The sequence below is a fragment of the Barrientosiimonas endolithica genome (genome assembly GCF_030296655.1).
GTDB classification, from domain to species: domain Bacteria; phylum Actinomycetota; class Actinomycetes; order Actinomycetales; family Dermatophilaceae; genus Barrientosiimonas; species Barrientosiimonas humi.
In genome coordinates, this window is sequence record NZ_AP027735.1 from 1,689,226 (window position 1) to 1,804,568 (window position 115,343).

The window sequence follows — 115,343 nt, forward strand, 5'->3', positions numbered from 1 at the left end:
GCGCAGCTGCTCGGTGACGACGTCCAGGCCGCGTGCGGACAGGATGCGCGCCTGCGCGGTGACCTCGAGGTCGCCGGTGCGCGGGTCCTGCGGCAGGTAGCCGACCTCGCCCGAGCTGGTCACCGTGCCGGCGCTGGGCTGGCCCTCGCCCGCGAGCACCTTGGTCAGGGTGGTCTTGCCGGCGCCGTTGCGCCCGACCAGCCCGACCCGGTCCCCCGCAGCCACCCGGAAGGAGGCTCCGGACAGCAGGAGACGCGCGCCCACACGCAGCTCGACGTCGGTCGCGGTGATCACGGCGGGGTCTCCTCCAGGGTCCGGGCAGCAACAAGGACGCCGGTCCGCGTTCGCGGTCCAGGCGTCCTGGCCTTTCACCGGTAGTGTACGGCCGAGTACCAGGCGCGCCCGAACGAGTTTCGGGCGCCGGTCCACGAAAGGCCCATCGTGACGTTCAACGACAACGCACAGCTGGACACCTCCCAGGTCGAGTCCGGCGGCAGCGGCGGCGGAGGCTTCGGCGGCGGAGGCGGCGGCGCCCTGCCCGGCGGGGTCGGCGTCGGCGGCATCGGCGGGCTGATCCTGCTGCTGATCATGATGTTCTTCGGCGGCAACCTGACCGGTGACCCCTCCACCCCGAGCGGCCAGCCCGGCGGGATGAGCATGAGCTCCAACGAGGTGTCGGCGGCCGGGGCGGGCGGCGACACGGTGAGCCAGCGGATCTCCCAGTGCAAGACCGGCGCCGACGCCAACCGTGACGACACCTGCCGGGTGATCGGCACCGTCAACAGCGTGCAGAACTTCTGGTCGCAGGCGCTGCCGCAGTACGGCCAGGAGTACACCCCGGCCAAGACCGTGCTCTACTCCGGCGCCACGCAGACCGCGTGCGGCACCGGCTCCTCGGCGATGGGCCCGTTCTACTGCCCGCTGGACCAGAAGATCTACATCGACGTGTCGTTCTTCAACGAGCTGAGCACCAAGTACGGCTCGGACGGCGGCAACCTCGCGCAGATGTACGTCGTCGCGCACGAGTACGGCCACCACGTCCAGAACATCTTCGGGGTGCTCGGTCGCGCCCAGCAGGACCCACAGGGCCCCACCTCGGCCGCGGTGCGCACCGAGCTGCAGGCCGACTGCTACGCCGGCATCTGGACCCGCAACGCCTCGACCACCACCGACCAGGGCGGCGAGCAGCTGATCGAACCGGTGACGCAGCAGGACATCCAGTCGGCGCTCTCGGCGGCCTCCGCCGTGGGTGACGACCGCATCCAGGAGAAGGCGCAGGGCCGCGTGACGCCGGAGAACTGGACGCACGGCTCGGCGGTGCAGCGTCAGAAGTGGTTCGTCCAGGGCTACAACACCGGCGACGTCAACGCCTGCGACACCTTCCGCGCGCAGGACCTCGGCTGACGTGCCGCCCGCCCACGGCGCGCAGGTGCTCTCGCGCATGCGCAAGTGGGACGGCACCCAGCACTGGACGGCCGAGCTGCGCTACCTCGGCGCCGACGCGTTCGGCCACTGGCTCGGCGCGGGTCCGGGCGGTCGCGTGCGCCGACCGGGCTTCGAGTTCGAGACCCGCAACTTCCATGTGCGGTGGGTGCCGGACGACGCCTGGTTCGTCGCCGGCTTCAACGGGAAGCCGGCGCTGCGGCTCTACCTGGACCTGACGACGCCGGCCGAGCTGGTCGAGACCGGCACCGGCTGGGAGCTGCGCGCGGTCGACCTCGACCTGGACATCGTCGTCGGCCCGGACGACCCGTGGTCGGCCGCGCAGCTGGTGGACGAGGACGAGTTCGCCGAGCACCAGGTGCGGTACGCCTACCCCGCCGACGTCGTACGCACCGTCGAGCAGACCGCTCAGGACCTGCTCGCGCGCATCCGGTGCAGCGAGGAGCCCTATCTCAACGTCGCGGGCACCTGGCACGACCGCCTGCACGAGCTGCTCGCCACCGACCCCACCCCGCGCTGACCCCACGCCTCTGCCTCATATCGTTCACCGGTGCACGAAATGAGGGAGGCAACCCCGGGAATCCCGCGGGTTGCCTCCCCCAGATCGTTCACTGGCGCACGAAATGCAGCCGCCGGGCGACGGCACCTGGTCAGGCCCGGACGCCGCCGATTCGGCGACGATGCCGAGGAGACCGGAGCCTGCGACGGACTCTCGGCGGAGGAGCCGAATCCAAAGGAACTAGATATTGAAGCCCAGCGCCCGCAGCTGCTCGCGGCCGTCGTCGGTGATCTTGTCCGGGCCCCACGGCGGCATCCACACCCAGTTGATCCGGGAGGAGGACACCAGCCCGTCGAGCGCGGCGGTGGTCTGGTCCTCGATGACGTCGGTGAGCGGACAGGCCGCCGAGGTCAGGGTCATGTCGAGCACGGCGTGGCCCTCGGGGTCGACGGTGATGCCGTAGACGAGTCCGAGGTCGACGACGTTGATGCCGAGCTCGGGGTCGACCACGTCGCGCATGGCCTCCTCGACGTCGGCGACGTTGGCCGGGGTCTGGGTGTCGCTCATGCGGTCCTCCCGCTGGTCGGTTCGGGGCTGATGTCTGCGCCGGTGCGTGCGAGTGCGTCGGTGAGCGCTGCCCAGGGCAGCAGGGCGCACTTCACGCGGGCGGGGTACTTGGCGACGCCGGCGAGGGCGACGCCGTCGCCGATGGTCTCCTCGTCGCCGGGGTCGGCTCCCTTGCTGGTGAGCATGCCGCGCATCGCGGCATAGGTCTCGCGGACCTCCTCGAGGCTGTGCCCGATGCTCTCCTCGGCCAGGATCGAGGCCGAGGCGACGGAGATGGAGCAGCCGAGCGCGTCGTACGACACGTCCACCACGGTGTCGCCGTCGCGGTGCACGCGCAGGGTCACCTCGTCGCCGCAGGTGGTGTTGACGTGGTAGGCCTCGCCCTCGAACGGCTCGCGCAGCCCGGCGTGCTGCGGCCGCTTGGAGTGCTCGAGGATGAGCTCCTGATAGAGGTCCATCAGGCGCTCTCCCCCAGCTTGAAGACCTCCGGGACGCGGTCGAGCGCGGTGAGGAACGCGTCGAGGTCGTCGGTGGTGGTGTACGGCCCGAAGCTGGCGCGCGTGCTGGCGTTGACGCCGAGCCGGCGGTGCAGCGGCCAGGCGCAGTGGTGCCCGGTGCGCACGGCCACGCCGGCGTCGTCGAGCACCTGCCCGACGTCGTGCGGGTGCACGCCGTCGACCTCGAAAGCGACTGCGCCGGCACGGGACTCGGCGTCGGCCGGCCCGAGCACGCGCACCCACGGGCGCTGCGCGAGCCCGTCGAGCAGGTACGCCATCAGCACCTGGTCGTGCGCGGCCACCCGGTCCATGCCGAGCTCGGAGAGGTAGTCGCAGGCGGCGGCGAGGCCGACCGCCTGGGCGACGACGGGGGTGCCGGCCTCGAAGCGCTGCGGGGGCGCGTCGTAGGTCGTGCCCTCCATCCGCACCGTGCGGATCATCGACCCACCGGTGATGAACGGCGGCATCGCGGCGAGCAGCTCGGGGCGGCCCCACAGCACGCCGATGCCGAGCGGGCCCAGCATCTTGTGCCCGCTGAACGCGGCGAAGTCGACGCCCAGCTCGGTCACGTCGACCGGCAGGTGCGGCACCGACTGGCACGCGTCGAGCACCACCAGCGCGCCGACCTCACGGGCCCGCGCGACGAGCTGCTCGACCGGGTTGACCGTGGCCACGACGTTGGAGACGTGGCTGAAGGCCAGCACCTTGGTGCGCTCGGTCACGACCTCCTCGAGGTCGCTCAGGTCGAGCCGGCCGTCGTCGGTCACACCGATCCACCGGAAGGTCGCGCCGGTGCGCCGCGCCAGCTCCTGCCACGGCACCAGGTTGGCGTGGTGCTCCATCTCGGTGACCACGATCTCGTCACCCGGGCCGAGCGAGAACCGTTGCGCCACAGCAGGATCCACGCCGTCCATGGCGCCGGGAGCCGCCGCGTTGCTGAAGGCGTAGGCGACCAGGTTGAGCGCCTCGGTGGCGTTCTTGGTGAACACGATCTCGCCCGGCTGCGCCCCGACGAACCGGGCGATGCGCTCACGCGCCTGCTCGAAGGCGTCGGTGGCCTCCTCGGCGAGCTGGTGCGCGCCGCGGTGGACCGCCGAGTTGTGCTGCTCGTAGAACTCCCGCTCCGCGTCGAGCACCGGCGTCGGCTTGAGCGACGTGGCGCCGGAGTCGAGATAGACCAGGGGTCGCCCGTCGCGGACCGTGCGGGCCAGCGTGGGGACGTCGGCCCGCACGGCCTCGACCTCGGCGGGGGCCAGCCCCGTCGAGGCCGTGTCGTGCCGCTCGGTCATCGGGATCAGGCCTTCACCTTCAGGAAGCGGTCGTAGCCCTCGGCCTCGAGACGGTCGGCCAGCTCGGGGCCGCCCTCCTCGGCGATCTTGCCGTCGACGAAGACGTGCACGAAGTCGGGCTTGATGTAGTTGAGGATGCGCGTGTAGTGCGTGATGAGCAGGACGCCCATGTCGCTGGCCTCGCGCACCCGGTTGACGCCCTCGGAGACGACGCGCAGGGCGTCGACGTCGAGGCCGGAGTCGGTCTCGTCGAGCACGGCGATCTTCGGCTTGAGCAGCTCCATCTGGAGGATCTCGTGGCGCTTCTTCTCACCACCGGAGAAGCCCTCGTTGACGTTGCGCTCGGCGAACGCCGGGTCCATGCGCAGGTTCTCCATGGAGGTCTTGACGTCCTTGACCCAGGTGCGCAGCTTCGGCGACTCGCCGTCGATCGCGGTCTTGGCGGTGCGCAGGAAGTTGCTCACCGTGACGCCCGGCACCTCGACGGGGTACTGCATCGCGAGGAACAGGCCGGCGCGGGCGCGCTCGTCGATGTCCATCTCAAGCACGTCCTCGCCGTCGAGCGTGACGCTGCCGGAGGTGACGACGTACTTCGGGTGCCCGGCGATGGAGTACGCCAGCGTGGACTTGCCCGAGCCGTTCGGCCCCATGATCGCGTGGGTCTCGCCCGAGCGGACCGTCAGGTCGACGCCCTTGAGGATCTCCTTGGCGCCCTGCTCGGTCTCGACCGAGACGTGCAGGTCGCGAATCTCCAACGTGGTCATCTGTGTTCTCGTCCTTTGTCAGCTGATGGGGTTCTGGGGCGTCAGGGAGACGAAGACCTCGTCGTCCTCGACGCGCACGGGATAGACGGCGATGGGCTGGGTGGCCGGGAGACCGGTGGGCTCACCGGTGCGCAGGTCGAAGCGCGAGCCGTGCAGCCAGCACTCGATGGTGCAGCCGTCGACCTCGCCCTCGGCGAGCGAGACGTTCTGGTGGCTGCAGGTGTCGTCGACCGCGTGCACGACGCCGTCGTCGGTGCGCACGATCGCGACCCGGTGGCCGTCGATCTCGGCGACCGCCGCCTCGTCGTCGGGCAGCTCATCGACCCGGCACACCCGGACGAACTGGTCGGTGGTGGGGTCGCTCATCACTCCCCCGCCTGGGCCAGCTCGTGCTCGATGGCCTCCATCAACGTCTCGACGACCTCGGGCACGCCGATCTTGCCGATGATGTCGGCGAAGAAGCCGCGCACGACCAGGCGGCGCGCCTCCTGCTCGGGGATGCCGCGGGCCATCAGGTAGAACAGCTGCTCGTCGTCGAAACGGCCGGTCGAGGAGGCGTGCCCCGCCCCGGCGATCTCGCCGGTCTCGATCTCCAGGTTGGGGACCGAGTCGGCGCGCGCCCCGTCGGTGAGCAGCAGGTTGCGGTTGAGCTCGTAGGTCTCGATGCCCTCGGCCTCGGCGCGGATCAGCACGTCGCCGACCCACACCGTGTGCGCCGTGTCGCCCTGCAGGGCGCCCTTGTAGGTGACCAGCGAGGTCCCGCGCGGGGCGTTGTGGTCGACGAACGAGCGGTGCTCCAGGTGCTGGCCCGCGTCGGCGAAGTAGACGCCGAGCAGGGTCGCGTCGCCGCCGGCACCGGCGTAGCGGACGTTGCTGTTCAGCCGCACGATCCCGCCGCCGAGGCTCACCGCGATGTGCTTGTACGTCGCGTCGCGCCCGACCAGCGCGTCGTGCTGGCCGAGGTGGTTGGCGTCGTCCTCCCAGCGCTGCAGCGACACCACGGTCAGCTGCGCGCCGTCACCGGTGACGACCTCGAGGTTGCCCGTGAGGTCGGCGCTGCCGGTGTGGTCGATGATCACCAGCGCCTGGCTGTTGACGCCCGCCTCGAGCACGACGTGGGAGTTGCTGCGCCGGCCGACGCCGTTGCCGTGCACGTTGATGCGCAGCGGCTCAGCGGCGACGTGGTTGGCCGGGATCTGCACGTGCAGCGCCTCCGGCGTGTTGGCCGAGGCCACCACGGCCGCCCGGTCGGCCGGGGTCAGCACGGTGCCGCGCGGCGCCTGCCCGGGAGCCAGCGGCGTCTGCACCAGCTGCTCGATCGCCGACACGTCGACCGACACCGCCGGGTCGCCCTCGCGGTCGTCGGCGGGCTCGTCGGCGAACAGCCCGCCGAGCCGGTCGACGGGGGTGAAGCGCCACTCCTCCTCGCGCCCGTTGGGCACGGGGAAGTCGGCGACCTCGAAGGAGGTCGCGCGCTCGGCGCGGGACTGTTCGGGCACCGAGCCGGACGCGAGGGCGGCCGGGTCGACGTGGGACTTGCTCTCCGGGGTGAGCAGGGACATCTACGGGTTTTCCTTCCGGGCAGTGGTGGGGACGCGGGGCGGCGCGGGGATCAGCCGACCGCGCCCTCCATCTGCAGCTCGATGAGCCGGTTGAGCTCCAGGGCGTACTCCATCGGCAGCTCGCGCGCGATCGGCTCGACGAAGCCGCGCACGATCATCGCCATGGCCTCCTCCTCGGAGAGCCCGCGGCTGCGCAGGTAGAACAGCTGGTCCTCGCTCACCTTGGAGACGGTCGCCTCGTGCCCCATCTGCACGTCGTCCTCGCGGACGTCGACGTAGGGGTAGGTGTCGGACCGGCTGATCTGGTCGACCAGCAGCGCGTCGCAGACCACGGAGGACTTGCTGTGCTCGGCGCCCTCCAGCACCTGCACGAGCCCGCGGTAGGACGCGCGGCCGCCGCCGCGCGCGACCGACTTCGACACGATCGTCGAGGAGGTGTGGGGGCGGCGTGCACCATCTTGGCGCCGGCGTCCTGGTGCTGGCCCTCGCCCGCGAACGCGACCGACAGGGTCTCGCCCTTGGCGTGCTCGCCGAGCAGGAAGACGGCGGGGTACTTCATCGTCACCTTGGAGCCGATGTTGCCGTCGATCCACTCCATCGTCGCGCCCTCCTCGCAGGTGGCGCGCTTGGTGACGAGGTTGTAGACGTTGTTCGACCAGTTCTGGATGGTCGTGTAGCGCACCCGGGCGTTCTTCTTCACGACGATCTCGACGACCGCCGAGTGCAGCGAGTCGCTCTGGTAGATCGGCGCCGTGCAGCCCTCGACGTAGTGCACGTACGAGCCCTCGTCGGCGATGATCAGCGTCCGCTCGAACTGACCCATGTTCTCGGTGTTGATGCGGAAGTACGCCTGCAGCGGGATGTCCACGTGCACGCCCTTGGGGACGTAGATGAACGACCCGCCCGACCACACGGCCGTGTTGAGCGCGGCGAACTTGTTGTCACCGCTCGGGATGACCGAGCCGAAGTACTCCTTGAAGAGCTCCTCGTGCTCGCGCAGGCCGGTGTCGGTGTCGACGAAGACGACGCCCTTCTCCTCCAGGTCCTCGCGGATCTGGTGGTAGACGACCTCCGACTCGTACTGCGCCGCGACGCCGGCGATCAGCCGCTGCTTCTCGGCCTCGGGGATGCCGAGCTTGTCGTAGGTGTTCTTGATGTCCTCGGGCAGCTCGTCCCAGGTGGTCGCCTGCTTCTCGGTGGAGCGGACGAAGTACTTGATGTTGTCGAAGTCGATGCCGGACAGGTCGCTGCCCCACGTGGGCATCGGCTTCTTGTCGAACAGGCGCAGCGCCTTGAGCCGGTTCTTCAGCATCCACTCCGGCTCGTTCTTCAGCCGGGAGATGTCGGCGGCGACCTCGTCGGAGAGACCGCGGCGGGCGGAGGCTCCGGCGACGTCGGTGTCGGCCCAGCCGTACTCGTAACGGCCGAGGTCCTTCAGACCGGGGTTGAGCTCTTCGATGGTGCTCATCTGGCGTCCCTTTCTGTCGCGGGGGAGTTCGCTCGAACGGCGCGGTCAGTGGGTGCGTCGTCGCGGGCTTGGGGGTCAGCGGAACGAAGGTGGTGCAGACGTGGTCGCCCTGCGCCTGCGTGGCAAGTCTCTGCACGTGAACGCCGAGCAGCGCGGAGAACATTTCCGCCTCGGCGTCACAGATCTGGGGGAACTCGGCGGCGACGTCGCGCACCGGGCAGTGTCCCTGGCACAGCTGCACGCCGGCGAGCGGGGTGTCGTCGCCGACGGGCCGGGCCGAGGCGGCGTAGCCCTCGCGGCGCAGCCCGGCGGCCAGCGCCTCGGTGCGCTCGGCGAGCGGGCGGTCGTGGTCCTGCACGTGGCGACCGAGCCGGGTCGCGAGATCGGCCGCCCGGCGCTGCGCGAACGCGGCGACGGCAGCCTCTCCCCTGCTCGGCGAGGAAGTGCAGCACCTCGGCGGCGAGGTCGCGGTAGTCGCCGCGCAGGTCGGCGTGCCCGGCCTCGGACAGGACGTACGACCGTGCGGGCCGACCCCGGCGGCGCACCTGGGCGCCGGCCTTCTCGTGCTCCTCGACCAGCCCCGCCTCGGCCAGGCTCTCCAGGTGGCGACGCACCGCGGCGGGCGTGAGCCCCAGGCGCTGCGCGAGCTCGCCGGCGGTGACCGGGCCGTGCTCCGAGATGGTCTGCTTCACTCGCTCGCGGGTGCTGTCGGGCGCCGCGGCCAGGTCCTCGCGCGAGCCAGCACGCCCGCCCGGCACCGGCGGTGCCGAGGGCGCGGTGGCGTCCAGCGCAAAAATCACAACATCAGTGTGACCTAATTGCCCGGGGCTCGCATAGTCAGGTGATCCTTACCCGCGAGCGAGCCGCAGCCGCGCGCGAGGTCGTACCGGTGCCCGCCGCCCCGAGCCCGAGACCCGAGACCCGGGACCGCGGCCGGAGGCCACCCGCTGGGGAGGTCGCGGCGCGGCCTAGAATCCTCGGTCGTGACCGAGACCGTCGTCGTGGCAGGCCTGCGCCATCGCTACGGCGACGTCGTCGCGCTGGACGACATGTCCTGGACGGCCGAGGCCGGCCGCATCACCGCGGTGCTCGGCCCCAACGGCGCCGGCAAGACCACGATGATCGAGATGGCCGAGGGGCTGCGCTGCCCCGACGCCGGCACCGTGCGGGTGCTCGGCCGCGACCCGTGGCGCGCCGACGCCGAGCACCGCGCCCGCGTCGGTGTGATGCTGCAGGACGGCGGCCTCCCCGGCGGCACCAAGCCGCGCCGGTTGCTCACCCACCTGGCCGCCATGCACCGCCGACCCGCCGACGTCGACGACCTCGTCGCCCGGCTGGGCATCGACGCCTTCGCCGGCACGGCCGTACGCCGGTTGTCCGGTGGTCAGCGCCAGCGGGTCGCCCTCGCGGCGGCTCTCGTCGGGCGCCCGGAGGTCATCTTCCTCGACGAGCCCACCGCCGGGCTCGACCCGCACGCCCGGCGCGACGTGTGGCGGCTGCTGGACGAGGTGCGCGACCTCGGCGCCACGCTCGTGGTCTCCACCCACTCCTTCGGCGAGGCCGAGCGGCTGGCCGACAAGGTCGTCGTCGTGGCCCGCGGCCGGGTGGTCGCCGAGGGCACCGTCGACGAGGTGGGCGGGTCCGCCGGGCTGGAGCAGACGTACTTCACCCTCACCGAGGACGTGCGATGAGCCACGTCGCGGCCGCCCCTGCGGCACCGCTGCAGCGCATCCGCGCCCAGGCGGTGTTCGAGACCCGCACGCTGCTGTCCAACGGCGAGCAGCTGCTCGTGTCGCTGGTGCTGCCGGCGCTGGCGCTGGTCGGGCTGGTGCGCGCCTCCTTCCCCGACCTCGGGCCCGAGCCGCGCGTCGACGTGGCGACCCCCGGCGTGCTCGCGCTGGCGGTCGTCTCGACCGCGTTCACCGGGCAGGCCATCGCCACCGCGTTCGACCGGCGCTACGGCCTGCTCCGCCTGCTCGGCGTCACCCCGCTGGGGCCGCGCGGGCTGCTCGCCGGCAAGGCGGCCGCGGTCGGCGCCGTGCTGCTCGTGCAGCTGGCGGTGCTCGGCGCCCTCGGCCTCGCGCTCGGCTGGCGCCCGGCCTGGTCCGGGCTGCCCGGCGCGCTGCTGCTGGTCGCGCTCGGGGCGTACGCCTTCGTCTGCCTCGCGCTGACCCTCGCCGGCGCGGTGCGCGCCGAGGGGTGCTCGCGCTCGCGAACCTGGTGTGGGTGCTGCTGCTCGTCGGCGGCGGCCTGCTGCTGCCGAGCCGGCTGCTGCCCGCCCCGCTGGAGCAGGTCACCCCGTGGCTGCCCTCCGGCGCGCTCGGCGACGGACTCCGCTCGGCCCTGATGCACGGCGGCCTGCCGGTCGCGGCCACCCTGGTGCTCGCGGCCTGGAGCGTCCTCGGCACGGCGCTCGTGGCGCGGCTGTTCCGCTGGAGCGACTGACCCGGCCGCTGCGCGAACGACCGACCCGGTCGCCGGGTCGCCCGAGGTCGCGACCTACCCTCGTCGGGTGCCCGACTCCCCGCCAACCCGTGGCTGCGCCGACTGCTGATCGTCAACCTCGTCGCCGAGGTCGGCATCGTGGTCACCGGCGGCCTGGTGCGCCTCACCGGCTCGGGCCTGGGCTGCCCGACCTGGCCGCGCTGCACCGCGGACTCCTTCGTCCCGGTGGCCGGGCAGGAGGAGGGCTTCCGCAAGTTCATCGAGTTCGGCAACCGCACCCTCACCGGCGTCGTGTCGATCGCGGCGCTGCTGGTGATCGTCGCGATCTGGAAGCTGGCGCCCGAGCGAGCAGCGTTGAAGCGCTTGGCCTTCCTGCCGCTGATCGGGGTCGGGCTGCAGGCCGTCGTCGGCGGCATCACCGTGCTCACCGGGCTCAGCCCGACCACCGTCGCGCTGCACTTCCTGGCCTCGATGGTGCTGATCTGGTTGTCGACCTACCTGCTCTACCGGGTGACGCAGGAGGGTGACGAGCCGCCGACCAGCGACGTGCACCCCGCGATCCGCTCCGTCGCCTACGCCGTGAGCGCGGTGCTGGCGGTCGTGCTCGCGCTCGGCACGGTGGTCACCGGCAGCGGCCCGCACTCCGGCGACGCCGACACCCCACGCTTCGGGTTCGACCCGCGCAGCGTGTCCTGGCTGCACGCCGACGCGGTCATGCTGTTCGTCGGCCTGGTCGTCGCGGTGCTCGTGGCGACGCATGCCACCGGGGCCAGCGAGCGCGTACGCCGGGCCTGGCTGGTGGTCCTCGGCCTCACCCTGTTCCAGGGCGGGCTCGGCTACCTGCAGTACTTCACCGGCATCCCGTGGCTGCTCGTGCTGGTGCACATGCTCGCCGCGTCGCTGCTGGTCGTCGCGGTCACCTGGGCGGTCCTCACGCTGCGCAGCCGGGACCTCGTCACGGCCTGACCCGGCCGGCCGGCCCCGCACCCGGGCGGCGCTCGCCGCAGATCGTGCGTTGACGTACGAAATGCCGAGCCCGCCCGCGGAATCCCGGGCCCGCCCGCCCCAGATCGTGCGTTGACGTACGAAATGCCGAGCCGGCCCGCGGAATCCTGGGCCTCCCCGCTCAGATCGTGCGTTGACGTACGAAGTGTGGCCGGGGGCCGAGCCGCGCCGGAGCCGCGCGGGGCTGGGTCAGCCGAGCGGCAGGTGCCACAGCGGGTCGATCGCGACCCCGAGGAAGACCAGCGTCAGGTAGCTGATCGAGAAGTGGAACAGGCGCATGGGGCGCATGCCCGCGCCCTCGGGGTGCCCGGCGGCGCGCTGCAGCCGGTGCGACTCGAGCAGGAAGACGCCGCCGCTCACGACCGCGACGACGGTGTAGACCCAGCCCATGCCGCCGACCGGGATCAGGGCGAGCGAGGTGAGCACGGTGGCCCAGGCGTACAGCACGACCTGGCGGGCGACCTGCTGCCGCTCGGCGACGACGGGCAGCATGGGGACGCCGGCGGCGGCGTAGTCGTCGCGGAAGCGCATCGACAGCGGCCAGTAGTGCGGCGGGGTCCAGAAGAAGACCACGAGGAACAGCACGACCGCCGCCCAGCTGAGCGAGTTCGTGACCGCGGACCAGCCGATCAGCACCGGCATGCATCCGGCGACCCCGCCCCAGACGATGTTCTGGGACGTGCGGCGCTTGAGCAGCATCGTGTAGAAGCCGACGTACAGCGCGATGGCACCGAGCGAGAGCATCGCCGAGAGCCAGTTGACCAGCAGCCCGAGCCACAGCACCGACGCGACGCCGAGCACCAGCCCGAAGGTCAGCGCGGCCCGGGGGTGATCGCGCCGGTGACCAGCGGCCGCCCCTCGGTGCGGTGCATGAGCCGGTCGATGTCGCGGTCGAGGTAGCAGTTGAGCGTGTTGGCCGACCCGGCCGACAGGCTGCCGCCGATGAGCGTGGCGAGGATCAGCCACAGGCTCGGCACCCCGCGCTCGGCGAGGAACATCACCGGGAAGGTGGTGACGAGCAGCAGCTCGATGATGCGGGGCTTGGTGAGCGAGACGTAGTCGGCAACCACCTGGCGCGCACTGCGCTGCGGGGCTCCCGGCGACGCGTGCGACGTCCCCGCGGCAGGGATCGGGCGCGGCTCGGTGGCGGTCACGGCATCCTTCGTCACGGCTCGTGTGTGGTGGGACACCCCCGGGAACACCGTCCGGTGGTCGGGTGGTTGTCCCAGTCTAGCCGGGGGCGAACGCCATTCAGCCGCCCCCGGTCCCGGGCCTCGTGCGGCGTGGACCCACGCGACTAGGCTCGGGACCGAATCAATGGCCGACCCTTGAAGGAGCCAGCACTCGTGACCAACGACCAGTCTTCCGCCGGCCGCCGCGACAGCAGCCTCGCCGACCCCATCGTGTCTCGCACCGGTTGGACCGACCTGGACGTCCGCGCGGTCGACACCGTCCGCGTCCTCGCCGCCGACGCCGTGCAGAAGGCCGGCAACGGCCACCCGGGCACCGCGATGAGCCTGGCGCCGCTGGCGTACCTGCTCTACCACGACGTGATGGAGTACGACCCGAACGACCTGGAGTGGTTCGGTCGTGACCGGTTCGTGCTCTCGGCGGGGCACAGCAGCCTGACGCAGTACATCCAGCTCTACCTGTCCGGCATGGACATGGAGCTGTCCGACCTGCAGGCGCTGCGCACGTTCAAGTCCAAGACGCCGGGTCACCCCGAGGTCCACCACACCGCGGGCATCGACATCACCACCGGGCCGCTCGGCTCGGGCCTGGCCTCCGCGGTCGGCATGGCCATGGCGCAGCGTCGCCAGCGCGGCATGCTCGACCCCGACGCCGCGCCCGGCGAGAGCCCGTTCGACCACCACGTCTACGTCATCGCCTCCGACGGCGACATCATGGAGGGCGTCTCCTCCGAGGCCAGCTCGCTCGCCGGCCACCAGGAGCTCGGCAACCTCACGCTGATCTACGACGAGAACTACATCTCGATCGAGGACGACACCGACGTGTCGTTCAGCGAGGACGTCGCCAAGCGGTACGAGGCCTACGGCTGGGACGTGCGGATCATCGACTGGCGCGCCTCCGCCGACGAGAACGGCGGCGGCTACGTCGAGGACGTCGACGCGTTGCTGCAGGCGATCGAGGAGGGCAACAAGGTCCTCGATAAGCCGAGCCTGATCGTGCTGCGCACGATCATCGCCTGGCCCGCCCCCAACAAGATGGACACGGGGAAGGCGCACGGCTCGGCCCTCGGCGACGAGGAGGTCGCCGCGACCAAGAAGATCCTCGGCTTCGACACCGACAAGACCTTCGAGGTGAGCCAGGAGGTCATCGACCACACCCGCTCCACCCGCGGCGAGCGCGGCAAGAAGGTGCACGCCGAGTGGCAACGCAAGTACGACGCGTGGCGCCAGGCCAACCCCGAGGGCGCCAAGCTGCTCGACCGGCTGCTCGCCCGCGAGCTGCCCGAGGGCTTCGCCGAGGCCTTCCCGACCTTCCCGGCCGACGAGAAGGGCATCGCCACCCGCGCGGCGTCCGGCAAGGTGCTCACCGCCCTCGCCCCGGTCATGCCCGAGCTGTGGGGCGGCTCCGCAGACCTCGCCGAGTCGAACAACACCACCATGGAGGGCGAGCCCAGCTTCGTCCCCAAGGACAAGCAGACCGACATGTGGCAGGGCGGGCCGTACGGCCGCACGCTGCACTTCGGCATCCGCGAGAACGCCATGGGCATGGCCATGAACGGGATCGCGCTGGAGGGCCTCACCAAGGTCTACGGCGGCACCTTCCTGGTGTTCTCCGACTACATGCGCCCGGCCGTGCGCCTCGCCGCGCTGCAGGAGCTGCCGGTCACCTACGTCTGGACCCACGACTCGATCGGCCTGGGCGAGGACGGCCCCACCCACCAGCCGATCGAGCACCTGGCCGCGCTGCGCGCGATCCCGGGCCTGGACGTCGTACGTCCGGCCGACGCCAACGAGACGGCGGTCGCCTGGAAGACGATCCTGCAGTCGGTCGACCACCCGGCGGCGCTCGCGCTGACCCGCCAGGCGGTGCCGACGCTGGACCGCGACGAGTACGCCTCGGCCGACGGCGTCGCGAAGGGCGCCTACGTCCTCGCCGACGCCGCGGGCGAGACCCCCGACGTGATCCTGGTCGCCACCGGGTCCGAGGTGCAGCTCGCCGTCGAGGCGCGGAAGTTGTTGAAGGCCAAGGGCGTTGACGCTCGTGTGGTGTCCATGCCGTGCCGTGAGTGGTTCGTCATGCAGCCCGACGACTACCAGGAGTCCGTGCTGCCGAAGGCCGTGCGCGCTCGGGTCAGCGTCGAGGCGGCGACCGACTTCGGCTGGAGCGACATCATCGGTGACGCCGGCCGCAGCGTCGCGATCGACCACTTCGGCGCCAGCGCCGATGCGGCCACCCTGTTCCAGGAGTTCGGCTTCACCCCCGAGGCGGTCGTGTCGGCCGCCGAGGAGTCCATCGCAGCAGCAGGAGGGAACTGAACATGGCCACGACCAACCCCCGCATCAAGGCGCTCTCCGACGTCGGGGTCTCCATCTGGCTCGACGACCTGAACCGGCCGATGATCACCAGCGGTGACCTGCAGCGGCTCATCGACGAGCAGGACGTCGTCGGCGTGACGACCAACCCGACGATCTTCGCCACCGCGCTGTCCGACGGGACGGCCTACAACGAGCAGGTCGCCGACCTGGCCGCGAACGGCGCCGACGTCGAGCTGGCCGTCTTCGAGCTCACCACCGACGACGTGCGCAACGCGTGCGACGTCATGCGTCCGGTCTACGACGCGACCGACGGCCAGGACGGCCGGGTGTCGATCGAGGTCGACCCGCGGATGGCCAAGGACACCGACGGCACGATCGAGATGGCCCGCCGCCTGTGGCAGCAGGTCGACCGGCCGAACGTGATGATCAAGATCCCCGCGACCGAGGAGGGGCTGCCCGCCATCACCGCGGCGCTGTCCGAGGGCATCAGCGTCAACGTCACGCTGATCTTCAGCCTCGACCGCTACCGCGGCGTGATGAACGCCTTCCTCACCGGTCTGGAGCAGGCCCGCGAGAAGGGCATCGACCTGTCGACCATCCGGTCGGTGGCGTCGTTCTTCGTCTCCCGCGTCGACACCGAGATCGACAAGCGGCTCGACGAGATCGGCACCGACGAGGCCAAGGCCCTCAAGGGCAAGGCCGGCGTGGCGAACGCGCGCCTGGCGTACCAGGCCTTCCAGGAGGTCTTCGCGACCTCGCGCTGGCAGACGCTCGCCGACGACGGCGCTGCTGTGCAGCGTCCTCTGTGGGCCTCGACCGGGGTCAAGAACCCTGACTACTCCGACACGATGTACGTCGTCGACCTGGCCGTCGACGACACGGTCAACACCATGCCGCCGAAGACGCTGCAGGCGCTGGCCGACCACGGCGAGGTCAAGGGCGACCAGGTCACCGACCACTACGACGAGGCCCGCGAGGTGCTCAACGAGCTGGAGCGGGTCGGCGTCAGCTACCGCGACGTGGTCGACCTGCTCGAGGTCGAGGGGCTGCAGAAGTTCGAGGACTCCTGGGGCGAGCTGCTCGGCTCCGTCGAGAGCGAGCTGACCAAGGCCGGCGGTGCGCCGGAGAAGCAGGAGGCGGCGCGGTGACCGAGCCCGACACGATCGGCATCACGGTCACCGCCTCGGGGGCGGCCGCGGACGCGATCGACCGGCACCTGCCCGGTCTGGTCGAGGCCGGCTTCGCCGGCAAGCTGTTCGACCAGGACCCGACGCTGTGGGGCGAGGCCGCCCAGGAGGAGGCCGCCAAGCGGCTGTCCTGGGTGGGCCTGGCCCGCTCGTCGCGCCCGCTGGTCGGTGAGATCTCGGCGCTGCGCGAGGACCTGCGCGGCAAGGGCGTCGACCACGTGGTGCTGTGCGGCATGGGCGGTTCGTCGCTCGCGCCCGAGGTCATCTGCGCGACCGCCGGGGTGCCGCTCACCGTGCTCGACTCCTCCCAGCCCGACATGGTGCGCGCGGCGCTGCGCGACCGGCTCGAGTCGACCGTGGTGGTCGTCTCGTCCAAGTCGGGCTCGACGGTCGAGACCGACAGCCAGCGACGGGCGTACGAGCAGGCCTTCCGCGACGCCGGGATCGACCCGGCCGAGCGGATCGTCGTCGTCACCGACCCCGGCAGCCCGCTCGACGGCGAGGCTCGCGAGGCGGGGTACCGGGTGATCAACGCCGACCCCGACGTGGGCGGGCGCTACTCCGCGCTCACCGCGTTCGGTCTGGTCCCGAGCGGGCTCGCGGGCGCCGACATCGAGCGGCTGCTCGACGAGGCCGAGGCGATCACCGACCTGCTCGCCGACGACGACACCAGCAACCCCGGGCTCCGGCTCGGGGCGGCGCTGGGCGGCACCGAGCCGCTGCGCGACAAGATCGTGCTGATCGACGCCGGCACCCAGATCACCGGCTTCGGCGACTGGGCCGAGCAGCTCATCGCCGAGAGCACCGGCAAGGACGGCACGGGTCTGCTGCCCGTCGTCGTGGGTTCGGCGGCCGACGGCCCGCAGACCGACGACGAGACCTGGGTGCTGCTGCTGCCCTCGGACGACGACGAGTCCGAAGACAACGCCACGTCCGCCTCGAGCGACGGCACCGGCGGCGAGTCGACCGTCGGGGTCTCCGGCGCGCTCGGCGCCCAGCTGCTGCTGTGGGAGGTCGCGACCGCGGTCGCCGGCCGCCTGCTCGGCATCAACCCGTTCGACCAGCCCGACGTCGAGAGTGCCAAGCAGGCCGCTCGCGACCTGCTGGGCGGCGGGTCCGGCGCGGCCGACGAGCCGGCGTTCGTCGACGGCGACATCCAGGTGCGCGCCGCGGGCGGCGACTGGCTGGGCGACGCCAGCACGGTGTCCGACGCGCTGCGCCGGCTCATCGACCAGCTCGGCCCGACCGGTTACCTCGCGGTCATGGCCTACCTGGACCGGATCGCCGACAGCGCCCTCGCCGACACCCGGGTGCCGCTGGCCACGTCGCTCGGCCGCCCGGTGACGTTCGGCTGGGGACCGCGTTTCCTGCACTCCACCGGGCAGTACCACAAGGGTGGCCGCCCGGAGGGGGTCTACCTGCAGATCACCACCGAGCCACGGGAGGACCTTGCGGTGCCAGGCCGCGACTTCACCTTCGGCGAGTTCGTCTCCGCCCAAGCCGGCGGCGACGCCAAGGTGCTCGCCGACCACGGTCGCCCGGTGCTGCGCCTCCACCTCACCGCGCACGACGCCGGGCTCGCGCAGCTGACCCGCGCGATCTCCGAGGTCAGCGGGAACGGCGCGGGGGCGCGGTGAGCCCGGCACGCGTCGCCAAGGGGATCAACCCGCTCCGGGACGTCGAGGACAAGCGCCTCCCCCGCATCGCGGGGCCGTGCGCCATGGTGCTCTTCGGGGTCACCGGTGACCTGGCGAAGAAGAAGCTCATGCCGGCGATCTACGACCTGTCCAACCGCGGGCTGCTGCCGCCGGGCTTCTCGCTCGTCGGCTTCGCCCGCCGCGACTGGGCCGACCAGGACTTCGGCAAGATCGTCTACGAGGCCGTGCGCGAGCACGCCCGCACGCCGTTCCGCGAGGACGTGTGGCGCAACCTGGCCGAAGGCTTCCGGTTCGTGCCCGGCACGTTCGACGACCCGGCCGCGTTCGACCTGCTCGCCGAGACCGTCAACGAGCTCGGCGAGACGCGCGGCACCGGCGGCAACATCGCGTTCTACCTGTCGATCCCGCCCGGGTTCTTCTCGGTCGTGAGCGAGCAGCTGGAGCGCAGCGGGCTGTCGACACCCTCGCGCGGCAGCTGGCGGCGGGTGGTCATCGAGAAGCCGTTCGGGCACGACCTGAAGAGCGCCCGCGAGCTGAACGCCATCGTCGAGAAGGTCTTCCCGGCCGACTCGGTGTTCCGGATCGACCACTACCTCGGCAAGGAGACGGTCCAGAACATCCTGGCGCTGCGCTTCGCCAACCAGATGTTCGAGCCGGTGTGGAACTCCCACTACGTCGACCACGTGCAGATCACGATGGCCGAGGACATCGGCATCGCGGGCCGCGCCGGCTACTACGACGGCATCGGCGCCGCGCGTGACGTGATCCAGAACCACCTGCTGCAGCTGCTCGCGCTCACCGCCATGGAGCAGCCCAATTCCTTCGACGCCACCGACCTGCGGATGGAGAAGGAGAAGGTGCTCGCGGCCGTGCGCACGCCCCGCGACTTCGGCAAGGCCACCGCCCGCGGGCAGTACGCCGCCGGCTGGCAGGGCAGCGAACCGGTCATCGGCTACCTGCAGGAGGAGGGCATCAGCCCCACCTCGCGCACCGAGACCTACGCCGCGCTGAAGCTCGAGGTGGCGACGCGTCGCTGGGCGGGGGTGCCGTTCTACCTGCGCACCGGCAAGCGGCTCGGCAAGCGGGTCACCGAGATCGCGGTGATCTTCAAGCGGGCGCCGCAGATGCCGTTCACCGACACCGCCACCGAGGAGCTCGGCCAGAACGCCATCGTCATCCGGGTGCAGCCCGACGAGGGCATCACCATGCGCTTCGGCTCGAAGGTGCCCGGCGCGGGCGCCATGGAGGTGCGCGACGTCACGATGGACTTCGGCTACGGCTCCTCCTTCACCGAGACCAGCCCGGAGGCGTACGAGCGGCTCATCCTCGACGTGCTGCTCGGCGACCCTCCGCTGTTCCCGCGGCACGAGGAGGTCGAGCTGTCCTGGAAGATCCTCGACCCGGTCGAGCGGTTCTGGGCGCGCACCGGGCGGCCGCAGGCCTATCCCGCGGGCACCTGGGGTCCGAAGAGTGCTGACGAGATGATGCGCCGCGACGGCCGCGTCTGGAGGATGCCGTGATCGTCGACCTGCCCAACACCAGCACGCGCGAGGTCGCCAAGCGGCTCGTCACGCTGCGCCACGACATGGGGGCCGTGGCCCTCGGTCGGGTGATGACCCTGGTCGTCGACGTCGAGGAGACCGGGGCCGACGAGGCCATCGAGGCCGCGACCGAGTCGACGCGCCAGTCGCCCAGCCGGATCATCGTGCTGGTGCACGGCACTCGGCGCGGGGTCAACCGGCTCGACGCGCAGATCCGGCTCGGCGGCGACGCGGGGGCGAGCGAGATCGTCGTGCTGCGCATGCACGGCAAGCTCACCGACCACGGCCGGGCCGTGGTCACCCCGCTGGTGCTCGCCGACTCCCCCATCGTCGTGTGGTGGCCCGGCGCGGCGCCCAAGGACGTCGGCGAGTCACCGCTCGGCGAGCTGTCGCAGCGCCGGATCACCGACGTCCAGACCGCCCGCAACCCGCGCGCGGCCCTGACCCGGATGGCCAAGGCGTACGTCCCCGGTGACACCGACCTGTCGTGGGCGCGGATCACCCGGTGGCGGGCCCTGCTCGCGGCGGCGCTGGACCAGGCGCCGTACGAGTCGGTCACCGACGTCACGGTCAGCGGCGCCAGCGACTCGGTGAGCAGCGACCTGCTCGCCGGCTGGCTCGCGGTGCGGCTGCGCTGCCCGGTGAAGCGGGCCCGCACGGCGTCCGGCTCCGACATCGTGAGCGTGCGGCTGGAGCGCGAGTCGGGCCCGATCGACGTGGTGCGCACCTCCCCCACGCTGGCGACGATGAGCCAGCCCGGGCAGCCGGTGCGCCGGGTCAGCCTGCTGCAGCCGACCACGTCCCAGGCGATGGCCGAGGAGCTGCGCCGGCTCGATCGTGACGACTCCTACGAGGAGGCGCTGATCAAGGGCCTGAAGCTGGTGTCGACCACCGCGCTGAGCGGCTCCGACGCGGTGCGCACCGACGAGGCGCCCGACGTCGAGGAGGCGCGGCGCGCGGGCGAGAGTGCCCGCCGGGCCGGGGCCCAGCTCACCGGCAGCGCGATGGTCGAGGCCAAGCCCGACGACGCCGCCTCCGAGGAGCAGGTCAAGGAGGCCGCCGCCCGCAAGCTCGACGCCAAGAAGGCCGAGCGCAGCGAGGACCGGCTGCGTGCCCCGCGCACGACGACCAAGAAGTCCGGTGCCAAGGCGGCCGCGAAGCAGTCGACCGGCAAGAAGGCCGCGGCGAAGCGATCGGCGGCCAAGAAGTCGGCCAGCAAGCGGTCGACGGCGAAGAAGTCGGCCACGCAGAAGACCGCGAAGAAGGCCTCGTCGTGAGCGCCGAGCCGCAGGTGCGCCGCCACCCCGACAAGCAGGCCGCGGCCGGGGCGGCTGCGGCGGCCCTGGTCGAGGCGCTGGCCGCCGCCCAGGCCGAGGGCCGCGAGCCGCAGGTCGCCCTGACCGGTGGCTCGATGGGCTCGGCGATCGTCCAGGCGGTGCTCGACGGGCCGCACGACCAGGTCGACTGGTCGAAGGTCACGGTGTGGTGGGGCGACGAGCGCTACCTGCCGGCCGGCGACCCCGACCGCAACGACGTGCAGAACGACGAGGCCGGACTCGACCGCCTCGGGCTCCGGCCCGAGCGGGTGCACCGGGTCGCCGGGCCCGACGCGTCGGCGTCGCTCGAGGAGTCCGCGACGGCGTACGGCCACGAGATGCGGGCCGACGGGTCGGGCGAGTTCGACGTCGTGCTGCTCGGCGTCGGGCCGGACGGGCACGTCGCGTCGCTGTTCCCGCAGCACCCGGCGCAGCGCGTCGGCGACGCGGTCGCGATCCCGGTCACCGACTCCCCCAAGCCGCCGCCCGAGCGGGTGTCGCTGACGTTCGAGGCGCTGAACCGCGCGCGTCAGGTGTGGTTCCTGGTGGCCGGCGACGACAAGGCCGAGGCGGTCGCCGCCGCGCTGCGGCCGGGCGCCGATCGGTGGGACGTGCCTGCCGCGGGCGTGCGCGGCCGGCTCGCCACGACCTGGTGGCTCGACGAGCCTGCGGCGTCCGGCCTCCCGCAGGACTGACCGGCGCACGAGAACGCCCCGGGCACGAAGCCGCAGAACGCGGTTCGTGCCCGGGGCGTGCTCGATCTGCGTCGAGCGGCTGTGCCGCCAGAGGCGCGGGCTACTTGATCAGGCCGCGCTCGCGCAGGGAGGAGAGCGCCTCGTCGAGGATGACGGCGCCCTCCTCGTCGCTGCGCCGCTCCTTCACGTAGGCCAGGTGCGTCTTGTACGGCTCGACGCGCGGCGGCGCCGGCGGGTTCTCCTTGTCCTGGCCCGCGGGGAAGCCGCAGCGCGGGCAGTCCCACTGCTCCGGCAGGGCCAGACCCGGCTCCTCGGCGAAGCTGGGGCGGGTCTCGTGCCCGTTGGAGCACCAGTACGACACGACGACTCGGGGTGCGGCCTCGCCGCGCTCCGCCTCGCCCATCGGCCCGGCGCCGACACGGCTACCTCGGATGGCGTTCCCTCCGGCCATGCTGGGTTTCGCTCCTTCGATCAGTCACGGTGCCGGACGTGCGGGTCCGGCGTGCGGGCTCAGGACAGGGCCAGTCGGTCCAGCAGACCGAGCCCCACGATCGTCGCTGCCCACAGCAGGCCGACGACGACGGTGATGCGGTTGAGGTTGCGCTCGGCCATCGACGAGCCGCCCAGGTTGCTGGACACCCCGCCGCCGAACATGTCGGACAGGCCCCCGCCCTTGCCCTTGTGCATGAGGATGAGCAGGACCAGGAACAGGCCGCTGATGACCAACAGGGTCTGCAGGGCGATACGAACTGCGTCCACGGGGGCGCCACCTCACGAGTGCTGAACGGACAGGTTCCGGGGTCACCACCCTTCCGGACGGCAACCGCTACAGGCTACACGCCACGGGCCCCGATCCCGTGGCCGCCGCGCTCAGGCGTCGGCGCCGTGGTGACTGCGGTAGCGGCAGATCGACGCGAACTCGTTCGGGTCGATCGAGGCGCCGCCGACGAGCGCGCCGTCGACGTCGGACTGGGCCATGATCGCGGCGACGTTCGCGGCCTTGACGCTGCCGCCGTACAGCACGCGCACGCCGTCGGCCAGCTGCTGGTCGTAGCGCTCCGCGAGCCGCGCCCGGATCGCCGCGCAGACCTCCTGCGCGTCCTCGGGCGTCGCGACCTCGCCGGTGCCGATCGCCCAGACCGGCTCGTAGGCGATGACGATCGACCCGGCCTGCTCGGGGGTCAACCCCTCGAGCGCGGCGTCGAGCTGGCCGAGCACGTGCGGCACCTGCTCGCCGCTCTGCCGGACCTCCAGCGTCTCCCCCACGCACAGGATCGGCGTCAGGTCGTGCCGGTAGGCCGCCTGCACCTTGTCGCGCACGACCTCGTCGGTCTCGCCGTAGAGCTCACGCCGCTCGCTGTGGCCGACGACGACGTACGTGCAGCCCAGGCGGGCCAGGAACGCGCCGGAGATCTCCCCGGTGTAGGCGCCGGAGTCGCGCTGCGACAGGTCCTGGGCGCCCAGCTTCAGCTGCAGCTTGTCGCCGTCGATCAGCGTCTGCACGGTGCGCAGGTCGGTGAACGGCGGGAGCACGGCCACCTCGACGGCCGAGAAGTCGTGCCGCCCGTCGCGCAGCGTCCAGTCCAGCTTCTGCACCAGGTGCGCGGCCTGGAGGTGGTCCAGGTTCATCTTCCAGTTGCCCGCCATGAGCGGGGTGCGCCCGGAGGTCTTGCTCGCGCTGTCGGCCATCGTCACTTCTCCAGGACGGCAAGACCCGGCAGCGTCTTGCCCTCGAGGTACTCCAGGCTTGCGCCGCCGCCGGTGGAGATGTGGGTGAAGTCGTCCTCGGCGAAGCCGAGCTCGCGCACGGCCGCGGCGGAGTCGCCGCCACCGACCACCGTGGTGGCGCCGGCCTCGGTCGCCGCGACGAGCGCCTCGGCGACCGCCTTGGTGCCGGCGGCGTAGGGGGCCATCTCGAAGGCGCCCATCGGCCCGTTCCAGAAGACCGTCCGGGCGTCCTCGATCTTGCTCGCGAACAGCGAGGCCGACTCGGGGCCGATGTCCAGCCCCATCCGGTCGGCCGGGATCTGGTCGGCCGGGACGACCTCGTGGTCGGCGTCGGCGCTGAACGCCGTGGCCGCGACGATGTCGACCGGGAGCACGATCTCGACGCCGCGCCGCTCGGCCTCCTCGAGGTAGCCGCGCACGGTGTCGACCTGGTCCTCCTCCAGCAGGCTGGAGCCGACCTCGTGGCCCTGGGCCTTGAGGAAGGTGAAGACCATGCCGCCGCCGATGAGCAGCCGGTCGGCCGTCGTCAGCAGGTTGGCGATCACGCCGAGCTTGTCGCTCACCTTGGCGCCGCCGAGGGCGACGACGTACGGCCGCTGCGGGTCGGTCAGCCGCTGCAGCACCTCGACCTCGGTGACCACGAGACCACCCGCGGCGTGCGGCAGTCGCTCGGCGACGTCGTACACGCTGGCCTGCTCGCGGTGCACCACGCCGAAGCCGTCGCTGACGAACACGTCGGCCAGGCCGGCGAGCTTGTCGGCAAAGTCGGCGCGCTCCTGCGGGGTCTTGCCGGTCTCGCCCGGCTCGAAGCGCAGGTTCTCCAGCACGGCGACCTGGCCGTCCTGCAGGCTCGCGACGACGCTGCGGGCCGACTCGCCCACGGTGTCCTGGGCGACGGTGACCGGCGCCTCGAGCAGCTCGCCGAGGCGCTCGGCCACCGGGCGCAGCGAGAACTGCGGGTCCGGCTTGCCCTTGGGGCGTCCGAGGTGGGCGACGACGACCACCCGGGCACCGCGCTCGGTGAGCACCTGGATGGTCGGCACCGACGCGCGGATGCGTCCGTCGTCGGTGATCCGGCCGCCGTCCATCGGCACGTTGAGGTCGCTGCGCAGCAGCACGGTCTTGCCGCGCAGGTCCCCCAGGTCGTCGATCGTGCGCAGGGTCACTGCTTCGACCCGACGAAGGCGACGAGGTCGACGAGGCGGTTGGAGTAGCCCCACTCGTTGTCGTACCAGCCGACGACCTTGACCTGGTTGCCGATGACGCGGGTCAGGCCGGCGTCGAAGATGCACGAGTGCGGGTCGGTGACGATGTCGGAGGAGACGATCTCGTCCTCGGTGTACTTCAGGATGCCCTTGAGCGGGCCCTCCGCGGCCTTCTTCATCGCCGCGTTGACCTCCTCGACCGTGGTGTCGCGGGGGGCCTCGAAGGTGAGGTCGGTGGCCGAGCCGGTCGGGACCGGGACGCGCAGCGCGAAGCCGTCGAGCTTGCCCTTCAGCTCGGGCAGCACCAGGCCGATGGCCTTCGCGGCGCCGGTGGAGGTCGGCACGATGTTGATCGCGGCCGCGCGGGCGCGACGCAGGTCCTTGTGCGGGCCGTCCTGCAGGTTCTGGTCCTGGGTGTAGGCGTGCACCGTGGTCATCAGGCCGCGCTCGATGCCGAGCTCGTCGTTGAGCACCTTGGCCATCGGGCCGAGGCAGTTGGTGGTGCAGGAGGCGTTGCTGATGATGGTGTCGGTCGCCGGGTCGAACGCGTCCTCGTTGACGCCCATGACGATGGTGACGTCCTCGTTCTTGGCGGGCGCGGAGATGATGACCCGCTTGGCGCCGCCGTCGATGTGCGCCTTGGCCTTCTCGGCGTCGGTGAACAGGCCGGTGGACTCGATGACGATGTCGACGTCGAGCTCACCCCAGGGCAGCTTGCTCGGGTCCTTCTCGGCGAAGCTCTTGATGACCTGGTCGCCGACCTTGATGCCGCCCTCGACGACCTCGACCGGCTGGTCGAGCCGGCCCAGGATCGTGTCGTACTTCAGCAGGTGGGCCTGCGTCTCGTCGTCGCCGAGGTCGTTGAACGCCACCACCTCGATGTCGGCGTCGGAGGCGAGCACCGCCCGGAAGAAGTTGCGGCCGATGCGGCCGAAGCCGTTGATGCCAACGCGGACAGTCACGATTCAGGGTCCTTCCGAGATGTGGGAGGCCACGCGATCGGGCGCGGCCGGAGCCGTTCCCGAGCCTAGTAGAGCCCCGGCACCGCCCGGCATCCGGCTCAACAGCCGGTAAGCGAGCGTTCACCCCCGCCCCAGCGCGCATGAAACCCGGTTACGTGGCTTTGACCTCAATGCATCGGGGTCAAAGCCACGTAACCCGGTTTCATGCGTTCGGACCCGACAGGCCGGAGCACGGCTCGGCGACGATGCCGGCAGGCCGGAGCGTGCGACGGGCTGCCGGAGGAGGAGCCGAGCCAGAGATGGCCGACGGGCTGCCGGAGGAGGAGCCGAGCCAGAAATGGCCCACGGGCTGCCGGAGGAGGAGCCGAGGCAGAAGAGGGACTAATCCAGCATCTCGGGGGTGAGGTTGGCGTTGGTGCCGGCGATGCCCTGCTCCTCCGCGCGCTTGTCGGCCATGGCGAGGAGGCGGCGGATGCGTCCGGCGACGGCGTCCTTGGTCATCGGCGGGTCGGCGAGCTGGCCGAGCTCCTCGAGGCTGGCCTGCTTGTGCTCGGTGCGCAGCCGGCCGGCCTCGGCGAGGTGGTCGGGCACGTCGTCGCCCAGGATCTCCAGCGCGCGCTCGACGCGCGACCCAGCGGCGACGGCGGCACGGGCGGAGCGGCGCAGGTTGGCGTCGTCGAAGTTGGCGAGTCGGTTGGCGGTGGCGCGCACCTCGCGACGCACCCGCAGCTCCTCCCACTCCAGCACGGCCGAGTGCGACCCGAGCCGGGTGAGGATCGCGCTGATCGCGTCGCCGTCGCGCACGACCACCCGGTCGATGCCGCGCACCTCGCGCGCCTTGGCCTGCACGCCGAGCCGGCGCGCGGCACCGACGAGCGCGAGGGCGACCTCGGGACCGGGGCTGGTGACCTCGAGCGAGCTGGAGCGGCCGGGCTCGGTGAGCGAGCCGTGGGCGAGGAACGCGCCGCGCCAGGCGGCCTCGGCGTCGCAGGCCGCACCGCGCACGACCTTGGCCGGAAGCCCGCGCACGGGCCGTCCGCCGCCGTCGACGAGACCGGTCTGCCGGGCGAGCGTCTCGCCCTCGGCGGCGACCCGCACGACGTAGCGGGTGGTCTTGCGGATGCCCGCGCCGGACAGCACCATCAGCTCGGTCTCGTGGCCGTAGACCTCGGCGATGTGCGTGCGCAGCCGGCGCGCGGCGCTGGCCGTGTCGAGCTCGGCCTCGACGACGATGCGCCCACCGACGATGTGCAGTCCCCCGGCGAACCGGAGCATGGCGGCGATCTCGGCTTTGCGGCAGCAGGTCTTGGTGATCGGGAACCTGCTCAGCTCGTCCTTGACCTGCGCCGTCATGGCCATGCGGCTCATCCTCTCACTGCGGGGTGGTGGAAGTGCGTCGGCCGGACGACGCGACGAGGCAGGGTAACGCCGTCTCCTGGAAGGTCATTCCATGATGTCGCGGTAGGCGGCGGCGAGGCGGAGGGTGTCGTGCGTGCCGGGGTGGTCGGGGTCGGCGACGGCCGACAGCGCGACCTCCGCCCCCATCTCCTGCGCGCGGGCGCGCAACCCGTCGAGGCCGTCGCCGACGGCGCCCGGGTCGGCGAGCACGACGTCCAGGTGCAGGTCGGCGGCGTGCTCGGTGAGCACCCGCAGGTGGTCGGCGGGCGTGAAGCCCCGGCTCTCGCCGCTGTCGAGCACCATGTTGAGGGTGAGCAGCCGGCGGGCGCGGGTGTGCACCAGGGCCTCGCGCAGCTCGGGCACCAGCAGGTGCGGCATGACCGAGGTGAACCACGAGCCCGGTCCGAGGATGACCCAGTCGGCGTCGTAGATCGCCTGGACGGCCTCGGCGCACGCGGCGGGCGGGTCGGGGTCGAGGTGGACGCTCAGCACCTGCCCGGGGCTGGTCGCGAGCCGCACCTGGCCGAGCACCTGCTGCACCTCGTCGGGGCGCTCGGGGTCGTCGCCGCGCACGGTCCCGCCGATGCGCACCGGCTCGATGGCCATGGGCAGCACCCGGCCGCGCGCGCCCAGCAGCCGCCCGACGAGGTCGAGCCCGGCCACGGGGTCGCCGAGCAGGTCCCACAGCGAGGCGATGATCAGGTTGCCCAGCGCGTGACCGCCGAGCGGCCCGTCGCCCGGGAAGCGGTGCTGCAGGGCGTCGCGCCACTGCAGCCCCCAGTCGGTCGTGCTGCACAGCGCGGCCAGCGCCATGCGCAGGTCGCCGGGCGGGAGGATGTCGAACTCCTCGCGCAGCCGGCCGCTGGAACCGCCGTCGTCGGCGACGGTCACGACGGCGGTGATGCCGTCGGTGACGTGCTGGAGCGCCTGGAGCGAGGCGTACAGACCGTGGCCGCCGCCGAGCGCGGCCACCTGGAGCCGGCGGGTCATTCGCGCCCCAGATCGCGGTGGACGACCACCGTGCCGATGTCGGGACTCTGGATGCGCCGGCCGAGCTCCTCGGCCATGGCCACCGAGCGGTGCTTGCCGCCGGTGCAGCCGACGGCGAGCGTCACGTAGCTGCGGCCCTCACGCAGGTAGCCGGCGGTGACCGGCTCGAGCAGGTCCAGGACCCGGTCGACGAACTCCTGGGCACCCGGCTGCGCGAGCACGAAGTCGGCGACGACGGCGTCCTTCCCGGTGAACGGGCGCAGCGCGGGGTCCCAGTACGGGTTGGGCAGGAATCGCATGTCGAAGACCATGTCGGCGTCCAGGGGCAGGCCGTACTTGAAGCCGAACGACATCACGGCGATGCGCAGCGGGACCCGGTCGTCGCCGCCGACCAGCTGCTGGATCTTGGCGGTGAGCTGGTGCACGTTGAGCCCGCTGGTGTCGATCAGCAGGTCGGCGTTGGCGCGCAGGTCGCGCAGCATCTCACGCTCGCGGATGATGCCGTCGAGCATCCGGCCGTCGTCCTGCAGCGGGTGGGGTCGGCGGACCGACTCGAAGCGGCGCACGAGCGACTCGTCGGTGGCGTCGACGAACACCAGGGTCGGCAGGTAGCCGTGGTCGCGCAGCCGGTCGAGCCCGTCGCGGAAGTCGGTGAAGAACGCGCGGCTGCGCACGTCGACCACGGCGGCCAGCCGCAGCCCGTCCTCGCCGACGTCGTCGCGCTCGAGCAGCTCGGCCATGGGCACGAGCATCTGCGGGGGCAGGTTGTCGATGACGTACCAGCCGCTGTCCTCGAGCACGTTGGCCACCGTCGAGCGGCCGGCACCGCTCATCCCGGTGACGATGAGCAGCTCGCGGGTGCGCGCCTCGGGCGGCTCGGTCTCGTCCATGTGCGTGCCCTCCCGGCTGGTTCAGTCGACGATCTCGCCGGTGGTCAGGTTGACCGCCGGGGTGGACTCGGCGTCGCCGTCGTGCAGAGCGGCGTGGATGCTCGCGGCCAGCGTAGGGCCCACGCCGCGCACCTGCGTGATGTCGTCGACGCTCGCGGCGCGCAGCTTCTTGACCGACCCGAAGTGCTTGAGCAGCGCGGCCTGGCGCGCCTCCCCCAACCCCGGTATGCCGTCGAGGGCCGAGCGGGTCATCGCGCTGGAGCGGCGCTGCCGGTGGAAGGTGATCGCGAAGCGGTGCGCCTCGTCGCGCACCCGCTGCAGCAGGTAGAGCCCCTCGCTGGTGCGCGGCAGCAGCACGGGGAACTCGTCGTGGGGCAGCCAGACCTCCTCGAGGCGCTTGGCCAGGCCGACCACCGCGACGTCGTCGATGCCGACGGAGTCCAGCACCCGCCGGGCCGCCTGGACCTGGGGGCGGCCGCCGTCGACGACCACCAGCTGCGGCGGGTAGGCGAAGCGCCGCGGCCGCCCGGTCGTCTCGTCGATGGGGCCGCTGCGGGTCACCTCGTCGTCGCCCTCGTCGTCGCCCTCGGCGCCGACCCCCTCGACGTCGCCCGCCTGGTCGCGGTCGTCGAGGTATCGGCGGAAGCGCCGGCCGAGCACCTCGGCCATCGCCGCGGTGTCGTCGCGCCGGACCGAGCCGTCGGCCTGCACCTCGCCCTGCACGATGAATCGGCGATACTCCCCTTGCGGGGCAGGCCGTCCTCGAAGACCACCATCGAGGCCACCACGTTGGTGCCCTGCACGTGGCTGACGTCGAAGCACTCGATGCGCAGCGGCGCCTGGTCCAGGTCGAGGGCCTGCTGCAGCTCCTCGAGCGCCTGGCTGCGCGCGGTCAGGTCGCCGGCTCGCGCGACCTTGTGCCGGGCGAGCGACTGCTGGGCGTTGCGCTCGACGGTGGCCATGAGGGTGCGCTTGTCGCCGCGCTGCGGCACCCGCAGGTCGACCCGCGCGCCGCGCAGCGTGCCGAGCCAGGCGGCGACCGACTCGGGGTCGGGCGGCAGCACCGGCACCAGCACCTCGCGCGGCACCCCCTCGGGCGACTCGCCGCCGTAGACCTGCTGGAGCAGGTGCTCGATGACCTCGGGCTGCCCGACGTCGCCCTCGGACTGGGTCTCGGCCACCCAGCCGCGCTGACCGCGCACGCGCCCGCCGCGGACGTGGAACACCTGCACGGCGGCCTCGAGCTCGTCGGAGCTGACGCCGAACACGTCGGCGTCGGTGGCGTCGCCGAGCACCACCGCGGACCTCTCGAGCGCCTTGTCGAGGGCCTGCAGGTCGTCGCGGCGGCGGGCCGCGGTCTCGAAGTCGAGGTCGGCGCTGGCGGCGCGCATCTGCCGCTCCAGCCGCTTGACGAACTTGGCGGTGGAGCCGGCCATGAAGTCGCAGAAGTCCTCGGCGATCTCGCGGTGCTCCTGCGGCGTCACCCGCCCGACGCAGGGCGCGGAGCACTTGTCGATGTAGCCGAGCAGGCACGGGCGGCCGACCTGCTCGGCCCGCTTGAACACGCCGTTGCTGCAGGTGCGCACCGGGAAGACGCGCAGCAGCTGGTCGAGCGTCTCGCGGATGGCCCAGGCGTGGGCGTACGGCCCGAAGTAGCGCGTGCCCCTGCGCTTGCGACCACGCATCACCTGCGCCCGCGGGAACTCCTCGCCCATCGTGACGGCGAGGTAGGGGTAGGACTTGTCGTCGCGGTACTTGACGTTGAACCGCGGGTCGAACTCCTTGATCCAGGAGTACTCGAGCTGCAGCGCCTCGACCTCGTTGCGCACCACGGTCCACTCGACGCTCGCGCCGGTGAGCACCATCGTGCGGGTGCGCGGGTGCAGCGCGGCCAGGTCCTGGAAGTACGACGACAGCCGGCTGCGCAGGGACTTCGCCTTGCCGACGTAGATGACCCGGCCGTCCTTGTCGCGGAACCGGTAGACGCCGGGATCGACCGGGATCTCCCCGGCTTCGGGCGGTATGTCGACGGGTCGGCCACGTCCCCAGCCTACGAACCGGGTGCGACAGCCGCGCGGCCGCCGGGGCTCAGCCGATGCGCAGCGTCGACCCCTCGACGGTGACCTGCTTGGCCGCGAGCGGCGCCTCGGCCGGCCCCTTCTCGACCGCGCCGGTCTCGGCGCTGAACACGCTTCCGTGACAAGGACATTCGATCTTCCCGGCGGCGACCTGGTCGACGAGGCACTGCTCGTGGGTGCAGACCGCGGTGAACGCCTTGAACTGCCCCTGCGTGGGCTGGGTGACGACCACCTTGGCGCCGCTGTCGACGTAGCCGCCGCCCACCGGCACCTGCGAGGTCGGCACGGTCACGCCGCCGCCGGCACCGCTGCCCGACCCGCCGGCCGCGCGGGCGCTGGAGCCACCGGCCGGCGCGCTGGAGGTCGCGCCGGCCCCGTCGTCGGAGCCGCCGCAGGCGGCCAGGCCGGTCGCCGCCGCCAGGGTCGCCCCGCCGGTGAGGACGCGCCGGCGGCTGTGCCCGCCCGCCCCCGGACGCCGCTCAGTCCGCTCGTCACGTGCTGCGGGCGTCGTGACCTGCTCGTCCATGGTGCGCTCCTCCACCGGGGTGCGGTCGGGACGGTCCCGACCCGGTCGCTTGAATCTTCCAGCGTGCGAGGGCACCCCGGGAGTTCCGCGGGGCGGACGATCCCGCGGGCGACGTCAGGCCGACCGCCGCGTCGACCTGCGGGCGGCCGGCTGCTTGTGCCCGCCGCCGGAGGAGCGGCCGCCGCCCGGCGCCTTCTTCTTCGCCGGCTGCTTGGCCCCGCCCTTCGCGGCCCCGCCCTTCGCGGCCCCGCCCTTCGCGGCGCCGCCCGAGGAGGCGCGCTGCTGGCTGGGGCGGACCCCGCCCGACCCCTTGGCGAGCACCGGGCCGAGGAACCGGCCGGTGTGGCTCGCGGCCACCTCGGCGACCTGCTCGGGCGTGCCCTCGGCCACGACCGTGCCGCCGCCGTTGCCGCCCTCGGGGCCCATGTCGACGATCCAGTCGGCGCTCTTGATGACGTCGAGGTTGTGCTCGATGACGATGACCGTGTTGCCCTTGTCGACCAGGCCCTGCAGCACGCCGAGCAGCTTGCGGATGTCCTCGAAGTGCAGGCCGGTGGTCGGCTCGTCGAGGACGTAGACCGTGCGGCCGGTGGACCGCTTCTGCAGCTCGGCCGCGAGCTTGACGCGCTGCGCCTCACCGCCGGACAGCGTGGGCGCCGGCTGGCCCAGCCGGACGTAGCCGAGGCCGACGTCGACCAGCGTCTTCATGTGCCGGCTGATCGCCGGCACCGCCGCGAAGAACTCCGCGGCCTCCTCGATCGGCATGTCGAGCACGTCGGAGATGGTCTTGCTCTTGAAGTGGACCTCGAGCGTCTCGCGGTTGTATCGCGCGCCGTGGCACACCTCGCACGGGACGTAGACGTCGGGCAGGAAGTTCATCTCGATCTTGATGGTCCCGTCGCCGCTGCACGCCTCGCAGCGACCGCCCTTGACGTTGAAGGAGAACCGGCCCGGCTGGTATCCGCGGACCTTGGCCTCGGTGGTCTCGGCGAACAGCCGGCGCACGTGGTCGAAGACCCCGGTGTAGGTCGCCGGGTTGCTGCGCGGCGTGCGGCCGATCGGGCTCTGGTCGACGTGCACGACCTTGTCGAGCTCGCTCAGCCCCTCGACCGTGCGGTGCCGGCCGGGCACGTGCCGGGCGCCGTTGAGCTGGTTGGCGAGCACCCGGTAGAGGACGTCGTTGACCAGCGTCGACTTGCCCGAGCCGGAGACCCCGGTGACCGCGACGAAGTTGCCGAGCGGGAAGCGCACGTCGATGTCGCGCAGGTTGTGCTCGCGCGCCCCGCGCACGGTGACCACCCGGCCGTCCTGGGGCCGCCGCACGGTGGGGGTCGGGATCTCCTCGCGGCCGGCCAGGTAGGCGCCGGTGAGCGAGTCGGGCTGCTCGAGCAGGCCCGCGACCGGGCCGGAGTGCACCACCCGGCCGCCGTGCTCGCCGGCGCCCGGTCCGATGTCGACGACCCAGTCGGCCGTCGCGATGGTGTCTTCGTCGTGCTCGACGACGATCAGCGTGTTGCCGAGGTCGCGCAGCCGGGTGAGGGTCTCGATCAGCCGGTGGTTGTCGCGCTGGTGCAGCCCGATCGACGGCTCGTCGAGGACGTACAGCACCCCGACGAGGCCCGAGCCGATCTGCGTGGCGAGCCGGATGCGCTGCGCCTCGCCGCCGGAGAGGGTGCCGGCCGGGCGGTCGAGCGAGAGGTAGTCGAGGCCGACGTCGAGCAGGAAGCCCAGCCGCGCGTCGATCTCCTTGATCACCCGCTCGGCGATCTGCTGCTCGCGCGCGGTGAAGTCGACGGTGTCGAGGAAGCCGGCCGCCTCGGCGATCGGCAGCGCGCTGACCTCGGCGATCGACTTGCCGCCGACGGTGACGGCCAGCACCTCGGGCTTGAGCCGTGCCCCGTGGCACACCGGGCACGGCACCTCGCGCATGTAGCCCTCGTAGCGCTCGCGGCTCCAGTCGCTCTCGGTCTCCTCGTGCCGACGCTTGACGAAGGTGATCACGCCCTCGAAGCCCGTGGAGTAGCTGCGCTCGCGGCCGTAGCGGCTGCGGTAGCGGACGTGGACCTTGTGGTTCTTGCCGTGCAGCAGTGCCTCGACGGCCCGGTCGGGCAGCGACGACCAGGGCTGGTCGAGGGAGAACTTCAGGTCGTCGGCGAGCGCGCCGATGACCCGCTCGTAGTAGTCGTTGAGCCCCTGCCCCTGCGCCCACGGCAGGATCGCGCCCTCGCGGATCGACTTGTCCTGGTCGGGCACGACCAGGTCGGGGTCGACCTCGAGCTCGGTGCCGATGCCGGTGCACGCCGGGCAGGCGCCGAACGGGCTGTTGAACGAGAACGAGCGCGGCTCGACGTCGTCGAGGGCGAGCGGGTGGCCGTTGGGGCAGGCGAGCTTCTCGGAGAAGCGCCGCTCGTGCGGCCGGTCGGGGTCGTCGTCGGCGGCGTCGACGAACTCGATGACGACCACGCCGGACGCCAGCCCCAGCGCCGTCTCCACCGAGTCGGTGAGCCGCTGCTTGCCGCTGGCGTCGTCGGGCCCGCGGGCGACGAGCCGGTCGACGACCACGTCGATCGAGTGCTTCTTCTGCTTGGCGAGCTTCGGGGGTCGGTGAGCGTGACGGTCTCGCCGTCGACCCGGGCGCGGGAGTATCCCTTGCTCTGCAGCTCGGCGAACAGGTCGACGAACTCGCCCTTGCGCTCGCGCACCACGGGCGCCAGCACCTGGAAGCGGGTGCGGTCGGGCAGCTCGAGCAGCTGGTCGACGATCTGCTGCGGGGTCTGCCGGGTCACCGGCTGGCCGCACACCGGGCAGTGCGGGCGACCCGCGCGCGCGAACAGCAGCCGGAGGTAGTCGTAGACCTCGGTGATGGTGCCGACGGTCGAGCGCGGGTTGCGGTTGGTCGACTTCTGGTCGATCGACACCGCCGGCGACAGGCCCTCGATGAAGTCGACGTCGGGCTTGTCCATCTGCCCGAGGAACTGCCGGGCGTACGCCGACAGGGACTCGACGTAGCGACGCTGGCCCTCGGCGAAGATCGTGTCGAACGCCAGCGAGGACTTGCCCGAGCCGGACAGGCCGGTGAACACCACCAGGCTGTCGCGGGGCAGGTCGACCGAGATGTTCTTGAGGTTGTGCTCGCGGGCGCCGCGGACCCGCAGGTGGTCGCGCGCGGAGGGGTCGGTGCAGGGGTGGCAGATGGCACGACGACCATGCTAGGTCCGCCCACCGACAGCCCTGGCCACCCGACCGAGCGGCCCCTCCCTGGGGAGGGGACCGGCAGCGTGGGCGAGGTCACCGGCCGCGCCTGTTACGCGCCGGACCCCCACCGCGCCTACCCTTTCGGGGTGATTGATCAGACCAATCGGACGCCGATCGAGGACTACGCCGTCATCGGCGACACCGAGACCGCAGCCCTGGTGAGCAAGAGCGGCTCGCTGGACTGGCTGTGCATCCCCCGGTTCGACTCCCCTGCCTGCTTCTCCGCGCTGCTCGGCACCCCCGAGAACGGCCGCTGGTTCCTCGGCCCCTGCGAGCCGGCCGCCACCACCACCCGCACCTACCGCGGGAACTCCTCGGTGCTGGAGACCACGCACACCACCGACACCGGCGTCGTGAAGGTCACCGACCTGATGCCCCTCGGCGACAACCGCGCCGACATCGTGCGCGTCGTGGAGTGCCTCGAGGGCGAGGTGCGCATGTGCCACGAGTGGGTGGTGCGCTTCGGCTACGGCAAGGTCCGCCCGTGGGTGCAGCACCACCAGGGGCACGAGCGCGACCAGGAGGTCATCGTCGCGATCGCCGGCCCCGACATGCTGCTCTTCCGCGGCACCCGCCTCCCGCACGCCGAGGACGGCCACCACCGCGACGAGTGGACGATCAAGGCCGGCGAGCGCGAGCAGTTCAGCCTGACCTGGTTCGCCTCGTGGAAGCCGATCCCGCCGCCGCTGAACATCCCCGGCCGCATCGAGGACACCGTCAGCCAGTCGCAGGAGTGGGCCTCGCACTGCCACTACCGGGGCCCGTACGAGGCCCAGGTCGTGCGCTCGCTGCTGGTGCTGCGGCTGCTCACCGACACCCGCCGCGGCGGCATCGTCGCCGCCCCCACCACGAGCCTCCCCGAGGACTTCGGCGGCGAGCGCAACTGGGACTACCGCTACTGCTGGCTGCGGGACGCCTCGCTCACCCTGGAGGCCCTGCTGTCCACCGGCTACACCACCGAGACCAAGCTGTGGCGCGACTGGCTGGTGCGCGCGCTCGCCGGCGACCCGCAGGACATGCAGATCATGTACGCCGTCGACGGCGGCCGTGAGCTGCCCGAGCGGGAGCTGGACCACCTGCCGGGCTACGCCGACTCCCGCCCGGTGCGCGTCGGCAACGGCGCGGTCAACCAGAAGCAGACCGACGTGCTCGGCGAGGTCATGATCGCCCTCGAGATGGCCCGTCAGCGCGGCCTGCCCGAGACCGAGCAGTCCTGGGCGGTGCAGCGAGCGCTGGTCGACTCGCTCGTGTCGCACTGGGACCAGCCCGACAACGGTCTGTGGGAGATCCGCGGCCCGCTGCGGCACTTCACCCACTCCCGGGTCATGGTGTGGGCGGCGTTCGACCGGGCGATCAAGGCGGTCGAGGACCACGGCTACGAGGGCGACGTCGACACCTGGCGCGACATGCGCGACACGGTGCACGCCGAGGTGCTCGAGCGCGGCTTCGACCCCGAGCGGGGCAGCTTCCGCCAGCACTACGGCACCTCCGAGGTGGACGCCTCGCTGCTCACCATCCCGATCGTGGGCTTCCTGCCCGGCGACGACCCGCGGGTGCTCGGCACCATCGCCGCCATCGAGGAGGACCTGATGCGCGACGGGCTCCTGCTGCGCTACCGCACGGAGACCGGCGTCGACGGCCTGTCCGGCGAGGAGCACCCGTTCCTCGCCTGCTCCTTCTGGCTGGTGTCGGCGTACGCCCTCGCCGGCCGGGTCGACGAGGCCAAGGCCCTCATGGACCGGCTCATCGGGTTGTGCAACGAGGTGGGGCTGCTGTCGGAGGAGTACGACACCCACCTCGACCGGATGGCCGGCAACTACCCGCAGGCGTTCAGCCACCTCACCCTCGTCACCGCGGCCGTGCACCTCGCCGAGGCCGAGGGCATCGCGGCACCCGTGCCGCTGGAAGGAGTCCACCGATGAGCTACGACGGCAAGGTCACCCCGGGCGGTCCCGCCCAGGTGCGCGAGCTGGACGGGCTGACGCTGCGCAAGCTCGCGGTGTCCGACATGAGCAACAACGCCTACCTGCTCACCTGCGCCGCCACCGGCGCCCAGCTGCTGGTCGACGCGGCCGACGACGCGGTCCGGCTCGAGCAGCTGGTGTCCGAGGGCGGCGACGGGCTCGACGCGATCGCGACGACGCACCGGCACTTCGACCACACCCGCGCGCTGGCCGAGCTGGCGCGCGCGACGGGCGCGAGGACGTACGCCGGGCGGGCCGACGCCGACGACCTGCCGCACCCGACCGACCAGCCGCTCGACCACGGCGACCGGATCTCGTTCGGCGACGTGACGCTCGAGGTCGTCGAGGTGCGCGGCCACACGCCGGGCGGCATCGCCCTGGCCTACCGCGAGCCGTCCGGGACCGTGCACCTGCTCACCGGCGACAGCCTCTTCCCGGGCGGCGTGGGAGCGACGAATCACTATGACTACCAGTCGTTCCCGCAGCTCATCGATGACGTCGAGGAGCGGCTGTTCGGGGCGTACGACGACGACACCTGGGTCTACCCCGGCCACGGCGACGACACGACGCTCGGCGCAGAGCGCCCGCACCTGGGCGAGTGGCGGGAGCGGGGCTGGTGAACGTCGCGCACGTCGGCGTGCCGGTGTCGGTGCTCTGGCGCGGCCCCGACGTGGCCCGCGCGATCGACGCGCCCGTGCTGCGCGACGAGCCCGACCACGCCGCGTGGCTCGCGGCGATGGACGCCGACGGCGTCGCCGAGGCCGACAGCCGGTTCGGGCTCGACGGGCGCATCGACTCCCAGGTGCTCGCCGACGAGCCGGTCGTGGTGCTCGCGCAGTCCGACGGCTGGTCGCAGGTGATCGCGCCCTGGCAGCCCAGCCGGCACGACCCGCGCGGCTACCCCGGCTTCGTGCGCACCAGCCACCTCGAGCCCGCCGACCCCGGCGCGGGTTTCGAGCGCACCGTCCCGGCCGCCGAGCAGCGGCCCGACCCGCTGGCGTTCGTCGAGGGCGCGCGGGCCTACCTCGGGCTGCCCTACCTGTGGGGCGGGGTCAGCCCCACCGCGCTGGACTGCTCGGGGCTGGTGCACCTGGTCGCGCGCGAGCTCGGGCTCACCGTCCCCCGCGACGCCGACGACCAGCAGGTCGCGTGCGTCCCGGTCGAGCTCGGCGCCGAGCAGCCGGGCGACCTGTACTTCTTCGCCCATCCCGGCAGGACGATCCACCACGTCGGCATCGCCGTCGGTGACGGGCGCATGCTGCACGCCCCCGGCACCGGCACCCGCGTCGTCGAGGAAGAGATGTCGCAGGACCGCAAGGACACGCTCGTCGGCGCGGGCCGGCTTCCCGGGTTGTTGACCGCCGGCGCATGACCGAGCCCGCGCCCGGCGACCAGCGTCGAGCGCTGCTGCTGGTCCTGATCGCGGTCGGGTCGGTCCAGCTCGGCGGCGCGCTGGCCGCCACCCTCATCCCCGAGGTCGGGGTCGTCGGCTCCGTGGCGCTGCGCATCGCGATCGGCGCGGCGCTCCTGCTCGCCTGGGCCCGACCCCGGCTGCGCGGGCGCAGCCGCTCCGACTGGGTGGCCGTCGCGACGTACGCCGGCGTCCTGACCCTGATGAACCTCACCTTCTACGCCTCGCTCGAGCGGCTGCCCATCGGCGTGGCGGTGACGATCGAGTTCATCGGGCCGCTCACCCTCGCGCTGGTGCTCTCCCGCCGCGCCACCGACCTGCTCGGGGTGGCTGCGGCCGCGGCCGGCGTCGTGCTCGTGAGCGGCGCGGTCGACACCTCCTGGTCCGAGCTGGACCTGGTCGGGATCGCTCTGGCGCTCACCGCCGGCGCGTGCTGGGCCGGCTACATCCTGGCCAGCCGCCGGGTCGGGGTCCGCTTCGAGCAGATCGACGGCCTGGCCCTCGGGCTCGCGCTGTCGACGCTGGTCATGGTCCCGCTGGGCGCGATCACCGCGGGCGGCAGCCTGCTGCAGGGCGAGGTGCTGCTCAAGGGGCTCGGGATCGCGATCCTGTCCTCGGCCCTGCCCTACTCCCTGGAGCTGGTGGCGCTGCGCACGCTGCGCCCCAACGTCTTCGGGATCCTGCTCAGCCTCGAGCCGGCCGCGGCCGCGCTCGCCGGGCTGCTCGTGCTCGGCCAGACCCTGTCGGCCGTGCGGATCGCCGGGATGCTGCTGGTCGTGGCCGCCAGCGCGGTGGTGCTGGGCCGGCGCCAGACACCCCAAGATGCGCGAAGCGTACAGGCATAGCCTGTACGCCTCGCGCATCTTTGAGGTGGGAGCGGGGGTCAGCCGGCGGCGTTGATCCGCTCGTCGCGCCGGGTCTTGACGAGGCTCGCGATCGCGGTGACGACCAGGATGCCGACGATGACCGTGAGCGACAGCCAGATCGGGACCTCCGGGACGGGCAGGCCCTCGCCACCGTTGACGAACGGCAGGTTGTTCTCGTGCAGGGCGTGCAGGATCAGCTTGACGCCGATGAAGGCGAGCAGCACCGACAGGCCCAGGCTGAGGTAGACCAGCTTCTTGAGCAGACCGCCGATGAGGAAGTACAGCTGGCGCAGACCCATCAGGGCGAAGATGTTGGCCATCAGCACCAGGAACGGGTCCTGGGTCAGACCGAAGATCGCCGGGATCGAGTCGAGCGCGAACAGCAGGTCGGTGGTGCCGAGCGCCAGGATCACCAGGAACATCGGGGTGTAGACCTTGGCACCCTTGCTGTCGAGGGTGCGGATCTTGGTGCCGGCGTCCCAGCTGTCGGTGAACGGCAGCCGCTTCTTGGCGAACTTGACCACCGCGTTGTCGCCCTCGTCGTGCTCCTCCTCGTGGGCGGCGTACTCCTTGGCGAGCTTGATCGCCGTGTAGATCAGGAACGCACCGAAGATGTAGAAGATCCACGCGGCGGCGTTGATCGCCTGGGCGCCGATGAGGATGAAGATCGCGCGCAGGATCAGCGCGATGACGATGCCGACGAGCAGGGCGTACTGCTGGTACTGCCGCGGCACGTTGAACTTCGCCATGATGATGAGGAAGACGAAGAGGTTGTCGATCGACAGGGAGTACTCGGTCAACCAGCCGGCGAAGTACTCACCGGCGAGCTGGCCGCCGCCGGCGACGAAGACGTAGACCCCGAACAGCAGGGCGAGGCTGATGTAGATCCCGAGCGCGAGCCCGGTCTCTCGGTTGCTGGGGACGTGCGGCCGTCGGCCCAGCACCACCACGTCGAAGATCAGGATGAGGATCGTCGCCGCGACGACGAGGCCGATGACCCACATCGGCGCGAAGGAGTTGGCGAACGCCACGAAGGGCACCTTTCGTCTGGAAGGAAGGACACTGCCAGCCGCTCTCGCATCGTACGGCGGGGGCACGTGCGCATGCGGGAACGGCTGGAGGTCTCTCCCGACCCATCGGTCTGCAGGGTCCGCCCAGCCCGGGCCGAAGCCGTGATGACGAGCTGGGTGCGAGCGGGGATACTCCTCCGGCGGCTCAGTCTGCCAGAGAAGCGGGCTCGCGCTGAATCCGGTCCCCGTCGCGCGTCGCAGGCGCCCCCACCAGGCCGCGCCGGTCGGCCCACATCTCGAAGATCGCCGTCGCGAACGGCGGGATCGAGCTGGCGAGGGCGATCAGCAGCACCTTGGCGGACCACCCGAAGGTGCGGAACACGCCGAGGCAGACCAGGACGTACGCGACGAAGATCACACCGTGGATCGGGCCGAAGATCTGCACGCCGAGCTCGCCGCTGTCGGTGACGTACTTGAAGAACATGCCGATCAGCAGGCCGAGCCAGCTCAGCGCCTCGGCGAACGCGACGACGCGGAAGACGGTGCGGGCACGGGCGGTGGTGAGACTGCTCGGCGACATGCGTCCAGCGTACGACGTCTACGACACAGCGTCGTAGCCGCCCCGCGCGTGGCCGGCGCGAGGGCCGGGCGGGGCGGGTCCTACGGGCCAACCATCCGGCCTCGCAGGCTCGGCCTCCCGCCAGACCCATCCACGGCCCTACGGACCCGCCCCGCCCGGCTTCCCCGCGTGCCTGGGCGCCCGAGGTCAGCGGGTGGCCTCCTCCATCTGGCGCAGCTCCTTCTTGAGGTCGCCGAGCTCGTCGCGCAGCCGCGCGGCCAGCTCGAAGTGCAGGTCGGCCGCGGCCTGGTGCATCTGCTGGGTGAGCTCCTGGATGAGGTTGGCCAGGTCGCTCGCGGGCAGCCCCTCGGTGCGGCCCTGCGCGACGCTGGCGTCGGCCTGGACCAGGCCCGCTCCCCCACGTCGGCCCTTGCCGCGGGACTGGCTGCGGCCGGAGCCGAGCAACGAGTCGGTGTCGGCCTCCTCGCGCTGCAGCATGTCGGTGATGTCGGCGATCTTCTTGCGCAGCGGCTGCGGGTCGATGCCGTTGTCGGCGTTGAACCTCAGCTGCTTCTCGCGGCGCCGGTTGGTCTCGTCGATCGCCTCCTGCATCGAGGGGGTGACCGAGTCGGCGTACATGTGCACCTGGCCCGACACGTTGCGGGCGGCCCGGCCGATGGTCTGGATGAGCGAGCGCGCCGAGCGCAGGAAGCCCTCCTTGTCGGCGTCGAGGATCGACACCAGCGACACCTCGGGCAGGTCCAGGCCCTCGCGCAGCAGGTTGATGCCGACGAGCACGTCGAACTCGCCCAGCCGCAGCTCGCGCAGCAGCTCGACGCGGCGCAGCGTGTCGACCTCGGAGTGCAGGTAGCGGACCCGGATGCCCTTCTCGAGCAGGTAGTCGGTGAGGTCTTCGGCCATCTTCTTGGTCAGCGTGGTGACCAGCACCCGCTCGTCGCGCTCGGCCCGCTCGCGGATCTCGTGCAGCAGGTCGTCGATCTGACCCTTGGTGGGCTTCAGCACGACCTCGGGGTCGACCAGGCCGGTGGGCCGGATGACCTGCTCGACGTGGCCGTCGGACTTGGCCAGCTCGTAGTCGCCCGGCGTCGCCGACAGGTAGACCGTCTGGCCGATGCGCTCGAGGAACTCCTCCCACTTCAGCGGACGGTTGTCCATCGCCGAGGGCAGCCGGAAGCCGTGGTCGACCAGGGTGCGCTTGCGCGACATGTCGCCCTCGTACATCGCGCCGATCTGCGGGACGGTCTGGTGCGACTCGTCGATGACGAGCAGGAAGTCCTCGGGGAAGTAGTCGAGCAGGGTGTTGGGCGCGGTGCCTGGGCCGCGGCCGTCGATGTGGCGGCTGTAGTTCTCGATGCCGGAGCAGGAGCCGATCTGGCGCATCATCTCGATGTCGTAGGTGGTGCGCATCCGCAACCGCTGGGCCTCGAGCATCTTGCCCTGCTTCTCGAAGGTCGCCAGCTGCTCGTCCAGCTCGCGCTCGATCCCGCCGATCGCGCGCTCCATGCGCTCGGGGCCGGCGACGTAGTGGGAGGCGGGGAAGACGTACATCTCCTGCTCCTCGCGCACCACCTCCCCGCTCAGCGGGTGCAGGGTGTAGAGCCGCTCGATCTCGTCGCCGAAGAACTCGATGCGCACCGCGAGCTCCTCGTAGACCGGGATGATCTCGACGGTGTCGCCGCGCACCCGGAACGTGCCGCGGGTGAAGGCCAGGTCGTTGCGGGTGTACTGCATCTGGACGAACCTGCGCAGCAGCTCGTCGCGGTCGATCTGGTCGCCGACCCGCAGCGGGACCATGCGGTCGACGTATTCCTGCGGGGTGCCGAGGCCGTAGATGCACGACACCGACGCGACCACCACGACGTCGCGCCGGGTCAGCAGCGAGTTGGTCGCGCTGTGCCGCAGCCGCTCGACCTCGTCGTTGATCGAGGAGTCCTTCTCGATGTAGGTGTCGGTCTGCGGGATGTACGCCTCGGGCTGGTAGTAGTCGTAGTAGGAGACGAAGTACTCGACCGCGTTGTGCGGCAGCAGCTCGCGGAACTCGTTGGCCAGCTGCGCCGCCAGGGTCTTGTTCGGCGCCATGACCAGGGTCGGGCGCTGCACCTGCTCGATCAGCCACGCCGTGGTCGCCGACTTGCCGGTGCCGGTGGCGCCGAGCAGCACGACGTCCTGCTCGCCGGCGTTGACCCGGCGGGTCAGCTCGGCGATCGCGGTGGGCTGGTCACCGCTCGGCTCGAACTCGGAGACGACCTCGAACGGTGCGACGCTGCGCTGCAGGTCGGTGGTAGGGCGCATGGCACCACGCTAGACGCCGGCACCGACAGCCTTCGTCCCGACGAGGAAGCCACGGGCCCGGGGACGCGTCCGGGGGCGCGCATCGCGGCACGCCGGGCACGGACGTACGGCATCATCGGGCTGGTCCGAACGACCCGGCCAGGTGCGGAAGGTGGTGCGCGGTGGAGGCGACCGAGCCGACCACGTCGATCGTCGAGCAGCTGCGCCCGCCGGAGGGGCAGGTCGGTGGTCCGGCGATCGTCGCCGAGCTGCGGCGCGCGCTCGTGTCAGGCGCCGTACGTCCGGGGAGCCCGATCCCGGTCGACGACGTCGCGCGGGTGTTCGGGGTGAGCCGGATCCCGGTGCGCGAGGCGCTGAAAACCCTTCAGGGAGAAGGGCTTCTGGAGCACCGGCCGCGCATGGGCTACACCGTCACCAGCCTGACCAGCGACGAGCTGGCCGAGCTCTATCTCGTGCGCGGCGCGCTCGAGGGGCCGCCCTCTCGGCGGCTGCCACCCGCGCCACCGACGCCGACCGCGAGCGGGCCCGGGCCGCGCTGCACGGCCAGGGCTCCGACGCCGACCCGGCCAGCGAGACCTTTCAGCGCAGCTCGCGGCACTTCCACGAGGCGCTGCTCGCGCCGTGCCGGATGCCCCGGCTGCTGCACATGGTCGACATCGCCTGGAACCTCACCGAGCCGGTGCAGACGATGATGCGGGTCACCGAGGCCGAGCGCGCCGCGCTGGAGCGAGACCACGTCCAGCTCCTCGACGCCTTCCTCGCCCGCGACGTCGAACGCCTGCAGCGTCTGGCGACCGAGCACCACGAGCGGCTGACCCGGGCGATCGCGCGGATCCCCTCCGACGACACCGAGTGAGCGCGGCTCAGCACTCCTGGTGGCCCTCCCGCCAGTACCCCATGAAGGCCACGGCCGAGCGCGGGACGTCGTAGTCCCCCACCAGGACACGGCGCAGCGACTTCACCACTGAGGACTCCCCCGCGATCCACGCGGACAGTGGCGGGACGCCTGCCCCGCGCTCGGTCGTCACCTCCCAGTAGGCGCCTTCGTCGCCGTCGACGATCACCGTGCTGTCGCCGACGTCGGACCCCACGGACGGATGCCCGTCGAGCCACTCACGAACCACCTGCTGCTGGGCCTCTCCTCGTGCCCCCTGGCGTACGACCCACTCCACGCGGACACCGGGCGGCGCCTGGATCGACTGGATGGACTCGGCGTGCTCGACCTCGAGACACACCAGCCCGCAAGCGTTCTCGGGCAGTCGCTCCACGATCGAGCAGATCGCGGGGGCCGCCGTGTCGTCGCCGACGATGAGCTGGTCGCACTGGTCGGCCAGGTCGTAGCGGAACTCCAGACCGCCCTCGTTGTCCGGGTGACCGGCGAGCGGACCGTGGATGAGGATTCGGTCGCCCGGCGCCCCCGAGCGGGCGAAGCGCGACGCCGGACCGAGGTCGCCGTGGTCGACCAGCTCGACGTCGATCTCGGCGGCCTCGTTGCGGATCGCGCGCACGGTGTACGTCCGGATCGCCGGCCGCGTCTCCTGCGGCATCTGGCGCCAGTCGAGGAACCACTTCTCGCCCCGCGGCATGCCGTCGAGACCGCCGCCGTCGGTCGGCAGGATCAGCTTGATCCGCTGGTCGTAGCCGTTGGGCGCGAACTCGCGCAGGTCCTGACCGGAGAACGTCATGCGCACCAGATGTGGTGTGACACGGACGGATTCGGCCACCTCGACGTCGAAGAAGCCGAACGGGCGCTGCGCGGGCTGTGCGGTCATAAGGGCACCCTAACTGAGGTATACCTTTCCTGCGCAACCCCACCCCGCGGAGTGGACGCGACCGGCTCAGCCGGGCCGGTGCCGGCGGCTCCGCTCCAGCGCGCGCGGGAGGTGCTCGGCGAACCACGGCTCCTTCGCGGCGGTGTAGTCGCCGCGAGTGCGCTCGTCGCCGCCGGCGTGCTCCGCCGCGGCCTGCCGCTTCGTCCCGGCGTACGCCTCGCGCGCCTGCGCGTCGGCGCGCAGCCAGTCCCGGAAGGCGACCGCGGCCTCGGCCCCGGCCGAGCCCGTGCGCCGCACGTGCAAGTGGACCACGCGCCCCGGGTCGGCGCTGCCGTAGAGCACCTTGCGCCACTCCCCTCGTCCGGCGCCCACTCGTGCACCGTGTCGAGTCGCTCGCGGGGTTGGACGAATCCCGCTGACAGCAAAGCATTTTCGACGTCAGGTGCGGTGGCGCGCGTGAGGTCGTCGAGCGTGAGCTGCAGGTCGATCACGTCCTTGGCGACCAGTCCGGGAACCGACGTGGAGCCGATGTGCTGCAGGTTGTCCGGGCCGGGCTCGAGACCCGCGTGGCGCAGCGCCCGGTCCAGCCTCCCGAGCAGGCGTCGCGCGGTGGGCGCCCAGTCCGGGTCGGGCTCGTGCAGCGCGGCGGTGGCCGGCCGCCGCACCGCCGTACGGCTGCGCAGGTTCCCCTCGAACGGCACCAGCCGTTCGGTCCACAACGCGTCGACGAGGGCGGTGAGCTCGGCCTCGGTGCCCTCGTTCGGGAGCCACACGTCCGCCGCGGCGCGGCGCTGCTCGTCGGTCGCCTGGGCGGCCATCCGGCTGCGGACCTCCGCCTCGCCCATGCCGCGCGTGCGGACCAGCCGCTCCAGGCGTACGTCGGGGTCGGCGGCGACGATCACGGCCAGGTGGTAGTCGACCTCGCGCCCCAGCTCGACCAGCAGCGGGATGTCCTGCACGACGATGGCGTCGTCCGGGGCGGCCTCGACCTGCCGGACGGCCTCCTGCGCGACCCGCGGGTGGACGATCGCGTTGAGGTCGGCGCGTGCGGCGTCGTCGCCGAAAACCGTTGCGGCCAGGGCGGGTCGGTCGAGCGAACCGTCGTCGCTGATGACCTCGTCGCCGAACCGCTCTCGGATCAGGGCCAGCCCCTCGGTGCCGGGCTCGACCACCGCGCGGGCGATGGCGTCGGAGTCGACCAGCACCGCCCCGCGCTCGACCAGCAACCGCGAGACGGTCGACTTGCCCGACCCGATCCCGCCCGACAGACCCACGTGCAGTGCCACACCGCGACCCTAACCGCGGCGGGAGAGGATGGAGCCATGACTCGACGCATCGTCATCACCGGAGGCGGCACCGGCATCGGCCGGGCCGTCGCGACCCGGCTGCTCGCCGAGGAGCCCGACCTGGTGCTGGTCGGCCGCCGCGACTCCGTGCTGCAGGAGGCCGCCGGCGAGCTGCGCGCCCTCGACGAGACCGCGCAGGTCACCACGCTGACCTGCGACCTCACCGACCCCGACCAGGTGCAGCGGCTCAGCGACACGCTGCACGACGGACCGCAGATCGACGTGTTCGTGGCCAACGCGGGCGGCAACTACGGGCTGGGCGCCGGCACCCTCGAGGAGGTCGCCGCGGCGTGGCGACGCGACTTCGACGGCAACGTGCTGTCGGCCGTGCTGCCCGTGCACGCGCTGCTCGACCACGTCAGCCGCCCCGGCGGGCGCATCGTCGCGATGTCCTCGATCGCCGCGCTGCGCGGCTCCGGGGCCTACGGCGCCGCCAAGGCGGCCCTCAACGCGTGGGCGCTCAGCCTCGCGAACGACGTCGCCCCCGACGGGATCACCGTCAACGCGGTGGCGCCCGGTTTCGTGCCCGACACCGAGTTCTGGCGTGACCGGATCGCCGCCGACCCCGCCATCGTCGAGGACCGCACCGCACCGATCCCGATGGGCCGGCCGGGCACCCCCGACGAGGTCGCCGAGGCCGTGGCCTACTTCGCCTCCCCCGACGCCGGCTGGACCACCGGCCAGATCCTGCAGGTCAACGGCGGCACCCTGCTCGGCCGCGGGTAGCACCTGCCCCACATTTCGTACGACATCGCACGATCTGCGCGGCGCTCCCCCGGAATCCGGGGCCACCTCCCGCATTTCGTACGACATCGCACGATCTGCGCGGTGTCGCTCGCCTCTCCCGGGCATGCGAGAGGCCCCGGTCACCTTGCGGTGACCGGGGCCTTCGCCTATCTGCTCAGACCTGAGTGCAGTCGACTGCCGCTCCGTCGCACTCCGCTTCGGCCGGCGACTCGCTACGCTCGCCGCCAACCTCCGCTACGCGCTCGTCGCGTCAGTTGCCCGTGAGCTTCTCGCGCAGCGCAGCCAGCGCCTCGTCGGAGGCCAGGGTGCCCTCCGCCGGAGCCGGGCCGCTCGACGCCGGGGAGGCGTCGGACGAGGAGGACGACGACGGGCGGTCGCCGCCGGAGCTGTACGACGTCGGCGCGGACGTCTCGCCGGAGGCCGCGGCCTCGGCGTCGTCCTTGCGCGCCTGCTCGATCTGCGCCTGGTGCGCCTCGTAGCGGGCGTGCGCCTCGGCGTACTGCTTCTCCCACTTCTCCCGCTGAGCCTCGTAGCCCTCGAGCCACTCGTTGGTCTCGGGGTCGAAGCCCTCGGGGTACTTGTAGTTGCCCTGCTCGTCGTACTCCGCGGCCATGCCGTAGAGCGTGGGGTCGAACTCGGCGGCGCCCGCGGCGTCGTCGTTGGCCTGCTTCAGCGACAGCGAGATGCGGCGGCGCTCCAGGTCGATGTCGATGACCTTGACGAACAGCTCACGACCGACCGTGACGACCTGCTCGGGCAGCTCCACGTGGCGCTCGGCCAGCTCGGAGATGTGCACCAGGCCCTCGATGCCGTCGTCGACGCGCACGAACGCACCGAACGGCACCAGCTTGGTGACCTTGCCCGGCACGACCTGGCCGATGGCGTGGGTGCGGGCGAAGTGCTGCCACGGGTCCTCCTGGGTCGCCTTCAGCGACAGGGAGACACGCTCGCGGTCCATGTCGACGTCGAGCACCTCGACGGTGACCTCCTGGCCCACCTCGACGACCTCGCTCGGGTGGTCGATGTGCTTCCAGGACAGCTCGGAGACGTGCACCAGACCGTCGACTCCACCGAGGTCGACGAACGCACCGAAGTTGACGATGCTGCTGACCACACCGGAGCGGACCTGGCCCTTCTGCAGCTCCTTGAGGAAGGTCGTGCGCACCTCGGACTGGGTCTGCTCGAGCCACGCGCGGCGCGAGAGCACCACGTTGTTGCGGTTCTTGTCGAGCTCGATGATCTTGGCCTCGATCTCCTTGCCGACGTACGGCTGGAGGTCGCGGACGCGACGCATCTCGACCAGCGACGCGGGCAGGAAGCCGCGCAGGCCGATGTCGAGGATGAGGCCGCCCTTGACGACCTCGATGACGGTGCCGGTGACGACGCCGTCGTCCTCCTTGATCTGCTCGATGGTGCCCCAGGCGCGCTCGTACTGCGCACGCTTCTTGGACAGGATCAGGCGGCCTTCCTTGTCCTCCTTCTGGAGGACCAGGGCCTCGACGTCGTCGCCGACGGAGACGACCTCGCCCGGGTCGACGTCGTGCTTGATCGACAGCTCGCGCGAGGGGATGACGCCCTCGGTCTTGTAGCCGATGTCGAGCAGGACCTCGTCCCGGTCGACCTTGACGATGACACCCTCGACGATGTCGCCGTCGTTGAAGTGCTTGATCGTCGCGTCGATCGCGGCGAGCAGCTCCTCCTCCGAACCGATGTCGTTGACAGCGATCGGGGAAGGGGTGGTGGTGGCAGTCATGTAGTGGATAACTTTCGGTGGACAGTGAGTTGTTCGGACCGAACGCTGAGGTCAGGGCCGTCGCCAGCGGTGACGGCGACCCAGTCAGCACCCGAGGCCGAGGTGGACAGGATGGGACACGCGGCACACGTCCGCGCTCGCACACCCTACCGAGCCGTCCACAGTCCGGTCAAAGGCCGGTGGCGACGGGTCCGGCGAGCCGGATGAGCGAGGACCCGCAGTGGTACGGCATCGCCCGCCGCGCGGTGGAGCAGCCCGAGTCGGTCAGCGCGAACCGCCGGTGGTGGGACGCCGAGGCCTCGGCCTACTACCTCGAACACGGTGAGTTCCTCGGGGATTCCGAGCTGGTCTGGGGGCCCGAGGGACTCACCGAGCGCGAGCTGCGGCTGCTCGGCGACGTGGCCGGTCGCGACGTGCTGGAGATCGGCGCCGGCGCCGCCCAGGGCAGCCGATACCTCAGCGGGCAGGGCGCCCGGGTCGTCGCCAGCGACCTGTCCGCCGGGATGCTCGGCCAGTCGCGCACCGTCGACCGCGACCGAGGCCTGACCTCGCTCCCGCTCGTGCAGTGCGACGGCGCCGCGCTCCCCTTCGCCGACGCGACGTTCGACGTGGTCTTCACCGCCTACGGGGTGTTCCCGTTCGTCGCCGACTCGGCCGGGGCGCTGCGCGAGTGCGCGCGGGTGCTGCGCCCGGGCGGGCTGCTGGCGTTCTCGACCACCCACCCGATCCGCTGGGCCTTCCCCGACGACCCCGGCGAGCCCGGGCTGCGGGTGCGATCGTCCTACTTCGACACCCGCCCGTACGTCGAGGAGGACGACGCGGGACGGGTCACCTACGTCGAGCACCACCGCACGCTCGGCGAGCGGGTGCGCGAGGTCGTCGCCGCCGGCCTGCGGCTGGTCGACGTCGTGGAGCCGCAGTGGCCCGAGCGCAACGCCGAGGTGTGGGGCGGCTGGAGCCCGACGCGCGGGCGGCTGATCCCGGGCACCGCGATCTTCCTGGCCCGGCGCGAGTAGCTCAGCCGTGCAGGATGCGCTCGGTGGCGGCGGCGCTCAGCGGCGGCACCCCGTTGGACTGGTCGCGGAACCAGCCGACGGTCCACTTCAGCGCGTCCTCGATGCCGACGCGCGGCGACCAGCCGAGCACCTGCTGCGCGAGCAGCGTGTCGGGCTGGCGCACGGTCGGGTCGTCGACCGGGCGCTCGATGTAGGTGATCGGCGAGTCGGACTCGGCGATCCGCACGATCCACTCGGCCAGCTCACGCATCGACAGCTCGTAGGGGTTGCCGATGTTGATCGGGCCCGGGTGGCTGGCGTCGAGCATGCGCAGCACGCCCTCGACCAGGTCGTCGACGTAGCAGATCGAGCGGGTCTGCGACCCGTCGCCGCTCACCGTGACCGGCTCGCCGGCCAGCGCCTGCCGCACGAAGTTGGGGATCGCGCGGCCGTCGTCGGGGCGCATCCGCGGACCGAAGGTGTTGAAGATCCGCACGATGCCGGTGTCGACGCCGTGCGCCTGGCGGTAGGCCAGGGTCAGCGCCTCGGCGTAGCGCTTGGCCTCGTCGTAGACCCCGCGCGGGCCGACCGGGTTGACGTTGCCCCAGTAGGTCTCCGGCTGCGGGTGCACCTCGGGGTCGCCGTAGACCTCCGAGGTCGAGGCGAGCACCAGCCGGGCGCCCTTCTCGCGGGCCAGCTCCAGCGCGTGCAGCGTGCCGTGCGAGCCCACGGTGAGCGTCTCGATCGGCATCCGCAGGTAGTCGACGGGCGACGCGGGGCTGGCGAAGTGCAGCACCGCGTCGACCGGCCCGTCGACGGTGAACGGCAGCGAGACGTCGGCCTCGCGCAGCTCGAACGACGGGTCGTGGCGCAGGTGCTCGACGTTGCCCGCCGAACCGGTGCAGAAGTTGTCGAGCGCCACCACCGCGTCACCGCGGCGGAGCAGCTCTTCGCACAGGTGCGAGCCGAGGAAGCCCGCGCCACCCGTGACGACGACCCGGCGGGTCACAGCGCCCCGTCCCCCTGACGACGCTCCACGCGGCCCCCGCCACCGGCGCGTCCTCGCGCTCGCGGAACAGCCCGTCGGCCGTGCGGTCCTGGTCGTCGTAGTCGGTGTCGTCGTAGTCGTCCGCGTCGTCCCGGCGCTTGCCGCGGGCGCTGAGCGAGAGCGCCAGGCCACCCAGCAGCAGGCCGATGCCGATGATGCCGAGCAGCAGCGGCGCCCAGAAGCGCAGGATCTTCAGCAGCATCGCCTTCGTGGCGTACTCGTCGACGTTGGCCTGCACCGTGTCGTCGGTCATGACCGACTGGGTGGTGAGGGCGTTGACGGGCTTGGCGCCGGGCTCGTTCAAGCGCAGCTGCTGGCGCTGGTTCTCGACGACCTTGATCATCACGCCGGTCTCGGGCTCGACCCAGATGGTGCGGTCGTTGGCGTACAGCCGGTCCGCTTCGACGCCTCCGGTGTCCTCGAGGCCGAAGATGCCGCGCGGCACCTCCTGCGTGCGGAACTTGGTCATCGGCACGCTGCCCTGGAACTTGTACGTGTTGAGGCCCTTGATGGTCTCCTCGCCGACGTACTTCATCTGCATGGGACGACCGATGGTGCCGTCGTAGTAGTTGTAGGTCTGCTTCTGGGTCTGGAACGGGAACTTGATCATCAGCCCGTTCTGGAAGTCCTTCGGCTGCCCGTTCTGGCTGTTGCCCTCCCACGGGACGGCCTCGCCGGTGGTCCGGTCGATCGCGAACGTCTGACGGCTGGCGTCCATGGGCGGCGCCTCGTCGTTGTTGTCGGAGACCTGCCCCTTGCTCATGACCGCGACGTTGCGCCCGGTCTGCTCCGAGGCGCGCTCGCTCTCCTCAGGGTCCCCGATCACGGTGACGGTGGTCGTGAGCCGCCCCGAGCCCGGACGCACGTTGTCGGCGTCGAAGAACGTCGCGTTGTCGTCGACGACGAGCTGGCGGGTGTTCTGGTCGTAAGGCACCACGGCGAGCCTGTCGTAGGCGTAGAACTTCAGCAGCAGCGCCATCGTGACGCAGAACGCGCCGATGCCAATGAGAATGGCGGCTTTACGCACGGGAACCTCCAGGGGAAGATCAATACCTACTGGACCGTAGCATCGGGGTGCCGGTTGTGCGCAAGATCACTGGGGCGCGTCTCGAAAACGTGACTCGAGGCCCAGCAACCGGGCCACTGAAGCACCCGTCGAGCTGCTCGGCCCCACCCCGACGTAGGGGATCCCGGCCGCGTCCGCGGCCTGCTCGTCGCTCGGCTGGTCGCCGATCATCACGGTCCGCTCGGGGCGCGCCCAGGGGCCGCGCGCAGCGCCGCCAGCAGCAGCCCGGGCCGCGGCTTGCGGCAGTCGCAGCTCGCCTCGGCGTGCGGACAGACGTAGATGCCGTCGAGGTCGCCGCCGGCACGGCGCAGCCGGCGCAGCAGCGCGCCGTGCACGGCGACCAGCTCCGCGCGGGTGAGCCGGCCCGTGGCCAGGCCGCGCTGGTTGGTCACCAGCACCACGCGTACGCCCGCGGCCCGCAGGTCGCGCACGGCGCCGGCCGCGCCGGGCAGCAGCCGCAGGTCGGCCGGGCTGGTGACGTAGCGCCCGGGACGGCGCACGTTGAGCGTGCCGTCGCGGTCGAGCAGGGCCAGGTCGAGCGGGCGTCCTGCGGGACCGGGCTCGATCGGCGGGTGCTCCTCGCCGAGCAGGAACCCGGCGGACGGCTCCCCCGCGCTCACGCGCCGGGCTGGCTGAGCGCGTCGATGCTCTCGCACCAGGCGTGCGCCCACAGCAGGTGGACCTCCTGGATGCGGGCGGTGTGACCGCTCGGGACGACCAGCAGGTGGTCGGCCCGGCCGGCGAGGTCGCTGCCCCGCTCCCCCGTCATGAGGATCGTCGTGATGCCGAGATCCCTGGCCAGGTCGAGCGCGGCCAGCACGTTGGGGCTGTGCCCGCTGGTGCTCATCGCGAGCAGCACGTCGCCGCGACGGCCGAGCGCCCCGAGGGCTCGCACGAAGACCTGGTCGAAGCCGTAGTCGTTGCCGACGGCGGTGAGCGAGGAGATCGACTCGGCCAGCGACAGCGCCGGCAGCGGCGGCCGGTCCTGGACGCACTTGCCCACGAACTCGGCGGCGACGTGGCTGGCCATCGCGGCGCTGCCGCCGTTGCCGCACACCAGGAGGGTGGAACCGCCCGCGAGGGCCTGCACCACCGCGCGGCCGGCGGCCTCGACGTCGGAGCGCAGCCCCGGGTCGCTCAGCGCGTCGGCGAGGTCGCGCCAGGCCGCCACCCCGGCGCCCAGGTCGGCGCCGACCCGGCTCCCGACCGACTCCTCGCGCGCGTCGGACAACGGGTGCTGCGGGTCTAGCCCCTGGCTCGCCACGTGACGACCCCTTCCTTGCTGAACGTCACTTCCGAGACCGTCAGGCCCAGGTCGATGAGGGTGTCGGCGACCAGGTGCCGCCGCTCGAACTCGCAGATGAAGACCAGGTGCCCGCCGCCGCCGGCGCCGGTGACCTTGCCGCCCAGCGCCCCGGTCGACAGCGCCGCGTCGATGGCCCGGTCGATCTGCGGGGTGCTGATCCGGTCGGACATCTTGCGCTTGTTGGCCCAGGCGTCGCCCAGCAGCCGCCCGAGCGTGTCGACGTCGCCGCGCACCAGCGCCAGCTTCATCTGCTCGGCGAGCTCCTTCTGGGCGCGCAGCCCTGCGAGGGCGTCGGTGTTGCCGGTCTCGTAGTTGCTGACCTGGTCCTCGATGATGTGGTCGCTCACCCGGGTCTGGCCGGTGAACGCCAGCAGCATGTTGTGCTCCAGCTCGTGCACGGTGCTCGGCCGGATGCGCAGCGGGTTGACCACGACCTGGTCACCGAGGAACTCGATGAAGTTGAAGCCGCCGAAGGCCGCGGCGTACTGGTCCTGGGAGCCGCCGGGGATGCCGAGGTCCTCCCGCTCGAGGCGCAGGGCCAGCTCGGCGATGTCGTACGGCGTCAGGTCGAGCCCGCAGTGCTGGGCGACCAGCCCGATGACCGACACCATGACCGCGCTGGAGGAGCCCAGGCCGGAACCGGGCGGGGCGTTGGTGTGGATGAACAGGTCGAAGCCGTCGGAGGGCAGCGCCCCCTCGACCCCGCGCACCCGGTCGATCGCCGCGCGCGGCAGCGCCAGCTGGCCCTCGAGCTCGACCTCGTCGTCGACGTGGAAGCCGACGGCGGTGCCGTAGTCCAGCGACTGCACGGTGATCTGGCCGTCGAGGCGGGGCCGCAGGGTGGTGAAGCAGTACTGCGACATCGTGGCCGACAGCACCGCCCCGCCCTCGCGCTGCGGGAACGGCGCGACGTCGGTGCCGCCCCCGGCGAAGCTGATGCGCAGCGGCGCGCGGGCGCGCAGCACGGGCCGTCGCGGGTCCTGCAGCGGCGGCTCCGCCGGGGTCGCCGTCGCCGAGGCGACCGATGATTCGCTCATGCCGCACTAGCCTCCAGGTCGAGAACCGCGACGAAACTTACCCCAGAGTAGTCAAGGCTGGAGCCCATGCCACGGATACGCCAGATCGACCTGCTGCGCTGCGTCGCGGCGGGCCTGGTGCTGCTGTCGCACGTGGCGTTCTGGACCGGCGCGTCGCGGCTGGACACGGTCGGTCCGCTGCTCGCGCGCGGCGACAGCGGCGTCGCGGTCTTCTTCGCCCTGTCGGCCTTCCTGCTGCTGCGCCCGTGGTACGCCGCCCGGGTCGACGGCGGCCCGCGCCCCCGGGTGCGGGCCTACGCCGTGCGCCGCGCCGCACGCATCCTGCCCGCCTACTGGCCCGCGCTGGCGGCGGTGCTGCTGGTCGCGGCCGTCTTCCCCTACGCCACCGGCGGGGTCGGCTCGTTCGGCACCGTGCTCTCGCACGTGCTGCTGCTGCAGGGCTACACCGGCGCCGACTACCAGGCGTTCACCCAGTCGTGGAGCCTCACGACCGAGGTGACGTTCTACGCGCTCGTGCCGCTGCTGGGGATCGCGCTGCTCGGACGCTCACGGGAGCCCGACGCGTCTCGCCCGTTGGACGTACGCCGGCACCTGGTGCTGCTCGGCGTCGTCGCCGCCGCGGGGGTCGCGCTGCAGGGCGCCGCGGCCGCCTGGTCCGGGCCCGGCGCGCTCACCGTGTCGGTGCTCGGCCACGCCGCCTGGTTCGCGGCCGGCGCGGCCGTGGCGCTGACCGTGACGCTGCGCCGCTCGGGTGCCTGGCCGGCGCCCGCACCCGGCACCGCGGCGACCCTGCTGCTCGCCGCCGTCGTGGTCTACCTGCTCGCGGCCACCCCGCTCGCGGGGCCGGTGGGGCTGCAGGCGCCCACGGCGTTCGAGGCCGCCGTCAAGGAGGCGCTCTACACCGCGCTCGCGGGGTTGCTGGTGCTGGCCTCGGTGAGCGCGGCCGACTCCGCGTGGTCGCGCTCGGCGGTGGTCGGGTGGCTCGGGGACATCAGCTACGGCGTCTTCCTGTGGCACCTGCTGGCGCTGCAGGTGGTCTACCTGGTCACCGACCGGGACCTGTTCACCGGGGGCTTCTGGCTGGTGCTCGTCCCGGTGGTCGGGCTCACCGTCGCGGCGGCGTCGCTGTCGGCTCAGCTGGTGGAGCAGCCGATCCTGCGCTGGGCGCACCGCGCCACCCGGGCCAGCCCGGCCAGCCCGGCCAGCCGGCCCAGCCCGTCCAGCCCAGCGCCGCGACCACGAGCGTGAGGGTGCCGAGCAGCTGCCCCAGCGCCGCGCCGGCACTGCGCTCGTCGACGACGCCCAGCGCGGCGAGCGCGATCCCGGCCAACCCCATGCCGGCGAGCGCGGCGTGCGGACGCCAGCGCGCGGGCAGGAGCGTCACGGCCAGCCCCAGCAGCACCCCGGCGAGGCCCGCCACGAGCCAGCCGGCGAGCACGGCCGCCAGCACACCGAGCCAGCGCCGGCCCCGCGAGACACCCAAGAACGATCGAGGCGGATAGGCATCGCTGTCCGCCTCGCGCCTTCTTGAGGTCGTCGTGGCGGCGCGGCGGCGGCTCGACCCCCGCGCCCGGGTCAGCCAGGCCAGCGCCGCCAGCAGCAGCACCGCAGCCGCGCCCACGGCGAGCCCGACCTGGTGGGAGCGGGTCGGGGCGAACTCGATGCCCACCTGCGTCGCCCCGCCCGCGGGCAGCCGGAAACCCTGCCGCCAGCCGTCGACGGTGACCGGCTCCAGCGTCCGGCCGTCGGCGGTGGTGGCCCGCCACCCGGCGTTGACGCCCTCGGTCAGCGCGAGCACCGTGCTGCCGCCCGCCGCGACCACGACGGTGCGGGTGCCCGTGCCCCGCTCGGTGACGTCGATGGCGCGCGGAGCCGGCCCAGGGCGTACGTCGGGGGCGGCTGCCGGGGACAGCTCGACCAGGCGCGGCTGCACGAGGTCGCCCGCCGTGGCGGACAGGTCGACGCTCCCCCGCGGCACGTCGGCCGTGCCGCACGCCCGCGCCGCCACCGGGCCGCCGGCGCGCAGCAGGCCCGCGGGCGCGTCGAGCGCGAGCGGGACCCGTTGCGACCCGACCTGCACCGAGCCGGCGGCGCCGCACGGCAGCCGCACCCGCGCGCCGTCCGGCGAGGTCTGGGCGCGCAGGCGCTGCGCCACCTCGGCGCCCGGCCGCAGGGCCACCCGGACCTGCAGGCGCACCTCGCCGGCCGCCCGGGTCGCGATGCGCCGGGTGCCGGGCTGAGCGGCCAGGTCGAGCAGCACCCGGTCGCGGGCCGGGTCGACGGTGCCGGGGAGCCGGATCGCGCCGTCCGGGGCGCACGTCGGCTGCTGCGCCGGGTCGCCGGCCGGGGGCAGGTCGCGGGTGCCCGGCTGCGTCGGCCGCGGGTCGTCCGGCGGCAGGACCTGGCCGTAGGCCTCGGCGACCGTGCGGCCGTTGGAGTAGGCCCGCCACAGCAGCGAGTCGGTGTGCACCGCCCCGGGGACGGACGTGCCGGGCCGGAGGTCGGCGTACGACCTGGGGTCGAGCAGCCCGGCCGCGATCAGGTCGGGGATCGCCTCCGGGCCGCCGCTCACGACCCGCCCGGCGGAGGCGTCGTAGGCGGTGACCGACGGCGTCGGCCCGAGCGTCCAGAGGCTCACCGCACCGTGGACCGGGCCCGGCGCGAAGCCCGGCGACGCGGCGAGGGTGCGCCGCACGGCCGCCGCCGAGGGCGCTCCGGTCGAGGTCGCGAGGTCGGCCCGCAGCACCACCCGGGAGATCCCGAGGCGCTGCAGGGTGGGCGCGAGCGCCGGCTGCGGCACCCCGCTCGCGGCCATCCGGTCGACGGCGTCGAGCAGCCGGGTGGCCCCGGGGTGACCGAGCGGCGCCGACGCGCGCACCACGACCGGCGAGGTCGCGAGCGCCGACAGCGGCTCGTCGGTGGCGCTGCCCCACGTGTAGTGCGCGTTGCGGCTGGCCGGCAGCAGCAGCGTCGACCCGCCGTCGCGGGCGGCGAGCCGGTCGACGTCGCGCGCGGTCTGCCGCCAGCTGTCCGGGATCTCGCCGTACGCCATCGCGTCCCCCGCGCGCCCGGTCCACAGCGCCATGGGAGACAGCACGACCCCGGCGAGCACGAGGGCGAGCGCGGCTCGCGCGGGGCGGGCGCTCGCCGCACGCCGCGACGCGGCGGCCGCGCCCGCGCGGGTCAGCAGGTGCCCGACGCCCAGCGCGATCGGCAGCCGCAGCACCGGGTCGAGCTTGTGCACGTTGCGCAGCGGCGCGAGGGGCCCGTCGAGCAGCGCCTGCACGCTGCCGGCGAGGGGACCGCCGAACCGGCCCGGGTGCCCGACCGCCATGAGCACGGTGGCGACCACGACGCAGCCGAGCCCCCACCGGGCGGCGCGGCGCACGCTCGCCGGCCGCGCGCGTACGGCCAGGAGCAGCCCGGCCACCCCCGCGCCGGCGACGAGGCTGGTCGCGACGATGGCCAGCGGGTCCTGGGCCTGCATCCAGCCGGCCTGCCAGACCGGGTGGTCCTCGCGGTCGAGGATGTAGGCGACCCAGTGCGAGGCGCCGCGCAGCGTGTTGGGGGTGCTGGTGACGGCCGTCGTGATCTGCGAGGTCTCGATGAAGTCCAGGAACGGGTAGGAGTAGCGCCCGAGCACCAGCAGCGGCAGCCCCCACCAGGCCGCCCCGAGCGCGACGCCGCCGGCCCACGGCAGCAGCGCACGCCGCCCCGCCGCTCCCGAGGCGAGCAGCCAGCCCAGCGGCAGCAGCAGCACCACGGCCGAGGCGGTCGCGTTGACCCCGCCGAGGGCGGCCGTCAGCAGCCCGGTCAGCGCCGCGGCGTGCCAGCGCTCCCGCCGCGCGGCGCCGGCGCGGGTCGCCGGCAGCACCGCCAGCACCAGCCACGGCGCGACCGCGAGCGGCCACGCCTCGGCCGAGATCTCGCTGAGCACGGTCAGCACCCGCGGCGAGAGGGCGTACGCCGTCGCGGCCACGAGCGCGGCGACCGGACCGGCGAGGCCGAGCCGGCGGGCCAGCAGGTGGGCCCCGGCGAACGCGGTGACGACCAGCAGCGACCACCACAGCCGCTGCGCGGCCCAGCCGGGCAGCCCGAGCGACTGGGCGCCGCCGAGCACCGGCCCCATCGGGAACAGGTAGCCGTAGGCCTGGTTCTGCAGCTCGCCGAGCCCGGCGTGGTCGTTCCAGGCGGTCAGCGAGCGGGCGAGGTAGCGCCACGGCGAGACCGTGAGGTCGACCTTGGTGTCGGGCTGCACCCGGCCGGGGGCGATCAGCCACGGCACGAGCGCCAGCGCGGCACCGACCAGGAGGGCTCGGACGCGCTCGACGCGCCGGGTCCGCTCCGCCTGCTCGGGCGGCTGCGCGGCCGCCCGCTCGGCCCGGCCAGGGGTGTCGCCGGCGTCGGCCGGGGTCATCGGCGGCGCAGCACGAGGAGCAGGTTCCAGGTCACGACCTCGCGCAGCCCGGGCACCCGCAGCAGGTGCCGGGCGGGGTCGGGCAGGTAGCGCGGCCGGGCCGCGAGGACCTCACCGGCGGTCGTGCCGGCCGCCCAGTCGAGCCCCTGCCGCACGCTCACCCGGAACAGGGTGTGGTCGACGAGGTTCTTCGGCGGGTGGCCCTCCTTGCGCTCGTAGCGGCGCGCCGCGCGCTCTCCGCCGAGCCAGTGCCACGGCGAGGTCTCGTGCCCGCCCCACGGCGAGAGCCAGTTGGTGTAGCTGAGGAACAGCAGCCCGCCCGGCCGCAGCACGCGCAGCATCTCGTCGGCGACGGCCTCGGGGTGCGGCACGTGCTCCCACAGGTTGCTGCTGTGCACCACGTCGACGCTGCCGTCGGCGAACGGCAGCGCCGCGGCCGAGGCGACCACGCCCCGGTCGTGCACCGAGGCGACCGACGGGTCGTGGTCGAGCGGGACGTAGCGTGCGCCGGCGGCCCGGAACGCCTGGGCGAACTCGGCGGGCCCGGCGCCCACGTCGAGCACGGTGCGCCGCTCGAGCGCGGTCCACTCCTGCAGCAGCTCGACGGAGTCGCGCGCGAGCGCGCCGTAGAACCTCTCCGGCTCGGTCTGCTCGACGAGGAACTCGCGGAACAGCCGCACCGATCGTCCGATGCCGCGCTGCATGCCCCTCATCCTCGCCGACGCGCGTGCAGCTGCAGCGTCGGGCGTAGGCGTGGCGCGCCGAGCCGCGCCGCCGCGGCCACCGGTGTGGTGGCGAGCGCGGCGGCCAGACCGGGCCGGCTGGACAGCACCCCGCCGGGCCGGGGCCGCCCGCTGAGCCGGCGCACCAGGCTGGCCCCCTCGGTCATCAGGCTGTCCAGGGGCGGGCGCGTGATGCGTACGTCCACCAGGCCGGCCGCCTGCGCCGCGCGGCGCAGGCTCTCGGCCGTGAAGAAGCGCACGTGGGTGGGGTCCTCGAGCATCCACCAGGCGGACCCGAACCAGTCCAGCGGATAGCTGTCGCCGGCCGGGGTGAGGAAGCGGACCGCCCCGCCGGGCGCGGCGAGGTCGCGCGCGACCGCGAGCGTGCGCAGCGGGTCGGTGACGTGCTCCAGCACGTGGATGCCGTAGACGAGGTCGGCCGCGAAGCCGGTGTCGGGCAGCTCCTCGGCGAACCCGGCGTGCAGCTCGCCCTGGGCGCGCACGGCGGGGTCGACGCCGACCTGCAGCTGGTCGGGGTCGACGCCGCCGACCCGGGCGCCGGCGTCGAGGAACCGGCGCAGCAGCTCGCCGCGGCCGTACCCGATCTCGAAGACCCGCGACGGCGCCAGGCCGCGCGTCAGGCTGCGGTAGGTCAGGGCCAGCCGGGCCCGGTCGAGCGTGGCCTCGCCGCCGTAGGCGTGGTCGCGGTGACCCGCCGGCGCCGCGCCGAGGTCGCGGTGCAGGTGGCCGCAGCGGGTGCAGCGCAGCAGCGTGCCGCCCCGCGCAGCGGGCGCGGCTGGAGCGGCCCGCGGCAGACCTCGCAGGCATCGGGTTGGTCCATTGGCTACCTTTCAGTAACAACGGGCGGTAGCGTAGCCGGTGGCCAGGTGACCAAGAGCACACGCAAGCCCGCCGCGGCTCCCCGGAGGAGGGGCCACGGCGGATGACACTCGGATCTGAGGGAGGGCCCGTGCGCAACGCCGCACCCCGCACGCCGTCCGAGCACCCGCTCCGGGTGCTCTACCTGTCGTGGCGCGACCGAGACAACCCCGAGGCCGGCGGCGCCGAGACCTTCACCGACCGCACCGGCGAGGTCATGGTCGCCCGGGGCCACCGGGTCACCCTGCTGACCTCCTCCTTCCCGGGCGCCGAGCCCGAGACCGAGCACGGCGGGGTGCGGGTGCTGCGGCGCGGCAACCGGTTCACCTGCTACCTGCACGGCCTGGCCCACGTGGCGCGCCACCGCGGCGACTACGACGTGATCGTCGACGTGCAGAACGGCGTGCCGTTCTGGGCGCCGCTCGCGGCCAAGGTCCCCGTGGTCAACGTGGTGCACCACGTGCACCGCGACCAGTGGCGGGTCGTCTTCGGCCGCGTCGGCGGCGCGATCGGCTGGTTCGTCGAGTCGCGGGTCGCGCCGGTCGTCTACCGCCGCTCGCGCTACGTCACGGTCTCCCAGGCCACCCGCTCCGACCTCGCGACGCTGGGCATCCCGCCCGAGCGCGTCGACCTGGTCTACAGCGGCAACGACCACCCGCCGGCCCTGGAGTCCTACGCCCGCGAGCCGCGCACCGAGCAGCCGAGCATCACCGTGGTCGGCCGCCTGGTGCCGCACAAGCAGGTCGAGATCGCGATCGACATCGTGGCCGACCTCGAGCAGTTGCAGCCCGACCTCACCCTCGACGTGGTCGGGGCGGGGTACTGGCTCGAGGAGCTGCAGGCGTACGCCGAGCGCCGGGGGTCGCCGACCGCGTGCACTTCCACGGGTTCGTCGACGAGCACACCAAGCACACGCTGCTGGCCCGGTCGTGGGTGCTGCTCATGCCCTCGCACAAGGAGGGCTGGGGGCTGACCATCGTCGAGGCCGGCCTGCACGCCACGCCCGCGGTCGCGTTCGCCTACGCCGGCGGCCCCACCGAGTCGATCGTGCACGGGCGCACCGGTCTGCTGTCGCGCGACGCCGACGACATGCGCGAGCAGGTCGCCCGGCTGCTCACCGACCACGAGCTGCGCCGCGCCCTCGGCGAGCGGGCCCGCACCCACGCGCGCAGCTTCGACTGGACCACCGCCGGCGAGAAGCTGATCCACACGCTGCGCTCGGTGCTCGGGCAGGTGGCCCGCGCGCCGCAGCCGACGGTGCGCCTCGCCTCGCTCACCCCGGTCGAGGAGCTCGAGGTGCCCGCGCACGAGGACGGCACGAGCGACGGCGACGCGCAGGAGCGCTCGGCCTGAGGGCCGGGCGACGGGCGCTCGCACCCGCGGCACGCGCGGACCCGGGCGAACGGCCGCAGACGCAGACGAACGGCCCGCCGGTGGCGGGCCGTTCGTCGTCGTGGTCTGCGGTGCGGGCGGATCAGCCGTCGTAGCTGATGACCTCGCTGTAGTTCTGCGGCTGCTTGATCGAGCTCTGCGACTGCACGAGCCCGAAGATCGCCAGCAGCGCCAGGAGGACACCCACCACGGCACCGCCGATGTTCCAGGCGGTCTTGTTACCGGACTCGTTCATGCCTACCTCGCTGGGCTGTGATCTGCGTCGGTCTCTCGCTGACTACGCCACCGTAGCAAAGAGGGACCCCCGAGGAGGAGACAAATCACACCCGAGCCCGCGATCGCGTACGAAATCCATCCCGGTGGGTGGGCCGCGGAGGGCCGGGCGCGGGCCGGGTCGACCGGCCCGAGGTCGTACAGCCGCAGGTCGGGCGTTTGGGCGATGACCCGCGCGCCGGGCAGCCGCGGCACGCCGGGGCCGGGCGGCTGGTCGGTGAGCACCAGGGCGTAGCGGATGCCGCGCTCGCGCAGGACGGGCGCGGTGTCGCCGCCGCGCCGCAGCGCCGCCCCGATGGCGTCGGCCGTGGGGTCCTCGCCGCGCACCACCCGGTCCGACAGCGGCAGGTCGTCGTTGACGACCACCTGGCGAGACAGCAGCCGCTGCCACGGGTCGAGCACCACGCGCTGGTCGTTCCAGGCGTAGCGGCGGTAGAGCGTCCAGGGGAAGACCGCGACCGCACCGGGCGGCGCCTGCTCCAGCCGTGCCGCCACGGCCCGGTGGCCGGCGGGGTAGTCGACCGCCGTCCAGCGCCCGGTCGCGCCCCAGGCCAGGCTCGGCAGGGTCAGCACCGAGGCGACGCCGACCGCGCCGCCGAGCGCCAGCGCCACGGACCGGCCGCCCCCGCGCGCCTGCACCAGCGCGCGCAGCCGCTCGGCGCTCACCCCGGCGGCCAGGGCGACGAAGACCATCCACAGCGCCACGAACTTCTGCGAGTCGCGCAGCAGGCCACCGCCGGGCAGGTTCAGCACGATCGACTCCACCAGCGCCCCGCCGCCCACCGCGCTCAGCGCCGCCACGGCCAGTCCGACGGCGCCGGTGACGGCGACCCCGAGCTGCGCGGGCCCGGCGCGCCAGCCGCGGCCCGCGCACCACGCCGCCACGCACGCGACCACGAGCACCAGGGCGACCCCGGCCAGCACGACCGACCGGCGGTCGGGCAGCCAGACCCCTGGTTCCAGATGCCGCCGCCGGTGAGCAGGCTCCCGACCACGCCGTACGGCGTGTCGGCCCGTGAGCGGAAGGCCGCCACACCCCGGGGTCGGGCTCGAAGCTGCCGGTGATGGTCAGGAACGGCAGCCACCAGACGGCGTTGAGCAGCAGCCAGGAGAGCGCGGCCCACGCGCCGACGGGCGCACGCGCCCGGAGCGGCGCGCCCCCGCCGGGCACGGCGAGCACCACGAGGGCCAGCAGCAGCGCGAGCACCGAACCGGTCGAGCCGGTGAGCGTGGCGAGCAGCAGCACGCCCCCGAGTCGCAGCCGGTCGCGGCCGGTGCCGTGGCGGGCGGCGGCCGCGCTGGTCGCCACCCACGGCAGCACGGCGTAGCCGAGCAGGAAGCCCCAGTGGCCGATGGCGAGGCGCTCGGCGACGTAGGGGTTCCAGCAGGCGACCAGGGCCGCGACCGCCGCGGCGAGCCGGCTGCGCACGAGTCCGGCGACGCCCGCGCCGACCCCGACGAAGACGAGGACGAGCAGCAGCTTCTGCACCACCCACCCCGGCAGCGCCAGCGACAGCAGCGCGACGACCACGTCGTTGGGCACGGCCCGCGGCACCGACCCGTCGATGCCGAGCGTGCGGTCGCTGAGCGCCAGGTCGGGCACGAAGACCATGTCGTAGAACAGCAGGAAGCCCGGGGCGAGGCCCGGGCCCAGGGCGAGCAGCGCGGCCGGCGCCCCGACCAGGGCACCGACCACCCGGCGGGAGCGCAGCACGGTCAGGCCCGCTCGACGCGGGCGAACGCCTCGCCCATCCGGCGCACCTGGGTGTCGAGGTCGTGCTCGGCGAGCATCCGCTCCCGGTTGAGCGCGCCGACCCGGGCCCGGTCGGCGCGGTCGGTGAGCCAGTGCACGAGCCGGTCGGCGATCGCCTCGGCGTCGTCGTCGAGCAGGTCGTTGGGCGGAGCCGCGACGGCCTCGTCGTTGGTGCCGCACCGCACGGTCACGACCGGCAGCCCGCACGCCTGCGCCTCGAGGTAGGCCAGGCCCAGCTGCTCGGTCCACTTCCAGGTGGGGCGCGGCGCCGTCACGAACACGGCCGAGCCGCGCAGCAGGTCGGCGACGCCGTGGGCGTCGAGGGCGCCCGCGTGCCGGACGCGGCGGGCGGGGTCGGCGGCGGCCTCGTCGACGAGGTGGCGCAGCGGACCCGAGCCGGCGACGACCAGCGACGCCTCGGGCACGGTGCGCTGCACGATGCGCATCGCCTCGAGCACCCGGTCGATGCCTTTGTTGGGCGCGAGCGGCGAGACGAACGCGACCACCGGCTCCTCGCTCGGCCGCGGCGCCGGGTGGAAGATGTCGGTCGGCACGCCGGGCTTGACGACCTGGATGCGCGAGTCGTCGAAACCGTTGGCCAGCAAGTGATCCCGCGCCGCGTCGACCATGCACAGCAGCAGGTCGGCGTCGCGGCAGGAGTTCAGCGCCTGGCGATAGGGCGGCACCTTGTACAGCGGCTGGTCGGGCAGGTTCTCCCAGGTGATGACGGCCTGCCGGACCCGGCCGCCGGACCGGCGGCGGAAGCGCGAGGCCTGCCCGGTCACGAGCGAGCACAGCTCGAGCGAGGCCACCCAGTCGTAGTCGCCCGGGTCCTGCTCCCCCAGCCCCCGGACCCAGGCGAAGGCCCCGGCCTCGATGAAGCGCTTGACCGGGCGGACGTACGAGCTCGGCACCCAGGTCAGGTCGCCCACCGGCTCCTGGGCGGCCAGCGCGGTCACCCGGGTGCCCGGCATGCGGGACATCCAGAACAGCTCGCGCCGGGGCCGCTGGTCGGGCAGCGACACCCACAGCATCCGGCGGTCGGTCACGCCGGGCCGCCGCTGCTGGCCGCCTGCCGGCGGTCGCGGGCCCCGCGGCGCGCGCCGACGGCGTAGCCGACCGCCTCGAGGCCGCGCATGAGCACCATGCCCGCGGCGTGGGCGGGGTCGCGGGCCAGGTCGCCGCGGTGGCGCAGGTAGCTGCGCAGCACGGTGCGGCCCTGCGCCCCGACCGCGCCCTCGTGCTGGCTGGCGAACGCCGGGATGCTGCGGCCGTAGTAGTAGCGCTTGCGCAGCACGTCGGGCAGCGTCAGGCGGCCCTCGTCGTGGTCGACGATGACCGGCGCGAGCGCGATGCTGCGGCCCTCGCGCAGCATCCGCATGCGCAGGTCGGCGTCCTCCGGGCCGGACATCTCCAGGTGGAAGCCGCCGTCGCCGAGCAGGTAGTCGCGCGGCACCAGCCGCGGGTTGTGCAGCCACGGCTCGTCGAGGTAGCACTCGCGCTCGAGGGCCCGGCAGGCGGTCCAGAAGCCGTCACCGATCGTGCGTTCGGGCAGCGCGACCCCGGTGGCGCCCTCTTGCTCGGCCGTGCGGACCGCGGACTCGACGGCGTCCGGCGGCAGCACCATGTCGCTGTCGAGCCACAGCACCCACTCGCCGTTCGCGGCGCGGATGCCGGCGTTGCGCTGGGCGCTTCGCTCGGGCCCCTCGACCAGCACGGTGTCGGCGTGCTCCCCCGCGATGCGGGCGGTCGCGTCGTCGCTGTGGTTGTCGACGACCACCAGCTCGATCGCCGGATAGCTTTGCGCGCGAACGGATCTCAGGCACGCGTCGATCGTGCGCTCGTTGTTGCGCGTCGGGACGACGACGGTGACGAGGGGGTCTCTGGGTTGGTCATGCGTCGGCGCTCCTGGGGGTCGAGACGTCGGCGGGCGGGTGGACGGGTGCCGTGCGCGGTCGGGGTGGCGAGCCCAGGCGCAGCGCGCCGACCAGCGCCAGGACGAGACCGCCGCCGGCGAGGTAGTGCGGCCACAGCGAGTGGGCGACGGCCTCGGCGCTGACCTCGCCCAGGGCGTCACCGAGCCCGAGCAGGTAGACGACCATGCTCAGCCCCACGACGACGGCCCCCGCGAGGAGGAGGCGAGCCGGGCGTACGCCACGGCGCAGGAGCAGAACCGCGAGCAGGGAGGCGACGAACCCCGCAGCCCCTACGGCGAACGTCGCCAGCGCGACGAGCGCGACCTCCTTGGCCGGTCGCGGCCAGGCCCGCCAGGATTGGCAGGAGTGGCGGGTGCGCTGCACCGCGGGGCGCGGGTCCGGGGGTGCACGGTGGGAGCCGGTGCGCACGGTCACGACGCCGGGGGTGGGCGCGGCGTCGCGGTCGGCGGGGTCGTCGCCGCCCTCCGGGCGAGGCTTCGGACGGCGCGGCCAGACCATCAGGGTGAGCGCGATCGCCACCAGCACGACGCCGGCCGACACCCCGAGCGCGACGTTGCTCCAGCGCTGCGGGGTGAACCGCAGCTCGATCGTGTGCGGCTTCCCGTCGGGGACGATCCAGCCGGCGCTGAAGCCGTCGACCAGGACGGGGGCGCCGAGGTCGGTGCCGTCCTCCAGGGTCGCGCGCCACCGGGGGTCGATGCTGGTGCCGGCGAGGACGGCGTACGGGCCGGTGGCGCGGGTGACGCGGATCCGCTTGGCGGAGCTGTCGTCCTGCTCGATGCGCACGGTGGGCGGGGTGCCCACCGCGGTGCCGGACCGCTGGTCGGCCAGGTTGAGCGAGTCGAGCGTGAAGCCGTCGCTGGGTTCGATCCGATGGTCGCCGGCCGCCAGCGGGAGCTGGTCGCACCCCTCCCAGGCGGTGCCCGACCCCGAGCGGCCGGCCAGCCGGTCGGCGCTCGGCCGCATCAGCAGGGGCTTGCCGTCGACCTTGGCCACCTCGACGCAGGTGGCCGAACCGTTCGCGGGGGCGGTCGCGGCCCTGCGCATCCGCAGGCCGGTCTCGATCTCGGTGAACCGGGGCGGGTCGGCGCCGAGCTCGCCGGAGAGCCCGTCGATGGTGACGCGGACGGTCGACCCGCGCACGGGTTGCGGCAGCCGGATCGTCTGCTCGCCAAGCCCGATGGTGGCGGTGCGCACGGGGCGACCGTCGACGCTGATCGTGACCCGGCTGGCGAACTGCGCGTCGGCGGCGGCCGTGCGCGCGGCGGGTGCCTGCCGGATCGTGACCTGACTGATGTCGCGCTGCGGTCCGGTGAGCTGCCACCAGCTGCCGCGCAGCTGGCCGCCCGGGATCCACGCGGTGCCCGGGTCGCCGTCGGCCGCCTGCGAGGCCCGGGCTCCCGCGGCGTCGAAGTAGTAGCCGCTGGACGACGCCTGGACCGCCGGGTCGTAGCCGGCGAGCCGGTCGTACATCGGCTCCAAGGGGTCAGGACGCGGACCGTCGCGGTCGGGCGGAAGGTGCGCGCGTCGGGCAGGCTCACGAGGCGGCGCAGCTCGGACTCGCTGTCGTCGCCGGGGTCGGGCGTGTTCGCCACCCGGCGCAGCAGGACGTCCAGCGGGGTTCGCGCGAACTGCGCACGCTCGGTGGAGTCGAGCGCGGCGTAGCGGTCGGTGAGCGTGGTCGGGGTGCGCGCGGTGCGGACGGCCTTCGCGCCCGGGATGCCGATCTCGGAGATCCCGACCAGGTTGAACCCGTCGCCGCGCAGGGAGTCCACGCGCAGCGTGAGGGTCGAGGCCCGGACGCCGCCGAGGTCGAGCTGGGCGGCGCCGGTGTCGGGCAACCGCGCCGACACCGACCGCCCGCCCGCGGTGAGGGTGACCCGGTCGATGTTCACGCTGCCGATCGGTAGCTGGGACACCGGGATTCGGTTCAACGTCGTCGGTTCGGGGAGCTGGACGGTGATGGTCTGCCCGACCGCGCGACCGAAGTCGCCGAACCGCCAGGCGGTCGAGACGTCTCCGTCGATGGCGTTGTCCGCACCGGCGTACGGCAGGTCGAAGAAGGTGCCGCCGCTCATGCTGGCCGTGGCACGCGGGGTGCTCGGCAGCAGGACGGTCTGGTCGGCGGGGTCGGTGCCGAGCGTGCGGGTCTGCTCCAGCGGTTGGTCCGCCCGCAGCAGCGCGCCCTGCCCGGCGGTGAGCCGGTTGGGGATGACCTCGCGGCGCGCGTTGGTGTCGGTGATCACCATGCGACCGACCTGCGGCAGGGTCGTGCCGAGCTGCTGCGCGGCGACGTCCTGGGCATAGCGCACCATCGGGTTCCGTTGCAGCACACCGGCTTCGGCCAGCGAGGTGAAGGCGAACCCGTCACCGGCGACGATCACCTGACCGGTCGTGGGGACGGCCCGGAACGCCGTGCGTGGCTGCCGGACGTCGTAGAGCTGCACGGGCGGCAGCGAGGACTCGGCACCCGCCGCGCCGCTGCCGTCGGAGGGAAGGACGTATTGCCCCGGCCGGCCGAAGTTGCCCGCCCCGAACAGGCCGGTGTCGTTCGACAGCAACCGGTCGGTGGTGGCCGGTCGGGCGCCGCCCTCCTTCTCCCACACGGTGTCGTGGCGCAGCAGCACCTTGTCCGACCCGAGGTATCGGGCGTAGGTCGACACGGCTGTCGCCGGTGCCTGGCCGGACTGCACCGCGTCGTCGAGCGCGGCGAGGAAGTTGACGCCCGGGGCGGAGGCGTTCGGGGTGGTCTCGGGGATCACCGCGTCGCGGCGCAGGAGGGAGTTGGTGAGGTCGTCGGGGCGTTCGACGGTCCAGCGGTAGTCGGCCCGGGTCTGACCGGGCAGGAGCAGGACGCTGCTGCTGGGGTTCCCCTCGTCCGCGGCCCGCGCGGCCTGCTTCCAGTAGTCGGGGATGTCCATCGGCGAGGTGTAGAGGCGTCCGCCGACCGCGGGCAGGGACCAGGAGCCGATCAGGATCAGGCCCACGGCGAGCAGGACGGGCGGGGCGCCCGGCCGTCGCCACCAGCGCGGGAGCACCCGCACCAGACCGACGCCGATCGCGACGGCGAGCGACAGGGCGAGGACGGCTCCGATCTTGTTCGTGGTGCGGAAGGCCACCAGGGCCGGCTGCTGGAGCAGGCTGCGCAGCAGGTAGCCGAACGGCGAGGCCGGGGCGTCCTCGCCCGGGAAGATGCCGACCATCACCACGGCCGCGAGGGCGATGCCACCGGCCAGCGCGGCGCGGACGAGGCTGGTGCACCACCGCAGCGCCAGCAGCCCGAGCACGGGCCAGAGCATGGTGAGCACCATGACGAAGGGGCTCGCGACGTACACCGCGTGCTGCGGGATCCACGGGCCGACGTCGTCGCGGCCGTACAGCGGCCACAGGCCGACCCCGCGCAGCACCTCGGTGAAGGAGGACACCTGGGCGATGCCGGTGAGCGTCTCGGATCCTTGGACGATCTGGACTCCCGTGCCCCGCGCGGCGACGGCCGGGACGAGCCAGTAGAGCGAGACCCCGACGACGAACAGGGCGCAGCGCGCGACGACGCGGGTGATGTCGCGCCAGCCGAGGTGCGTCTGGGCGCGGACGGCGAGGACGACCGGCACGATCGCCAGAAGCTGCAGGAGCGGGACGACGGCGACGTTCATGCCGCTCATCGCGAAGAAGGTGAGGCCGAAGGCGGCCGGCCAGCGCCAGCTGCGCGGCTGCCGCAGACCCTGCACGAGGCACAGCAGCTGCCACGGCAGCAGGGCCAGCGGCAGGGCGATCGCCAGGGTGGCCCCGGCCTGCACGGTGTAGGGGTTGGCCAGGTAGATCACGGCCGCGAGCAGCCCGCCCCAGCGGCCGGCGCGCGGGGCGACGGCGCGCACGAGGCGGGTGGTGCCGGCGGCGGCCAGCAGCCAGAGGCCCAGGTGGAACACCTTGAACGCCATCTCCGGCGACAGGCCGACCCCGCGCAGCGCCGACAGCACCGCGAGCACCGGCAGCAGGCCGACGTTGAAGTTCGGGGCCCCCAGGTAGGGGCTGGAGTTCCACGCCGACAGCGAACGGCCGATCATCTCGGTCGGCGCGAGATAGATCTCGGGCTTGATGTCGGTGTTGAAGTGACCGAACCCGTTGAGGAAGACGACGAGCGCCAGCAGGGCGACCAGAGCACCGACCGCAGCGCGGTACCGGTTCTTCGTCCAGGAAGGCAACCGTTGTCTCCGCGGCAGGTGGGATGGGCAGCGGCCAATATAACCCGTGGGTAACCTGCGCAGGTGAGCACACACCGCGACGGAGCCCGCCGCGCCTCGCTCCAGGGAGTGCTCCTCGGCGTCGCGATGGCCGCCTCCAACGTGCTCTCCTATGCCTTCGTCGTCCTGCTGTCCCGTTCCTCGGTCCGGCCGACTTCGGCGGGTACTCAGCTCTGGCGACCTACGGGATCCTGCTGGCCGTGCCGGCCGGTGCATTCCAGGTGGTCGTCGCGCGGCGGATGAGCGTGGCGCCCGGGCCGGAGCGGACCAGCGGATGGCGTACGGCCCTGGTCGCCGGCGCGATGCTCGCGGCGCTGACCTGCCTGGCCAGCCCGTGGCTGGCGCAGCTGTTCCGCCTGCCGTCGGCCTTGTCGGTGGTGCTGCTCGGACTGTCCCTCCTCCCGCTGACGCTGACCGGCGCCTGCCAGGGGTTCTGCTGGGCACGGAGCGGCTGCGCGCCCTGGCCAGCCTGTACGTCGTGACCGCCGCCGCGCGGCTGGTCGCCGCCGGGGTGGCGGCGCTCGCCGGCTTCGGTGTCACCGCGGTGTTCGCGGTCCTGCTGGCGGCCTCGGTGGTCGCCGTCGGCTGGGGTTGGTGGTTGACGAGGCGAGAGCTGGCCAGCACCCCGTCGTCGGCCCCCGGGCTGGTGGCGGTGCTGCTGCGCTCGAACGGCACCCTCGCAGCGTTCATCGCGCTGACCAACGTCGACGTGCTGCTGGCTCGCAACTTCCTCACCGAGCACGACTCCGGCGGCTACGCGCTGGCGGCGACCTTTGCGCGCGGCATGTGCTGGGTCACCCAGTTCCTCGCGCTGCTGGTGGTGCCGCGGATGCAGCGCACGGACGCCGCGCGCTCGCTGCTCGTGGCCTGCGGGTTGGTGGTCGCGCTCGGGATGTCCGTCTTGGCGCTCGTGTCGGTCTCGCCGCGGCTGTGGATCGAGGTCGCCGGCGGCTCGAGCTATGTCGAGTTCGCCCCCTTGGTGCTGTGGTGCGTCGCACTGGGCACCGCCTGGTCGCTGGCGCAGGTGTGGCTGTTCGCCGAGATGGGCGGCTCGTCCACGGCGATGGGTCTGCTGACCTGGGCGGTGCTGGCTGGTGAGTGCGTCGCGGTCGCCGTCTGGTGGCATGACTCGCCCGAGCAGATCCTCGGCGTCGCGCTCGTCGGAGCGCTCGTCATCGCTGCGACCGGGCTCGTGCGCGCGCTGCTCTCGCACCGCGAGGTGCGCCTGGACGAGCGCTCAGTCGTTGCCGCCACGGATGGTCCGCGCACCTGAGATCGCTTGCTGCACACGGGTTTTCACCGCGTCAGGAAGTCGGCTTCCCACCGCCCACGCAACCGCGTTGAGACGGTCCTGCACCGTCGTCTGGTATCGGCGCAGCGCCTCGTCCCGCGCGCTGAGCCGCGACGGGCGTACGCGCCGGAAGACCAGGGCATGCAGGCCGTTGGCCCAGCGCGGGTCGTCGTTGACCGGTGCGTCCCAGGTGGCGGCGACCTCCCAGCCCGGGTGACGCTGCAGGAACAGCCGATGGGCCCGCTGCACCATCGGCCAGCTCGCGTCGTCGACCAGCACGAGCGCCTCGTCGGCCAGCACCGGCTCGGCCACCGCGAGGGCCAGGTAGTGCGCGAGCAGGGTGTGCTCCCCGTCGTAGAAATAGACGCCCACCGGGCGATCGATCAGCCCCGGCTTCGCGAGCAGGGCGAAACAGTCGCCCTCGATCAGCTCGACGTCGGCCTCGCCCGCGTAGGTCGCCAGGTTGCGCATCAACTCCTCCCGCGCCCGCACGCCGCTCATGCCGAACTCGCCGAAGTTCTCCATGGCATAGAACCGGCGGCTCGTGATGCCGCGGACGACGCCGCTGAGCGACCGGCCCTTGAAGGTGCCGACCTCGAGGTAGGCCTCGTTCGCCGGGAGCAGGCGCGCGGCGAGGTTGAGCACGGCCAGCTCGTTCGGCGAGGTGAAGCCGTCGACCCGCTCGGTGTGCTGGCGCCAGTACGGGTCGCGCGGGTCGTGGTCCTGCGGGTCGCCGTCGAAGACGGTCGGCAGGGCGGCGAAGAAGGCGGTGGTATCCATTCAGGTCCTCGGGGTTGCTATCTCGCGGGGTCGGGTGGTGCGCTCGCGGTGCGCGCGTTGTCGCGGACGGCGGGTGCCAGCCAGGTCCAGACCATCGCGGCGCCGGCGTCGGAGAAGTGCACTGTGTCGTGGTAGAGCGCGATGCCCTGCAACTCGGGACGGTAGCCCGAGCCGCACAGCTGGCCGGCGAGGTCGACGAGCTGCACGCCGGGTCGTCCCTTGGCCCAGTCGGCGATGACCCCGTTCGCCCAGCCCACCAGCCGGTCGTCGCTCCCTTGAGCGGCGAACGAGCGCAGCCGCGGGTCGAGCCGCTGCTCATCGATCCGGCGACAAGGGAGATTCGCGACCTGCACGCTGCGCGCCCCGGACTCCCGGGCACGTCGCTCGATGTCGCTGAGCGTGCGTCGGATCAGGTCACCAGCTGCTGGCGTGCCAGGCTCAGCCACCCCGCCCGGCACGGCGTGCGCGGTCAAGAACTGCGCGCCGGCGAGCACCAGCAAGGCCTCGTCGCCGTTGCTGCGCAGTTTCTGCGGCCACGTCCGTCGCCACTCTTCGCAGGCGGCCGGCGGCGTCTCCTGCTGGCCGTCGCGGACGTACGGCGCGTCGATGAGGTCACACCCGATCGCGGTGAGCGGATCGAGCCGGATGCCGGGGTAGTCCTCCGGGCGCCAGCCGCGGACGAGGGAGTCGCCGACTGAGTCGCCGAGGAGGCCGACCCGCAGCTCCGGCCCGCGCTGGACGTACGCCGGCTGGTCGTCTCGCAGGTTCGGCACCGCCGACGCGTCGGAGGTCGTCCACAGCGTCGTCGCGCCGAGGGCAAGGACGATGAACGACGCGGCGGGCACGACCCGAACCGCCCAGGCGCGCCGGACCACCCCGCGCACGCCGTGCCTGAGGATCGGCAGCTCCAGGTAGCGGAAGGACACCGCCGCGACGGCGACCGCGATGGATAGCTGCAGCGCGCCGAGGAACGGCTGCGGCAGCGGCGGGCTCACCCACAGGGCGATGGGCCAGTGGTAGAGGTAGAGCCCGTAGGAGATCCGACCCAGGAAGACCAGGGGCGCGACGCCGAACAGCCGGTTGATGAACAGCGGCCGAGGATCGAGAGCGCTGAACCCCATGAGGGCCGCCCCGCCCGCGAACAGCAGCATGCCGCCGCCGTTGTAGACCCACGAGCTGGTCGGGGTCAGCACGAAGATGGCACCCACCGAGATGGCCAGGCCGGTCCAGGCCAGCGCCTCGGTGGCGGGACGGGACAGCAGCGGCGCGGGTCGGCCGCGGTAGTCCGGGCTCAGGAGGAAGGCCATCGCGACACCGAGCAGGATCGCCTGCGCGCGCGTGTCGGTGCCGTAGTAGAGCCGCGCCTGGTCGCCCGGGCCGTCGTAGCCCAGCACCGCCGTCCAGACGGCCGACGCGACGGCGAGCGACAGCGCGAGGAGGAACCGTCCGCGCCGCCCCTTCACCAGGAGGCACAGACCCATGACCAGGAACGGGATCAGCACGTAGAACTGCTCCTCGACCGACAGCGTCCAGGCGTGGCGCAGCGGCGAGGGGTTGCCGAACAGGTCGAAGTAGGCGTCGTCGCGGGAGATCAACCTCCAGTTGAGGAAGAAGCCCAATGCGGCGAACGCGTCGCCGCCGAAGATCGACCGGAACCGCTCGGACTCCCAGAAGGCGGTGTGCACGAGTACCGCGGCGACCAGCACGAACAGCGCCGGCAGCACCCGCCGCCCCCGGCGGCGGTAGAACCCGAGCACGCGGATGCGCCCGGTCGCCTGCTGCTCCTTGATGAGCAGCCGGGTGATCAGGAAACCGGAGAACAGGAAGAAGTGGTTGATGCCGATCCAGCCACCGACCAGCGCGGTCGCGCCGAAGTGATAGAGCACCACGAGCATCACGAACAGCCCGCGGTAACCGTCGAGGGCGGCGTACCGCCGGCGAGAGGACGCGGCCGCCTCGTTGGCGGAAGTCACCGGCGTGAGCTCTGGTAGGCGGCACGGATCTGCGGTGCGAGCCAGGTCCAGACCATGGGGGTGGCCTCGGGCGAGAAGTGGACGTTGTCGCTGTACAGCGGAACCCCGTTCACCGTGCCCTGGAACCCGCTTGAGCACAGCACGCCGTAGAGATCGATCACGGCCACCCCGTTGCGAGCTGCCCAGGACCGGATGATGCCGTTCGCGACCACCGGGTCACTGACGGCGCGCAGCACCTGGGGGTTGGCCGTGATGTAGGCCCGTGCCTCTGCGGGCAGTGCGGAGATGTCGTCGTTCCGGCACGGCAGGGTCGCGATCTGCACCTGCCGGATCCCGGCCGAGTCGGCTGCGCGCTTCAGCCGGTCGAGCGCGTCGACGATCTTCTGCTGCTGCCGCGGATCGTCGACCTCGAGGATCGAGCCGTCGGGTTGCTGGTGGGCCAACGAGACGGTCGACCCCACCATGAAGAAGGCCACTGTCGCGCCGCTGCGGCGCAACGAGGCGGACAGCCCGGACTTGGCCCGTTTGCAGTTGTCGTCGATCCGCCACAGCTGGCCCGGACCCCAGTAGACCGGCTCGTCCAGCAGGTTGCACCCGGGCACGGCGAGGTTCGTGAGCTTCAGGTCGGGGTAGGCGTCGACCTTGCGATTCCGCATCAGCAGGTACGGGACCGAGTCGCCGAACACCGCGACGGACGTCGTGCTGGCCGCCGGGACGTACGCGGGTGTGCCCGGCACCAGCGGTGCCGTCGTCCCAGCCTGCGCGACCTGCGCGGCCGGTACCGACCCGATGGCAAGGGCTGCCGCGACCACGCCGGCCAGGGCAGTGCCCGTCAGGACCCGACCCGACCGAACCCGGCGCCCGAGCCCGCGCAGCCCGTGCCGCAGCACGGGCTGCTCCAGCAGCTCGAAGGAGAGCCCCGCGATCAAGAAGGTCAACGTCATGCCGAGGGCCAGCTTCAGCGGCACTGGCGCGGTGGGGATCACCTGCTCGAGCCACAGGTGGATGGGCCAGTGCCAGAGGTACAAGCCGTATGCCAGTCGCCCGCAGTACGCCAACGGACCCCAGCCCAGGATCCGCTGTAGCAGGCCGCGGCGTGGGTCGGCGCACGCCATCACCAGACCGGCGAAGGCCAGGCAGAACAGCAGCATGCCGCCACGCTCGAACATCCATGGCTCGAACGGCCGGATGACGAAGTAGGCCAGGAGCATCGCGCCCAGCCCGGTCCAGCCGACGGCAGCGACGACCCAGGGCGGGGGCTGGCGCCGCGCGCCACCCGCCCGGGCCGGCGCCAACCACATGGCGAGCGCCAGGCCGACGAGCAGCGCCTGGCTCCTCGTGTCGGTGCCGTAGTACGCGTGCGCCTGGGCGGCCAGAGTCGCGATCCCGACCTGAGCCGTCCACCAGGCCGAGATCCCCGCGAGCGTCAGGAAGGTCATCACTCGCGCGGCTCGAGAACGGATCAGCCGCATGGCCAGCAGGACGAGGAAGGGCGCCACCGCGTAGAACTGCTCCTCGACGGCCAGCGTCCAGGCGTGCCGCAGGAACGAGGGGTTGCCGAAAACCTCGAAGTACTGGTCGTCCCCGAGCACGAGCCGCCAGTTCATGACGTAGCCCAGGGTGGCCAGCAGGTCACCGCCGAGCTTGGCTCGCACGGCGGCGGGCGCGAGGAGCAAGCCATACGCGGCGAGGACGCCCAGCAGGAGGAACAGCCCGGGCAGCAAGCGCCTGGCCCGCCGGCGATAGAACGCCAGGACGGTGATCTCGCCGAACCTGGTCTGCTCGGCAATGAGCAGGCGGCTGATCAGGAAGCCGGAGAGGACGAAGAAGACGTTGACGTTGACCCAGGCGCCCTGCAACCAGCTGACGCCGAAGTGGAACGCGATGAAGGTGAGGATCGCCAACCCACGGACGCCGTCCAGCGCCGGTCGATGGTCACGGACCCCTTGGCTGCCAGTGCTCCGCGGACTAGCGGTCTGTGTCACTGCCTGTCTCGGCGCGACGCCCAGCCCGCGTCGGCAGGTCGGTAGCGTCGGCGGTCTCGTCCGGGCCGTCGTTGCTCACGGCGTCGTCGCTCGCGCGTGGGACTCGCGCCTCCGTGCGGCGGTCGAAGCCGAACAGCAGCGCGCCGAGCACTCCCACGATGAGGGCTGCAGCCAGGGTCGCCAGCGCGCGCAGCTTGTAGACGGTCGGGATGTCACCGCAGATGTTCTTCGGGAAGTTGTCGGTCGGCGGGTTCTGCGCCGATCCGCACATGAACGGCTGGCCGGTGCCGGAGAGGATGTACAACGGCACGAAGTACCAGTAGACCGCCACCGCCACCAGGACGAGAGCGACGATCAGGCTCACCTTGGTGCCTGTGCGCGGCGTCAGGACAGTACGGGTCTCAGGGACTTCCGAGGGCATGGGCGGCATCCTAACCACGCTGGTGACGCGCTTGTCTACTCTTGGGTAAGTTCGGAACCCGCGCACCCGCGACGGACGAGGAGAAGGCTCGTGGCATCCCGCGCACACGCCTCGCTGCCCTATCGGGCAGGGCTGGATGGACTCCGCGGCATTGCTGTCGCGGGCGTCGTGGTCTATCACCTTGCGCCGCAGACCTTGCCCGGTGGCTGGTTCGGGGTCGACCTGTTCTTCGTGCTCTCCGGCTTCCTGATCGGTTCGCTGCTGCTCAACGAACAAGACCGTTGGGGCAGGATCGACCTCACCGGATTCTGGCTAGCTCGGGCCCGGCGGTTGCTGCCCGCGCTCGTGACGGTGCTCATTGCCGTAGTCGTGGCGACGGCCCTGTGGGCGCCGGCCGGCCGCCGCGGGGCGATCGGCTGGGACACGATCGCGGCTCTGGGGTACTTCGCCAACTGGCGCTTCCTCGCCAGCGACGAGGCGTACTTCGGGCAGATCGCGCTCCCCTCGCCCCTGCGGCACACGTGGTCCCTGTCGATCGAGGAGCAGTTCTACTGGGCCTTCCCACTGTTGCTCTCGCTCCTGGCGATGGTGGCCCGGACCCGTCGGGGGAAGGCGCTCTGGCTGGGCGGCCTCGCGTTGTTATCGGCCTGCTGGATGGCCTGGCTCTACGTCCCCGGGACGGACCCCAGCCGGGTCTACTACGGCACCGACACGCGTGCCTTCGAGCTCCTGGTCGGAGCGGCCGCGGCCTGCTTGTTCTCGAGAAAGGACTTCGGCGATCAGTCGGCCGCCCCCAGGGCAGGTGGTTGCAGCCGGCCGCCTGGACCGGGCTGGCGCTCGTCCTGGTCGCCTTCATCACCCTGGACGAGCAGTCCGCCGTGCCGTTCCGCGGGGGCTGTTCGTGCTTGCAGTAGCTGCGCTCGGCCCGATCCTGGCCGCGGCACACCCCGCCAAGGGAGGCCTGCAGCGAGCCCTCGCGTGGGAGCCCTTGCGTCGACTGGGCCTCATCAGCTATTCGCTCTACCTGTGGCACTGGCCGGTGGTCGTGTTCCTCAGCCCCGAGGTGACAGGGCTCCAAGGAGCGGTCCTGACCACCGCGCGCCTGGTCGTGTCTCTCGTGCTTGCCGCAGGGACGTACAGGTTCATCGAACAGCCCATTCGCCGTCAGGGTTTCGGGGCCTTGTTCCAGCGGCGGGTCAACCCCAGCCGGCTGACTGCGGGGCTGTCGATACCGCTGGTCATCTTCGGAGCGCTGGCTCTGCCCTACACCAGCCCCCAGACTCCGTCGGCCGGCGCTGCGTCGCCAGCCGAGTCGGCCCAGCTGCCGCAGCCCACCTACACGCCGCTGGCGACGCCATGGCGTGCGGTTCTGCTCGGCAACTCAGTCCCGGCCAGTCTGCTGAGCGCGCTGGACGGGGCCGCTTACCCAGACCTGACGATGTCGGGTGTCGTCAACTTCGGGTGCGATCCGTTCGCCGGGAAGAAGGTCCTGGACGGGGGCAAGCTCCAGGCAGAGACGGCCGAGTGCGCCGCCTGGAAGAAGGCCTGGCCCGGCGAGATCAAGAAGGCTCGCCCCGATGTCGTCGCGTTCATGATTCCCCAGACCCTGGTCAGCGACTTCAACGTCGGCGGGCGCCGACTGGCGTTCGGCACACCGGCGCACGACCAGTTCATCGCTGACTCCATGACGCAGGTGCGAGCGGCTACGTTGGCGACCGGGACGCGCACCTTCGCGGTCATGACCTTGGCCTGTCACGACGTTCCCGACTTCGGAGTGTCGGAGGAGCAGAGCCGCGTGAACGACATCGATCGGGTCCGGCGAGTCAACAGTGTCGTGCGGTCCTGGGCCGGCCGGAACGACGTCCCCGTCATCGACACGTTCGGGGCGCTCTGCTCGGGCGGCTTCAAGCCGAATGTCAACGGCGTGCCGCTGTACCGCGACGGCCTGCACTTCACCGACACATCGGCGCCGCTCATCTGGCGCTGGCTCATGCCTCAGCTGCAGACCGCGGTCCGGGAGAAGACGCCGTCGTGAGCGGCGGCGTGCACAGCGCGGTCGTGCTCGCGGGTGGACGCGGCACGCGGATGGCAGACCTGACCCGTTCGGTGCCGAAACCCCTGCTCGCGGTGTCCGGCCGCCCGCTGATCGGCTTCCAGCTGCAGCGGCTCGCCGACGCGGGAGTGACCCGGGTCGTCGTGGCGACGGGATACCTCGCCGCGCAGTTCGAGGCGACTCTCGGGGACGGGCGCAGGTGGGGAGTGCAACTGCGCTGTGTCGAGGAGTCCAGCCCGCTCGGCACGGGCGGCGGTCTGGCGCATGCTCTGCGCAGCAGCCCGCTGGCCGACGATCCCGCTGTGCTGGTGGTCAACGCCGACCTGCTGTCTGCCCATGACCTGTCCGCACAGGTCGGACTGTTCGAAGCCGCTGCGGCGCAAGCGTGCCTCCACGTCCGCAGGGTCAGCGATGTCCGCTCGTTCGGGCAGGTCACGCTGCAGGACGGCGAGGTCGTGCGGTTCGAGGAGAAGCCCGAGCGGCCGACCGGTCAGCGGAGCGGTCTGATCAACGCCGGGACGTACGTCGTCACGCCCGAGCTGATCCTCGACTACTGCCCGCCGGGCGAACCTCGCTCCCTTGAGCGTGCGGTGTTCCCCGCCGCAATCGCAGACGGTCGCCGCCTCCTGGGCTATCGCGAGGACGCAGAGTTCCTCGACGTCGGGACGCCGGGCGCGCTCCGTCTGGCGCAGGACCACCCGGCACTGGCATCGGTGGGATGGGTCTGAGTCCCGGGTCCGCTCAGTGGGCGGCCGCATGCCAGGACTCGCCCAGCCCGACGCTGACGTCGAGCGGGACGTCCAGCTCGACCGCGGCGCCCATCTCACGCCGCACCAGCGCCTCTAGGTCGGCGGCCTCCCCGGCGCCACCTCGAGCACGAGCTCGTCGTGCACCTGCAGCAGCATGCGGGACTTCGCTGCGGAGTCGGCCAGGGCGGCGTCCACCCGCAGCATGGCGAGCTTGATGATGTCGGCGGCCGACCCCTGGATGGGCGCGTTGAGCGCCATCCGCTCGGCCATCTGGCGCCGCTGCCGGTTGTCCGACGTCAGGTCGGGCAGGTAGCGCCGGCGCCCCAGCATCGTCTCGGTGTAACCGGTCTTGCGGGCGTCGGCGACGACCTCGCGCAGGTAGTCGCGCACTCCCCGAACCGTAGGAAGTACTCGTCCATCAGCTCCTGCGCCTCACCGGTGGAGATCCCCAGCTGCTTGGACAGCCCGAACGCCGAGAGGCCGTAGGCCAGGCCGTACGACATCGCCTTGACCTTCGACCTCATCTCGAGGGTGACCCCCTCGGGCTCGACCCCGAACACCCGCGCGCCGACGAACCGGTGCAGGTCCTCGCCGGTGCGAAACGCCTCGATGAGGCCGGCGTCGCCGGACAGGTGGGCCATGATGCGCATCTCGATCTGGCTGTAGTCGGCCGACATCAGCGACTCGAATCCCGGTCCGACGACGAACACCTCGCGGATGCGGCGGCCGGCCTCGGTGCGGATCGGGATGTTCTGCAGGTTGGGCTCGACCGACGACAGCCGCCCGGTGGCCGCAATCGTCTGCTGATAGGTCGTGTGGATGCGCCCGTCGTCACCCACCGACTTCTGCAGCCCCTCGACCGTCACCCGCAGCCGCGAGCTGTCGCGGTGGCGCAGCATCGCCTCCAGGAACGGGTGCTCGGTCTTGGCGTAGAGGTCGGACAGCGCGTCGGCGTCGGTGGTGTAGCCCGTCTTGGTCTTGCGCGTCTTGGGCAGCTGCAGGGTGTCGAACAGGACGGTCTGCAGCTGCTTGGGCGAGCCGAGGTTGATCTCCTCGCCACCGATCGCGTCGTAGGCGTCCTGCTGGGCGGCGCGCACGCCGTCGGCGTATTCGCTCTCCAGCCGCTCCATCGCGTCGGTGTCGACCGCGACCCCGCTGCGCTCCAGACCGGCCAGCACCCCCACCAGGGGCAGCTCGAGGTCGGCCAGCAGCTCGGTGCCGCCGGTGCTGGCGAGCTCGTCGTCGAGCCGTTCGGCCAGCTCGCGCACGGTCTCGGCGCGCTCCATGGCCTGCTGCGCCTCGGCCGGCGTGCCGGTGTCGCCTAGGTCGAGCAGCCCTTGGCCGGCCGACTCCTGCTCGGTGCCGAGCTCGCGCCGCAGGTAGCGCAGCGCCAGGTCGGCCAGGTCGTAGCTGCGCTGGTCGGGCCGCACGAGGTAGGCCGACAGCGCCGTGTCGTGCGTGACACCGGCGAGGGTGAACCCGCGGGCCGCCAGTGCGTGCCGCGGCACCTTCGACTCGTGCAGCGCCTTCGGGCGCTCGGCGTCGGCGAGCCAGTCGCCGAGCGCCTGCTCGGCGACGGGACTGAGCGACTCGAGATCGACGTACGCCGCCGCGGACTCTCCCGCCACGGCCAGCCCGCGCGCGTCGCCCGCGCCGCGGACCCAGGAGCCGAGCACCTGCACGCCGGTGCGCGTGCCGGCGGGGGCGTGCTGGGCCAGCCAGGGGCCGACCTCGTCGGCGGCGATCACGGCGCCCTCGACCTCGATGGCCGACTCGGCCTCGGCCTCGACCGACTCCAGCGTCTGGAACAGCCGGTCGCGCAGGACGCGGAACTCCAGGCCGTCGAAGACGGTGTGCACCTGCTCGCGGTCCCACGTCTGCCGCTCCAGCTCGCCGACGCTCACGTCGAGCGACAGGTCGCGCAGCAGCTGGTTCAGGCGCCGGTTGCGCAGCACGCCGTCGAGGTGCTCGCGCAGGCTGTCGCCGGCCTTGCCCTTGATCTCGCCGACGTGGTCGACGATGCCGGGCAGGTCGCCGTAGAGCCCGATCCACTTGGCCGCGGTCTTCGGGCCGACGCCGGGGACGCCGGGCAGGTTGTCGGACGCCTCGCCGACCAGTGCCGCCAGGTCGGAGTAGCGCTCGGGCAGCACGCCGTATTTCTCGTCGACCGCCTCGGGCGTCATGCGCGCGAGGTCGGAGACGCCCTTGCGCGGGTAGAGCACGGTGACCTTGTCGGTGACCAGCTGCAGCGTGTCGCGGTCGCCGGAGCAGATCAGCACCTCGTCGAACCCGTCATCGAGCGCCCGCGTGGTGAGCGTCGCGATGACGTCGTCGGCCTCGTAGCCGGGCGCCTCGACGTAGCGGATCTTCAGCGCGTCGAGCACCTCGTGGACCAGCGACACCTGGCCCTTGAACTCGTCGGGCGTGGCCGAGCGGCCGGCCTTGTATTCGGCGTATTCCTCGGTGCGGAACGTCTGGCGGCTGACGTCGAACGCGACCCCGATGTGGGTGGGCTCCTCGTCGCGCAGGACGTTGATCAGCATCGAGGTGAAGCCGTAGACGGCGTTGGTCGACTGCCCCGTGGTGGTCGAGAAGTTCTCGACCGGGAGGGCGAAGAAGGCCCGATAGGCCAGGGAGTGTCCGTCGAGCAGGAGGAGACGCTTCACGGATGAGAGCCTAGGACCCACCACCGACATCAGGAGGACCCCCGCCATGACCGACCCCACCGCCGGCAGCAACCTCGGCGACGTGCTCGACCTGGAGACGATGAACTCGTTCAACAAGGGCACGCTCGCCGAGCGCATGGGCATCGAGATCCTCGAGGCGTCGCCCGGGAAGGTGGTGGCCCGCATGCCGGTCGAGGGCAACACCCAGCCGTACGGCCTGCTGCACGGGGGCGCGAGCGTCGTGCTTGCCGAGACGGTCGGCTCGATCGCCGCGGCGATCGCCGCGGGTGAGGGCCGCGCGGCCATGGGGCTGGACATCAGCTCCACGCACCACCGCGGCGTCCGCTCCGGCTACGTCACCGCGACCGCGACGGCGCTCTCGGAGGGTCGGTCCGTCGCGACGTACGACATCGCGATCGTCGACGACGACGGTCGCCGGGTGAACACCTCGCGCCTGACCTGCGTCCTGCGCGACGCCCCCACGAAGGCCCAGTGACCCACCGGGTCGATACCGACCCGATCGGCACGTTTCAGGGGCGTACGCCGCGACCCACTGGGTCGATACCGACCCGATCGGCACGTTTCAGGGGCGTACGCCGCGACCCGCTGGGTCGATACCGACCCGATCGGCACGCCGGGCGGACTCCTAGACCCCGGTCTCCGGCTCTACCTCGGGGTGCCGCAGCCCGTGCCGAGCGCGCTCGCGCAGCGACCGACGGCGGCGCACGATCTCCTCGGTCGTCGAGGTCTGCTCGTCCGCGCCGAGCCGGCGGTGCAACGCCCAGGTGGGCGTTGACCGGGCCGTCACCTGGGCGGCGAACCCCAGCCGGGCGAAGTAGCGGTTGGTGTGCTTCTCCCCGCCGGCACGCAACTGGTGACCTGACCGACGCCGCACAGGTCGGCGTACGTCGCGACCGCGCCCAGCAGCGCCTTGGCAGCACCACGACGCCGGGAGCCAGGCGTGACGTAGAGCTGGTCGATCCAGACCGCGCTCTCCTCACCGAGCCCGCTGAGCGGGCTCACGGTGGCCGCGACGAACCCGATCGGCTGGTCGTCCTGCTCGGCGAGATAGACGCGTACGTCCTCGCGCGCCAGCGCGGTGCGCAGGCGCCCTTCGCGCACGGCCCGGTCGGCCCAGTCCGCGCTCTGCCCGGTCGCGGTGCGCGCGGCCACCCACAGGGGGACCAACCGGTGCTCCTGCTCCGCGGTCACCCGCGAGACGGCGATGCCACCACGGCCCAACGTCTGGCTCCGATCTTCGGCCCCGATGCGCACCGGTGCTCCGGCGCGGCGGCAACACTACGCCTCGACGATCGGTCCCAACAATTGAACCCGCAAATGCCCCGGCGGGGCGGTCAGCCGGGCTACTCCGCCGCGGCGCTCGGAGTGGCGACCGGCGCCGGTGCCGCGTCGGCTGGGGTGGCAGCCGGCGCGGGCGTCTGGGCCGGTGCCGGCTCGTCCGCCGCAGGAGCCGAGTCGGACTCGCGCGCCGACTCCTTCGCCGCGGACGTCGAGCTCGGCGCCGGTGCGTCGGAGCTGGTCGGCGACTCGGTCGTGCTGGACGACGAACTCGAGGTCGACGACTTGGCCGGCGTGGTCGTGGGGCAGCATTCCTGCGGTCCGGTCGTTGGAATGAAAACCCGTGTGTCGATCGGTTGATGCGGCGTGGGGTCGCTCCCCTGCTCCTCCGTGTGCCCCCACGTCACCCTCATGTTGAGGTAGAAGTCCTGGTTGGCCGAGTTGCTGCTTTCGGCCCGGAACTCGACGTCCACGCAGGTGTTCGCCTTGACCAGATAGGGCAGCCTGGGAGCGTAGTTCGTCAGCTGGAGCTTCGTGCCGTCGGTCGTGTAGGTCACGGTGTAGATGTAGATGTCTTGGTTGCTCCGGTTGCAGACCTCAAAGGTGAAGGCGTACCCCTTGCGATAGCCGTCACAGCTGCCACCCGGCTGCTTGCAGGCGCCCCCGAACTCAAACGTGAGCCCACCACCCGACGACGCCGACGCCGGCGCCATCTGCCCGACCATGATCGCAGGGGCGGCCCAGGCCGCACCCTTGACGAGGGTGCGCCGGCGGGGACCGGTGCGGACATTCTGTGCTTCGACCATCGGGACCACCTTGGGGACTAGGGCCACCAGCCCCTCCCGGCATGGCGTACCCGCGGCTGCCAGTGTGATCCGCCGCTGACCCCCGGTGCCCAGTGTTCACGGAACAGCGGGCGAACTGAAAGAATCCAGTTCCCCGCCGTCAGTCCTCGCCGAGGTAGGCCTTACGCACCGCGTCGTTGGTCATCAGCTCGCGCCCGGGCCCGTCGAGCACGATCGACCCGACCTCGAGCACGTAGCCCCAGTCCGCGAGCTTCAGCGCCGCCTGGGCGTTCTGCTCGACGAGCAGGATCGTGGTCCCCCGCTTCTGCAGCGTGCGCACCGTCTTCATGATCCGCTGCATCATCAGCGGCGACAGGCCCATCGAGGGCTCGTCGAGCATGAGCAGCTTCGGCCGGCTCATCATCGCCCGGCCCATCGCGAGCATCTGCTGCTCACCGCCGGAGAACGTCCCGGCGGGCTGCTTGCGCCGCTCGCGCAGGATCGGGAACAGCTCGAACGCCTCCTCCAGATCGTCCTGGATCGCCTTGTGGTCGGTGCGCGAGAACGCCCCGAGCTGCAGGTTCTCCTCGACGCTCATGCGCGGGAAGATCCGCCGCCCCTCGGGCGACTGGGCAAGCCCGAGGGTCACGATCTCGTGGGCGGGTACGTCGTCGATCCGCTTGCCCAAGAACGTGATCGAGCCGCTCTCGGGGCGAAGCAGCCCGGAGATGGTGCGCAGCGTCGTGGTCTTGCCGGCACCGTTGGTGCCGATCAGGGTGACGACCTGGCCCTCCTCGACCGCGAACGAGATGCCCTTGACCGCGGCGATCTTGCCGTAGGCGACGGTGAGGTCGCTGACCTCCAGCATCGGGCTCACGGGCGCTGCTCCTCGGGTCGTCGGTGCCCCGGTCGTCGTCGGCGAGATCGGCCAGGTCCTCGCGCACGATCTCGTCCATCTCCTCGTCGTCCTCGGTGCCGTCGCCGGTGCCGATGTACGCCTCGATCACCCGCGGGTCGGACTGCACCTGCTCGGGGGTCCCCTCGATCAGCGTTGTGCCCTGCACCAGGCACAGCACCCGGTCGCACAGGTTAAAGATGAACCGCATGTCGTGCTCGATGACGACCACGGCCAGCCCCTGGTCGCGGATCTTGAAGATCAGCTCCATCGCCTGCTGGGTCTCCAGCGGGTTCATGCCCGCGGTCGGCTCGTCCAGCAGCAGCAGCTTGGGGTCGGTCGCGAGCGCGCGGGCGATCTCGAGGCGGCGCTGGTCGCCGTAGGACATGTTGCGCGCCAGGTGCGCCGCCTGCCGGCCGAGGCCGACGAACTCCAGCAGCTGCTGGGCGCGCGCCCGCGTCTCCTCCTCCTCGCGCCGGAACTTCGGTCCGCGCAGGATCGAGGTGAGCGCGCCCGAGGACGTACGGCAGTAGCGGCCGACCATGACGTTCTCCAGCGCCGTCATGTTGCCGAAGAGCCGGATGTTCTGGAACGTGCGGGCCATGCCGGCGCGCACCACCTTGCCGGGCTTGGGCGGCAGCACCTGCCCTCGAAACGCACCGTGCCCTCGGTGGGCCGGTACATCCCGGTCAGACAGTTGAAGAACGTCGTCTTGCCGGCGCCGTTGGGCCCGATCAGCCCGACGATCTCGCCCTGGTGCACCTGCAGGTCGACGCCGCCGACGGCCACCAGGCCGCCGAACCGCATGACCACGCCGGACGCGTCGAGGATCAGCTCGCCGCTCGTGCCGTCGCCGGGTGCGCCGTACGTCGGTTCGGTCGTGGCGGTCATGCCTGCGCTCCCTTCGGCCCGCTCGAGCCGCTCGACCCGGGTGGCCCGGTCTGTCCCGGGCCCAGGTCACTGGTCTCCAGCCGGTCCTCGACCTCGTCGGCGAGCGACTCGTCCTCCTCGTGGAACTCCAGCTGTCGCCGCTTGGAGGCGATGAGCCCCTCGGGCCGGAAGCGCATCATCACCACGAGCAGCAGGCCGAAGATCAGCAGGCGGTACTCGTTGAAGAAGCGCAGCTTCTCGGGCAGCAGCTTCAGGATGGTCGCGCCGAGCAGCACGCCGGCGATCGTGCCCATGCCGCCGAGCACCACGGCGGCGAGCAGGAACGCCGACTCCAGGAAGATGTACTGGTCGGGCGAGACCGAGGTGTCCTGGTGGGCCTTGATCGTGCCGGCGATACCGGCGAGCGCCGCGCCGCCGGCGAAGGCCAGCAGCTTGAGCCCGAACACGTTGACGCCCATGGCGTCGGCGGCCCGCTCGTCCTCGCGGATCGCGACCCAGCCGCGGCCGATGCGGCTGTTGTTCATCCGGGTGAACACCAGGATGATGAAGCCGATCAGCAGCAGGAGCAGGAAGTAGTAGTTGCTCATCCGGCCCAGCGGGATCCCGAAGACCGAGTGCACCTGGCCGAAGTCGAAGCCACCGATCTTCAGGTCGGGGATGGCGCCGATGCCGTTGGGGCCGCGGGTCAGGTTGGGACCGTTCGTCCCGTCGAGGTTGAACATCGCCAGCCGGAAGATCTCCCCGAACGCCAGCGTCACGATCGCCAGGTAGTCACCCGAGACGCGCAGCGTCGGCGAGCCGATGATCAGGCCCAGGCAGGCGGTGACGACCGCGGCGATCAGGACCACCACGAAGAACGGCGGCTTCCAGTCGATGGTGGCGAACGCCGAGCTCGACAGCATCGCGGCGACGTAGGCGCCCGAGCCGAGGAAGGCGATGTAGCCCAGGTCGAGCAGCCCCGCGAGGCCGACGACGATGTTCAGCCCGACCGCCGTCGCGGCGAAGATCAGCACCTGCGCGGCGATCGACATGTTCGCGTCGGAGCCGTTCTGGGTGAACGGGAACAGGAACGCCACGACGAACGCCGACAGGGTCAGCACCGTGCGGTGCCGCGCGGCCGCCTGGGAGACCCAGGTGAAGATGCCGCCGCGCACGGCCGTCACGAGCAGGCCCGCGACGAACAGACAGGCGGCGACGAAGCTCCACGACTCCTCCACCCCCAGGGTGACCGCCGCCAGCACCAGGGCCAGCGCCATCACCGCGGTGATCAGCAGGATCTCCACCCACGGCTTCATCCGCGCGGTCTCCAGCGCCTCGAGCGGCTGGGGCTGGGCGAACCGGGAGGCGAGGAACATCAGCAGCGCGCCGGCCAGGCTGATCCAGCCGCCCGGGTTGACGTTGATCAGCCCCGGCGCCTGCACGGTGATCGCCACGATGACGAAGACCAGGTAGATCGTCGCCCAGGTCGCGACGGCCCGGAAGCCCAGGGCCGCGTCCAGCCAGCGGCCGAGCCGGTGCAGCGGACCCTTCATGGCCAGCAGCAGCACCAGGGCGATGACGCCGAGCACGATCGCGAAGATCTGCACGGTGCCCGGGTAGAAGTTGATGGTCAGGTCGCCGAGGAAACCACCGACGTACGACCACGACAGGAACGAGCCGACGATCAGCAGGACGGCGCCGAGCAGGCCCAGCGGCCACGCCTTGGCGGCGTGCCGCTGCACGACGTGCTCGGGCAGGGTCGGGATCTTCCACCAGCTCATGCGCGGTCCACCACCCGTGCTCCGAGCAGACCCTGGGGCCGGAAGACCAGCACCAGGATCAGCAGGACGAACGCCCAGACGTCCTTCCAGGACGTGCCGCCGAACGTGCCGGGGATGAACCCGGTGGCCATCGCCTCGGCGACGCCGAGCACCAGGCCGCCGAGCACGGCGCCCCACACGTTGCCGATGCCGCCGAGCACCGCGGCGGTGAACGCCTTGAGGCCGGCGAGGAAGCCCATCCGGAAGTCGATGTTGTTGTTCTGCAGGCCCTGCGCGACGCCCGCGATGCCGGCGAGCGCGGCGCCCACGGCGAACGCGACGACGATGATCCGGTCGACGTTGATGCCCATCAGCCGCGCGGTGTCGGGGTCCTGCGAGACCGCCTGCATGCCGCGGCCGGTGCGGGTGTGGCCGATGAACCACCACAGCCCCGCGGCGCAGACCGCGAGCGCGATCATCGTGAACAGCGCCGAGCGCTGGATCGTCACGCCCCCGAGGCGGATCGCCTGGCCGGTCACCACGTCGATCTGCGGGAAGGGGATCTTGCTCTTGGCGCTCGGGAAGTCGGCGAACGGGATCTTGTCGTAGAACAGCCGCACGAACTCCTGCAGGAACACCGAGATGCCGATGGCGGTGATGAGCGGCGCCAGGCGTGGCGCTCCGCGGAGTGGTCGGTAGGCGACCCGCTCCATCAGCACCGCCGTCAGGACCGAGACGAGCACGGCGCCGATGATCATCAGCGGCAGCAGCACGATGCTGGTGCTGCCCTTGAAGAGCACGAGCTGGACCGAGAGCGCGCCGAACGCGCCGATCATGAACACCTCGCCGTGGGCGAAGTTGATCAGCTGGACGATGCCGTAGACGACGGTGTAGCCGACGGCGATGAGCGCGTACAGCGATCCGAGCGTCAGCCCGTTGACCAGCTGTTGCAGGAACTGCACGGAGGATCTCCCAACAGGGTGCGGGGGCGGGGCAGCCCGTCGTACGTCCGCGCCGGCCGGCGCAGGAACGGCGAGCAGGACCGGTGGTCCCGGGGGCGGGGGCGTGGACGGGCGCCCCGGACAGCCGGACAGTGCGACCGCGGGGGCAGCGCTCGCTGCCGCCGCGGTCGCACTGCCCGCGACTATCGGCCTACTTGAACTCTTCGGTGTTGACCGGGGTCCACTTGCCGCCCTTCACCTGGTACACGGTGAGGATGCGGGTGGTGGTGTCGCCGTAGCTGTCGAAGGCGACCTTGCCGGTGACCCCGTCGAAGTTGACCTTGCCGACGGCGCCGGGCATCTGGGTGCGGGCGTTGGCGACGGTGGAGTCGCTCTTCCAGACGCTCTTGAGCCCGTTGATGATCGAGTTCGCGGCGTCGTAGGAGTAGGCGCCGTAGGCCTCGTAGGGCTCGGGGTACTTCTGCGCGTTGTAGTCGCTGACGAACGTCTTGGCGCTGTCCAGGCTCTCGGTCGGGGCACCCACCGAGGTCGCGAGGTCGCCCTCGCCGGACTTGCCGGCCAGCTTGATGAAGTCGGCCGAGTAGATGCCGTCGCCACCCATCAGCGGGACGTTGAGACCGGCCGCCTTCATCTGCTGCGACAGCGGACCCGCCTGCGGGAACTCGCCGCCGTAGTAGACCGCCGCGGGGTTGGCGCCCTTCACCTTCGACACCGCCGCCTGGTAGTTGGCGTCGTCGGGGTTGATGGTCTCCTGCGCGACGACCTTGCCGCCGAGCTTCTTGAACTCGGTGGCGAACGCCGAGGCCAGGCCCTGGCCGTACGTCTTCTTGTCGTGGATCGTCGCGACGGTCTTCTTGCCGGCCTTGTTGTACAGGTAGCGCGCGGCGAACGGCCCCTGCACGGCGTCCGTGGTCGCGGTGCGGAAGTAGTAGGGGTACATCCGCTTGGGGTTGGCGGGGTCGGCGCCACGGGTCAGCGTCGGGTTGGTGTTGGCCGGGCTGACCATCACGATCTTGGCCGTGTTGAGCACCGGCGAGGCGACCTGGCCGGTGCTGGAGTTGAGGGTGCCGACGACGCCGATGACGTCGGGGTCGGCCGCCAGCTGGGTCGCGGCGTTCTTGGCCGGGTCGGTCTTGCCCTCGTCGTCCTTGGCGACGACCTCGAACTTCACGCCGGGGACGAGGTTGGACTGGTTGGCCTTCTTCACGGCCAGGTCGACCGAGTTCTTGATGCCGAGGCCGAGGGGCGCGAGGTCGCCCGAGAGCGGCGCGATGACGCCGATCTTCACGGTCTTGGTGTTGCCACCCTCACCGCCGCTCGCACCGGCACCCTCGCCGTCGCCTCCGCGCGAGCCGCAGGCCGAGAGCAGCATCGCCGCTGCGACCACCGGGGCGCTGTACTTCACCACTGAACGCACGTGTTCCTCCTGAGCCACACGTCGCTTCGCCGCCGGTCGGCAGCGAGGTTGCGGCGGCACGGGAGGCCGTCGCGCTGGATGGAACCTAGCCCGCGCCCTCGTGACCTGGGAGGCGATTGATGTGATTGAGGTCACCCCGTGACCAAGCCGAGACCTGGCCTGCGGCCATGCGGGCGATGACTCCTTACGCGGCGACGGACGCGGCGCTCAGGACTGCTGCTCGCCCATCCCGTCGATCACCGCGTCGGCGACCTCGCGCATGCCGAGGCGCCGGTCCATCGCGGCCTTCTGGATCCACCGGAACGCCGCCGGCTCGTCGATGTCGAGCCGCTTCATCAGGATGCCCTTGGCCCGGTCGAGCCGCTTGCGGGTTTCCAGCCGCTCCCCCAGGTCGGCGACCTCGGCGGCCAGCGCTGCCCGCTCGGCCCAGCGGGCTCGCGCCACCGCGATCGCCGGGCGCAGGTCGTCGACCCCGAACGGCTTGACGACGTACGCCATCACCCCGGCCTCGCGCGCCCGCTCGACCAGCTGCTCGTCGCTGAACGCGGTGAGCAGCACGACCGGCGCCAGGTTGGCCTCGGCGATCTGCTCGGCGGCGGTGATGCCGTCCAGGCGCGGCATCTTGATGTCCATGAGCACCAGGTCCGGCTCGGTCTCGCGCGCGGTCGCGACGGCCTGCTCGCCGTCGCCGACCTCGCCGACGACCTCGTGGCCGATCTCGCGCAGCATCTCCGCGATGTCCATGCGGATCAGCGCCTCGTCCTCGGCGACCAGCACGCGCAGCTGGGTCGGCGACGAGCTGGGCGGGGTCTGCTCGGTGCTGCTCACCGGGTCAGCCTAGCCAGGCCTACCGGCGCGTACGACACCGTCGCCCGGCCGTCCCGGGCGGCATCTGCGAAGTAGGCCCATGTCAGCATGCGGGGGTGCAGAGTCGCTTCGATGAACTCTTCCGAGCCTCCGCGACGCTCGTGAGGGAGGGTCGCCCACAGCGCGACTCCATCCCTGTCGAGGGCGGCCGGTGGCCCATCAGCCTGGTGATGGACCAACCTCCGGAACTGACCCGGGCGCTGCTACCGCTGACCAGCGCCGTCCTGGGCTTCGTCGGGTCGGGGCATTTCGTCACCGGCCACCCCGAGGCGGCGCACATCACGCTCCGCGCGCTGGAGCCTCGCCGCGGAGCCACCCGGCCTGGCGATCCGTTCGTCCGTCGGTGCGCCGCGGCACTGGAACGCAGCACGGCGCTCACCACCGCTCCAACGTTCACCCTCACTGGGGTCACTCTCACCCCGATCTCGGTGATGGCCCAGCTCGAGACGACCGAGGGGTGGCAGCTCATGCAGATCCTGGAGGCCGAGCTCGGAGCCGACGCGCACTACGAGCGTGACCTCGGCATGTCGCGAGACATCTTCTACAGCAACGTGATTCACCTAGCGGGTGACATCGCCGATCCGTCTGGTCTCGTCGATTGGGTCGCGGCGCACCGCCAGATCGCTCCGGTGCGCTTCACCCCGAGGACCGCCTCCCTGGTGCACTTCGACCATGCCACCGTCGATGGCCACCAGATCATCCGGATGAACCGCTGGTACACCTACCCCTTTGCGACCTGACCGGCACCTTCACGCAGTTGGGTGGCCGCTCGGCGGTCGGCTACCGTGTGCTGCGCTGGCCCCGGTATTCCAACTGGCAGAGAAGGCGGCCTCAAACTCCGCACAGTGTGGGTTCGAATCCCACTCGGGGCACTCGCGATCCGATCACCCGCCGCGACGACGGCGGCACATACGACGACGGCGGACCACTAAACATGTGGGCCGCCGTCGTGGTTTCTGTGCCGCCGTCGACGATGCCGGGGCGGTGAGCCTGCGAGCCGACCCGGAGGAGGAGACGCGGCCAAACAGCATGGGGTGCCGCCGTCGACGATGCCGGGTCGGTGATGATGCCGGGGCGGGTGGGGCCTACTCCGGGGCGTCGCCGTTCTCGAGCTCGGCGTACGCCGGCGCCACCTTGTTCTTCGCGTCACCCATGACGTGCACGCGCAGGGCGTTGGTGGAGCCGGGGATGCCGGGCGGGGAGCCGGCGACGATGACGACCTGGTCGCCCTCGACGCAGCGGGCGCACGCCAGCAGCGACTCGTCGACCTGCATGGCCATCTGGTCGGTGTGCTTGACCTCGGGCACCAGGAACGTCTCGATGCCCCAGACCAGCGTGAGCTGGCTGCGCACCTCGGCGTTGGGCGTGAACGCGATCATCCGGCGCGGGTTGCGCAGCCGGGCCATCCGCTTGGCGGAGTCGCCGGTGGTGGTGAACACGATGAGCGCCCGCAGGTCGAGCACGTCACCGATGGTGGCCGCGGCCTTGGTGACCGCGCCGCCCTTGGTGCGCGGCGGGTGGTCCAGGCTCGGGATCAGCTCGAGGCCGTGCTCCTCGGTCGACTCGATGATGCTCGCCATGGTGCGCACCGCCTCGATGGGGTAGGCCCCGACGCTGCTCTCGCCGGACAGCATGATCGCGTCGGCGCCGTCGAGCACGGCGTTGGCGCAGTCGGAGGCCTCGGCGCGGGTGGGGCGCGGGTTCTCGATCATCGACTCCAGCACCTGGGTCGCGACGATGACCGGCTTGGCGTTGCTGCGGGCCAGGGTGACCGCCTGCTTCTGCACCAGCGGCACCTCCTCGAGCGGCAGCTCGACGCCGAGGTCGCCGCGGGCAACCATGATCGCGTCGAACGCCCGGACGATCTCGGTGAGGTTCTCGACGGCCTGCGGCTTCTCGATCTTGGCGATGACCGGCAGCCGCACCCTCCTCGTCCATGATCTCGTGCACCCGCGCGATGTCGTCGGCGCTGCGCACGAAGGACAGCGCGATCATGTCGGCGCGCAGCCCGAGCGCCCAGCGCAGGTCGGCCTCGTCCTTCTCCGACAGCGCCGGCACGCTCACCGCGACGCCGGGCAGGTTGATGCCCTTGTTGTTGGAGACCGTGCCGCCGACCACGACCTCGGAGACGACGTCGGTGCCGGTCACCGCGGTGGCCCGCAGGCACACCTTGCCGTCGTCGATGAGCAGCAGGTCACCGGCCCGGACGTCGCCGGGCAGCCCCTTGTACGTCGTCGACACCCGCTCCTGGTCGCCCTGGACGTCGTCGGTCGTGATGGTGAACGTGTCGCCCGGCGCGAGCCCGATCGGTCCCTCGGCGAACCGGCCGGTGCGGATCTTCGGCCCCTGCAGGTCGACGAGGATCCCGACCGCGTGGCCGGTCTCGTCGCTGGCCCGACGCACGTGCTCGTAGACCTTCTCGTGGTCCTCGTAGGACCCGTGCGACAGGTTCAGCCGAGCGACGTCCATGCCGGCGGTGACCAGCTCCAGGATGCGCTCGTAGGTGCTCGTGGCAGGCCCGAGCGTGGCAACGATCTTGGCGCGACGCATGGTGACCAGCGTAGTGAGGTCGGACCACCCGCCCAGGGGTGTCCGTCGTACGGTCGAGTAGGTTCGGCGCTCCCTCAAACCGCCAGCGGGCGGTCGGTCGGACGCACCGGAGCCGGCAGCGTCGAGTCGCCGGTGAGGTAGGCGTCGATCGCGCGCGCGGCCGAGCGGCCCTCGGCGATCGCCCACACGATCAGCGACTGACCGCGCCCCGCGTCGCCGGCGACGAACACGCCCGGGACGTTGGTGAGGTAGGACCCGTCGCGCGCGATGTTGGTGCGGTCGTCGGTCTCCAGCTCCAGCTGCTCGACGATGCCCTCGCCCTCGGGGCCGAGGAAGCCCATCGCGAGCAGCACCAGCTGCGCGGGGATCTCCCGCTCGGTGCCCTCGATCTCCTCGAAGCCGCCGGCCTCGGTGCGCTCGACCTCGACGAGCCGCAGCGCGCGCACCTTGCCCTGCTCGTCGGCGAGCACCTGCTTGGTGCTGGTGGCGTAGACCCGGTCGCCGCCCTCCTCGTGGGCGCTCGCGACACGGAACAGCATGGGGTACGTCGGCCACGGGTGAGCGGGTGAGCGCTGCTCCCCGGCTGGGGCATGATCTCCAGCGACGTGATCGACCGGGCGCCCTGCCGGATGGCGGTGCCGAGGCAGTCGGCGCCGGTGTCGCCGCCGCCGATGATGACGACGTCCTTGTCGGTCGCGAGGATCTGGTCCTCGACGGTCTCGCCGAGCGCGACCCGGTTGGCGTCGGGCAGGTAGTCCATCGCCTGCACGACCCCGTCGAGGTCTCCGCCCTCGACCGGCAGCCCGCGCGGCACGGTGGCGCCGGTGGCCAGCAGCACCGCGTCGTAGCGCTGGCGCAGCTGCTCGCCGGTGATGTCCTTGCCCACCTCGGTGCCGCAGCGGAAGCGGGTGCCCTCGGCGGTCATCTGCTCCAGCCGCCGGTCCAGCACCGACTTCTCCATCTTGAACTCGGGGATGCCGTAGCGCATCAGCCCGCCGGGCTTGTCGGCCCGCTCGTAGACCGCGACGGTGTGCCCGGCGCGGGTCAGCTGCTGGGCGGCCGCGAGCCCGGCCGGGCCGGACCCGATGACGGCGACGGTCTTGCCGGTGAGCCGCTCCGGCACCTCGGGCACGACCGTGCCGGCCTCGAAGGCCTCCTCGATGGTGCGCAGCTCGACCTGCTTGATCGTGACGGGGTCCTGGCTGATGCCGAGCACGCACGCGGACTCGCACGGCGCCGGGCACAGCCGCCCGGTGAACTCCGGGAAGTTGTTGGTGGCGTGCAGCCGCTCGATGCCGTCGTCCCACTCGCCCTTGCGGGCCAGGTCGTTCCACTCGGGGATCAGGTTGCCGAGCGGACAGCCCTGGTGGCAGAACGGGATGCCGCAGTCCATGCAGCGCCCGGCCTGGCGCTGCAGCTCGCCGCGCTCCTGCTCCTCGTAGACCTCGCGCCAGTCCTTGATGCGCACCGGCACGGGCCGGCGCTGCGGCAGCTGGCGCTCGCGAACGGTGAGGAATCCTCGGGGGTCAGCCACGGTGTGCCTCCATGATGCGCTCCCAGACCTGGGCGCCGTCGGGGTCGAGGCCTTCGCCTTCAGCCTCGGTGCGGATGTCGAGCACGCGCTGGTAGTCGCGCGGCAGCACGAGCGAGAACCGCTCGACCGCCGCCGGCCAGTCGGCGAGCAGCTTGGTCGCGACCTGCGACTCGGTCCAGTCGCGGTGCTGCTCCAGCAGCCGCTTGACCGTCGCGATGTCGTCGGGCCGCAGCCCGACCACGTCGACCAGCTCGGGGTTGACGAGGTCCTCGTCCAGGTCGAGGACGTACGCCTGGCCGCCGGACATGCCGGCCGCGAAGTTGCGCCCGGTCGGGCCGAGCACCAGCACGGTGCCGCCGGTCATGTACTCGCAGCCGTGGTCGCCCACGCCCTCGACGACGGCGGTCGCGCCGGAGTTGCGCACGCAGAACCGCTCGCCGACCATCCCGCGCAGGAAGATCTCGCCGCTCGTGGCGCCGTAGCCGATGACGTTGCCGGCGATGGCGTTCTTCTCGGCGACCAGCGACGCCTCGCGCAACGGACGTACGACCACGCGGCCGCCGGAGAGGCCCTTGCCGACGTAGTCGTTGGCCTCGCCGAACAGGCGCAGCGTGACGCCGCGCGGGACGAACGCCCCGAACGACTGCCCCGCGGACCCGTTGAGCGACACCTCGATGGTGCCGTCGGCGAGGCCCTCGGGGTAGCGCTTGGTGACCTCGTGGCCGAGCATCGTGCCGACCGTGCGGTTGACGTTGGAGATCGGCACCTCGATGCGCACCGGCTCCTGCTGCTGCAGGGCGTCCTGGCTCATCGTGATGAGCTGCTGGTCGAGCGCCTTCTGCAGGCCGTGGTCCTGCTCGGTGGTGTGGTGGCGGGCGCCGCCGAACGGCATCGCCACCTCCTGCAGGATCGGCGCGAGGTCGAGTCCCTCGGCCTTCCAGTGGTCGACCGCGCGGGTGGTGTCGAGCGCGCGCACCTGGCCCACCGCCTCCTCGACCGAGCGGAAGCCCAGCTCGGCGAGGATCTCGCGCACCTCCTCGGCGACGTACTCGAAGAACGTCTCGACGAACTCCGGCTTGCCGGTGAAGCGCTCGCGCAGCTCGGGGTTCTGCGTCGCGATGCCGACCGGGCAGGTGTCGAGGTGGCAGACGCGCATCATGATGCAGCCGCTGACCACGAGCGGGGCGGTCGCGAAGCCGAACTCCTCGGCCCCGAGCAGCGCCGCGATGACCACGTCGCGCCCGGTCTTGAGCTGGCCGTCGGTCTGCACGACGATCCGGTCGCGCAGCCCGTTGAGCAGCAGCGTCTGCTGGGTCTCGGCGAGGCCGAGCTCCCACGGGCCGCCCGCGTGCTTGAGCGAGGTGAGCGGCGAGGCGCCGGTGCCGCCGTCGTGACCGCTGATCAGCACGACGTCGGCGTGCGCCTTGCTCACGCCCGCGGCGACCGTGCCGACGCCCGACTCGGCGACCAGCTTCACGTGCACCCGCGCCTGCGGGTTGGCGTTCTTCAGGTCGTGGATGAGCTGGGCCAGGTCCTCGATGGAGTAGATGTCGTGGTGCGGCGGCGGGGAGATGAGCCCCACGCCGGGCGTGGAGTGCCGGGTGCGCGCGACCCACGGGTAGACCTTCGGCCCGGGCAGCTGACCGCCCTCGCCGGGCTTGGCGCCCTGGGCCATCTTGATCTGGATGTCGTCGGACTCGGTGAGGTAGAGCGAGGTCACGCCGAACCGGCCGCTCGCGACCTGCTTGATCGACGAGCGCCGCTCGGGGTCGCGCAGCCGCTCGGGGTCCTCGCCGCCCTCGCCGGTGTTGGAGCGGCCGCCCAGCCGGTTCATCGCGACGGCAAGCGTCTCGTGCGCCTCCTGGCTGATCGAGCCGTAGCTCATCGCGCCGGTCGAGAAGCGCTTGACGATCTCGCTCACCGGCTCGACCTCGTCGATCGAGATGCTCTCCCGGTCGCTCTTGAACCGGAACAGGCCGCGCAGCGTCATCAGGCGCTCGGACTGTTCGTCGACGGTCTTGGTGTACTGCTTGAAGATGTCGTAGCGGCGGCTGCGGGTGGAGTGCTGCAGCCGGAAGACGGTCTCGGGGTCGAACAGGTGCGGCTCGCCCTCGCGCCGCCACTGGTACTCCCCGCCCACCTCGAGCGTGCGGTGCGCGTTGCGCACTCCGCTCGTGGGGTACGCCGTCGCGTGCCGGGCCGCGACCTCGTCGGCGATGACGTCGAGCCCGACGCCGCCCAGCCGCGACACGGTGCCGGTGAAGAACTCGCCGACGAAGTCGTCGGCGAGACCGACGGCCTCGAACACCTGCGCCCCGCGGTAGGACGCGACGGTCGAGATGCCCATCTTGGACATCACCTTCAGCACGCCCTTGCCGAGCGCCTTGATGAGGTTGCGCACGGCCTGCTCGGCGCTGACGTCCTGGACGATGCCCTGGCGCACCAGCTCCTCGACCGACTCCATCGCGAGGTAGGGGTTGACCGCCGCGGCGCCGTAGCCGATGAGCAGCGCGACGTGGTGCACCTCGCGCACGTCGCCCGCCTCGACGATCAGACCGACCTGGGTGCGGGTCTTGGTGCGGATCAGGTGGTGGTGCACCGCCGCGGTGAGCAGCAGCGACGGGATCGGTGCGAAGTCGGCGTTGCTGTCGCGGTCGGACAGCACGACGAACCGGTGCCCGTCCTCGATCGCCTGGTCGACCTCGGCGAAGATCCCGCGCAGCCGGGCGCGCAGCGCCGAGGCGCCGCCGTCGACGCGGTAGGTGCCGCGGATGACGTACGTCGCGTAGCCGGGCAGGTTGCCGTCGCGGTTGATGTGCACGATCTTGGCGAGCTCGTCGTTGTCGAGCACCGGGAAGTCCAGCTCCACCTGGCGCGCGTGCGCCGGGGTGGCCGCGAGCGCGTTGTGCTCGACGCCGATCAGCGTGCCGAGCGAGGTGACCAGCTCCTCGCGGATCGCGTCCAGCGGCGGGTTGGTGACCTGCGCGAACAGCTGCGTGAAGTAGTCGAACAGCAGCCGCGGCCGGTCCGACAGCACCGCGATCGGGGTGTCGGTGCCCATCGAGCCCAGCGCCTCGGCCCCCGCCTTGGCCATCGGCGACAGCAGGATGCGCAGCTCCTCGTGGGTGTAGCCGAAGGTCTGCTGGCGACGCACGACCGAGGCCGGCGAGTGCCACACGTGCTCGCGGTCGGGCAGGTCGCTCAGCTTCACGATGCCGGCGTGCAGCCACTCCTCGTAGGGGTGCTCGGCCGCCAGCTGCGCCTTGACCTCGTCGTCGCCGACGACGCGGCCGTGCTCGGTGTCGACCAGGAACATGCGGCCGGGCTGCATGCGGCCCTTGCGCACGACGGTCTCCGGGTCGAGGTCGAGCACGCCGGCCTCGGAGGCCAGCACGACCAGACCGTCGCTGGTGATGGCGTAGCGGCCCGGGCGCAGCCCGTTGCGGTCGAGCACGGCACCGACCAGCTTGCCGTCGGTGAAGGTGACGCAGGCCGGTCCGTCCCAGGGCTCCATGATCGCCGCGTGGTACTCGTAGAACGCCCGCCGGGCGGGGTCCATCTGCTCGTGGTTCTCCCACGCCTCGGGGATCATCATCAGCACCGCGTGCGGCAGGCTGCGCCCGCCCAGGTGCAGCAGCTCGAGCACCTCGTCGAACGTCGCCGAGTCGGACGCGCCGGGCGTGCAGATCGGGTAGAGCCGGCTCAGGTCGCCCGGGATCACGTCGCTCGCGAGCATCGACTCGCGCGCGTTCATCCAGTTGCGGTTGCCCTTGACGGTGTTGATCTCGCCGTTGTGGGCGATGTAGCGGTAAGGGTGGGCCAGCGGCCACGACGGGAAGGTGTTGGTCGAGAAGCGCGAGTGCACCAGCGCCAGCTCGGTCGCGAAGCGCCCGTCGGACAGGTCGGGGAAGAACGGCTCGAGCTGACCGGTGGTGAGCATCCCCTTGTAGACCAGGGTGCGCGAGGACAGCGACGCGAAGTAGACCTTCAGCTCGTGCTCGGCGCGCTTGCGCACGCAGAAGGCGAGCCGGTCCAGCTCCAGGCCCGAGACGCCTTGCTCCTGCGCGGCGAAGAAGACCTGGCGGAAGACGGGCATGGTGCGTCGCGCGGCCTCGCCGACCAGCGAGGGGTCGGTGGGCACGTCGCGCCAGGCGAGCACGCGCAGCCCTCCTCGGCGGCGAGCCGGTCCATCTGCTCGCCGACGGTCCACTGCTCGTCGGGGTCGGTGGGCAGGAAGACCAGGCCGACGGCGTACTCCCCGCCGGCGGCAGCTCGACGTCGACGACCTCGCGCAGGAAGGCGTCGGGGACCTGGGTGAGGATGCCCGCGCCGTCACCGACGGCCGGGTCGTGACCGGTGGCGCCGCGGTGCTCGAGGTTGCGCAGCGCGGTCAGCGCGTGGTCGACGATGTCGTGCCCGGCGCTGCCGCGCATCGTGGCGACCATCGCGACGCCGCACGCGTCGTGCTCGGCGGCGGGGTCGTAGAGGCCCTGGGCCGTCGGCGATGCGGAGAAGTGGGCAAGACCCATGCGCGTGTCCTGTCTCTCGGACCTCGGCGCGCGCCCTGCTTGGCCTGCGTGACGGGGCTGGCCGGATGGGGGTCGCGCCGAAGTGATCGGCGGTCCACCAGCAGGACGTCGTTGGCCGGCGTGGTCGGGTCTGCACACTCTACTCGCGCCAGCCGGGGTCTCACAAACTGGTCTGCTATCTCACGATGTGGGACGTTCGGCCGTCGGTGGTACGTCCTCGGCCGGCTCCTCCCCGCGCGCGGCCGCGGCGGGTTGCGCCGCCACAGCCAGAACAGGGTGACGCCGAGCAGGAAGACGATCATCGACATCCACACGTTGACCCGCAGGCCGAGGATGCGGTTGGCCGGGTCGGTGCGCATCAGCTCGAAGACGATGCGCCCCATCGGGTAGAGCAGGACGTACAGCGCCAGCGACTGGCCGCGCCGCAGCACCCCGCGCCGGTCGAGCAGCAGAATGATCGCGGCCATCACCAGGCACCAGATCGCCTCGTAGAGGAACGTCGGGTGGAAGTAGCCCTCGACGATCGGCTGCCCGGCGGCGTCGCGCAGCGCCTGCCCGTCGGAGCCCATCCGGTGGATCTCCAGCGCCCACGGCACCGTGGTGGGCTCGCCGTACAGCTCGTTGTTGAAGTAGTTGCCGACCCGGCCCATCGCCTGGGCGATGGCGACGCCCGGCACGGCGGCGTCGGCGTAGTCGAGGAAGGAGATGCCGGCCCGGCGGCACCCGATCCACACCCCGACCGCGCCGAGCGCGACGGCGCCCCAGATGCCGAGGCCGCCCTCCCAGATCTTGACCGCGTCGAGCGGGCGGCCGCCCTCGCCGAAGTAGGGCTGCGGCGTGGTGATGACGTGGTAGATGCGGCCGCCGAGGATGCCGAACGGCACGCCCCAGTAGGCGACGTTGAGCGCTTCGTCGGGGTCGTAGCCGCGGTCGGCGAGCCGGCGCCCGCACAGCCAGATGGCGACGGCGATGCCGGCGAGGATGCACAGGGCGTACGCCCGCAGCGGCAGCGGACCGAGCCACAGGATCGAGGACGTCGGGCTCGGGATGCTGGCGGGCAGCGCGGCGGTCATCGCGTCTCCGTGCTCACGAGGCGGCCTGCAGGACCGAAGGCCAGGTGTTCGGGGTGGTGAGCAGGCGCTTCAGGGCGGTCTCCTCCAGCGGCTCGCCGCCGACCAGGACGGTGGGGGTGCCCTCGACCCCGTCGTCGCCGGAGGCCTTCTCGGTGTCGTCGACGTAGTCGTCGTAGGTGCCGCCGGCCATGCAGGAGTCGAACGTCGTGCGCGCGCTGCCGGTGATGCCGGCCGTGGTCGCGGCCTGCTTCAGGGTGGCGTCGGAGTAGCCGTCGCCCTCGCGCTCGGGCTGCGCGGCGAAGACCGCCGCGTGGAACTCGGGGAACCGGCCCGCGTCGGACGCGCAGAAGGCGGCGTTGGCGGCGCGCTTGGAGGAGTCGTTGTCGAGGTTGCCGTCGAGGAAGGACATCAGGTGCACCACCAGCTTGATGTCGCCGGCCTTGGCCATCTCGAAGATCGACCTGCCGTTGCGCTCCTCCAGCTGCCCGCAGACGGGGCACTGGAAGTCCTCGTAGAGGTCGACCGTGGGGACGCCCGGCCTCGCGGCGCCCGGGTAGGCCACGACGCCGGCGCCCGCGGGGTTGCCGCCCTTGGGCGGGGTGGCATCCAGGCTGCCGAACGGGTCGGTGCGCAGCCAGGCGATGCCGCCGACGATGACCAGGGCCACCGCGATCACCGCGGCGATCAGGACCTTGGAGGGCCCCTCCGGTGGCTGGTTGGCCTTGAGCTTGTCGGCTGCATCCGGGCGCGGCACGGATCACTCCTCGCGGAACGTCGGGACGGCACCGCTGCGGCGCCCGCGTCAAGGGTAGGTCGGCCCCCTGCGTGCAGGTGGGGCGACCCACCCGCGACCGGCCGGCGGATCAGGCCGCCGGGTGCGACCTCAGGTGCCCCACAGCCGCCGGTCCAGGCTCGCCGGGGTGCGCGGGCGCACGACCAGCCAGGCGGCCGCGAGCGCCAGCGCCGCGTCGCGCACGATCTCCTGCAGGTATGCCGTCTGGTCGACCCCGACCTGGCCCCCGCCGCCGAAGCAGCCGCAGTCGATGCTCAGCCCGCGCGCCCAGGCCGAGGCGATTCCGGCGACGAAGGCGATCATGAGCAGCCCGCCGAGCAGCGCGGACCCGCGGGTGAGCAGGCCGAGGACGAGCAGCGCGCCGAGCGTCACCTCGACGAACGGCAGCATGGTCCCGACGAGGTCGGCGACGCCGGTCGGCATCAGCCGGTACGCCCGGGTCGCCGCGCGCGACCCGCTCAGGTCGTCCAGCTTGAGCCAGCCCGCGACGATGAGCACCCCGCCGAGGACGAGCCGCAGCACGAGGCCGACGGCGTCCTTGACCCGTGGGGTCACCGACCGCCCTCGCGGGCGCCGGCGGCCAGCTCGCGGGCGAGGGCCCGCAGGTCGGTGAGACCCGTGTCGAGGTCGGGGGCGTCGACCAGGGTGCGCACCAGCGCCGAGCCGACGATCACGCCGTCGGCGAACCCGGCGACCTGGGCGACCTGCTCGCGGGTGGACACGCCGAGCCCGACGCACAGCGGCAGGTCGGTGACCGCGCGGGTGCGCTCGACGAGCGCACCCGCGGCGTCGCCCACGCTGGTGCGCGCACCGGTCACGCCCATGAGCGCCGCGACGTAGACGAAGCCGCGCGCGGCGCCGGTGGTCATCCTGAGCCGCTCGGTGGTCGAGCTGGGCGCGACGAGGAAGATCCGGTCCAGGTCGTGCCGGTCGCTCGCCTCGATCCACTCCTGCGCCTCGTCGGGCACCAGGTCGGGCGTGATCAGCCCCGAGCCGCCGGCCGCCGACAGGTCGGCGGCGAACCGGTCGACGCCGTAGTGCAGGACGGGGTTCCAGTAGGTCATGACGACCGCGGCCGCGCCGGCCTCGTGCACCGCGCGGACGGCCGTGAACACGTCGCGCACGCGCACGCCGCCCTCGAGCGCGCGGGTGGCGGCGGTCTGGATGACCGGGCCGTCCATCAGCGGGTCGGTGTAGGGCAGCCCCACCTCGACGATGTCGACGCCGGACTCGACCAGCGCACGGACGGCCCGGACCGACCCCTCGACGTCGGGGAAGCCGACCGGCAGGTAGCCGACGAGCGCGGCGCGACCCTCGTCCTTGGCGCGGGCGAGGACCTCGGAGACGGCGGTCATCCGCCGCTCCCCGCAGACTCTCCGACGGGTTCCTCGGCCTTCTTCTGCTCGGCCTCGACGATCTCCTCGCCGCTGAGCAGCCCGAACCACCGGGCGGCCGTGTCGACGTCCTTGTCGCCGCGACCCGACAGGCTCACCAGCACCAGACCCTCCGGGCCGAGCTCGCGTCCGACCTTCATCGCGCCGGCGAGCGCGTGGGCCGACTCGATCGCGGGCAGGATCCCCTCGGTGCGGGCCAGCAGCGCGAACGCCTCCATCGCCTCGTCGTCGGTGACCGGGGCGTACTCGGCGCGGCCGGAGTCGCGCAGGAACGCGTGCTCGGGCCCCACGCTGGGGTAGTCCAGCCCCGCGGAGACCGAGTGCGACTCGACCGTCTGGCCGTCGTCGTCCTGCAGCACGTAGGTGTAGGCGCCGTGCAGCACCCCGGGCGTGGCCTGGCCGGTGAACCGGGCGGCGTGCCGGCCCGAGTCGACACCCTCGCCGCCCCCTCGAGCCCGATCAGGCGTACGTCGGGGTCGTCGACGAACCGGTGGAAGATGCCCATCGCGTTGGAGCCGCCGCCCACGCACGCGCAGACCGCGTCGGGGAGCCGGCCGTACGCGTCGAGCACCTGCTGGCGGGCCTCGACGCCGATGATCCGGTGGAAGTCGCGCACCATCTCGGGGAAGGGGTAGGGACCGGTGACGGTGCCGAGGACGTAGTGCGTGCTGTCGACGTTGGTGACCCAGTCGCGGAACGCCTCGTTGACGGCGTCCTTGAGGGTGCGGCTGCCGTGGTCGACGGGGACGACCTCGGCCCCGAGCAGCCGCATGCGGGCGACGTTGAGCGCCTGCCGCTCGGTGTCGACGCGGCCCATGTAGACGGTGCACTCGAGCCCGAGCAGCGCCGCGCCGGTCGCCGTCGCGACGCCGTGCTGGCCGGCGCCGGTCTCGGCGATGACCCGCGACTTGCCCATCCGCTTGGTGAGCAGCACCTGGCCGAGCACGTTGTTGATCTTGTGCGAGCCGGTGTGGTTGAGGTCCTCCCGCTTGAGCACGACGCGGGCGCCGCCGCAGTGCTCGGCGAAGCGCGGCACCTCGGTGATGATGCTCGGCCGCCCGGTGTACGACCGGTGCAGCTCGGCGAGCGCGCCCAGGAACTCCGGGTCGCTCATCGCCTTCTGCCGGTGCTCGTCGAGCTCCTCCAGCGCCGCGACGAGCGCCTCGGGGACGTAGCGCCCGCCGAAGTCGCCGAACCGGCCCAGCCGCTCGGTGGTCGTCTCGCTGATCATCGCCTCGGTGCTCGCGGTGTCGTTGGTCGATTTGTCGTTGGTCGCGTCGTTGCTCGTGGTCTCGTTGTCCGTCGTGTCGCTGCTGGTCGCCTCGCCGCTCATCGGCGCACCCCCAGCGGGACGCGCATCGCCTGGACGTTGCTCGCGACGTCGCCGGCACCGGTGACCAGCGCCTCGCCGACCAGCACGGCGTCGGCCCCGGCCGCGGCGTAGTCGGCGGCGTCGGCCGGGCCGCGCACGCCGGACTCGGCGACGGTGACTCGGTCGCCCGGGATGCCCGCGGCCACCTCGGCGAACACGCCGCGGTCGACCTCGAGGGTCTTCAGGTTGCGGGCGTTGACCCCGATCAGCTCGGCGCCGAGGGCGACGGCACGCTCGGCCTCGCCCGTGTCGTGCACCTCCACCAGGGCGGTCATGCCGAGCTCGGTGACGAGGGCGTACAGCTCGTGCAGCAGGTCGTCCTCGAGCGCGGCCACGATGAGCAGCACCACGTCGGCGCCGTGCGCGCGGGCCTCGACCACCTGGTAGGGCTCGACGACGAAGTCCTTGCGCAGCAGCGGCGTGTCGACCGCGGCCCGCACCGCGTCCAGGTCGGCCAGGCTGCCGCCGAACCGGCGCTGCTCGGTGAGCACCGAGATGACGTCGGCGCCGCCGCGGGCGTACGCCTGGGCCAGCTCGGCCGGGTCGGGGATGTCGGCGAGCGCGCCCTTGCTGGGGCTCTTGCGCTTGACCTCGGCGATGACGCTCAGCGCCGCCGGGTCGCGCAGGGCGTCGATGACAGGACGGGCGGGAGGGGCTGCGTCGGCAAGGTCGCGGACCTGCGCGAGGGGAGAGCACGCTCCCGGTCGGCGAGGTCGGCACGCACGCCGACGATGATCTCGTCGAGAACGGTGGGCACCCGCCCAAGATTACTCGGCGGAACGCTCGTCCCCGCGGCCGGTCCGGCCCTCGGAAGCCCGCGACTCGGCCAGCGCGTGACGCTTGGCGGCGACCCCGAAACCGGCCTTGGCCAGCACGATCGCACCGATCAGGCCGAGCACCCCGATGACGATCCCGATGATCAGGATCGGGTCGTTGTTGATGTAGATCCCGAGCGCGATGATCGCCGAGCTGATCAGCAGCAGGATGACGCCGACCCATGCGGCAACGCTGCTGCCGTGGTCGTCGGTACTGCCGTGGTGAACGCTGCTGCCGTCGGCCATCCGCCGAGTCTCCTTGTTCGTCGGTCCCGGTCCTCCTCCGCCCGGCCGTCGCACGCTCCGGCCGGTCGGCATCGTCGCCGAGACGAGTTCTTGCCTCGTGTCGCGCGACATTGTGTCAGGTCGGGTCCTCGCCGCGGCTGAGCCGGTCCCAGTCGGACTCCTGCGGTGTCGCGCGGTCGCTCTCGTCGGCGTCGGCGTCGCCGGCGGGGCTGTCGTAGCGCGCGGTCAGCCCGCCCCAGTGCCGGGCGCTGACCAGGGCCGCGAGGCCGCACAGCACGAGCACCGCTCCGGCGACCAGCGCCACGATCACCCACGCGGTCGGCGACCCGGTCGCCTCGATCGAGCCGGTGCGCCCGGTCTGTGCCGCGGCCTGCTCCCCGACCACCCCGGCGGCGTCGGTGAGCACCGGGAGCGACAGGGCCACGACGAGCACCCCTGCCAGCGCCAGCGCCACCGCCCCGATGCGGCGCACGATGCGCCCGCCGGTGAGCGCCGCGAGCATCGCGGCCGCCGCGACCAGTGCTGCGGCGATCACCCCGCCCGCCGCGTCGCGACCGCTCACCCCGACGCTGCTGGTCGCGAGCACGGCGTCGCTCACCTGCCCGTCGACCCAGGTGCGTCCGCCGCTCGCCAGCAGCACGATGACCGTCACGGCGGTGACCGCCACGAGCATCCCCTTGGGGACGCCGCGCGACTCCCGCTGCTCCCGCGACTGCTGCGGCTCCCGCGCGGACTCGTCGTGCTGCACCTGCGGTTCCTCGGTCATACCGGCTCCGCCTCCGACTCGGTCAGCGCGCGCATCCCGGACGCGGTCGAGACCGCGTGGATCGCCGCGGCGGCCTTGGAGATCGTCTCCTGGTACTCCGCCTCGGGGACCGAGTCGGCCACGATGCCCGCGCCCGCCTGCACGTGGGCCACCCCGTCGCGCAGCACCGCCGTGCGGATCGCGATGGCCAGGTCGAGGTCGCCGGCGAAGTCCAGATAGCCGACGACGCCGCCGTAGATCCCGCGCCGGGTGCCCTCCAGCCGCTCGATGATCTGCATCGCGCGCGGCTTGGGCGCCCCGGAGAGAGTGCCGGCCGGGAAGGTCGCGACGAGCACGTCGTACGCACTGCGCCCGGGCGCGAGGCTCCCGACCACGGTCGACTCCAGGTGCATGATGTGGCTGTAGTGGCGCACCTGCATGAACTCCACGGTGTCGACCGTGCCGGCCGAGCAGACCCGCTGCAGGTCGTTGCGCGACAGGTCGACGAGCATCAGGTGCTCGGCGCGCTCCTTGGGGTCGGCCGCGAGCTCGTCGGCCAGCTCCTGGTCCTCCTCGGGCGTCTTGCCGCGCGGGCGGGACCCGGCGATCGGGTGGGTGATGACCCGGTCCCCCGTCACCTTGACCAGCGCCTCGGGGCTGGAGCCGACGACGTCGTACGTCCCGCCGGCCGGGTGCGCCAGGCGCAGGAAGTACATGTACGGGCTCGGGTTGGCCGTGCGCAGCACCGGTAGACGTCGAGACCGTCGGCCTCGCACGGCACGCTGAACCGCTGCGACACCACGATCTGGAAGGCCTCGCCGGAGCGGATCTCCTCCTTGCAGGTCTCGACCATGTCGTGGAACTGCTCGCGGGTGTGGGTGCTGGTGGGCTCCAGGCGTACGTCGTGGGGCACCGCCACCGTCGAGTCGGCGGGGCGGGCCAGGTCGGTCGCCATCGCGTCCAGCCGGCGCACGGCGTCGGCATAGGCCTGCTCGACCCGCTCGTCGGTGTCGTCGTGGTTGACGGCGTTGGCGACCAGCAGCAGCGAGGCGTCGCGGTGGTCGAGCACGGCGAGGTCGGTGGCGAGCATCATCGCGAGCTCGGGCAGCTGCAGCTCGTCGCGGGCGGTGTCGCCGAGCCGCTCCCAGCGGCGCACGGCGTCGTAGCCGATGGTGCCCACGAGGCCGCCGGTCAGCGGCGGCAGGCCCGGGATGGGCGGGGTGGCGAGCGCGGCGACCGTGTCGCGCACCGCGTCGGTGGGCGCGCCGTCGGTCGGGACGCCCACGGGTGGCTCGCCGATCCAGTGCGCCGCGCCGTCGACCTCGGTCAGGGTGGCGCTGCTCGCGACGCCGACGATGGAGTAGCGCGACCACACGCCACCGTGCTCGGCCGACTCCAGGAGGAAGGTGCCGGGGCGGCCGGCGGCGAGCTTGCGGTAGACGCCCAGGGGCGTCTCGGCGTCGGCCAGCAGCCGGCGTACGACGGGGATGACGCGCCGGTCGCGCGCCAGCTCGGCGAACTGCTGCGCGGTCGGCCAGGTCCGGCCCCACCCCAGGTCGGCGTGCAGGTCGGCTCCGCCGGGCGAGCTCATCCGGCGGTGGCTTCGAGGTCGTGCGCGAAGCAGCTGAGCTCACCGGTGTGGCAGGCCGCGCCGTGCTGGTCGACCTGCACGAGCAGCGCGTCGCCGTCGCAGTCCAGCGACACCGAGCGCACCAGCTGGACGTGGCCGGAGGTGTCGCCCTTGCGCCAGTACTCCTCGCGGCTGCGGGACCAGAAGGTCACCCGCCCCTCGGTGAGGGTGCGGCGCAGCGCCTCGTCGTCCATCCAGCCCAGCATCAGGACCTCACCGGTGTCGTGCTGCTGGATCACGGCAGCGACGAGGCCGTCGGCGTCACGCTTGAGCGCGTCGGCGATGTCGGCCGGCAGGGTCGATACGGCGTTGTCCGTCACAGGTTCATTGTGCAGCGGGCGGCCGACCCACCCTCGCCGTGGGGGTACCCGCGGGCGAGCGAACCTCACTACGGTGGCGGGAATGGGATCGGAGCGGGCATCTCACCTGGTGTCAGCCATCCCCGAGGGACCGAGTCCGAGGAGGACGACGTGGGCAACTCAACGATCTGGTGGATCCTGGGCGTTCTTGTTCTGCTGCTCATCATCCTGATCGCGGTCTGGCTCGCCAAGCGGGCCGCGCGCAAGCGCGAGGAGGTGGAGTGGCAGCTGGACCGCGACCGCAAGACGCGTGAGTCGCGCGAGCGCGTCGACACGGCTCGTACGCCGGAGTCGGGTTCCGCAGCCGCGGCCGGCGCTGCCGGTGCGGCCGGTGCCGGCGCCGCAGGTGCGGCCGGGCTGGGGGCGGCTGCGCGGGCGGACCGGGACGAGCGGGGTGACCGCGACGACCGTGACGACTCGCTGGGGCGTGACGAGCGGCTCGGACGTGACGACTCGCTGGGGCGTGACGACGTGACCGCGCGGGGCGACCGCGACGACGTGACCGCGCGGGGCGACCGCGGCGACGTGACCGCGCGGGGCGACCGCGACGACGTGACCGCGCGGGGTGACCGCGACGCTCTGGGCAACGACGGGCTCCGCGGCGACGGGCTCGGCGACGAAGGTCTGGACGGGCGCGCCGACGACGGTGACGCCCGCGACGGCGGACACCTCGGCGGCCGGGGGCTCGAGGGCTCCGCGGGCCGCCCCACCCACGTCGGCGACGCGACCTCAGGCCCCGACACCGGGCGCGACGGTCTGGGCGGCAGCGGTCTCGACGGGCGCGCCGGTGACGGTGACGCCCGCGACGGCGGACACCTCGAGGGACGCGGCCTCGGCGGCGTCGGCTCGGGGACCACGGGTGCCGCGGGCGCGGCCGGTGCCGGCGCAGTCGGTGCTGGTGCCGCCGCCGGCGCGGCCGCGGGTGGCACCGGCCGGGGCTCGACCGGCGCCGACCGGGACGACGTGGCGCTCACCCCCGACCGGGACTCCGACTCCGACCGGGCGTTCTTCGGCGACGACGACGACGTGCGCTCCCCCGACAGCCGAGTGGAGGAGGTCGAGGTCGACGAGACCACCGCCATCACCGACCGGGTGCCGATCCGCGGGTCGTCCGACGAGCGAGGCGGGGACCGCGCGGGTTCGTTCGGTGGCAACGCCGACCGCACCGGCACGTTCGGTGGCAACACCGAGCGGACGGGCACGTTCGGCAGCGACCGCGACGCTGACCGCACCAGCACGTTCGGCAGCGACCGCGACACCGACCGAACCAGCACGTTCGGCGGTGACCAGGGCCTCGGCGAGGACCGGGGCCTCGGCGACGCGCAGGCTTCGCGCCTGGGCGAGGACTCCCGAGGTGGCTCGACCTTCGGGGCCGGCACCGGTCGTACGGCGGGGTCGGTGGACGACGGGTTCGGCTCGGTCGACCGGGCCGACGACCTGGTCGCGGACCGGGGTACGCCCGACGACCCGGCGCGGCAGCCGGGCCAGATCTCGCCGGCGCCGAGCACGTTCGAGCCGGGCGACGGCAGGAACGCGAACGAGCGCGGCTGGAACCCGCCCGGGACGCGCGACCCGGGTGACGTCTCGGAGACCGTGGTCGTCGAGGAGGAGTCGACGACGTGGGCGAGCGGCCCCGCGACCGGCGACGCGCACCGCACCGGTGACGCGCTCGGCGGCGACACCGAGACCGGGAGCGGCCAGGGCCTGACCCCGGCCACCGGCGGCCGCAGCCTGGGCGATCGTGACGCGGGCAGCCTCGGTGCCACCGGCACGGGACGCGCCGACACGGGACGCACCGACACCGGCGCGCCGGGTTCGGACGACCGTTCGGGTTGGGGTACCGGCGCGGCCGGTGTGGGCACCCTCGGCGCGGGCGCGGCCGGTGCCGCAGCTGGTGCTGCCGGTGGCCGCCGCGACGGTGGCGCCGACCCCGACCCGCAGCTGCGCGACGAGGGCCGGCACACCCCGGACTGGGCGGGCCCCGCCGACACGACCAGCGACCTCGGTGGCTCCCGCTCCGGCGAGAGCGGCCTGGGCGAGAGCGGACTGGGCGAGACGGGCATGCCTGCGGCGCAGCAGCCGTACGACGCCCAGCGCCCCGGCGAGCCCGCCGACCGCGGTCTCGGCTCGGACCAGGCCGACCGCGGCTCCCACGACGACCGTGGGGTGGGCGGCTTCGGTGCTGGCTCCGGCGGCGCGGGTGGCACCGGATCTGGCGCCGGCTCGTTCGGCTCGTTCGGCTCGTTCGGTGACGAGCGCGGGACCGGCGGCTTCGCCAGCTCCGGTGCACGGACGACCGATGGCGACGAGCGTGGCACCGGCGGTTTCCGCACCCACTCGCCCGCGGGCGGCGCCGACGAGGACGAGTCGGGCAGCGGCTTCACCAGCCCGAACTCCCCGACGGCGACAACCGCGGGACGCGCGGTATCGCCACGCCTGGCGCATCCGGCACCCCCGGCGCCGCGGGTACCGGCCAGAGCGGTACGGGCGGCTTCACCAGCCCGAACTCCCCGGCGGGGACCTGGCGGGCTCGGGTGGCTACACCGGCACGGGTACGCCCGGCACCGGCACCACCGGCACCGGCCAGAGCGGTACGGGCGGCTTCACCAGCCCGAACTCCCCCGGCGGGGACCAGGCGGGCTCGGGTGGCTACACCGGCCCGGGCACCACCGGCACCGGCCAGAGCGGTACGGGCGGCTACACCGGCACGGGCGAGCCGTCGACCGGCCAGCGGCTCAACGAGATCCGCAGCAAGGTGCAGGGTGAGGTGAAGGACCGCTGGACCCGACCGGGTCAGGACGGGCAGTCGCCGAGCGACAAGTTCAGCCACCTGCGCGAGCGGGTGGAGGGCGAGGTGCGCAACCGGATGCAGAACCGCCCCGGTGGTGACACCGGCGGCGGCAACGCCCCCGACGCCGCAGGCACCAGTGGTGCGCCTGGCACCCCGGGTACGCCCGGCGCGGCTGGTACGCCCGGCGCGGCGAGCGGTGGTTACGGGACCGGCACGGGCACCGGCGCTGGCCACGGCACCGGTCAGGGCACCGGCACCGGCACCGGCCCCGGCGCAGGTGGCAACCAGGGCAGCGGCAGCGGTCTGCGCGACCGGGTCGAGGGCGAGGTCCGCGACCGGCTGCAGGAGGGCATCCGCCGCTTCCGCAACCGGGGCGGTCAGGGCCCCGGCCAGTAGGCCGCCTGCCCCGCCGACCCCGTCGGTCCGAAGGCCGTCGGTCGAGCCCCGCCTCACGGTGGGCCGGCCGGCGGCCTTCGCCGTCCCCGGGGCGAACGATGGGACTGGCCGCGGTCGCGAGCTCCCGAGGGTCAGCCCGGGCCTCAGACCGTTCACCAGTGAACGAAATGCCGAGGCGACCTCCCGGGATGCCGGGCACGGACGTACCAGATCGTGCACCAGTGAACGAAATGCCGAGGCGACCTCCCGGGATGCCGGGCACGGACGTACCAGATCGTGCACCAGTGAACGAAATGCCGAGGCGACCTCCCGGGATGCCGGGCACGGACGTACCAGATCGTTCACCAGTGAACGAAATGCGGAGGGAGCGTCAGAGGGCCGCGGCGGGCACCCGGCTCAGCGCTGCTGGCGCGCCCAGGAAGCGTGGAGGCGGGCGTAGACGCTGTCGGGCTGGCGTACCAGCTCGGCGTGCGGGCCGCGCTGCACCACCCGCCCCTGGTCGACGACGATGACCTCGTCGGCGGCCTCGGCGGTGGAGAGCCGGTGGGCGATGGCGATGGAGGTGCGTCCGGCGCTCAGTCCGTCGACCGCGCGCTGGATGCGGACCTCGGTGGCCGGGTCGACCGCCGAGGTGGCCTCGTCGAGAACCAGCAGGTCGGGGTCGGCGAGGTAGGCGCGGGCCAGGGCGACCAGCTGCCGCTCCCCGCCGACAACGACTCGCCGCGCTGCCCGACCTGGGTGTGGATGCCGTGCGGCAGCCCGTCGACCCAGTCGCGCAGCCCGAGCTCGGTGAGGGTGAGCAGCACCTGGTCGTCGGTGGCGTCGGGCTGGCCGAAGCGCAGGTTCGCCAGCAGCGTGTCGTCGAACAGGAAACCCTCCTGCGGCACCATCACGACCCGGGCGCGCAGCGAGGAGAAACGCACGTCGCGCAGGTCGACCCCGTCCAGCAGCACGCGGCCGGTGGTGGGGTCCATCAACCGGGTCAGCAGCTTCGCGAGCGTGGTCTTGCCGGAGCCGGTCTCGCCGACGACCGCGATGCGGCTGCTGGGTTCGATGGTCAGGTCGACGTCGTGCAGCACGGTGCCGCCGCCGGGGTAGGCGAACGACACGTCCTCGAAGTCGACGGTGATCGGTCCGCGGGGCAGCACGACCCCGTCGTCGCCGGGGTCGCTGACGTCGGCGGGGGTGTCGAGGATGCCGATGACGCGGCGCCAGCCGGCGACGGCGTTCTGCATCTCGTTGAGGATCTCGGTGGCCGCCTGCACCGGCTGGGTGAACAGGTTGACCAGGAACAGGAACGCCACGAGCTGGCCGAGGGTCAGGTCGCCCCCGGCCGCCAGCCAGGCGCCCACGGCGAGCACGACCGTGGTCGTCAGCCCGGCGACGAGCTGGCCGGTGCTGAACGCGGCGACCGCGCGCAGCTGAGCACCGATCGCCGAGCGGCGGTGCGCGTCGATGGCCCCGTCGATGCGTTCGCCGGTGCGCTCCTGGACCCCGTAGGCCCGGATCGTCTCGGCGCCGACCACCGACTCCGAGACGGCGGCCAGCATGTCGCCGACCCGCTCGCGCACGCGGGTGTACGCCCGCCCCACGATCACCTGGAAGCGCCGGATCACGAGGAACAGCGGCACGAAGCACAGCCAGACCACCGCTGTCAGTGGCGGGCTGTAGACCAGCATCAGCACGGTCGCGACCAGCACCTGCCCCACCGACAGGATCAGGATGAGCCCGCCGAACTGCACGAACTGGCTGATCGTGTCGACGTCGCTCGTCACCCGCGAGACCAGCGCGCCGCGGCGCTCGCTGCTCTGGGTGAGCACCGACAGGTCGTGCACGTGGCGGAAGGCCTTGGTGCGCAGCGTCGCGAGGCCCGACTCCGAGGCGGTCACCAGCCGCACGTTGACGAAGTACGTCGCGACGGCCGTGCCGAGCACCGCCAGCGCGGCGAGCAGCACCAGCCGGGTCACCAGGCCCGTGTCGGGCCCGCCGGGCGCGAGGATGCCGCGGTCGAGGGTCTGCTGCACGGCCAGCGGGATCAGCACCCGCCCGGCGGTCGCCACGAGGGCGAGCGCCAGGGTGAGCACGAGTCCCTGGCGCAGCTGGGGCGAGAGCGCGAACCCCCGCTTGAGGGTCTGCACCGTCCCGAGGTCGCGGCCGTGGCCGATCGCGCTGGCGTCGGGCGCCACCTGCTCGGCGCTCACCGCTGCACCTCCTGGCGGTCGGGCGCCACCGGCTCCTCGGTCGCGGCGACGGCGGCGCGCTCGGCCGCCTCCCGGGCGTACGCCGTCACCAGCCGCTGGTAGCCGGCGCACCGGCCCATCAGCTCCTCGTGCGTGCCCCGGTCGAGCACTCGGCCGTGCTCGAGGTAGATCACGTGGTCGGCCATGCCGATCGTCGACATCCGGTAGGCGACGACGAGCACCGTGATGCCTTCGCTGCGCTCGCGCAGGCCGTCGAGGATCGCGGTCTCGACGGCCGGGTCGACGGCCGAGGTGGCGTCGTCGAGCACCAGCAGCGCCGGGTCACGAACGACGGCGCGGGCCAGCGCGATGCGCTGCCGCTGGCCGCCGGAGAGGCTCGCGCCGCGCTCCCCCACGTGGGTCTGCGCGCCGTCGGGCAGCCGGTCGACGAAGCCGCTCGCCTGCGCCACGTCGAGGGCTCTGCGCACCTGCTCGTCGGTGACGTCGCGCCCCAGGGTGACGTTGCCCTCGACGGTGTCGTCGAACAGGAACGGCGTCTGGGCCACGAGCGTGGCAACCTCCGGGATGCCGCCGCGGCGGATCTGCCGCAGGTCGACCCCGTCGAGCACGATCTCACCGGTGTCGGGGTCCATCAGCCGCAGCACGAGTCCGCTCAGCGTGCTCTTGCCGGCGCCGGTCGGGCCGACCACCGCGGTCGTCGCGCCTGCGGGCAGCGTCAGGTCGACCTCGCGCAGCGCGACGACGCGTTCGAGCGGCGGGGTGGTCGCCGGTGGCGGACCCGCCTGGTCGCTGCTCGCGCCCGTGCGCGTGAGCCGGCGATCGCGTCGCCCTCCTTGCCGGTGGCTTGGTCATGACCGCCCTTGCCCGTGGGCTGGTGGGCGCCGAGCACGGCTCGGCCGCCGACCTCGTACGCATAGCTCACCCCGGTGACCCGTTCGGCGCCGCGCGCGGGGAGGCCGGGTCGCGGTCGCCGTACGCCATCTCGCCCTGCTCGTCGAGCACCGAGGAGATCCGGTCCCAGCCGACGACGGTGCGCGGGAGCTCCGACAGCACCCAGCCGAACGCGCGCACGGGGAAGGCCAGCACGGAGAAGAGGTAGGCGATCTGCACCACGTCGGCCGCCTCGATCGCCCCGCTGCCGACCCGGCTGGTGCCGACGGCGAGGACGGCGAGCGTGCCGAGCGTCGGGATGGCCTCGATCACCGGGTCGAACGTCCCGCGCGTGCGGCCGACGCGGATCGCCGCGTCGCGCAGCTGGTCGGTGCGCTCGGCGAAGCGCTGGGTCTCCTGGTCCTCGCGGCCCATCGCCTTGACGAGCAGCCCGGCCTCGACGCTCTCGTGCGCCACCTCGCTGACCTCGGCGCGCAGCTGCTGCGCCCGCGTGACGCGCGGCGACATGCGTGACTGGAAGACGAGGTTGGCGACGAAAAGCGCTGGGAACACAAGGAATCCGATGAGCGCGAGCGGGATGTCGACACGCAGCATCTCGGCGCCGGCGACCACCAGCATCACGAGCACGCCGATGGCCATCGGCAGCGGCTGGAAGACGTTCCAGGTGGCCTCGACGTCGGCGTTGGCGTTGCTCAGCAGCTGCCCCGAGGGGTGCCGGTGGTGCCACGACAGCGGCAGCCGGAGGTACTGCCCCGTCACGCGGCGCCGATAGATCGCCTGCAGGTTGAAGAACGCGAAGCCGGCACCGGCGCGGCGCAGCACCACCCCGACGACGGTGAGCAGCACGACGAGCCCGAGCTGCCACACGATCGTCCAGATCTGCGCGCCGCTGATCTCCCCGGCTCGCACCGCGGGCTCCACGACGTTGCCGGTCAGGCTGCCGATGACCCGGGCGGTGAGCACGGTCATGACGCCATAGATGGCCGACCCGACGACGGCCACGAACAGGGCCTTCGGCTGCTGCCGGAAGCCGCGCCCCACCACCCGCAGACCTCGTCGCAGCGTGCGGTTCGACGCCCTGGGCGAGGGCGTCGAGGCAGAAGTCACGCCGGACACCTTCTCATGCCACGGACGTACGCCTTCCGCGGCATGCCGGTGCCCGGGGCGGCAGGTCATGCGCGAGATCCAGCCCGTGCCACGATGTCGGCATGAGCGATCTCGCCAAGCAGGAACGCGCCCAGCTGAGCGACGCGTTCGACCGGTTCGGCCCGGACAGCCCGACCCTCAGCGGCGACTGGACCACCCGCGACCTCGCGGCCCACCTGGTGCTGCGCGAGCGCCGCCCCGACGCGGCCGGCGGGATCCTGCTGCCGCTGCTGGCGAACCGCACCGAGTCGGTGCAGCAGCAGATCGCGGCGCAGCCCTGGCCGCAGCTGGTCGAGCAGTTCCGCTCGGGTCCGCCGGCGTGGTCGCCGATGCGCGTCGGCGCGGTCGACGAGGTCGCGAACCTGGCGGAGTTCTACGTCCACCACGAGGACGTGCTGCGCGGCGCCGCCCCCTCCGCGCGCCGGGCCCGCAGCGAGCAGCTCGAGAACGCCCTGTGGGGAGTGCTCGGACGCATGGGCCGGTTCCTGCTGCGCAAGAGCCCGGTCGGGGTCGACGTGCGCGCCGAGGGTCACCGGGAGCGTCCGCTGACCAAGGCGGGTCAGGGCGACGGCCGCGTCACGCTCGTCGGAGCCCCCGGCGAGGTCGTGCTGCGGGTGTTCGGTCGGGGCATCGCCGACCCTGCCGTCACCGACGTCGTCATCGAGGGCGACGACGCCGCCGTGGCGAAGTTCGCAGGGTTCAACCCGAGCTTCTAGCACTCGCGGCCCGAGGCAGCGCGACCGCGCGTCATTTGCCCCGATATCGGCCCCAGCGACGCCCGAGCCAGCGCCAACGCACGTCATTTCCCCCGATATCGGCCCCAG

Annotated in this window: 86 protein-coding genes, 1 tRNA gene and 19 pseudogenes (1 of these 106 running past the window's edge); 34 read left to right on the forward strand and 72 right to left on the reverse strand. The window is 72.4% G+C overall.

Annotation, left to right across the window (positions count from 1 at the left end; all coding sequences use genetic code 11):
• Positions 1-294 carry the beginning of an ABC-F family ATP-binding cassette domain-containing protein gene (locus QUE40_RS08600; RefSeq protein ID WP_289232890.1) on the reverse strand. 1,305 nt of this gene lie to the left of the window's left edge, so only the first 294 of its 1,599 coding nucleotides appear in the window; its start codon is at positions 292-294; its stop codon lies off the left edge, out of view.
• A gap of 147 nt (positions 295-441) precedes the next feature.
• Here QUE40_RS08600 and ypfJ point away from each other — a divergent pair, with 147 nt between their 5' ends.
• A complete protein-coding gene (gene ypfJ, locus QUE40_RS08605; RefSeq protein ID WP_142005296.1) occupies positions 442-1,404 on the forward strand; it encodes a KPN_02809 family neutral zinc metallopeptidase in 963 nt (320 codons plus the stop codon).
• A gap of 37 nt (positions 1,405-1,441) precedes the next feature.
• Positions 1,442-1,963, forward strand: coding sequence for a DUF402 domain-containing protein (locus QUE40_RS08610; protein ID WP_289232891.1), 522 nt, complete (start codon positions 1,442-1,444; stop codon positions 1,961-1,963).
• Between the two features lie 219 nt (positions 1,964-2,182).
• Here QUE40_RS08610 and QUE40_RS08615 read toward each other — a convergent pair whose 3' ends face one another.
• The 8 genes and pseudogenes from QUE40_RS08615 to QUE40_RS08650 form a co-directional block, all read right to left on the reverse strand.
• On the reverse strand, positions 2,183-2,509 hold the full coding sequence (locus QUE40_RS08615) for a metal-sulfur cluster assembly factor (RefSeq protein ID WP_142005297.1): 327 nt from the start codon (positions 2,507-2,509) through the stop codon (positions 2,183-2,185).
• Positions 2,506-2,967 carry a Fe-S cluster assembly sulfur transfer protein SufU gene (gene sufU / locus QUE40_RS08620; protein ID WP_142005298.1) on the reverse strand — a complete coding sequence of 154 codons (462 nt, stop codon included), beginning with the start codon at positions 2,965-2,967 and terminating at the stop codon, positions 2,506-2,508. Before sufU ends, QUE40_RS08615 begins: the two co-directional genes overlap by 4 nt.
• A complete protein-coding gene (locus tag QUE40_RS08625) occupies positions 2,967-4,295 on the reverse strand; it encodes an aminotransferase class V-fold PLP-dependent enzyme (protein ID WP_289232892.1) in 1,329 nt (442 codons plus the stop codon). The genes sufU and QUE40_RS08625 overlap by 1 nt, the downstream gene beginning before the upstream one ends.
• Positions 4,296-4,300: 5 nt before the next feature.
• Positions 4,301-5,059, reverse strand: coding sequence for a Fe-S cluster assembly ATPase SufC (gene sufC, locus QUE40_RS08630; protein WP_142005300.1), 759 nt, complete (start codon positions 5,057-5,059; stop codon positions 4,301-4,303).
• 18 nt (positions 5,060-5,077) lie between these two features.
• Complete coding sequence (locus QUE40_RS08635; protein WP_142005301.1) at positions 5,078-5,425, reverse strand: non-heme iron oxygenase ferredoxin subunit; 348 nt, start codon at positions 5,423-5,425, stop codon at positions 5,078-5,080.
• The gene (sufD, locus tag QUE40_RS08640; RefSeq protein WP_142005302.1) at positions 5,425-6,621 is read right to left on the reverse strand and encodes a Fe-S cluster assembly protein SufD; all 1,197 of its coding nucleotides are present in this window, start codon (positions 6,619-6,621) and stop codon (positions 5,425-5,427) included. Before sufD ends, QUE40_RS08635 begins: the two co-directional genes overlap by 1 nt.
• A 50-nt stretch (positions 6,622-6,671) precedes the next feature.
• Positions 6,672-8,089 (reverse strand): annotated as a pseudogene (gene sufB / locus QUE40_RS08645) (Fe-S cluster assembly protein SufB).
• Positions 8,090-8,265: 176 nt separating this feature from the next.
• Positions 8,266-8,889 (reverse strand): helix-turn-helix transcriptional regulator, encoded by a 624-nt coding sequence (locus tag QUE40_RS08650; RefSeq protein WP_289232893.1) that lies wholly within the window; start codon positions 8,887-8,889, stop codon positions 8,266-8,268.
• A gap of 183 nt (positions 8,890-9,072) precedes the next feature.
• Between QUE40_RS08650 and QUE40_RS08655 the strand changes: the two genes are divergently transcribed.
• The 3 genes from QUE40_RS08655 (at position 9,073) to QUE40_RS08665 (ending at position 11,500) form a co-directional block, all read left to right on the forward strand.
• Entirely contained in the window at positions 9,073-9,780 is a 708-nt protein-coding gene (locus QUE40_RS08655) for an ABC transporter ATP-binding protein (protein WP_289232894.1), read from the forward strand.
• Positions 9,777-10,436 carry an ABC-2 transporter permease gene (locus QUE40_RS08660; protein WP_433997057.1) on the forward strand — a complete coding sequence of 220 codons (660 nt, stop codon included), beginning with the start codon at positions 9,777-9,779 and terminating at the stop codon, positions 10,434-10,436. Before QUE40_RS08655 ends, QUE40_RS08660 begins: the two co-directional genes overlap by 4 nt.
• Positions 10,437-10,672: 236 nt before the next feature.
• On the forward strand, positions 10,673-11,500 hold the full coding sequence (locus tag QUE40_RS08665; RefSeq protein ID WP_433997058.1) for a COX15/CtaA family protein: 828 nt from the start codon (positions 10,673-10,675) through the stop codon (positions 11,498-11,500).
• 228 nt (positions 11,501-11,728) lie between these two features.
• On the opposite strand, the pseudogene QUE40_RS08670 reads toward QUE40_RS08665, so the two are convergent.
• Positions 11,729-12,669: pseudogene (locus QUE40_RS08670) on the reverse strand (heme o synthase).
• Positions 12,670-12,885: 216 nt separating this feature from the next.
• Here QUE40_RS08670 and tkt point away from each other — a divergent pair.
• The 6 genes from tkt to pgl are packed head-to-tail and all read left to right on the forward strand — an operon-like array spanning position 12,886 to position 21,442.
• Positions 12,886-15,045, forward strand: coding sequence for a transketolase (gene tkt, locus QUE40_RS08675; protein ID WP_289232895.1), 2,160 nt, complete (start codon positions 12,886-12,888; stop codon positions 15,043-15,045).
• 2 nt (positions 15,046-15,047) lie between these two features.
• Entirely contained in the window at positions 15,048-16,193 is a 1,146-nt protein-coding gene (gene tal, locus QUE40_RS08680) for a transaldolase (protein WP_142005308.1), read from the forward strand.
• Positions 16,190-17,869: a glucose-6-phosphate isomerase gene (locus QUE40_RS08685; protein WP_289232896.1), complete on the forward strand. Its 1,680-nt coding sequence runs from the start codon at positions 16,190-16,192 to the stop codon at positions 17,867-17,869. Before tal ends, QUE40_RS08685 begins: the two co-directional genes overlap by 4 nt.
• Positions 17,866-19,410 (forward strand): glucose-6-phosphate dehydrogenase, encoded by a 1,545-nt coding sequence (gene zwf, locus QUE40_RS08690; RefSeq protein WP_142005309.1) that lies wholly within the window; start codon positions 17,866-17,868, stop codon positions 19,408-19,410. Before QUE40_RS08685 ends, zwf begins: the two co-directional genes overlap by 4 nt.
• Positions 19,407-20,708: a glucose-6-phosphate dehydrogenase assembly protein OpcA gene (locus QUE40_RS08695; protein ID WP_289232897.1), complete on the forward strand. Its 1,302-nt coding sequence runs from the start codon at positions 19,407-19,409 to the stop codon at positions 20,706-20,708. The genes zwf and QUE40_RS08695 overlap by 4 nt, the downstream gene beginning before the upstream one ends.
• Positions 20,705-21,442: a 6-phosphogluconolactonase gene (pgl, locus tag QUE40_RS08700; protein WP_289232898.1), complete on the forward strand. Its 738-nt coding sequence runs from the start codon at positions 20,705-20,707 to the stop codon at positions 21,440-21,442. The genes QUE40_RS08695 and pgl overlap by 4 nt, the downstream gene beginning before the upstream one ends.
• A 100-nt stretch (positions 21,443-21,542) precedes the next feature.
• On the opposite strand, the gene QUE40_RS08705 is transcribed toward pgl, so the two are convergent.
• From QUE40_RS08705 to uvrA, 11 genes and pseudogenes are all read right to left on the reverse strand, one after another.
• Positions 21,543-21,893 (reverse strand): RNA polymerase-binding protein RbpA, encoded by a 351-nt coding sequence (locus QUE40_RS08705; RefSeq protein WP_142005312.1) that lies wholly within the window; start codon positions 21,891-21,893, stop codon positions 21,543-21,545.
• A gap of 59 nt (positions 21,894-21,952) precedes the next feature.
• Positions 21,953-22,201, reverse strand: a complete 249-nt coding sequence (gene secG / locus QUE40_RS08710; protein ID WP_142005313.1) for a preprotein translocase subunit SecG — start codon at positions 22,199-22,201, stop codon at positions 21,953-21,955.
• A gap of 111 nt (positions 22,202-22,312) precedes the next feature.
• Positions 22,313-23,131: a triose-phosphate isomerase gene (tpiA, locus tag QUE40_RS08715; RefSeq protein ID WP_289232899.1), complete on the reverse strand. Its 819-nt coding sequence runs from the start codon at positions 23,129-23,131 to the stop codon at positions 22,313-22,315.
• Positions 23,132-23,133: 2 nt separating this feature from the next.
• Complete coding sequence (locus QUE40_RS08720) at positions 23,134-24,330, reverse strand: phosphoglycerate kinase (protein WP_289233043.1); 1,197 nt, start codon at positions 24,328-24,330, stop codon at positions 23,134-23,136.
• 2 nt (positions 24,331-24,332) lie between these two features.
• Positions 24,333-25,337, reverse strand: coding sequence for a type I glyceraldehyde-3-phosphate dehydrogenase (gene gap / locus QUE40_RS08725; protein ID WP_289232900.1), 1,005 nt, complete (start codon positions 25,335-25,337; stop codon positions 24,333-24,335).
• A 381-nt stretch (positions 25,338-25,718) separates the two neighbouring features.
• On the reverse strand, positions 25,719-26,696 hold the full coding sequence (gene whiA, locus QUE40_RS08730) for a DNA-binding protein WhiA (protein ID WP_289233044.1): 978 nt from the start codon (positions 26,694-26,696) through the stop codon (positions 25,719-25,721).
• 84 nt (positions 26,697-26,780) lie between these two features.
• Entirely contained in the window at positions 26,781-27,725 is a 945-nt protein-coding gene (locus QUE40_RS08735; RefSeq protein WP_289232901.1) for a gluconeogenesis factor YvcK family protein, read from the reverse strand.
• Positions 27,722-28,615 carry an RNase adapter RapZ gene (gene rapZ / locus QUE40_RS08740; protein ID WP_142005318.1) on the reverse strand — a complete coding sequence of 298 codons (894 nt, stop codon included), beginning with the start codon at positions 28,613-28,615 and terminating at the stop codon, positions 27,722-27,724. The genes QUE40_RS08735 and rapZ overlap by 4 nt, the downstream gene beginning before the upstream one ends.
• 21 nt (positions 28,616-28,636) lie before the next feature.
• A pseudogene (gene uvrC, locus QUE40_RS08745) lies at positions 28,637-30,656 on the reverse strand (excinuclease ABC subunit UvrC).
• A gap of 47 nt (positions 30,657-30,703) precedes the next feature.
• On the reverse strand, positions 30,704-31,219 hold the full coding sequence (locus QUE40_RS08750) for a Rieske (2Fe-2S) protein (protein ID WP_289232902.1): 516 nt from the start codon (positions 31,217-31,219) through the stop codon (positions 30,704-30,706).
• A gap of 114 nt (positions 31,220-31,333) precedes the next feature.
• A pseudogene (gene uvrA / locus QUE40_RS08755) lies at positions 31,334-34,413 on the reverse strand (excinuclease ABC subunit UvrA).
• 150 nt (positions 34,414-34,563) lie between these two features.
• Between uvrA and QUE40_RS08760 the strand changes: the two are divergent.
• The 4 genes from QUE40_RS08760 to QUE40_RS08775 are packed head-to-tail and all read left to right on the forward strand — an operon-like array spanning position 34,564 to position 38,694.
• Positions 34,564-36,396 (forward strand): glycoside hydrolase family 15 protein, encoded by a 1,833-nt coding sequence (locus tag QUE40_RS08760; protein ID WP_433997076.1) that lies wholly within the window; start codon positions 34,564-34,566, stop codon positions 36,394-36,396.
• Positions 36,393-37,058: an MBL fold metallo-hydrolase gene (locus QUE40_RS08765; protein WP_289232904.1), complete on the forward strand. Its 666-nt coding sequence runs from the start codon at positions 36,393-36,395 to the stop codon at positions 37,056-37,058. Before QUE40_RS08760 ends, QUE40_RS08765 begins: the two co-directional genes overlap by 4 nt.
• The gene (locus QUE40_RS08770; protein ID WP_289232905.1) at positions 37,055-37,810 is read left to right on the forward strand and encodes a C40 family peptidase; all 756 of its coding nucleotides are present in this window, start codon (positions 37,055-37,057) and stop codon (positions 37,808-37,810) included. Before QUE40_RS08765 ends, QUE40_RS08770 begins: the two co-directional genes overlap by 4 nt.
• Positions 37,807-38,694, forward strand: a complete 888-nt coding sequence (locus tag QUE40_RS08775; RefSeq protein WP_289232906.1) for an EamA family transporter — start codon at positions 37,807-37,809, stop codon at positions 38,692-38,694. The genes QUE40_RS08770 and QUE40_RS08775 overlap by 4 nt, the downstream gene beginning before the upstream one ends.
• 38 nt (positions 38,695-38,732) lie before the next feature.
• Here QUE40_RS08775 and QUE40_RS08780 read toward each other — a convergent pair whose 3' ends face one another.
• The 3 genes from QUE40_RS08780 to uvrB all read right to left on the reverse strand — a co-directional run bounded on the left by QUE40_RS08780 (position 38,733) and on the right by uvrB (position 42,597).
• Positions 38,733-39,719 (reverse strand): TerC family protein, encoded by a 987-nt coding sequence (locus tag QUE40_RS08780; protein ID WP_289233045.1) that lies wholly within the window; start codon positions 39,717-39,719, stop codon positions 38,733-38,735.
• A 211-nt stretch (positions 39,720-39,930) separates the two neighbouring features.
• Positions 39,931-40,305, reverse strand: coding sequence for a DUF3817 domain-containing protein (locus QUE40_RS08785; RefSeq protein WP_289232907.1), 375 nt, complete (start codon positions 40,303-40,305; stop codon positions 39,931-39,933).
• 186 nt (positions 40,306-40,491) lie between these two features.
• Complete coding sequence (gene uvrB, locus QUE40_RS08790) at positions 40,492-42,597, reverse strand: excinuclease ABC subunit UvrB (protein ID WP_289232908.1); 2,106 nt, start codon at positions 42,595-42,597, stop codon at positions 40,492-40,494.
• Positions 42,598-42,860: 263 nt separating this feature from the next.
• Here uvrB and QUE40_RS19640 point away from each other — a divergent pair.
• Positions 42,861-42,950: pseudogene (locus QUE40_RS19640) on the forward strand (GntR family transcriptional regulator); the annotation flags it as partial.
• Positions 42,951-43,129: 179 nt separating this feature from the next.
• Positions 43,130-43,453, forward strand: a pseudogene (locus tag QUE40_RS08800) (FCD domain-containing protein); the annotation flags it as partial.
• Positions 43,454-43,460: 7 nt separating this feature from the next.
• Here the strand turns inward: QUE40_RS08800 and QUE40_RS08805 are convergent.
• Positions 43,461-44,369 (reverse strand): siderophore-interacting protein, encoded by a 909-nt coding sequence (locus QUE40_RS08805; protein ID WP_289232909.1) that lies wholly within the window; start codon positions 44,367-44,369, stop codon positions 43,461-43,463.
• Complete coding sequence (gene coaE, locus QUE40_RS08815) at positions 44,366-45,655, reverse strand: dephospho-CoA kinase (protein WP_433997059.1); 1,290 nt, start codon at positions 45,653-45,655, stop codon at positions 44,366-44,368. Before coaE ends, QUE40_RS08805 begins: the two co-directional genes overlap by 4 nt.
• 36 nt (positions 45,656-45,691) lie before the next feature.
• Between coaE and QUE40_RS08820 the strand changes: the two genes are divergently transcribed.
• Positions 45,692-46,441, forward strand: coding sequence for an SDR family NAD(P)-dependent oxidoreductase (locus QUE40_RS08820; protein WP_289232910.1), 750 nt, complete (start codon positions 45,692-45,694; stop codon positions 46,439-46,441).
• A 271-nt stretch (positions 46,442-46,712) separates the two neighbouring features.
• On the opposite strand, the gene rpsA is transcribed toward QUE40_RS08820, so the two are convergent.
• Positions 46,713-48,215, reverse strand: coding sequence for a 30S ribosomal protein S1 (gene rpsA, locus QUE40_RS08825; RefSeq protein ID WP_289232911.1), 1,503 nt, complete (start codon positions 48,213-48,215; stop codon positions 46,713-46,715).
• Positions 48,216-48,418: 203 nt separating this feature from the next.
• Between rpsA and QUE40_RS08830 the strand changes: the two genes are divergently transcribed.
• Positions 48,419-49,231 carry a class I SAM-dependent methyltransferase gene (locus QUE40_RS08830; protein WP_289232912.1) on the forward strand — a complete coding sequence of 271 codons (813 nt, stop codon included), beginning with the start codon at positions 48,419-48,421 and terminating at the stop codon, positions 49,229-49,231.
• Position 49,232: 1 nt separating this feature from the next.
• On the opposite strand, the gene QUE40_RS08835 is transcribed toward QUE40_RS08830, so the two are convergent.
• From QUE40_RS08835 to QUE40_RS08860, 6 genes are all read right to left on the reverse strand, one after another.
• Positions 49,233-50,219: a UDP-glucuronic acid decarboxylase family protein gene (locus QUE40_RS08835; protein ID WP_289232913.1), complete on the reverse strand. Its 987-nt coding sequence runs from the start codon at positions 50,217-50,219 to the stop codon at positions 49,233-49,235.
• A complete protein-coding gene (pgfA, locus tag QUE40_RS08840) occupies positions 50,140-51,285 on the reverse strand; it encodes a cell envelope lipid trafficking protein PgfA (protein WP_289232914.1) in 1,146 nt (381 codons plus the stop codon). Before pgfA ends, QUE40_RS08835 begins: the two co-directional genes overlap by 80 nt.
• A 66-nt stretch (positions 51,286-51,351) precedes the next feature.
• Positions 51,352-51,495, reverse strand: a complete 144-nt coding sequence (locus QUE40_RS08845) for a hypothetical protein (RefSeq protein ID WP_289232915.1) — start codon at positions 51,493-51,495, stop codon at positions 51,352-51,354.
• On the reverse strand, positions 51,495-51,944 hold the full coding sequence (locus QUE40_RS08850; RefSeq protein WP_289232916.1) for an HAD-IIIA family hydrolase: 450 nt from the start codon (positions 51,942-51,944) through the stop codon (positions 51,495-51,497). The genes QUE40_RS08845 and QUE40_RS08850 overlap by 1 nt, the downstream gene beginning before the upstream one ends.
• Entirely contained in the window at positions 51,941-52,588 is a 648-nt protein-coding gene (locus QUE40_RS08855; protein ID WP_289232917.1) for a D-sedoheptulose-7-phosphate isomerase, read from the reverse strand. The genes QUE40_RS08850 and QUE40_RS08855 overlap by 4 nt, the downstream gene beginning before the upstream one ends.
• The gene (locus QUE40_RS08860) at positions 52,570-53,667 is read right to left on the reverse strand and encodes a GHMP family kinase ATP-binding protein (protein WP_289232918.1); all 1,098 of its coding nucleotides are present in this window, start codon (positions 53,665-53,667) and stop codon (positions 52,570-52,572) included. Before QUE40_RS08860 ends, QUE40_RS08855 begins: the two co-directional genes overlap by 19 nt.
• A 66-nt stretch (positions 53,668-53,733) precedes the next feature.
• Between QUE40_RS08860 and QUE40_RS08865 the strand changes: the two genes are divergently transcribed.
• The gene (locus QUE40_RS08865) at positions 53,734-54,915 is read left to right on the forward strand and encodes an acyltransferase family protein (protein WP_433997060.1); all 1,182 of its coding nucleotides are present in this window, start codon (positions 53,734-53,736) and stop codon (positions 54,913-54,915) included.
• Positions 54,916-56,101: 1,186 nt separating this feature from the next.
• On the opposite strand, the pseudogene QUE40_RS19645 reads toward QUE40_RS08865, so the two are convergent.
• The 3 genes and pseudogenes from QUE40_RS19645 to QUE40_RS08880 all read right to left on the reverse strand — a co-directional run.
• Positions 56,102-58,084: pseudogene (locus QUE40_RS19645) on the reverse strand (alpha-(1->3)-arabinofuranosyltransferase domain-containing protein); the annotation flags it as partial.
• Positions 58,081-58,788, reverse strand: coding sequence for a class I SAM-dependent methyltransferase (locus QUE40_RS08875; RefSeq protein ID WP_289232920.1), 708 nt, complete (start codon positions 58,786-58,788; stop codon positions 58,081-58,083). The gene QUE40_RS08875 and the pseudogene QUE40_RS19645, both read right to left, overlap by 4 nt.
• Positions 58,789-58,793: 5 nt before the next feature.
• Complete coding sequence (locus QUE40_RS08880; protein WP_350227142.1) at positions 58,794-59,390, reverse strand: class I SAM-dependent methyltransferase; 597 nt, start codon at positions 59,388-59,390, stop codon at positions 58,794-58,796.
• Here QUE40_RS08880 and QUE40_RS08885 point away from each other — a divergent pair.
• Together QUE40_RS08885 and QUE40_RS19650 are read left to right on the forward strand one after the other, a co-directional pair.
• Complete coding sequence (locus QUE40_RS08885) at positions 59,286-59,753, forward strand: hypothetical protein (protein ID WP_289232921.1); 468 nt, start codon at positions 59,286-59,288, stop codon at positions 59,751-59,753. The genes QUE40_RS08880 and QUE40_RS08885 overlap by 105 nt on opposite strands.
• A gap of 149 nt (positions 59,754-59,902) precedes the next feature.
• A pseudogene (locus tag QUE40_RS19650) lies at positions 59,903-61,038 on the forward strand (glycosyltransferase family 4 protein).
• Positions 61,039-61,159: 121 nt separating this feature from the next.
• On the opposite strand, the gene QUE40_RS08895 reads toward QUE40_RS19650, so the two are convergent.
• Both QUE40_RS08895 and QUE40_RS08900 read right to left on the reverse strand, forming a co-directional pair.
• Complete coding sequence (locus QUE40_RS08895) at positions 61,160-61,312, reverse strand: hypothetical protein (RefSeq protein ID WP_289232922.1); 153 nt, start codon at positions 61,310-61,312, stop codon at positions 61,160-61,162.
• A 2-nt stretch (positions 61,313-61,314) separates the two neighbouring features.
• Positions 61,315-62,274, reverse strand: a complete 960-nt coding sequence (locus QUE40_RS08900; protein WP_289232923.1) for a hypothetical protein — start codon at positions 62,272-62,274, stop codon at positions 61,315-61,317.
• Between the two features lie 140 nt (positions 62,275-62,414).
• Between QUE40_RS08900 and QUE40_RS08905 the strand changes: the two genes are divergently transcribed.
• Positions 62,415-62,678, forward strand: coding sequence for a hypothetical protein (locus QUE40_RS08905; RefSeq protein WP_289232924.1), 264 nt, complete (start codon positions 62,415-62,417; stop codon positions 62,676-62,678).
• A gap of 388 nt (positions 62,679-63,066) precedes the next feature.
• Here the strand turns inward: QUE40_RS08905 and QUE40_RS08910 are convergent, their stop codons facing one another.
• The 4 genes from QUE40_RS08910 to QUE40_RS08925 are packed head-to-tail and all read right to left on the reverse strand — an operon-like array spanning position 63,067 to position 69,242.
• Positions 63,067-64,152, reverse strand: a complete 1,086-nt coding sequence (locus QUE40_RS08910; RefSeq protein ID WP_289232925.1) for a glycosyltransferase — start codon at positions 64,150-64,152, stop codon at positions 63,067-63,069.
• Positions 64,149-64,937 (reverse strand): glycosyltransferase family 2 protein, encoded by a 789-nt coding sequence (locus QUE40_RS08915; RefSeq protein WP_433997077.1) that lies wholly within the window; start codon positions 64,935-64,937, stop codon positions 64,149-64,151. Before QUE40_RS08915 ends, QUE40_RS08910 begins: the two co-directional genes overlap by 4 nt.
• Positions 64,938-64,995: 58 nt before the next feature.
• Positions 64,996-66,036 (reverse strand): hypothetical protein, encoded by a 1,041-nt coding sequence (locus QUE40_RS08920; RefSeq protein ID WP_289233146.1) that lies wholly within the window; start codon positions 66,034-66,036, stop codon positions 64,996-64,998.
• Entirely contained in the window at positions 66,006-69,242 is a 3,237-nt protein-coding gene (locus QUE40_RS08925; protein WP_289232926.1) for an alpha-(1->3)-arabinofuranosyltransferase domain-containing protein, read from the reverse strand. Before QUE40_RS08925 ends, QUE40_RS08920 begins: the two co-directional genes overlap by 31 nt.
• Before the next feature lie 239 nt (positions 69,243-69,481).
• On the opposite strand from QUE40_RS08925, the gene QUE40_RS08930 reads away from it, so the two are divergent.
• On the forward strand, positions 69,482-69,763 hold the full coding sequence (locus tag QUE40_RS08930) for a hypothetical protein (protein ID WP_289232927.1): 282 nt from the start codon (positions 69,482-69,484) through the stop codon (positions 69,761-69,763).
• Positions 69,760-70,554 (forward strand): hypothetical protein, encoded by a 795-nt coding sequence (locus tag QUE40_RS08935; protein WP_289232928.1) that lies wholly within the window; start codon positions 69,760-69,762, stop codon positions 70,552-70,554. Before QUE40_RS08930 ends, QUE40_RS08935 begins: the two co-directional genes overlap by 4 nt.
• On the opposite strand, the gene QUE40_RS08940 is transcribed toward QUE40_RS08935, so the two are convergent.
• The 4 genes from QUE40_RS08940 to QUE40_RS08955 form a co-directional block, all read right to left on the reverse strand.
• Complete coding sequence (locus QUE40_RS08940) at positions 70,519-71,352, reverse strand: class I SAM-dependent methyltransferase (RefSeq protein ID WP_289232929.1); 834 nt, start codon at positions 71,350-71,352, stop codon at positions 70,519-70,521. The genes QUE40_RS08935 and QUE40_RS08940 overlap by 36 nt on opposite strands.
• Positions 71,353-71,369: 17 nt before the next feature.
• A complete protein-coding gene (locus QUE40_RS08945) occupies positions 71,370-73,325 on the reverse strand; it encodes an acyltransferase family protein (protein ID WP_289232930.1) in 1,956 nt (651 codons plus the stop codon).
• On the reverse strand, positions 73,322-75,229 hold the full coding sequence (locus tag QUE40_RS08950; RefSeq protein ID WP_433997061.1) for an acyltransferase family protein: 1,908 nt from the start codon (positions 75,227-75,229) through the stop codon (positions 73,322-73,324). The genes QUE40_RS08945 and QUE40_RS08950 overlap by 4 nt, the downstream gene beginning before the upstream one ends.
• 64 nt (positions 75,230-75,293) lie before the next feature.
• Complete coding sequence (locus QUE40_RS08955; RefSeq protein WP_289232932.1) at positions 75,294-75,731, reverse strand: hypothetical protein; 438 nt, start codon at positions 75,729-75,731, stop codon at positions 75,294-75,296.
• 168 nt (positions 75,732-75,899) lie between these two features.
• Between QUE40_RS08955 and QUE40_RS19140 the strand changes: the two are divergent.
• From QUE40_RS19140 to QUE40_RS08965, 3 genes and pseudogenes are all read left to right on the forward strand, one after another.
• A pseudogene (locus tag QUE40_RS19140) lies at positions 75,900-76,439 on the forward strand (acyltransferase family protein); the annotation flags it as partial.
• 280 nt (positions 76,440-76,719) lie between these two features.
• The gene (locus QUE40_RS08960; RefSeq protein ID WP_289232933.1) at positions 76,720-77,766 is read left to right on the forward strand and encodes an acyltransferase family protein; all 1,047 of its coding nucleotides are present in this window, start codon (positions 76,720-76,722) and stop codon (positions 77,764-77,766) included.
• Positions 77,763-78,512 (forward strand): nucleotidyltransferase family protein, encoded by a 750-nt coding sequence (locus QUE40_RS08965; protein WP_289232934.1) that lies wholly within the window; start codon positions 77,763-77,765, stop codon positions 78,510-78,512. Before QUE40_RS08960 ends, QUE40_RS08965 begins: the two co-directional genes overlap by 4 nt.
• A 13-nt stretch (positions 78,513-78,525) precedes the next feature.
• On the opposite strand, the pseudogene polA reads toward QUE40_RS08965, so the two are convergent.
• Positions 78,526-81,199: pseudogene (gene polA / locus QUE40_RS08970) on the reverse strand (DNA polymerase I).
• Between the two features lie 46 nt (positions 81,200-81,245).
• Between polA and QUE40_RS08975 the strand changes: the two are divergent.
• The gene (locus QUE40_RS08975; protein WP_433997062.1) at positions 81,246-81,695 is read left to right on the forward strand and encodes a PaaI family thioesterase; all 450 of its coding nucleotides are present in this window, start codon (positions 81,246-81,248) and stop codon (positions 81,693-81,695) included.
• A 150-nt stretch (positions 81,696-81,845) separates the two neighbouring features.
• Here the strand turns inward: QUE40_RS08975 and QUE40_RS08980 are convergent, their stop codons facing one another.
• The 9 genes and pseudogenes from QUE40_RS08980 to QUE40_RS09030 all read right to left on the reverse strand — a co-directional run bounded on the left by QUE40_RS08980 (position 81,846) and on the right by QUE40_RS09030 (position 90,015).
• Positions 81,846-82,007, reverse strand: a complete 162-nt coding sequence (locus QUE40_RS08980; protein ID WP_289232935.1) for a hypothetical protein — start codon at positions 82,005-82,007, stop codon at positions 81,846-81,848.
• Positions 82,004-82,411, reverse strand: coding sequence for a GNAT family N-acetyltransferase (locus QUE40_RS08985; protein ID WP_289232936.1), 408 nt, complete (start codon positions 82,409-82,411; stop codon positions 82,004-82,006). The genes QUE40_RS08980 and QUE40_RS08985 overlap by 4 nt, the downstream gene beginning before the upstream one ends.
• A 152-nt stretch (positions 82,412-82,563) precedes the next feature.
• Positions 82,564-83,304, reverse strand: a complete 741-nt coding sequence (locus QUE40_RS08990; protein WP_289232937.1) for a hypothetical protein — start codon at positions 83,302-83,304, stop codon at positions 82,564-82,566.
• 139 nt (positions 83,305-83,443) lie between these two features.
• Positions 83,444-84,151, reverse strand: coding sequence for an ABC transporter ATP-binding protein (locus QUE40_RS08995; protein ID WP_289233049.1), 708 nt, complete (start codon positions 84,149-84,151; stop codon positions 83,444-83,446).
• Positions 84,152-84,290: 139 nt separating this feature from the next.
• Positions 84,291-85,069: pseudogene (locus QUE40_RS19145) on the reverse strand (ABC transporter ATP-binding protein); the annotation flags it as partial.
• Complete coding sequence (locus QUE40_RS09015) at positions 85,066-86,829, reverse strand: branched-chain amino acid ABC transporter permease (RefSeq protein WP_289232940.1); 1,764 nt, start codon at positions 86,827-86,829, stop codon at positions 85,066-85,068. The pseudogene QUE40_RS19145 and the gene QUE40_RS09015, both read right to left, overlap by 4 nt.
• Positions 86,826-87,770: a branched-chain amino acid ABC transporter permease gene (locus QUE40_RS09020; protein WP_142005359.1), complete on the reverse strand. Its 945-nt coding sequence runs from the start codon at positions 87,768-87,770 to the stop codon at positions 86,826-86,828. Before QUE40_RS09020 ends, QUE40_RS09015 begins: the two co-directional genes overlap by 4 nt.
• A gap of 190 nt (positions 87,771-87,960) precedes the next feature.
• Positions 87,961-89,187, reverse strand: coding sequence for a branched-chain amino acid ABC transporter substrate-binding protein (locus QUE40_RS09025; RefSeq protein WP_289232941.1), 1,227 nt, complete (start codon positions 89,185-89,187; stop codon positions 87,961-87,963).
• 207 nt (positions 89,188-89,394) lie between these two features.
• Positions 89,395-90,015, reverse strand: a complete 621-nt coding sequence (locus QUE40_RS09030) for an ANTAR domain-containing response regulator (protein ID WP_236022329.1) — start codon at positions 90,013-90,015, stop codon at positions 89,395-89,397.
• Positions 90,016-90,110: 95 nt separating this feature from the next.
• Here QUE40_RS09030 and QUE40_RS09035 point away from each other — a divergent pair, with 95 nt between their 5' ends.
• Complete coding sequence (locus QUE40_RS09035) at positions 90,111-90,794, forward strand: hypothetical protein (protein ID WP_289232942.1); 684 nt, start codon at positions 90,111-90,113, stop codon at positions 90,792-90,794.
• Positions 90,795-90,852: 58 nt separating this feature from the next.
• Positions 90,853-90,926: transfer RNA gene (locus QUE40_RS09040), tRNA-Leu, on the forward strand.
• A gap of 213 nt (positions 90,927-91,139) precedes the next feature.
• On the opposite strand, the pseudogene pyk reads toward QUE40_RS09040, so the two are convergent.
• The 13 genes and pseudogenes from pyk to hisI form a co-directional block, all read right to left on the reverse strand.
• A pseudogene (gene pyk / locus QUE40_RS09045) lies at positions 91,140-92,604 on the reverse strand (pyruvate kinase).
• Between the two features lie 74 nt (positions 92,605-92,678).
• Positions 92,679-94,138: pseudogene (locus QUE40_RS09050) on the reverse strand (glutamate synthase subunit beta).
• Positions 94,131-98,667, reverse strand: a pseudogene (gltB, locus tag QUE40_RS09055) (glutamate synthase large subunit). Before gltB ends, QUE40_RS09050 begins: the two co-directional pseudogenes overlap by 8 nt.
• A 326-nt stretch (positions 98,668-98,993) precedes the next feature.
• Positions 98,994-99,740 (reverse strand): annotated as a pseudogene (lgt, locus tag QUE40_RS19845) (prolipoprotein diacylglyceryl transferase); the annotation flags it as partial.
• 13 nt (positions 99,741-99,753) lie between these two features.
• Positions 99,754-100,494 (reverse strand): DsbA family protein, encoded by a 741-nt coding sequence (locus tag QUE40_RS09065; RefSeq protein ID WP_142005364.1) that lies wholly within the window; start codon positions 100,492-100,494, stop codon positions 99,754-99,756.
• 129 nt (positions 100,495-100,623) lie between these two features.
• Positions 100,624-101,088 (reverse strand): MauE/DoxX family redox-associated membrane protein, encoded by a 465-nt coding sequence (locus tag QUE40_RS09070; RefSeq protein ID WP_289232943.1) that lies wholly within the window; start codon positions 101,086-101,088, stop codon positions 100,624-100,626.
• A complete protein-coding gene (trpA, locus tag QUE40_RS09075) occupies positions 101,085-101,888 on the reverse strand; it encodes a tryptophan synthase subunit alpha (RefSeq protein ID WP_289232944.1) in 804 nt (267 codons plus the stop codon). Before trpA ends, QUE40_RS09070 begins: the two co-directional genes overlap by 4 nt.
• A pseudogene (gene trpB / locus QUE40_RS09080) lies at positions 101,885-103,158 on the reverse strand (tryptophan synthase subunit beta). The gene trpA and the pseudogene trpB overlap by 4 nt, the downstream one beginning before the upstream one ends.
• Before the next feature lie 98 nt (positions 103,159-103,256).
• Positions 103,257-104,056, reverse strand: a pseudogene (gene trpC / locus QUE40_RS09085) (indole-3-glycerol phosphate synthase TrpC).
• Positions 104,057-104,066: 10 nt separating this feature from the next.
• Complete coding sequence (locus QUE40_RS09090; RefSeq protein ID WP_142005368.1) at positions 104,067-104,360, reverse strand: HGxxPAAW family protein; 294 nt, start codon at positions 104,358-104,360, stop codon at positions 104,067-104,069.
• A 115-nt stretch (positions 104,361-104,475) separates the two neighbouring features.
• Positions 104,476-105,126 (reverse strand): Trp biosynthesis-associated membrane protein, encoded by a 651-nt coding sequence (locus QUE40_RS09095; protein WP_289232945.1) that lies wholly within the window; start codon positions 105,124-105,126, stop codon positions 104,476-104,478.
• Positions 105,123-106,480: pseudogene (locus tag QUE40_RS09100) on the reverse strand (chorismate-binding protein). The gene QUE40_RS09095 and the pseudogene QUE40_RS09100 overlap by 4 nt, the downstream one beginning before the upstream one ends.
• Before the next feature lie 212 nt (positions 106,481-106,692).
• Positions 106,693-107,055 (reverse strand): phosphoribosyl-AMP cyclohydrolase, encoded by a 363-nt coding sequence (hisI, locus tag QUE40_RS09105; protein ID WP_236022330.1) that lies wholly within the window; start codon positions 107,053-107,055, stop codon positions 106,693-106,695.
• Between the two features lie 150 nt (positions 107,056-107,205).
• On the opposite strand from hisI, the gene QUE40_RS09110 reads away from it, so the two are divergent.
• Both QUE40_RS09110 and QUE40_RS09115 read left to right on the forward strand, forming a co-directional pair.
• Positions 107,206-109,860: a hypothetical protein gene (locus QUE40_RS09110; protein WP_289232946.1), complete on the forward strand. Its 2,655-nt coding sequence runs from the start codon at positions 107,206-107,208 to the stop codon at positions 109,858-109,860.
• A gap of 1 nt (position 109,861) precedes the next feature.
• Positions 109,862-110,281 carry a hypothetical protein gene (locus tag QUE40_RS09115; protein WP_289232947.1) on the forward strand — a complete coding sequence of 140 codons (420 nt, stop codon included), beginning with the start codon at positions 109,862-109,864 and terminating at the stop codon, positions 110,279-110,281.
• A gap of 396 nt (positions 110,282-110,677) precedes the next feature.
• On the opposite strand, the pseudogene QUE40_RS09120 reads toward QUE40_RS09115, so the two are convergent.
• The 3 genes and pseudogenes from QUE40_RS09120 to QUE40_RS09130 all read right to left on the reverse strand — a co-directional run bounded on the left by QUE40_RS09120 (position 110,678) and on the right by QUE40_RS09130 (position 114,480).
• Positions 110,678-112,482, reverse strand: a pseudogene (locus QUE40_RS09120) (ABC transporter ATP-binding protein).
• Entirely contained in the window at positions 112,479-113,171 is a 693-nt protein-coding gene (locus QUE40_RS09125; protein ID WP_433997063.1) for an ATP-binding cassette domain-containing protein, read from the reverse strand. The pseudogene QUE40_RS09120 and the gene QUE40_RS09125 overlap by 4 nt, the downstream one beginning before the upstream one ends.
• A 229-nt stretch (positions 113,172-113,400) precedes the next feature.
• The gene (locus QUE40_RS09130) at positions 113,401-114,480 is read right to left on the reverse strand and encodes an ABC transporter transmembrane domain-containing protein (RefSeq protein WP_289232948.1); all 1,080 of its coding nucleotides are present in this window, start codon (positions 114,478-114,480) and stop codon (positions 113,401-113,403) included.
• A gap of 101 nt (positions 114,481-114,581) precedes the next feature.
• On the opposite strand from QUE40_RS09130, the gene QUE40_RS09135 reads away from it, so the two are divergent.
• Positions 114,582-115,235: a TIGR03085 family metal-binding protein gene (locus QUE40_RS09135; RefSeq protein WP_289232949.1), complete on the forward strand. Its 654-nt coding sequence runs from the start codon at positions 114,582-114,584 to the stop codon at positions 115,233-115,235.
• Positions 115,236-115,343: the final 108 nt, after the last annotated feature.

Excerpts from the sequence above, each read along its gene's own strand:
- QUE40_RS08610 (WP_289232891.1), top strand. The coding sequence starts at position 1,442 with ATGCGCAAGTGGGACGGCACCCAGCACTGGACGGCCGAGCTGCGCTAC.
- QUE40_RS08615 (WP_142005297.1), bottom strand. The coding sequence starts at position 2,509 with ATGAGCGACACCCAGACCCCGGCCAACGTCGCCGACGTCGAGGAGGCC.
- sufU (WP_142005298.1), bottom strand. The coding sequence starts at position 2,967 with ATGGACCTCTATCAGGAGCTCATCCTCGAGCACTCCAAGCGGCCGCAG.
- QUE40_RS08625 (WP_289232892.1), bottom strand. The coding sequence starts at position 4,295 with ATGACCGAGCGGCACGACACGGCCTCGACGGGGCTGGCCCCCGCCGAG.
- sufC (WP_142005300.1), bottom strand. The coding sequence starts at position 5,059 with ATGACCACGTTGGAGATTCGCGACCTGCACGTCTCGGTCGAGACCGAG.
- QUE40_RS08635 (WP_142005301.1), bottom strand. The coding sequence starts at position 5,425 with ATGAGCGACCCCACCACCGACCAGTTCGTCCGGGTGTGCCGGGTCGAT.
- sufD (WP_142005302.1), bottom strand. The coding sequence starts at position 6,621 with ATGTCCCTGCTCACCCCGGAGAGCAAGTCCCACGTCGACCCGGCCGCC.
- QUE40_RS08660 (WP_433997057.1), top strand. The coding sequence starts at position 9,777 with ATGAGCCACGTCGCGGCCGCCCCTGCGGCACCGCTGCAGCGCATCCGC.
- tal (WP_142005308.1), top strand. The coding sequence starts at position 15,048 with ATGGCCACGACCAACCCCCGCATCAAGGCGCTCTCCGACGTCGGGGTC.
- QUE40_RS08705 (WP_142005312.1), bottom strand. The coding sequence starts at position 21,893 with ATGGCCGGAGGGAACGCCATCCGAGGTAGCCGTGTCGGCGCCGGGCCG.
- tpiA (WP_289232899.1), bottom strand. The coding sequence starts at position 23,131 with ATGGCCGACAGCGCGAGCAAGACCTCCGGGCGCACCCCGCTCATGGCG.
- whiA (WP_289233044.1), bottom strand. The coding sequence starts at position 26,696 with ATGGCCATGACGGCGCAGGTCAAGGACGAGCTGAGCAGGTTCCCGATC.
- QUE40_RS08735 (WP_289232901.1), bottom strand. The coding sequence starts at position 27,725 with ATGACCCGCCGGCTCCAGGTGGCCGCGCTCGGCGGCGGCCACGGTCTG.
- rapZ (WP_142005318.1), bottom strand. The coding sequence starts at position 28,615 with ATGGACGAGACCGAGCCGCCCGAGGCGCGCACCCGCGAGCTGCTCATC.
- QUE40_RS08750 (WP_289232902.1), bottom strand. The coding sequence starts at position 31,219 with ATGGACGAGCAGGTCACGACGCCCGCAGCACGTGACGAGCGGACTGAG.
- QUE40_RS08765 (WP_289232904.1), top strand. The coding sequence starts at position 36,393 with ATGAGCTACGACGGCAAGGTCACCCCGGGCGGTCCCGCCCAGGTGCGC.
- QUE40_RS08775 (WP_289232906.1), top strand. The coding sequence starts at position 37,807 with ATGACCGAGCCCGCGCCCGGCGACCAGCGTCGAGCGCTGCTGCTGGTC.
- QUE40_RS08780 (WP_289233045.1), bottom strand. The coding sequence starts at position 39,719 with ATGTGGGTCATCGGCCTCGTCGTCGCGGCGACGATCCTCATCCTGATC.
- QUE40_RS08785 (WP_289232907.1), bottom strand. The coding sequence starts at position 40,305 with ATGTCGCCGAGCAGTCTCACCACCGCCCGTGCCCGCACCGTCTTCCGC.
- uvrB (WP_289232908.1), bottom strand. The coding sequence starts at position 42,597 with ATGCGCCCTACCACCGACCTGCAGCGCAGCGTCGCACCGTTCGAGGTC.
- QUE40_RS08805 (WP_289232909.1), bottom strand. The coding sequence starts at position 44,369 with ATGACCGCACAGCCCGCGCAGCGCCCGTTCGGCTTCTTCGACGTCGAG.
- QUE40_RS08820 (WP_289232910.1), top strand. The coding sequence starts at position 45,692 with ATGACTCGACGCATCGTCATCACCGGAGGCGGCACCGGCATCGGCCGG.
- rpsA (WP_289232911.1), bottom strand. The coding sequence starts at position 48,215 with ATGACTGCCACCACCACCCCTTCCCCGATCGCTGTCAACGACATCGGT.
- QUE40_RS08830 (WP_289232912.1), top strand. The coding sequence starts at position 48,419 with ATGAGCGAGGACCCGCAGTGGTACGGCATCGCCCGCCGCGCGGTGGAG.
- QUE40_RS08845 (WP_289232915.1), bottom strand. The coding sequence starts at position 51,495 with ATGATCGGCGACCAGCCGAGCGACGAGCAGGCCGCGGACGCGGCCGGG.
- QUE40_RS08860 (WP_289232918.1), bottom strand. The coding sequence starts at position 53,667 with ATGAGCGAATCATCGGTCGCCTCGGCGACGGCGACCCCGGCGGAGCCG.
- QUE40_RS08865 (WP_433997060.1), top strand. The coding sequence starts at position 53,734 with ATGCCACGGATACGCCAGATCGACCTGCTGCGCTGCGTCGCGGCGGGC.
- QUE40_RS08875 (WP_289232920.1), bottom strand. The coding sequence starts at position 58,788 with ATGCAGCGCGGCATCGGACGATCGGTGCGGCTGTTCCGCGAGTTCCTC.
- QUE40_RS08895 (WP_289232922.1), bottom strand. The coding sequence starts at position 61,312 with ATGAACGAGTCCGGTAACAAGACCGCCTGGAACATCGGCGGTGCCGTG.
- QUE40_RS08905 (WP_289232924.1), top strand. The coding sequence starts at position 62,415 with ATGGTCAGGAACGGCAGCCACCAGACGGCGTTGAGCAGCAGCCAGGAG.
- QUE40_RS08940 (WP_289232929.1), bottom strand. The coding sequence starts at position 71,352 with ATGGATACCACCGCCTTCTTCGCCGCCCTGCCGACCGTCTTCGACGGC.
- QUE40_RS08955 (WP_289232932.1), bottom strand. The coding sequence starts at position 75,731 with ATGCCCTCGGAAGTCCCTGAGACCCGTACTGTCCTGACGCCGCGCACA.
- QUE40_RS08975 (WP_433997062.1), top strand. The coding sequence starts at position 81,246 with ATGACCGACCCCACCGCCGGCAGCAACCTCGGCGACGTGCTCGACCTG.
- QUE40_RS08990 (WP_289232937.1), bottom strand. The coding sequence starts at position 83,304 with ATGGTCGAAGCACAGAATGTCCGCACCGGTCCCCGCCGGCGCACCCTC.
- QUE40_RS08995 (WP_289233049.1), bottom strand. The coding sequence starts at position 84,151 with ATGCTGGAGGTCAGCGACCTCACCGTCGCCTACGGCAAGATCGCCGCG.
- QUE40_RS09015 (WP_289232940.1), bottom strand. The coding sequence starts at position 86,829 with ATGAGCTGGTGGAAGATCCCGACCCTGCCCGAGCACGTCGTGCAGCGG.
- trpA (WP_289232944.1), bottom strand. The coding sequence starts at position 101,888 with ATGACCGCCGTCTCCGAGGTCCTCGCCCGCGCCAAGGACGAGGGTCGC.
- QUE40_RS09090 (WP_142005368.1), bottom strand. The coding sequence starts at position 104,360 with ATGGCCGACGGCAGCAGCGTTCACCACGGCAGTACCGACGACCACGGC.
- QUE40_RS09095 (WP_289232945.1), bottom strand. The coding sequence starts at position 105,126 with ATGACCGAGGAACCGCAGGTGCAGCACGACGAGTCCGCGCGGGAGCCG.
- QUE40_RS09135 (WP_289232949.1), top strand. The coding sequence starts at position 114,582 with ATGAGCGATCTCGCCAAGCAGGAACGCGCCCAGCTGAGCGACGCGTTC.